Genomic DNA, 115,343 nt, shown 5'->3' with positions numbered 1-115,343 from the left:
AATGAAGTGCTTTATCGAAAGAAGAGTCCTTATCCGAAAACACATCATCCAGCCTATACTCAGGCTGTGAAAGAGATGCTAACAGACTGCCTCGCGCAAAAAGACTCAGTACTTCACGAATTTTTAGACCCACATCAATTAAAGCAGCTGATTGAAACGGAAGGAGCTTCTTTTCATGTGCCATGGTATGGCCAGCTCATGAAGGGCCCGCAGTTGATTGCCCATCTTGCACAGATTCATCATTGGTTTGAAACGTATCGAATTGATATAGAAGCGTAATAAAGGGTCGGCTTTCTTGCACTTGTTGAAAGGAAGCCGGCTTTTTTGATACATAACATGAGACTTTTTGAGCACATCAAAAGTTGATCTAATCTTTCTAATTTGTATAATTAACTTAAAGTGAATTAATTTGGAGGAAAAAGGATAATGAAAATCATTGTGATCGGAGCGGGACCAGGGGGCCTTGCAGCAGCTATGATGCTTCAAAGCAAAGGACATGATGTTCATGTATACGAAAAACAGCCCTTTGTTGGCGGGCGTAACGCTAAGTTTCAACTTGGTGATTTCACGTTTGATACAGGTCCTACCTTTCTCAGCATGATTTATATTGCAGAGGAGCTGTTCACCTTTGCTGGTAAAAATCTTTATGACTATATTGATGTGATTGAATTAAAAGAGATGTATAGATTAATATTTCAAGACAATCAGCTCGATATGATTCGGGATCGCGATGAAATGTACAAACGATTAGAAGCCTTTGCACCTGGTGAGGGCGAAGGGTATCTAAGATTTATGAAGGATACAAAGCGCAAAATGGATCGTTTGACACCAATTCTACAAAGTAAAATGGACCGCTTTCATCATTACCTTCGCCTGAAGGTGATCAAAGCACTTCCACAGCTTTCACTAAATAAAAGTTTGTATGATGTGCTGTCAGACTATTTTTCGAATGAATCAGTGAAATATGCTTTTACATTTCAATCAAAGTACTTAGGAATGTCCCCGTGGGAATGCCCTGGTGCGTTCTCGATCCTTTCGTTTATGGAACATGACACAGGTGTATTTCATCCGAAGGGCGGTGTCAATCAGCTGTCAGAAGCGATGGCAAAGGCCGCGCTTGAAGCTGGAGCAGAGATTCATCTGTCAGCTGGCGTCGAAAAGCTGCTCACGGAGGGAAGGAAAGTAAAAGGCATTCGTTTAGAATCTGGGGAAGAAATACAAGCAGATGAGGTTGTCGTCAATGGAGACTTTGCACATGTGATGACAAAGCTTGTCGAGCCAGGACTCTTAAAGAAATACAGCGAGAAGAAATTAAAAAAGAAAAAATTCTCTTGCTCTACCTTTATGCTTTATTTAGGACTGGATACCATATATGATGAGCCGCATCATACCATCGTTTTTTCCGATGATTATGCTAGATTTGTCAAAGGCATTACGAAGACATATGAGCTGCCAGATGACCCGTCTATTTATATTCAAAATGCAAGTGTAACCGATGACTCACTTGCTCCAAAAGGAAAATCAGCTCTTTATGTGCTGGCTCCAGTTGCCAATAACCAAAGCGGTATTGATTGGGAGGCGCATCAAGATGAATTTAGAGAGCTTGTGCTGGATACATTGGAGCGGAAAACAGGCTTTCAGAATGTGAGACAGCATATAGAAGTCGAGCGGATGATCACACCGAAGCAATGGGAGGAAGACCTTTACGTATATGAAGGAGCTACATTTAACCTCGGCCACCAGCTGACGCAGATGATGGTCCTAAGGCCGCACAATGAATTTGATGAATTAAAGCACTGCTGGCTCGTTGGAGGAGGAACACATCCAGGAAGCGGACTGCCAACCATTTTAGAATCAGCACGTATCACGACAAATGCCATTCTTAAAAAAGAGAAACATTCACACAAAACAATGCCGCATCAAGAAAAGGGGAGCGCCTCATGAAGAAACATATATTAATTGCAGGCGGCGGTATTGGCGGAATGATCTCAGCGCTTTATTTAAAAAAAGCGGGACATGATGTCACCCTTGTCGAAAAAAATGAACGGCTTGGCGGGAGACTTGCTTTTGTACGTGAGAAAGGATATAAAGTAGATGAAGGTCCGACCATTGTCCTACTTCCTGACATGTTAAAAGGCATTTTACATGAGGTAGGAATTGACGATTCATCTCTTGATCTGCTGCAGCTTGATCCGCTGTACACAATTCAATATCAAGATGGAACCTCCTATACGAAATACTCTGATGCACTTCGTCAGCTAGATGAAATCAGACGTGTATTTCCAAAGGAAGATCAAGGGTTCCTGAGGTTTATGGAAGAAATGACAGACCGGTTTCAAGAAGGGCAGCAAGCCTTTCTAGAAAAATCATTTCACGAAAAACGTACATTTTTTACAAAAGCGAATATGAAGATTTTAATGAAATTAAAGGCGTATCGAACGGTACAAAGTGCTCTGAAAAAATATTTCTCAGACGAACGCCTGCGAGATGCATACGCACTTCAAACCCTCTATGTTGGGGGAAACCCGTATGAAGCATCGGCTATTTATTCGCTTGTGTCCTATAGTGAGCACGCGCATGGAATCTACTATTTAAAAGGCGGATATGCGAGTTTAGTAGATATATTGGAAGGGCAGCTCATCAAAATGGGTGTGCATGTAAGAAAAAATGAAGAAGTCACGCAATTGGTGTTTGAGGGGAAACGGGCAGTCAAAGCTAAAGTAAATGATGAATATGAAACCGCTGATGCATTTGTGATCAATGGAGATTATCCAGCTGCGTTAAAGCAGCTTGGTTTAGACGAACAAGATCGCCGGAAATACGTGCCGTCCTCTGGCTGTGTGATGGTGTATCTCGGGTTAAACAAGATGTATCATGAAGCACCTGTTCATCAATTTTTTATGGGAGAACACTTTGATCAGCATATGAAAGAAGTTTTTCAAACGAAAACGATTCCTCAAGACCCGTCGTTTTATACATTTAATCCATCGATCATTGATCCATCTCTTGCCCCAGAAGGCTGCAGTGTTCTATACATGCTCGTTCCCGTTCCTTCAGGAGATCATATCAACTGGGAAGAGGAGACAGAGTTTGTCGAGAAGATGGTGGATGTCCTTGAGAAAAGAGGCTTTCCGAGATTGCGAGAGTCGATTGTCTGGAAAAAGGTCAGAACACCAAATGATTCCTTGCGAGAAGGATTGTTTGAAGGCGGCAGCTTTGGACTTGCGCCTAATTTGTTTCAATCAGGTGTCTTCCGCCCGCAAGTGAAGGTCAGTGAGACAGATAATCTTTATGCGGCAGGTGCTTCCATCCATCCGGGTGGCGGGGTGCCGATCGTGATGCAAAGTGCGAAGCTTATGGCTTCTGTACTACTAAAAGATTTGAATGATAGAAAGGAAGTGAAGCTAAGTGGTTGATGTACAAACAGCATTAAAAGTGTGTGAGGAAACCATTCAAACCCATTCAAAAACGTTTTACCGGGCCTTTTCCATGCTACCTAAAAAGAAAAGACAGGCCGTCTGGGCCGTATATTCCTTTTGCCGTAGAGCAGATGACATTGTAGATGAATCCCCTTCGCCAAAAGAGGACCTTGCATCCTTTCGGGAGACGTTTGATCGATTTTTACAAGGTGAGGTAGACCGGAATGATCCAATATGGGTGGCGCTAGAGCATACATTTCAAGAGTTTCGGATGGATGAAGCCCCGTTCCGTGACCTGCTCCAAGGACAGGAGATGGATTTAGAGCAGCAGCGATACGAAACGTTGGATGAACTGCTCATCTATTCCTATCATGTTGCTAGTACAGTTGGGCTTATGCTCCTTCCCATTATTGCACCGCGTAAAAAAGAGCAGCTAAAAGAAGCAGCCATTTCGTTAGGGATTGCTATGCAGCTAACCAACATCCTTCGAGATATCGGCGAAGATCAGGCTGAAAGAGACCGCATTTATTTGCCAAAGCAAGTGATGGATCAATTCGGGTACACAGAGCAAGAATTGCAGGAAGGGATTGTGAATCAAGCCTTCCAGCACGTCTGGGAGTACATTGCCTTTGAGGCAGAGGCATACTACGAGGAGTTTTTTGACCATCTTCATGAATTCCCGCTCTATTCACGAATACCGGTGAAAGCAGCAGCCTACTTTTATAAAGCCATTTTAGATAAAACAAGAGAAAACGAATACCGCGTCTTTACAGAGCGAGCATTTATTTCAAAACAGGAAAAAGCACTTATTTTAGAAGATATTACGTAAAAAAGGACTGCACCCGCAGTCCTTTTTATGTGGAAGAAAAACGATACTCCGTCCATACTCTGGAACGCCAGCGCCTATACATGAAGATACCTCTTACCCATTCATCCACAATAAAAGAAATCCAAACCCCGATGAGCCCCATTTCAAACTGAATGCCTAACAAATAAGCGATCGGAAGCCCAATTCCCCACATTGAAATCATCGCCATATACACTGGAAACTTCGCGTCACCAGCAGCCCGCAATGAATTAATAATGACCATATTAAAAGAGCGTCCCGGCTCTAAAATGATCGTCAATAGGAGAAGTGTGGCGGCGATTTCAATGATTTCACGATTGCTAGTGAAAAAGGTAAGCAAATGCGTCGATGATAAAGATAAAGCAGTGGAAGAAAGAAGAGAGATCCCAATGGCCCAGTATAAGCTTTTCATACATCTGCGGTAGGCAGCATCAAATTCTTTCGCTCCAATATGGCGCCCGATTAAAATCTGTGTCCCTTGGCTAATCGCTGCACCAAACAACATAATAAACATCATCAAATTTTGAGTGTAAACCTTTGCGGCTAAAGCCTGCGTTCCCATAAATGTAATAAACAGTGTAATAATCATTTGAGAGCCGTTATAAGAAAGCTGCTCTCCAGCAGAAGGAATGCCAATTTTCAGCAGCTTTTTTAAATGCGTCCGCTGGATGTGAAACATACTCTTCAGTGAAAAGCGCAATCCAATTCGGCGGCGGACAATGAGGATCATCGCCATCAATCCGATCAAACGAGCCAGCGAGGTTGAAAAGGCAACACCCATGACACCTAATACAGGAAAGCCAAACGGACCAAAAATGACCAAATAATTGCCGGCAACGTTGAGCAAATTCATTCCGATGGTGACATACATCGTGTCTCTTGTATATCCGTAGCTTTTTAAAATAGCACTATACGTCATAATGAGTGCTTGAATAAAAGAAAGCAGGCCGACAATTTGTAAAAAGACCGCCGCATCCGGCATGAGTTCACTTGATAAGCCCATCATGTGCAGGATTGGAACAGCTAACACAAACATGAGGAGACTAATGACAAAGCTGATCAAGAAGTTGGTTCCTAGTGAGACATAGGCGACTTGAGTCGCTTCCTGCTTGCGGTCAGCTCCTAAAAGCTGCGCAATCACAATGGTCGTTCCTGTTGTAATGAAGCTGAACATGACAATTAATAAATTCAGGAGCTGGTTGCTTACACCTACTGCGGCCACACTGTTATCGGAGTATTGGCTGAGCATAAGTGTATCAGCGCTCCCCATGAGCATATATAAAGAAATTTCGATAAAAATAGGCCAAGTTAATGCAAATAATGAAGGGTGTGTTTTCTCATCTTTGGCTTGAACCTTTTCATATGACAGGGTTTGAGATTTCATCACATAGCCCCCTTTCGTATAAATCCGATTTATAGTGTACCGTGCATCGACTATAATAAGAAGAGATGAAACCGAAACTTATTGGAGAAATCCGACTTCATAAGGGGATGAATATGGATCGATTTATTACATTTACTGTACCGCCGTTTCCGATTTATATTGCTTCAGGTAAAGGTGTATTTCATCAAGGAGAAAGACATATCTCAAGAACCTTCACTGTATTTGATCTTCTCTATATCACAAAAGGTGAACTATGGATGACAGAGGGCGAGGAGGCTTTTCATGTAAAAGAAGGTGAATATATGATTCTCTCACCGGGCCTGTCTCATGGTGGACATCTGCCGTGTGAAGAGGAAACCCACTATGAGTGGCTGCATTTCTCAATTGACCGATTTGAGCTGACGAACCGGCCGAGAGAACACTGGATTGATATGAAACAAAATCAAGCGACCTTCGAAAAGCCGGCAACCTATGAATTTAGTCTGCCCCGTTTAGCAAAAGTGAAAGGGCGAAGTGTGTTAAAAAAACACCTTTCAGCGATGAGAGCACTAAATCATGATGCATCTGAACTTCCGCTGAAAAAACAGCTATTATTTGAGGAAATGCTCATTCACCTGCAAAAGGAAGCATTCCATATTCCAACTGCAAAGGAGACTGTCGCATCAGAAGTGGTTCACTATCTTGAGCATCACTTTATGGAGAAATTACACATGGAGCAGCTTGCAGAGAAACTGCACTATCATCCTGATTACATGACAAGATGTATGCAGACGGTGTATGGATTGACGCCAAACCAGTACAGCCATCGTCTCAAAATCGAAGAAGCCAAAAGCATGCTGGCCTCAACGAATGAAAAAATTGCTGCCATTGCAGATCATGTAGGTATTGACGACCCTACTTATTTTTCTAAGCTGTTTCGGCAAAATGAAGGCATGACGCCGATTGAATACCGTCATTTAGCAAAAAGAACGACAAAGTAAAGGAACGTGAACAGATGAAAAAAGAAAAGGAAGAGCTTGTGAACATACGTCCATTAACCGAAACGGACTTAGAGACGGTGTGGCATTTAAAATTTAAAGCATCAGACCAGTCCTATCGAAAATGGAATGCCCCTTATTTTTATGAACACGAAATCCCGCTTGCTGCATTTAAGAAACGGTACTTACAGGAAGAATCCATTCCCCAAAAGCTATATGGCATTGAAATAGATGGTGATATCAAAGGCACCGTATCATATTATTGGGAGAATGAACGTACGAGGTGGCTTGAATGCGGCATTATCATTTATGATTCACGCTTTTGGAGCGGGGGTATTGGGACAAAGGCATTAAATCTTTGGATTGATGTGTTATTTACGCATATTGATATCCCTCGAATTGGTTTAACAACTTGGTCAGGTAATGAACGGATGATGCGGTGCGCAGAGAATTGCGGATTTATCCTTGAGGGGAGACTGAGAAAGGTCCGTTATTATCAAGGGGTTTATTATGATTCAATGCGCTACGGAATGTTGAGAGAAGAATGGAGAAGCCTTCCGCGGAACAATGATAAAATATTTTAGGACAAAAGTATCGTATGTTTGAATAAACTGAAAAAAATCGGTTTTTCAAGCGAATAATAGAAAATGTGTTTTTTTACATAAGGGGGAATTTAAATATGAGATTAACGGGTCTATTCGTTTCACTTGCTGTTGCCATCTATTTATGGTTTGATGCGCCAAAACATAACAAAGACAAATGGCTGTGGGCTGTTTTAGGCGTGCTATTTAGCACCATCGTACTCGGTATTTATTTGATCAAGACAGAGAGGAAGGGGCTGGGCTGGACGATCTTGATTTTAACCATCTTGTTTTATCTCATGCTGCTCATCTCTGTTTTGATCGGTGTTATTCTTTTTTATCAGGCGCCTTCATGAAGAAGGGTCTTTTTCTTTTACCTTTTGAGCCGGTACACCAGCAATGACGATCTGCTCTTCATGAAAGGAACGATTCACCACGGCATTTGCTCCGATTGAAATATGATTTGCAATGTAAATGTCTCCAAACAGCTTAGCACCGGGGCCAATCCATACGTGATCTCCAATGGTTGGTACATCCTTTTCGGAATGGTTTTGGCCAATATTCACCCCTTGATGAATATCACAAAATGCCCCAATTTTTGCGTGCTTATTCACAATTAAGAGACCACTATGATTGATTCTAAGGCCGGGGCCAAAGACGCCAATCGGAATATCAAAGCCAAGCTGCATGCCTTTCTTTTTATGTAAATAGCGATAAAACCATTTGCGTATTAGAGCGCCGCTATTAGAATAGTATTCATATTTTCGCAAATACCTTTGATATTTCCATATATCGTCCCCAAACCACTTTGGTCTTCTGCGCGTGATCGCTAATGCTTTCTTATCCTGCGTTAAGTAATGGTGAAGATCGTGCTTTGTAAAAATCATCAAATTCCCCTCCATCCCTTTATGTTTCAGAGAAATTATACCATCCAAACCATTTATATCAAGAAAAATGATGTTACTTCTTCAATTTTCTACCTTCATTTCATCCAAATTTCTTCATAAAATAAGCGCTTTGAGTTGAGTAGAACAAAAGAACCAGGAAGAATGATTTGTAATTTTTTTCAATATCAAACCGTCTCATGCGTTCCATCTCCTTATGGCAGTAAGGTTTGTAAAAATTACTCGAAAATACTCATTAAAAAGAGAATATTGCATTCATATGCTTTTTGAATCATCTTTTTGAATACAATTGACTTTCCTATCTCACATCCTCTAGGCTAATAAATGAAAATGATAATCTTTATCAATTGGAGGAGTGTTTTATTATGTCCATCAAAACCGTTTCTAAAAATCAGCAATTTTTAGAGCAGCAAAGTCAAAGAGAATCTAATGCAAGGTCTTACCCGAGACGGTTCCCGTTAGCCATGCAAAAAGCCGAGGGTATGATCGTGACAGATGCAGATGGCAGAGAGTTTTATGACTGTCTGGCAGGCGCAGGAACACTTGCACTTGGTCACAATCATCCGGTTGTTATAGAAGCTATTGAACGTATGCTTCATGAAAAAAGACCATTGCATACGTTGGACATAACCTCAGAAATTAAAGAAGAATTTGTGAATGAAATTTTTTCTCACCTGCCAGAAGAGTTTGCAAAGAGAGCAAAAATTCAATTTTGTGGACCAACTGGCGGTGATGCCATAGAAGCTGCGATTAAATTAGTCAAGACAGCGACAGGAAATCGCTCCATTCTTTCTTTCCACGGTGCTTATCACGGTGCGACACATGGCACGATGTCATTAAGCGGAAATTTGTCTCCAAAGGAAAGAGTGCAAGGGTTAATTCCAGATGTGCATTTCATGCCTTATCCATATGAATATCGCTGCCCATTTGGCATTGGCGGGAAAGATTCACACCGCATTTCCAGCTCTTATATTGAGCGTGTATTAAATGATCCTGAAAGTGGTATTCTTCCACCAGCAGGTATGATCTTTGAAGCAGTACAAGGTGAGGGAGGTTCAATTCCAGCATCTATTGAATGGATAAAAGAAATGAGAAGAATCACAAAAGAAAAAGGCATTCCGCTCATTATCGATGAGGTTCAATCAGGCATTGGCCGAACAGGCAAGATGTTTGCCTTTGAACATGCGGGAATTGTGCCAGACGTTATTGTATTATCTAAAGCCATTGGTGGAAGCCTGCCGCTTTCAGTTGTGATTTATGATCAAGATTTGGATCAATGGAATCCAGGTGCACACATTGGCACATTTAGAGGAAATCAAATGGCGATGGCTGCAGGAACTGCTACGCTTAAATTTATAAAAGAAACCAATCTGCTTGATCATGTAGACCAGCTAGGGGATCGCATGCAGGCTTATCTAAAAGACATTCAAAAAAATGTACCTGCTATTGGTGATGTTCGAGGAAGAGGATTAATGATTGGTGCTGAAATAGTCAATCCAAATGAGAAGCAGGATGTGGATGGAAGTTATCCAGCAAATCCTGAGCTAGCCAGTCTCATTCAAAAGAATTGCTTCGACAAAGGCTTAATTGTAGAGACAGGAGGCCGTTTCGGTAGCGTCATTCGATTCTTACCGCCATTGATCATGACAGAAGAACAGCTTGAACAAGTCATCGCTATTTTCAAAGAGGCCGTTTACGATGCAATCAACTAAAGCTTCTGTGGATTCATTATTTATCAATCAAAGCCAGCTTGGAAGAGAGTCCTTCCGAGCGGCTCTTCATACATCTATCGACAGCTTACTGGATCAGTGGCAAAAAGACCAAGGTCCATATAGCGGAATATTGCCTGGGAAATTAGCGGCTAGTGTCGAATCCTTATTTCAGCTTCAACCGTCTGGCGAATCAATGGAATCTGTCTTTCAAGATATACAGCAGCACCTTTTGCCGCATCTCGTTGATGTATCGCATCCTAAATGCTTGGCACATTTGCATTGTCCGCCGCTTATCCCTGCACTTGCCGCAGAGGTGATAGTGAGCTCCTTTAACCAATCAATGGATTCCTTCGATCAAAGCGGTATTGCATCTTTGGTTGAGGAGGAAATTTTAAAGTGGCTATGTGCGAAGTTTTCTTATGGAAATCTAGCAGATGGGACATTTACGAGCGGTGGCACCCAATCTAACTACATGGGACTGCTTCTTGCAAGAGATGCATTTTGTGAAAACACATGGCAATGGAATGTTCAGCAGAAAGGCTTGCCGAGTGAGGCTCACCGCATGAGAATTCTTTGTTCTAAGAATGCTCATTTCACTGTGAAGAAATCTGCATCCCAGCTAGGCTTAGGGGAGCAGGCAGTTGTTCTGGTAGAGACAGATGAGCATCACCGCATGGACCTCAACGATTTGAAGAAGAAACTTGTTGAATTAAAGGAACAAGATCTCCTGCCTTTTGCGGTAGTGGCGACTTGCGGGACAACTGATTTTGGCAGTATTGACCCGGTTCGAGATGTGTATGACATCGTCAAGCCATACGGTCTATGGATTCACGCAGATGCTGCCTACGGCGGAGCGCTTGTATTAAGCGAAACCTACGGGAATAAATTAGACGGTATTGAACTTGCTGATTCCATCACGATTGACTTTCATAAACAATTTTATCAGCCGATCTCCTGCGGGGCATTTTTGCTGAAGGATAAAAGACATTTTGGTTTGATTCATTATCATGCAGATTATCTCAACCCAAAGGAAGATGAACTGGATGGAATACTACATCTTGTCCATAAATCTGTCCAAACGACGCGCCGGTTTGACGCACTGAAATTGCTTCTTTCTCTTCGTCTGATTGGTGAGGAAGGGTTTGGTGACATCATTGACCATACCATTGATTTTGCAAAGGATGTGGCCGCGCTTATTGAAAGCAATGATCACCTTGACGTGATCAATCCTGAGCCAGAAATCAATGCAGTTGTGTTTCGATTTAAGGGGGCGGATGACATCAATAAAATCATCCATCGAACGTTATTCAAATCAGGAGCTGCTGTCATTGCGAAAACAGTGGTGGATGGTCAAACATGCTTAAAATTCACTTTGTTAAATCCGAGAACGACAATCACACATATTGAGGAAATCCTTTCTGACATCGTTGATATCGGGATCGCTCATATTCAATCCGGGAGGGTACTACGTTGAGTCAATATAAACAAATGGCTGAAAATGCAACTATGCAAAGCTTTTTAAACTGTTTTTTACGTGAAACAGGAATCGATCGATCTGCAAAAAAAGAGACGAAAGCAGATGGTTCGCTTGTATTCGTGGCAAAACTAGCAAAGCAAGACCTTGAGCTTGTGATTCCGATCCGATATTTTTCATCTGTAGGCCGCCATCTCTTTGATTTTCCGATTCGCTTTCGTCCAAGTGGCAGCGAAAAAGAGGGAACGATCGTCGATTACACGACACTTGTTGCTTTATGTTCAAAGGAGCTCCTCATTGCATATGGCCGCACTGATGCAGAGGATGAATTCATGCTTCGCATCATTTTAAGCTGCCGAAATATTGAACGATTCTTACGGGAGAGAGAAAGTGATCAAGCTGCTTTATCTCAAGCTGATTTTGAGTACATCGAGGCTGAGCAGTCACTTCTCCTTGGACATTTAACACATCCTACACCAAAAAGCAGACAAGGGATGACAGAAGAGGAGGAAGCCGTCTATTCTCCTGAGCTGAAAGGAGCTTTCCAGCTTCATTACTTTAAAGCGCACCATTCGATTGTGCTTCAGGATTCGTCTATTTCACAATCTGCGGCAAGCCTCATGTTAGAAGAGCTTTCGCGTCAGGTGCCAGAAGAAACAGAGAGACTGAATAGGTTAACAGAAAACGGAGAATTTGTGCTCATTCCGATTCATCCGCTGCAAGTCAAAGTGGTCATGGAGAAGGCATTCGTGAAGCGTTATATAGAGGAGGGGAAACTGACTTATTTAGGACCGCTCGGGTCTGAATACACAGCGACCTCATCCTTTAGAACGGTCTATCAAAAGGATTCTGCTTACATGCTCAAATTCTCTGTTCCTGTGAAAATTACGAACTCTTTACGTATCAATAAACAAAAGGAACTGGATCGAGGAGTAGAGATGTCCCGCATCTTAAAAACAGAATTAGGCGTTTCTTTATATGAAAAATTCTCTGGATTCCGTGTCATTGAAGATCCTGCATATCTCTCTATTCGAGGAGATGAAGCGGAATCTGGCTTTGAAGTGGTCATTCGTCAAAATCCATTCTTGCATCGTGAAAAAGGCGCAAGCTTAATTGCTGGGCTATGTCAGGATCATGCGTACGGAGGAAAATCGAGATTAGCAGGAATTATTCATAAACTTGCAGATTCAGAAGGCCGGTCAACAGAAGCGGTCAGCCAAGATTGGTTTAAACAATATTTGACCATTTCGTTAAAACCGATGCTCTGGCTGTTTGAAACGTATGGTCTTGCACTCGAGGCCCATCAGCAAAATGCTGTTGTGCAAATGAAGGATGGTTATCCAGAGACTTTCTATTATCGTGACAACCAAGGCTACTATTATAGTGAATCAAAAAAAGATAAGCTCGCAAATCTAGTTCAAAACTTGAGCGTAAGAAGTGAAACCATTTGTGCGGATGATGTAGCCGTTGAGAGACTCCGTTATTATTTCTTCTTTAATCATTTATTTGGTCTCATTAATGGCTTTGGCACAGAAGGTCTAGCAAAGGAAGAAGATTTGCTGGCACTCGTGAGAGATACATTGCTCGCTCATGAGGAGACGTACGGAGCATCTGATCTGACTAACAGCCTTCTCCGCTCAAAAGAACTTCCTTCAAAAGCGAATTTGCTGACAAGATTTGAAGATATGGATGAGCTGACAGGATCTCTGGAAACACAGTCTCGTTACACGGCTGTCTTGAATCCGCTCTTTTTACATAAGGAGGCGCTGATTGGATGAGGCATCGCATCAGGTTTATTCGTGCTGAATATGAAAGAGATGTCCAGCTTGTCCATAAGTGGATGCAAGAAGAGTACGTTCACCCATTTTGGCATTTGAATATTCCATTTCCTGCTTTTGAAAAGCATTTTTATCAGGCCATACATGATCCGCATCAAACCCTTTATTTAGGCACGATTGATGGGACGCCAATGAGTTATTTTGAGGCTTACAACGTGAAAGGGGATATCATTGAATCCTACTATGAGCCTTCTCCGCATGATCAAGGCATCCACCTGTTAATAGGGGAGCCGGATTATGTGGGAAAAGGATTTGCTGCGCCGCTCCTTCAGGAAATGACAGCATTTCAATTTGAGCAGAACAAACGAACAGAAAAAATCGTTGCTGAGCCGGATATTCGCAATGAAAAAATGATTCATGTATTTGAAAAATGCGGCTTCGAACGTGTGAAACCAGTCACTTTACCCGATAAAACAGGTCTTTTGATGTTTTGTGATCGAGAACGATTCGAAAGGAAGTATAACCATGACGCGGTTCAACAAGCAAAATAATATAGTGGATGTAATTGGGATCGGCATTGGCCCGTTTAACCTCGGGCTTGCCGCATTATCTGAAGAGGTAAATGAAATCGACGCTTTGTTTTTTGAAAGAAGTGAAGCCTTTCACTGGCACCCAGGGATGCTCATTGAAGGGACAACACTGCAAGTCCCATTTTTAGCGGACCTTGTCAGCATGGCAGATGTGAAAAGCAAATATAGCTTCCTCAACTATTTGCAGGAACAAAACCGTTTGTATTCATTTTACTTTCTAGAAGACTTCCATATCCCGCGCAAGGAATACAGTCATTATTGCCGCTGGGTCGCTGACCAGTTAGACTCTTGCCGATTCGGCATGAATGTCGAATCTGTCTCACTGATCGAAAAGGCAGGGGAAAAGCGGTATGAAGTGCATGTCCGTCATGTAAAGGACCAAACTGTAGAGGTGTTTGAAAGCAAACATCTCGTCTTAGGAATTGGCACGCAGCCGGCGATACCCGCATCGCTCCAGCCAGCTTTAGGAGAGAAGGTTTTTCACTCAGCTGACTATTTAAAACGAAAGAAAGAAGGCTGTTTCAAAGGGAAATCTGTGACAGTTATCGGCTCTGGTCAAAGTGCGGCAGAAGTGTTTTATGACATTTTATCAGATGATGACGCGAAGGATATTCACTGGTTCACACGGTCAAAAGGATTTTTCCCAATGGAATATTCAAACCTTGGACTTGAGTATTTCTCCCCTGACTATATTGATTTCTTTTATGAGCTTCCGCAAGCCAAAAAGGATGCGTTATTAAAACAGCAAGACTTGCTGTATAAAGGTATCAGTTCGGCGATGATTCGTGATATTTATCATTTGCTTTATGAACGTTCCGCCTGTGGAAAGCAGCTGAACACAGTGCTTCAAGCCATGACAGAGGTTAACCTGATTGAGGAAACTACAGGCAGATTATCACTTTCATGCACGCAATGGGTCAAGGAAGAATACTTTACACATGAAACGGATATTGTCGTATTGGCGACTGGCTACCAATCCGTTCTGCCGCCGTTTATCAACCCTATTTCTCATCACATTCAATGGGATGATCAAGGACGTTTCCAAGTTGAACGTGAATATCGTTTGAAAACAAATACGATGGGTGAAAATGATATTTTTGTACAAAATGCAGAGCTTCATACACATGGGGTCGGCGCTCCAGATTTGGGGCTGGGGGCTTATCGAAACAGTGTGATCATCAATGAACTTGCTCGTCAAACCGTGTATCCACTTTATCAAAAGCATGTCTTCCAGACATTTGGAACACACAAGAACGCACACACATTTGAAGAAATCAAAGGATAAGGAGGATGAAGCGATGAGTGTACAAGATGAATTGAAAAAAGCGGTGAATTCTGCTGCTTGGAAAAAGGCAAACCAGCGAATGGTGGCAAAAATGCTGTCTGAATATATGTATGAGGACATGCTTCATCCTGTTGAGCTGGATTGTAAGGATGGCATCGCGCAGTATGAATTAATCATTCACGAACATAAGAAATATCGTTATCTGGCAAAACCTCGGTTGTTTGATAGTTTTGATACAATCGCTGAATCAATTGAGTGCTGTCAAGATGGAAAATGGTCAAAGGATGTCAGTGCCATTGTGTTTTTACTAGACATTCAGCCGATCATTCCAATGTCTTCTGATACAACAGGCCATCTTATCAAAGAGCTTCACCATACTTTGTTAGCCGATGTCCATTTGCTGTCGAAAAAAGCACTTCGTGCGGATGAACTGACAGATACGGATTATGCATGGATTGAAGGAGAAATGACAGGCCATCCTTGGATTGTGTATAACAAAGGACGTATAGGATTCAGCTACGATGATTACTTAGCTTATGCACCAGAACGGCAGGAATGTGTGCAGCTGTCTTGGATTGCTGTACATAGAGAGCTTGCGACATTCCATGCAGTCGATCATGAAAACTATGAGCAGGTGATCGCCAAAGAATTAGATGAAGTCACGATTCGTCAATTTCAGCGTGTGTTAAAGGATGAAGGACTGAATGCAGCTGACTATTATATGATGCCTGTCCATCAGTGGCAGTGGACGCATATGATTATTCAGCATTTCCCGGAAGATTTGGCCTTGCGCCGGATTGTGTATTTGGGAGAGGGACTGGATCAATATATCCCGCAGCAGTCGATCAGAACCTTTACAAATATCTCAAACAAAGGCAAGCATCATATTAAACTGCCAATGAGTATTTTAAATACACTCGTGTACCGTGGACTCCCATCAGAACGTACGGTCATTGCCCCGCGCATTACAGCGCATATTAAAGGGATTGCCGATCAAGACTCATTTTTATCTGATGTCTGCCGCGTCATTTTACCAGGTGAGAATGCAAGTATCAATGTCGATCATCCATACTACAGCAAACTGCCTGGTGCGCCGTATCAATATCTTGAGATGCTCGGTGTCATTTTTAGAGAAAGCATTTATACGTACTTAGAAGAAGGGGAGAGCCCTGTTACACTTGCGGCACTCACTTATGAGGATCATGAAGGTGAGCCGTATATCAAGCAGCTGATTGAAAAATCAGGTCTCTCAGCAAAAGAATGGATGGCGAAGTTTTTCCATGTCGTGATGCCGCCGCTGCTGCACTTTATGTATCAATACGGCACAGTCTTTTCACCGCATGGGCAAAATACAATTCTTGTGTTAAAAAATCATCAGCCGCATCGTTTGGCGATCAAAGATTTCGTTGATGATGTGAATATAAGTGACCAGCCGCTGCCTGAATTAGCTTCATTAGAAGAAGATTTAAAAGAAGTGCTGCGCAGTGAGCCGCCAGAAGGTCTGGTGCAATTTATCTTTACAGGATTATTTATTTGCAATCTGCGTTATGTATCCAACGTATTAGACAATCACAATCTGTTAGATGAAACGACTCTTTGGCGTTTGCTTGCTGAAGAAATTCAGCAGTATCAAAAGCAATTCCCGCAGCTAAAAGACCGTTTTGAATTATTTGATCTATTACAGCCGAAGCTGACAAAGCTTTGCTTAAATCGTAATCGAATGATTGATTATGGCTATGGAGATGGAGATGACCGCCCGCATGCATCAGAGCATGGGAAGGTCACAAATGCACTCGCTCATGTTCTTTCGTCAGTTGGGGAGAAGTAATAGAAAAGCTGTAGACATCAAGTGTCTACAGCTTGTTTGTTTTTTAAGAAAATGCTTGAGAGGCAAGGAAATAGAAAAGGGCGGGATCATTCAGTTTTTCTTTCCCGCGAATCATCATAAAATGCGCTACGTTTGTTTTTGTAAATCCTGCTTCAACAAGTGTTTTATGCAGGCGTTCAGCAGTTTCTTCCTGCATATCTAAACGAATTGCGCCTGAATAAGACGAGATGAGTGATTGGATGAGCGAGAGAGCGGTTTGTTCATCGTTTGCTGTAAGCGGTCCAATCATTAGATTAGCAGGGGTTTCGATGCCAAAGGCAAATCCAGTTGTTTCATGGTGCTCATTCTTTGCAATCAGCCGGAACGATGCTCGTTCCATTCGCTTTCTTATAAAGCTTGATCGATTGGTGCCTGCACCTTTTTCGTCAAGTGCTTCAATAGACGGAAGGTCCGCTTCATCAGCAGGAGAAAGGTGAATCCCGCCTGGCACACGAAAAGCCGCTGGATTCGTGGTCTGTGCTTTGTATGTATGAATGTAGCCGGCCGTTTGAAATCCAATTTTTTCGTAAACGGGCTGTCCTTGTACAGTAGCGGTTAAAACGACAGGAACGCTTTGATCGCTTCTGCGAAGCAGGGTGTCAATCATTTTCCGTGCAAGGCCTAAGCCGCGATGTGTCTCAGATACAATAACGGCACCAATTGATGCTGCTTTATCATATTGGAAAAGTCCTGCACATGAGATCACTTGTCCATCTGTTGTTGAAAAACCTGTAAAATATCCGTTTGTTAAAAGAGATGTAAGCTCATCCGCATTGTAATCAGGCCAGTCGACCTCTTTTGACAATGCGATAAGATCGGGTATGTCATCAAGTGTTAAAGTTCGTTGTACAACGTTTTCCAATACACGCAACTCCTTCTTAGCTGATTTCATCTATATGTATCGTACCATATGAAGGCATAAGAAAAAGGAAAATCCTTTTCGTCTCAGCGTGTATCAAAAAAGAAGAACCCCCAATGACGGAGGGTCCAGTCTTAATGAACATTAAAATATCGAGCTTCAGGGTGGGAAACGACGATCGCTGAAACAGATGCTTCAGGTTCCATCATGAATCCTTCTGTCAGATGGATGCCGATTTTTTCAGGCTGAAGCAGCTTGAACAGCTTTTCTTGATCCTCAAGATTTGGACACGCTGGATAACCAAAGGAATAGCGCTGCCCTTGATATTTCGCTTGGAATCGTTTTTCCATTGTAAAATCGACTGGGTCAGCGAATCCCCATTTGTCACGAATCACTTGGTGGGCTCTTTCAGCTAATCCCTCTGCAAGCTCAAGTGCCAGAGCTTGGACAGCATGCATTTTTAAATAATCTCCTTCCTGCTTAAATTGCTGCGCGACCTCGCGTATACGCGCGCCGGCTGTGACGGCGAATAAGGCAATATAATCTTTCTCGTTTTCATCACTTTTCCGTACATAATCAGAAATGGAGCGGTACGGGAGCTTCTCCTGCCTTGGAAATTGGAACGTTTCAATGATGCGGTCAGGCTCTATGGGATCATAAATATGCAAATCATTTCCGTCTGAACTGGCAGGGAAGAATTGATACACAAATGCTGGCGCAAACCAGTTTTTCTCTCTGCCTTCGTTTAGAAGATCTGTGACAAGCTGTTTTAATTCCAATGCTTTTGGGTGCTTTTCAGCTAATAAGGTTTTGATCTTTCCCTTTAAGCCGAGATGATGACCAATAAGCATTTGTTCATTCACATAAGGCATAATATGATGCAAATCGATGTCCTTCACATAATGGCGTGCGGTATTTTCTGGCGTAAATACCGGTGCCTTCGGGAGTGCTGCGCGTTTTTCTAGTAATTCTATGACAGCTTTCGGCTGCTTTCCTTCTTTTTCCTTGAAAGGTGCCGCTGGCTCTTCTTGCGGTTTTGTTTGAAATTGAAGAGGATTCGCTTTTAACTCATTGGCTAATGATAGTCCGTCCATCGCATCTTTTGCATAAAGAACAGGTCCATCATAATGAGGCGAAATTTTCATTTTCGTAAATTTACGAGAAAGGGCAGCACCGCCGACCAAAATAGGAACAGAAATATTGGCTTTTTGTAAATCTTGAGCGGTTAGTACCATTTGCTGTGCGGATTTTACAAGTAAGCCTGATAATCCAATCATATCTGGTTTTTCCTTTTGCACAGCTTCAATCAATGTTTGAGGTGTCACCTTGATGCCGAGGTCGACCACCTGAAAGCCGTTATTGCTCAAAATGATGTCGACGAGGTTTTTCCCGATATCATGGACATCTCCTTTTACAGTCGCAAGTAGAATCTTTCCTTTCCCGCTCGCATGCTGCTTTTCCATATATTGCTCAAGAAACGAAACAGATGCTTTCATGACCTCAGCCGATTGAAGCACTTCGGCTACAATCAATTCGTTTTGATTAAAAAGACGACCAACTTCAGCCATTCCCTGCATTAACGGGCCATTGATGATATGAAGCGGCGATTCATATTGCTCCAAAGCAAGGGATAGGTCATCGATGAGACCTTCTTTCGTTCCCTCGACGACATAGAGCGCCAGCCTTTCTTCAAGTGATAAGGAGATCTTTGGTTTTTTCTCCGTTTTCTTTTTGCCGCGGTAAAATTGGGTGAATTCAGCCAGTGTTTGATCATTTGTTTCATAAAGCAAGGTTTCAGCTAGTTTGATTTCTTCCTTTGGAATGGAAGCGAAGCGTTCAAGCTTTTCTGTATTGACAATGGCATAGTCAAGCCCTGCTTGCACGCAGTGATACAAATAAACGGCATTTAAGATTTCTCTGCCAACAGGCGGAAGTCCGAAAGATACGTTGCTGATGCCTAAAATGGTGAGGCACTCAGGCAGGGTTTCCTTAATCATTTTAATGCCTTTGATCGTTTCTTCAGCGGCGCCAATATATTGCTCGTCTCCAGTGCCTACGGGAAAGACAAGCGGATCAAAAATGATGTCACTTGCGGGAATACCATATTTCTTTGTTAGTAAATCGTGAGAACGTACAGCAATTTCAAGCTTTCGTTCTGCTGTCACCGCCATTCCTATTTCATCAATCGTGCCAACAACAAGTGCACCGCCATATAGCTTCACAAGAGGAAGAATCTCTTCAAAGCGTTCCTCGCCATCCTCAAGGTTGATGGAATTGATGATGGCTTTCCCTTGAGAGTAAGTGAGTGCCTTTTCAATCACGTGTTTATCCGTTGAATCAATGACAAAAGGGGCTTTCACCTTTTTCATGGCTTCTTGTAAAAAGCCTTCCATGTCTGCTGCCTCATCACGGTCTGGATCGGCGAGACACACATCAACGACGTGAGCGCCATTTTTCACTTGAGCACGAGCAATTTCTGCTGCTTCTTCAAACTTTTGTTCCGCAATGAGCCGTTTGAATTTGCGAGAACCAATGACATTGGTCCGTTCGCCTACAAAAAGAGGACGCATCGAATCCTCATAAATAAGAGGCTCAATTCCTGATACGGTATGCTGCGGTGATTCGCGGTTGATATGACGCGGCTGAAGCGTGCGTACTTCATCTGACAATGCTTGAATATGCGCAGGTGTAGTCCCGCAGCAGCCGCCGACAATATTTAACCAGCCTTCCTTAGCAAAGGCGGCGATTTTTTTAGCAAGAGAGGCAGGGGATTCGTGATATTGGCCTTCTTCATCTGGGAGACCAGCATTCGGATAGCAGCTCACCGCTGACTTTGCAATGGAGGAGAGCGTGCGGATGTGGTCTGTCATAAATTCTGGACCAGTCGCACAGTTAAGGCCCACACTGATTGGTTTCATATGCTCAAGAGAGATATAAAAGGCTTCAATATCCTGACCAGCAAGGGTGGTGCCCATCGGTTCAATCGTTCCTGATACCATGAGTGGTAATTGGATGCCCGTCTGCTGAAAGGCTTCCTGAATCCCTTTGAATCCAGCTTTTACATTCAGCATATCTTGGCTTGTTTCTAAAAGAAGGGCATCACACTTTCCGTCAATCAGGGCGCGGGCCTGCTCTTCATAATTTCTGACGAGCTCACTGAAGGTTGTGCCGCCTGTTACAGATAATGTTTTCGTTGTCGGGCCCATTGCGCCTACAACAAAACGAGGCTTTTCTGGTGTGGAGAAACGGTCAGCTTCTGCCTTTGCCAGCTGCGCAGCTCGAACATTGAGTTCATAGGCAAGGTGCCCAAGCCCATATTCGTCAAGGACGAGCTTTGTCGCGCCGAACGTATTTGTTTCAATGAGGTCAGCACTTGCTTCAAGGTACTCCCTATGGATCTTAGAGATGATGTGAGGGGCTGTCACATTCAAATACTCGTTACAGCCCTCATACTCTTCTCCGCCAAAGTCCTCTGCTGTCAGGTTGGCGTTTTGAATCATTGTGCCCATTGCCCCATCAAGGACGAGGATGCGTTTTTTGAGCTGTTCAGTGATAGTTGACATGGACGTTAGACTCCTTTTCTTTCTGATGGATGTAGGTGGTCAGTTCTGCTGTTAAATCTGATCGAAGGAAAGGAGTAATTAAATAAATGCCATTAAACAATTCGCAGGCTGTATCTAATAAAGAGCGGGCAATCGCTAAGCCTTCTGTTCGCTGCTTTTCTTTATCCTCGCCAGCTTTGGCCATAATGTCACGAATAGAATCAGATAATTTGATGCCTGGAATTTCGTGATGAATAAACTCTGCATTTCGGCTGCTTGTTAACGGCATAATGCCGATATAAATCGGTTTATCCAAGTGGCGGCTTTCCTCATGAATTTTCACAAGCTGTTCCTCAGAATAAACAGGCTGTGAAATAAAATAATCAGCACCGTATTCGATTTTTTTCTCAAGACGTTTCACCGCTTTATCAATATGGCGCACATTTGGGTTAAACGCGCCAGCCACTGAAAAATTGGTCTTTTTGCCAAGGGGCTTTCCTGAGAAAGAAAGGCCTTCGTTAAACTGTTTGATGAGACGAATCAAATCAAAGGAGGTTAAATCATACACAGATGTTGCACCTGGGAAGTCTCCAATTTTAGATGGATCGCCTGTGATCGCTAAAATATCGGTTAATCCAAGGGTGTCGAGCCCCATTAAATGAGATTGAAGCCCAATCAAATTACGGTCGCGGCATGTGATATGAACAAGAGAACGCATATCGAGCTGCTGCTTTAATAATGCGCCGCAAGCGACATTGCTAATGCGCGGAGTCGCAAGAGAATTATCGGCTAACGTCAATGCATCAATGCCAGCATTCTTTAATTCATTTGCAGCAACGAGAAATTTTTCGAAGTTCAGCTTCTTCGGCGGATCGAGCTCTACGATAATCGATCGTTTTTTCACAGCCAGCTCATCAAGACCTGGCTCAGTGCGCTGATCTTGGATGGAAATGATTTCTTCTTTTAACACCTTCACTTCTTTTTCAGTGATCGGTGCTAAATCTTTGACCGCTTCAGCCATTGCGCTAATATGCTGAGGTGTTGTTCCGCAGCAGCCTCCGATAATACGTGCGCCCTGATTTCTAAATTCAAGTGCACTTTTTCGGAAATAATCGTTATCGGTATCATAGACGAGTCTGCCTGCTTCAAGAGAGGGGAGACTGCTGTTAGGATAGACAGATAAATGCGAATTTTCCAAAAGTGGAACGCCTTCGAGTGCCTGAATCATGTGATAAGGGCCCAGCCGGCAGTTGATGCCGACAACATCTGCACCAAGAGATGATAACTCAGATAAACCATCCTTCAGCGGGGTACCATCCTGCAAAACGCCTTGTTCATGCATAGAGACGTTCATGACAATCGGAAGAGTCGTTTCTTTGCGGGCAATTTGGAGAACAGCCTTCGCTTCTTCTATATCATAATATGTTTCAAGCAATAATCCGTCAGGCTCTTCATTTAATAGGATGTACAGCTGCTCTCTAAAGCTTCGTTTGATTTCTTCTATAGAGTAGGCATTTTTGTTAAACGTTCGAATGCCGCCAATTGTTCCGAGTACATAAGCAGAGCCTGCGGCTGCTTTTGCAATTTGTACCGCTTTTGTATTGATGCGTTTCGTTTCTTCCTCTAAGCCGTAGCGGGATAGTTTAATATAATTCGCACCGTATGTGTTCGTTTGGATGATGTCAGCGCCTGCCTGCACATATGCTTCGTGCACGCGTTTCACTTCATCCTCTTTCGATAAATTTAATTCTTCAAAGCAGCGGTCAATGCCGTAAGAGTATAAAAGTGTTCCCATCGCTCCGTCAGCAATCAGTACGCGGTTTTGTAAGTCTTGTAATAGGCCCATTGTATTCCTCCTTATTTCTATGTAACAAAAAAAGCCTTCTGATAAGAAGAAGACTTTTTGGCTGTATCGTAATTCTTCTCCTTATCTTCCAAGCAGTTGCTTGCTGGATTTAGCACCTTGGTCATAGAAAATAGATTTCTACTACACCGGTTGCTGAGGCTTCACAGGGCCAGTCCCTCTGCCTCTCTTGATAAGAAAGCAATATGAACATGTCAATGAATTGAACTTCCATCAACTGTAACGAAAAATGCAGAAATAATCAATGGAAAATTTGAAATTTATCGAAAATTTATAAATTGGACATCAATCGGCAAATCAGCCTTGCGCATAAGAGAAATCACCTCTTGTAAATCATCTTTATTTTTCCCTGTCACACGCACTTGGTCATCCTGAAATTGTGATTTCACTTTGATGCCAGACTGCTTGATAAGCGCGTTGATCTTTTTGGCGTTGTCTTGATCAATCCCGCTGATCAGCTTCGCACGCTGGCGTACTGTACCACCTAGGGCATGCTCAGTTTTTCCGTAATCGATGTTTTTAGTTGGAACATTTCGTTTGATCAGCTTTGTCACAAGCACATCTTTTAGCTGCTCAAGTTTGAAGTCATCATCAGAAATGAGGACAAGCTCTTCTTTTTCGAGAGAAATATCACTTTTACTTCCTTTAAAATCATAACGGTTTTTAATTTCTTTCAGTGCTGCTTGAACAGCGTTTTGCACTTCAGGCAGTTCAACCTTCGATACAATGTCAAATGAGCTTTCTTTTGCCATCACACATGACCTCCAAGTTTAGATATTGCGTCTATTTTATCATGCAAATAGCAGAAGAAGAAAACTTTATCAAAGAGTAAAGCCGCCAGCCGTATAAATCATGTCCAGTTTGTCCACTTTAGCTAACAGAACTAGAGATGTTCATGCAGGAAGAAGTATAGTAGAATAGAGTGAATCAAAAGATGAACGAACGCTCTTTTATGGGCAGATAGGAAGGAAGAGAACATGAGACCAGGTGAGCAACTGACCTTGCAAATAGAGAATGAAATGGAATACGGCTACTTTTTGACAGACGGTGAAGATTCGGTCCTCTTACACCGCAGTGAAATGACAGAAGATATTGGTGACCGAGATGAAGTAGAGGTCTACTTATATGTAGATCATGAAGAAAGACTCGCTGCCACGATGAAAATACCTACAATTAACGCACATACATACGACTGGGTAGAAGTCGTGGACGTGGTAGAAGACATGGGCGCATTTGTTGATGTTGGGCTGTCAAAGGATGCACTTGTTGCAACAGAACACCTCCCGCCTTTTGAGGAAGCATGGCCGAAAAAAGGAGACAAACTCTACTGTATGCTGAAAGTCACAAGCTACGGCAGAATGTTCGCAAAACCAGCCACAGAAGACGTGATCAGTGAATTGTTCACAGAGGCACCAGAAACCTTAATGAACAAAGAAATCACTGGAACAATCTATCGTTTAATTGCGACAGGTTCTTTTATGCTGACAGATACAGGCGTGCGTGGGTTTATTCACCGCACGGAACGAAAGGAAGAGCCACGATTAGGATCGACCGTGACAGGACGCGTCATTGCAGTGAAAGAGGACGGAACGGTGAACGTTTCTCTGCTTCCTAGAAAACAGGATGCACTATCTGTCGATGCAGAAGAAATTTTAACCTATATGAGAACAAGAAACGGCGCCATGCCTTATGGGGACAAAAGTGATCCAGAGGATATCCGCGAAAGATTTCAAATGAGCAAGGCAGCCTTTAAACGAGCACTAGGTCATCTCATGAAAAATGATTTAGTTTACCAAAAAGAAGGCTGGACATACGAGAAAAAGTGAGCATTTGCTCACTTTTTTATTTTTGTCTTAAATAATGGATTTTTTCTGTGAAAAAAGTCATGAAAAACCTTCACTAATCATTGAAACAACGCCTCTCAAATCCGATAAAAAAGGAGTAAGGATGATAAAAGGAGTGTGTTTTTGGATGAAAGTGAAGATTTCATTACTTCTGATGGCAGCCATGCTTATGGTGCTCGCCGCATGCGGTAATCAACAGGAGGGGGCGCCAAAATCAACTGCGAAGCATATTGGCGTTATGCTCACAGATGATGGTCTTGGTGATCAATCATTTAACGATTCATCATTTAAAGGATTAGAAAAAGCACGTGATGAGCTTGGCATTGAATTTGATTATAGAGAAATTGCAGAAACTGATACATATGAAAAAGGGCTGACAGAACTCGTAAAAGATGGAAATGATCTTGTCATTGGTGTAGGTTTCAGTATGCAAGAAGACCTGGAAAAAGTCGCAAAGAAATATCCGAAGAAGCAGTTCCTTTTGATCGATGCTGTATCTGAGCTGAAAAATGTGACCTCTGTGACGTTTAAAGAAGAGCAAGGCAGCTATTTAGCGGGAGCACTTGCTGCGATGACAACGAAAAGCGATGTCATTGGATTTGTTGGCGGTGTTGACGCAGATGTCATTCATCGTTTTGAAAAAGGATTTCAAAAAGGCGCCAAATCAGTCAATCCGAAAATCAAGATCTTATCCACCTATGCCGGTACGTTTAGTGATGCAGGCAAGGGTAGTAAAATAGCCAAAGACATGATCAAAAAGAAAGCAGACGTTTTATATGCCGCAGCCGGTTATACAGGTGTCGGTGTATTAAAAGAAGCGCAGGCGCAGGGTGAATATGCCATTGGTGTAGACAGCGATCAGTACTATACTGCTGAAAAAGCGGTCATTTCGTCTATGGTGAAAAAAGTCGATGAAGTGGTCTATCAATTCAGTGAACAGCTCGTCAAGAACAATCAAATGAAAAGCGGTCATGTTGTCTATGACTTAAGCAATGATGGAATCGATATGGCAAAAATCCGGATCCTGAAAAATGCTGAGACACTGACCAAAAAATTAAATGGGCTGAAGCAGACGCTTCTAAAAGAAGAGGGGGACGCATCATGAGCTTACGCGTCAAAATTTTACTTAACTCACTTATTTCACTTCTTTTAGCAGTTGGCGTCATCGCCTTTATCATTGTCAGCATGACAAAGATCCAATCATCAAATGAGACAGATGTGCAAACCTTATTAAACGTACAAAAAACGAAGGCAAGCTTTGAAAGTGTCGAGCAAGCCATGACCAATTATTCGATGACACTCTCAGATGAACAGCTAGAGATCGTTCAAAACGATATTTCTACAGCAAAAAAGCAGCTGCAAACGCTAAACAAACATGCAGGAAATATGAACAAAGAGGCATTAACAAGGTTAAATTCAAAATTTGACACGTGGACCAAGGAAGCAAACAACGCCATTGGTGAAAAAAACGCATCGGATGCAAGACGTGTGGCAGCAAGAATTGATGGCGTTTTAAACGATGTGCATACGATGAATAAAAGGGCAGAAGAAGCGTATAAACAAAATCTAGAGGCTGCAGCAGACAATGTCCAATGGATTATCACAAGTGCACTCGTCTCAGCACTCACACTGATTGTCATTGCTGTCTTTTTGAATATTGGATTAACGCGATCCATCGTGACACCCATCAAATCACTATCCTACAGAGCAAAGCAGATCGCAGAAGGCAATCTTGCTGTGGAGCGGATGGATATTCAGCGCAAGGATGAAATCGGCGGCTTGAATGAATCCTTTAATCAAATGACAGATCAGCTGATTAGTCTGATTAAAGAAATCAGCAATGTCTCAAGCCGAGTAGAGACATTCTCGATCCACCTGAATGATGAAAACAAAAAAATGATGGAGTCTGCGAATCAAGTATCTGTTTCGACAGACGAAATGGCCAATGGGTCACAAGCGATTTCAGAAGATCTCCAGCACGGCGTCAGCTTGATTGAGAAAATGGACCAGCATGGACGTAAAAATTCAGAACGCTCGCAAACGGTCATCCGCAGTACAGAGGATGCCATCGAAGCAGTAGAAAGCGGAAAGCACACGTTAACAGAAACAAAAACAGCGATTGAAAAAAATACACATGCCACGAGACAAATCGAAGAATCAGCAGGAGAATTTACGCAATACGCCAGCGGAATCTCGGCCATGGCCAAAACGGTTTCTGACATTGCGGACCAAACAAACCTGCTTTCCTTAAACGCAGCCATTGAAGCGGCAAGAGCAGGCGAAGCTGGAAAAGGCTTTGCCGTTGTAGCAGATGAAATTCGCAAGCTTGCTGATGAATCGTCTAATGCAACAAGACAAATCTTTGACATGGTCAGTCATATTGAAAGAGGCATTCAATCCATTAGTCAAACTGTTCAAGAAGGGGTCAAACTTTCACTTCAGCAGCAGGATGCGATGGACAAAACCTCACACTCCTTTGAAGATATAGAAACAAAAGCGCAGCATATTAAACAAGAAATGGCGGTCTTAAATGACCAAATTATGCAATCAACAGAACTTGGCGGACAAGTGCTGCACTCGATTGAAAATATTAGTGCAGTTGTAGAAGAAACAGCAGCTGGCAGCGAAGAAATTTCTGCCTCAGCCAATGAACAGCTGCAATCGTTCCATCAAATGAACAAACAGGTCGAAGAATTGATGAGTATGACGGCGAGGTTAAATGAAACCGTCCAGCGATTTAAACTTTCATAAGAAAAGCACCCTTCCCGTGTTGTGTCAGGGAAGGGTGCTTTTTATGATCATTTGCCTGTAAAAAAGATCGCAAGCGTGCTAGGCCCTGAATGGGACCCAACAGCGGCACCGATGATCTGAATATCAATTTCCTTTGGATGAAATTCGGCTTCGATCAGCTGTTTCATGTCTTCCGCCAGTGCAGGATCATCACCATGACTAATACCGACCGTTTGGTTCGACCAATCCGTTCCTCGTTCTTTCATTAGTTCAATAATGCGTTTCAGCAGTTTTTTACGTCCGCGGATTTTTTCAAGCGGGATGAGTTTTCCATCTTCGACATGTAAAATGGGCTTAATACTTAACAAACCGCCAACAAATGCGGACGCTTTACTGATTCTTCCGCCCCTTGCTAAATACGATAAATCGTCTACAGTAAAAATATGTTGTAAAGATTCACAAAAATGCTTTACAGACGTTTCAATTTCTTGTATTGTATTTCCGTCAATGGCAAGTGATTGAGCGTGTTTGACAGCAAGCCCATAGCCGAGTGAAGCGCATTTAGAATCGATGATTCGTAAATCAAAATCAGGGTATTCTTCCTTCACTTCGTTTGCCATCATCACAGCTGTCTGGTATGTACCTGAAAGCTCTGATGAAAAAGCGACATAGATAGCAGATGTATGGGTTTGAGCGGCAGAAACAAAGGTTTCCTTGATCCGGTTTGGTGAAGCCTGTGACGTTTTTGGACTGGCTCCTTGTCTCATCGCATCAAATACTTGTTTTGGTTCAATGGTGATCAAATCCTCAAATTCCTGCTCGCCAAGCAATACGCGGAGCGGAATGAGCGTTATGTTATGTTCATCATAATAAGAAAGAGGCAGATCAGCAGCACTGTCTGCTATGATATGAACAGTCATATAAATCCCTTCTTTCTAAAAAATAAGCCATATTTTACATCTTTTTAGCCTAACTATATCATAGAAATCATCTTTTCGTGTTCAAATTCTAAATTTTAGGGAAAACCATAGAGAGAATGGTAAGTGGAGGAATGACAACATGTTCATTGGAGAAGCAAAAAAACTCATTGTCGTCGTTATTGGTGCATTACTCAATGCGATTGGACTGAATTTATTTTTAATCCCAGCTGACGTATATGCAAGCGGTTTTACAGGGGTAGCCCAGCTGTTATCCAGCTTAATCGATCAATATGCGCCATTTTATGTATCAACAGGGATTCTATTATTTATTTTAAACATTCCAGTCGGCATTTTAGGCTGGATGAAAGTTGGCCGTTCCTTTACTTTGTACAGCATCATCAGTGTTGCACTGACGACCATTTTCCTTGGCATTTTACCAGAAACGAGTGTTTCCCACGATATTTTATTAAATGCTGTGTTTGGCGGTGTCATATCCGCAGTAGGGATTGGGATTACGCTCAAATACGGGGCATCGACAGGCGGACTAGACATTGTTGCTATGGTTTTAGCGAAGTGGAAGGATAAACCAGTTGGCACGTATTTCTTCATTTTAAATGGAATCATCATTTTTACAGCAGGATTATTACAAGGTTGGGAGAAAGCATTATATACCCTTGTCACATTATATGTGACCACAAGGGTCATTGATGCCATCCATACAAGACATGAGAAGCTGACCGCGATGATTGTCACGAAGAAAGCAGATGAAATCAAAGAAGCCATTTACGGAAAAATGGTCAGAGGCATTACGACTGTACCTGCAAAAGGCGCATTCACCAACGAGCAAAAGGAAATGATGGTGATCGTTATTACAAGGTATGAGCTGTATGAACTTGAACAAATTATTAAAGAAGTCGATCCAAAAGCCTTTACAAATATTGTACAGACAACCAATATTCTTGGATTTTTCAGACGAGATTAAAAGGTGGGTAGCAGATGAAAAAAGGGTTTGTGCTTCTCCTCATTCTATTGGTTTTAGCCGCTTGTGGACAACAAAAAAAGGATGAACCAGACAAGGAGGTATCCGGTCAAATGGGAGAAAAAACGGTTGAGCTCACAGTAGACCCCGTCCAGAAAGGTTCTTCAGTTCAATTTAACATGTCACTGAAAAATGAATCAGACCGAGATTTTGAATTTACTTTTAACACAAGCCAAAAATTCGAGCTTAGTGTGTATGACGAAAACGGGAATGAACAATACCGCTATTCGAAAGACCGTATGTTCACACAGGCCATCCAAACTTTTGTGCTGAAAAAAGGCGAGGCCTATGATTTTCAAGATACATGGTCAAACGGTGTAAAGCCCGGAACATACGAAGCAGTCGTAACGTTTAAAGGAAAAGCAGAAGGGCTGAAACAAATCACGGAGAAGAAAACATTTCAAGTCAAATAAGCGAGGGAATCAGAAAAAGCTGTCCACATTAGGTGAACAGCTTTTTTTATGTTAGAGATCATCGAGCAAGTCTTGGAAGGTATGCAGCTGGTTTCTTTCTGCATCTGTCGAATTGGCAAATGCAGAGGATACGGCATTTTTCGCTCGCTTGACTGCCTGCTGACGCTCTAACCCAGATGAAAATGAAGAAGTAAGAGCTTCTTCAGTAAACGATTTGGCTTGATCAAAAAGTTCGTTTCTCACAATGAACCTCCAGAAGCATCAGTCTTCATATTTCCTCTGTCTTCGGCCGCCTCTTCAAGTGTCGAACGGTAAGGAAAACGTGCGTCATGAAGACTGACTGAATCTTTACCTTGTTGTATAAAGCGTTTCGATTTGCTTCTTTTACCCATTCGGAATCCGCCCCTTTACACAAGCTGACAGGACAACCTGTCTAACGGTAGTATGCCCGCTTTCATCTGCTATGTATGAATGGAAAAATTAAAGCGAGAAGTAATTCGTTAGAAACTTTGCAATCCCATCTTGTTCATTTGTATCAGTGACTTCATTTGAGACACGTTTCACGGCATCAATTCCGTTGCCCATTGCTACACCGCATCCAGCAAATTCAAGCATTTCTAAATCATTGTCTTCATCTCCGAATGCCACAATCCGCTCCTTAGGAACACCGTAATAATCACTGATCTTTTGCAGTCCAACGGCTTTGTTCATGCCTGTTTTAATGATTTCAATCACGTGCCACGGGGCAGCCCAGCGCCTGTGATCAATCACTTCTGCATGAACATCTGATAAATAGCTTCGAATGGCTCCGACGTCCTCTTCTTTTGCATGAATTAACACGCTCGTCACATTCTCTCCAAGGTTGTCCCTAAGGTCTCCAACAGTGACTTTGTTTGCATTCATATTAAAGATATCAATGAGTTTTTCATCATGATAATGGAAATACAAATCGTCTAACACTTCAGCTAAGACATTATGCACTTTATATTCTTCACTAATGTCTACAAGCTGTTTGACTACTTGAAGATCAAGTGACGTATGAAATCTGCCCCATTTTTCATCAAGAGGATGATGGACAAACGCTCCGTTAAAATTCACAATGGGTGAATCAAGCTGTAATTGCTGATAATAAGGAGAGCTGGAACGAAATGGTCGGCCTGTTGATATACAGACGTGATGCCCGCTGTCTCTCACTTTTTGAATGACGTCAAGTGTATGCGCAGAAATGGTTTTATCATCTTTTAATAATGTGCCATCCAGGTCAAGTGCGATTAGATAAGGTTTAGTCTCCATAAAATCTCCTTTGATCTGTAAGTGATAGGAGGCAATTCATGTTAGCGCCTCTTTCTATAGTGTATCTTTATCACATCTTTGTTGTCTACATGTTAAAATAAACAAAGACGGGAATGATAAAGGAGGATTCATAGGCTGTGATCACCATTGATGAGCAAATTACGCGCGATATTCCATTTTTACATATCGTAAAAGCTGAAAATAAAGACAAACCGCTGCCGCTTGTATTTTTTATTCACGGATTTACAAGTGCACGCGAGCATAATTTACACTTTGCCTTCCATTTGGCGGAAAAAGGCATGAGAGTCATTTTACCTGACTGTGCTTATCATGGTGTAAGATCAGAAAACCTCAGCTTAGAGGAACTGGCATCAAAGTTCTGGGAAATTGTCCTGAACGAAATTCGTGAAATCGATATACTCAAAACATACTTTCAAGAAAAACAATTGATTGAAGCCGATCTGATAGGCGTTGCGGGTACATCCATGGGCGGCATCACCACCTTTGGTGCACTTGCCAAGCATGATTGGATCAAAGCCGCTGTCAGCTTGATGGGAAGTCCAAACTATACGACATTTCTAAAAGCACAAATCATGGACATGCGTCACAAAGGGTTGATGAAAGACATTACAGACGAAGAGGTTCATCTGCAATTAGACGCCCTGCGCCCATATGATTTAACGCTGCAAACAGATCGATTAAACAAAAGACCGCTGTTATTCTGGCATGCAGAAAACGATCCTGTCGTCCCTTACCGGCACGCAAAAACTCTATATGATGAGTTAGTAGCCACACAATATAAGCAGGATCCGCATCTGATTCGTTTTATCACTGATGGACAAGCTGGACATAAGGTCTCAAGACAAGCGATGTTCGAAACGATTGACTGGTTTGAGACACATCTGAAAAGCACAAACGTTTAGTCATAAGAAAAAGTACGTTATACTAATGGAAAAAGGAGTGGATATCATGGATGAAGCATTGAAAGAAAATATTTTAGGCGCCCTAGAACAGGTGATTGACCCTGAGCTGAATGTCGACATCGTCAACCTTGGACTTGTCTATGATGTCGATCTTGATGAGAATGGAAAAGCGGATATCACCATGACCTTAACATCAATGGGTTGTCCTCTTGCACCAATTATCGTAGACGAAGTCAAAAAAGCATTAAGTGATCTTCCAGAAGTAAAAGAAACAGAAGTTCACATCGTATGGAATCCCCCTTGGACACGAGACAAAATGTCAAGATACGCAAAAATCGCGCTCGGTATTCAATAAGCACAAAATGAAAAATGCCTGGTATGAGTTGAACTCATGCCAGGTTTTTTTATGAAAAATTAAGGTGGAGGAAGAGAGTAGCTTGATATAATGGATGTAATTTTATAGAACGGAGTACCTATCATGAAACAAAAATGGCTATGGATCGTTCTTTTGATCGTATATGCTGCTGCATTTCTTATATCAATCACTATACGAGAAGGCCAAGTACACAAAAAAAAGGATCTTGAGGCTTTTACTGATGTCAGTCATCTCATGCCTGTCAAAATCAAAAAAGTTGTTCAAGGGAAAGAGATAGACACATTAAAAGAAGTATTGAAAGAAGCAAAAGCTAAACACCTGCCAATTTCTATTGCCGGAAAACAGCATAGCATGGGCGGCCACACATATTATGAAAACGGCATCGTGCTCGATATGACGGAATTCCGCCAGATTTTAGCGTTTGATCCAAAAAAGAAAACGATTCGGGTTCAAAGCGGTGCTACATGGGATGATATACAAAAATATGTGAATCCATATGGCCTAGCTGTGAAGGTGATGCAATCGCAGAATATCTTTACAATTGGCGGATCTTTAAGTGCAAATGCACATGGACGTGACATTCGCTACGGGTCACTCATTGATACGGTACGTTCCTTTAGGCTGTTAAAAGCAAATGGTGAGATTGTCACAGTAAAGCCAGGTGATGATTTGTTTTCTGCGGTCATTGGGGGATACGGATTGTTCGGTGTCATTTTAGATGCTGATCTTTCTTTAACAAAAAATGAATTATATAAAATGGAGACAACCTCTCTAGATTACGATGAGTATACGGATTATTTTCAAAAGCATGTCAAACACAATAAAGAAGTACGCATGCATCTTGCCAGAATCTCAACAGCAAAAACAAACTTTTTGAAAGAAATGTATGTGACGAATTATTCCCTCTCTTCAGATCAAAAAAACGAATCATATCAAGAGCTGAAAGAAGATCAACTCGTTATGCCATTGAAATTTATGCTCGGCCTTTCAAGGAGATTTGATATGGGGAAAGATCTGCTCTGGAATTTGCAAAAGAAGTATTTCCTAAGTCAAAATGATCAGCTGATCACAAGAAACAATGTGATGCGTTCTGATTCTGCCTTTTTGGAATATGAAAATGAGTCAGACACAGATGTGCTGCAGGAATATTTCGTCCCAGTTGACCGTTTTCGTGCGTACATCGATGACATGAGAGCCTTTTTACAACAGGAAGATTTGAATCTAATGAATATCACAATCCGCTACGTTCAAAAAAATGAAAAAGCGGATCTCTCATATGCGAAACAAGATATGTTTGCCCTTGTGCTTTTAGTGAATTACGGGTTCGAAAAAGAAGAGAAGGCGGAAGCAGAGCGGATCATTCGAAAAATGACAGATATCACGCTGCGGCACGATGGAAGCTATTACTTACCGTACATGCCTTATCAAACGAAGGCGCAAATGAAGCGGGCTTATCCTAAAACCGATGTATTTTTCCAAAAGAAAAAACAAGCAGATCCAGATGGCACGTTTACCAACTACTTTTATGAGAGGTACAATACACAATGAATGCAAAAGCAATGAAATGGTTCGTCTACTCTCAAAGTCTGCTGTTTTTCGCCAGCAGTTTGATATTCCCCTTTTACATTCTTTTTATTAAAAATGTTGGATCAAGCTATTCACAGTTTGGACTCGCCTATGGTCTGTTTGGTTTAAGCGGTGCGTTTATTCATTTACTTTTAGGAAAACTGCCAGAAACCACCGACAGGCGGCTCTTTTTAATCATTCATTCGTTCGGTATGGCGTTTCTTTTGCTGCTTTTTCCGCATATAACAGAAGTGGAGCAAGTGTATATCATTCAGCTTGCACTTGGTGCGCTGGGCGGCTTTCAAAAACATGGGGAGAAACTGCTTGTCACTGATCTGACAACAAAGAATAAAAGAATGAAAGAAGTCGGTCACTATCATTTTTGGACAGCCCTATTTTCATCCATTGCCATTATGCTTGGCGGCCTGTTTGCTGATTTCTTTACCGTTTACTTCATTTTTTATGCAAGCTCCATATTATATTTATGCAGTGCACTCATGGTCCTCTATATCAAAAACGAAAGATAAATCCGCATGTCTCATGAAGATATGCGGTTTTTTTGTTGAAAAAAAATGAAAACAAATATTAAATATACAATTGAATTAATTTTTATACATGTTATAATGTTAAATAATTTCACAAAGATCAAGAGGGTGTATTGACGTTGAAAATAGGTATTATAGGTGCTACAGGGTACGGTGGTGCGGAATTGGTTCGTATCTTCAAGCATCACCCGCATGTGGAGGAATGTATATTGTATTCATCAAGTGGTGATGGGCAATCATACAGTCAATCTTATCCGCATCTGACAAACATGACTGACCAAACATTAAAAGCCATTGACCCGGCTGCCATTGTGCAAGAGACAGATGCTGTGTTTTTAGCGACACCAGCAGGCGTATCTAGTGAACTGACACCAAAGCTGATGAATCAAGGAGTGCCGATCATTGATTTATCAGGTGATTTGCGCATTCAAGATGGAGCAACCTATGAAGCTTGGTATAAACGAAGGGCAGCGGATGCAGCATCTGTCCAGCAAGCGGTGTACGGTTTATCCGAACTGAATCGTGACAAAATTCAACAGGCTGAAGTGATTGCCAATCCGGGCTGCTTTCCTACCGCAGTTCTTCTCGGTTTAGCACCGCTCATCAAACAGAATGTCATCGATGAATCCATGATTATAATAGATGCAAAAACAGGGGTGTCCGGTGCCGGACGATCTGCCTCACTTGGCACGCATTTTTCAGAACTAAACGATAACTTTAAAATTTATAAGGTGAATGAGCATCAGCATACGCCAGAAATAGAGCAAATATTAAGAGAATGGAATCCGCAGACGGCGAACGTCACATTTTCTACGCATCTTGTCCCGATGACAAGAGGGATTATGGCGACGATGTATACACAATTAAAAACAGATGTCACAAAAGAAGAATTGATGAAGCGAATGAAAGACTTTTATGAAGATTCCTATTTTGTCAGAGTGAGAGATCACGGCGTTTATCCACAAACGAAAGAAGTATACGGCAGTAACTTCTGTGATATTGGCTTTCATTTAGATGAGCGAACAGGGAGACTGACAATCGTGTCGGTCATAGACAATCTCATGAAAGGCGCGGCCGGCCAAGCGGTTCAAAACTTCAACATCATCAAAGGCTTACATGAAGAGGCGGGCCTCACAATGACACCTCTTTATCCATAAGAGAACAGGGGAGACAACAAACATGATCGAATTGAATGAAAAAAGCATTGTCAAAATAGACGGTGACGTATCATCACCAAAAGGCTTTGAAGCGAAGGGGATTCACATTGGCTTGCGCTATTCAAAAAAAGACCTTGGCCTCATCGTCAGCGAAGTACCAGCAGCAAGTGCAGCGGTCTACACACAAAGTCACTTTCAAGCTGCGCCTCTCAAAGTCACACAACAAAGCTTAAAAAAGACAGGACAATTAAAAGGTGTCATTGTCAATAGTGCTATCGCCAATGCATGTACTGGTGAGCAGGGATTAAAAGACGCATACGACATGCGGGCAGCCTGTGCAGATATGTTAGGTGTAGCACCTGATTACATTGCTGTTTCTTCTACTGGTGTCATTGGGGAATGTCTGGAGATGGATAAAATCAAAAAGGGCATCGCCGATTTAAAAGAAGCAAAAGCCGAAAAAGGCCATTTTGAAGAAGCGATCTTAACGACAGATACTGTCATTAAAAATACAGCATACACTCTTACGATAGACGAAAAAGAGATTATCATTTCAGGCGCAGCAAAAGGCTCTGGCATGATTCACCCGAACATGGCGACAATGCTTGGCTTTGTCACAACAGATGCAAATGTTGAACAGGAAGCCTTACAGCAAGCGCTTCGTGACATTACGGATGTGACCTTTAATCAAATTACCGTCGACGGAGAAACTTCGACAAACGATATGGTGCTCGTGATGGCAAATGGCATGGCAGAAAACGATGCACTAAATGAAGAGCATCCAGAATGGCCATTGTTTAAAGAAGGATTAAAACTAGCTTGTGAGGATTTAGCCAAAGAGATTGCGAGAGATGGAGAAGGCGCAACCAAATTAATTGAAGCAAAAGTCGCTGGTGCTAAAAATAACTTGGAAGCCGGCATCATTGCAAAAAAAATCGTTGGTTCAAGTCTTGTTAAAACTGCCGTATATGGTACGGATGCCAACTGGGGACGAATCGTTGGAGCCATTGGTCATAGCGCAGCTTCCGTCACACCGGAAGAGGTAGAAGTCTATTTAGGCGGACAATGTTTGTTCAAACACAATGAACCGCAGCCATTCTCAGAAGAGGAAGCAAAAGCATATCTAGAGCAGGATGAGATTACGATTTTCATTCAAATGAGTGAGGGGAATGGTGAAGCAGCAGCATGGGGCTGTGACCTTACCTATGATTATGTGAAAATTAACGCGAGCTATCGCACATAAAGAAGGAGATAGACATGAATAAAACGATCGTGTTCAAGTGTGGAGGCAGTGTCATTCGAGAACTTTCAGATACCTTTTATGAAAATGTCCGCTCACTTCAAGCCGCTGGATTTAAACTGGCTATCGTGCATGGCGGAGGACCTGAAATCACCGACATGCTGCAAAAATTAGAAGTGAAAACAGAATTTGTTGACGGGCAGCGTAAAACAACGAAGCCTGTGTTAGAGGTAGCCGAAATGGTTCTCTCGGGAACGGTCAATAAATACTTTGTGTCAGAGCTCGCAAAGCATGATATTTCATCTGTCGGCGTATCCGGTAAAGATGGGCAGATGCTTGTCGCCGATTTCCTTGATCAAGACGTTTACGGGTACGTTGGTGAAATCAAAGAAGTTCATCCAGAAATGGCAGAAGCACTCATGGAAAAACAATTCATTCCTGTGATTGCGCCGCTGTCTATGACGGAAGAATGCCAAACCTTAAATGTGAATGCCGATTTAGCAGCATCAGCTGTCGCCGGAGCCATGAAGGCTGATAAGCTTATGTTTGTCACAGATGTTGAAGGCATTTTAAAAAATGGTGAACTATTAGATGTCGTCACCGAACAAGAAGCCCTTTCACTCATTGATGAAGGCATTATTTCCGGGGGAATGATTCCAAAAGTACAATCCGCATTGAGTGCTTTATCAGGTGATGTGGATGAAGTGATGATCGTAAATGGCAAAGGCAGTATCTTTACAGGAGAAACCTTTAAAGGAACAAGAATTGTGAAACAAAAGGAGGCGGTCCTGTGAGTCATCTCTTTCAAACTTATGGACGGTGGAATGTTGAAATTAAAGAGGCAGCAGGTTCTTGGGCAGTCGATACAAATGGAAAAAAATATTTAGACTTTATACAAGGCATTGCGGTTACAAATTTAGGCCACAATCACCCAAAGGTCAATGAAGCCATTAAGGAACAGCTTGACCACGTCTGGCATGTATCAAATCTATTTGAAAATGGACTGCAAGAAAAAGCAGCAGAAAAGCTGGCAGAAAACAGTTCAGGGGATCTCGTGTTTTTCTGCAATAGCGGGGCAGAGGCAAATGAAGGTGCCATTAAATTAGCACGTAAAGCGACAGGGAAAACAAATATCGTCACATTTTTGCACTCTTTCCATGGGCGCACGTATGCTGGTATGGCTGCGACAGGCCAAGATAAAATCAAAACTGGCTTTGGTCCTATGCTAGAAGGCTTTCACTACGTACCGTTTAATGATCCAGACGCTATGTCAGCGTGTGAAGTCGATGATGTGGCAGCGGTGATGCTGGAGGTTGTGCAAGGTGAAGGTGGAGTGAATCCAGCGACACCAGAATTTCTAGAAGCCGTTCAAGCATTTTGCAAAAAGCATGAAGCACTGCTGATTGTAGATGAAATCCAAACCGGTATCGGTCGAACAGGAACAGCATTTGCGTACGAAGAGACGTGTCTTGACCCTGATATTATCTCTTCGGCAAAAGGGTTAGGAAGCGGCTTTCCAGTTGGTGCAGTCATAGGGAAAAAAGCTCTAGGAGATGCATTCTCGCCAGGTTCACATGGTACAACATTTGGTGGAAATATGCTTGCCATGGCGGCTGTGAATGCGACACTCGATGTCATTTTCAAAGAAGAGTTTCTTTCAGAAGTGAAAGAAAAGGGTGATTACCTGTTAGAAAAGCTGCAAAATGTCAAACAGCTGAATATCGTAAAAGAAGTGCGGGGAAAAGGATTGATGGCAGGTATTGAATGTGATCAGCCAGTCGCCGGCTATATCACAGCTCTTAGAGAACAAGGGCTGCTGGTGCTTCCAGCTGGTCCGAATGTCATTCGTTTATTACCTCCGCTGAATGTGAAGAAAGCAGAGCTGGATCAAGCGATCGAAACAATTGTTCAAGTATTAGCCAATAAAACAGTTTCGGTGTAAATTTTTTTTACAAACAAACGTATAAAAATGCATTTATATCATTAATTATTCAATTTTGGGGTGACATAAGCATGAAGGGTTATTTAAATTTAGAAGATGGAGCCTCTTTTGAAGGAGATCTGACAGGAGAAGCTGGCATCACAGGTGAAGTGGTCTTTTTTACAGGTATGACAGGTTATCAAGAGGTGCTCACAGATCCTTCCTATAAAGGTCAGATCATTGTTTTCACTTATCCGCTGATCGGAAATTACGGCATTAACCATGAAGACTTTGAGAGCAAGAAGCCTCAAGTAAAAGCGGTAGTTGTTTACGAGGCAGCAGAGCATTTTTCACATCATCTTGCAGCGGTCAGCTTAAAAGATTATTTACAAAAGTGGAATATCCCGCTTCTGACACATACAGATACGCGCGCAGTTGTGCAAAACATCCGGGCAAATGGAACGATGAACGCTGTGCTCAGTGTAGACGAAAACGAAACGCCGCCTGCAATGAAACAAGACAATGTCGTCGCACAGGTGACAGATAGCGAGATCTACACACAAGGCAGCGGTGAGGAGCATGTGGCGCTCATTGATTTTGGCTTTAAAAAATCAATTGCAGATTCGCTTGCAGCGCGCGGCTGTAAAGTAACCGTCATTCCATATAAACAAATGGAAAAGGTATTTGAGATCAAGCCGGATGCGATCCTCTTGTCAAACGGACCTGGAGACCCGAAAACCATGACACCGTATTTAAAAACAATTCATGACATCATGATGTCATTTCCGACACTTGGGATCTGCCTAGGTCACCAATTAATCGCTCTTGCACTTGGCGGAGATACGTATAAGCTGCCATTTGGCCACAGGGGAGCGAATCATCCTGTTCAGGATACAGAATCCAAACGTGTCTTTATGACAAGTCAGAACCATAGCTATGTTGTGAATGAAAAAAGCATGAATGACAAAGAAGTGGATGTGAAATTCCTTCATGTCAATGATGGATCTGTAGAAGGATTCATTCATAAAGAAAAGCTGATTATGTCAGTTCAATTTCATCCAGAAGCACACCCAGGGCCTGCTGAAAGTGAATGGGTATTCGATGATTTTATTGAGAAAGTGAAACAAGCAAGGAGAGAAGTCGCACATGCCTAAAGATCAAAGCATACAAACCATTCTAGTCATCGGGTCTGGTCCAATCATCATTGGTCAGGCAGCAGAATTTGATTACTCAGGAACACAAGGATGTATGGCCTTAAAAGAAGAAGGCTACAAAGTCATCTTAGTGAATAATAACCCAGCAACCATTATGACAGACGAGTCATTTGCTGATGAAATCTATTTTGAACCGCTTTCAGTTGATTCAGTGACAAGAATTATTGAAAAGGAAAAACCAGATGGTCTTTTAGCCAACCTTGGCGGACAGACGGCTTTAAACCTTGCTGTCGAGCTGGAAAAAGCCGGTGTGCTGAAAAAGCACGGGGTGACTCTGCTCGGAACGTCAGTTGAAACCATTGAAAACGGTGAAGATCGAGAGAAATTCCGTGCTCTCATGAAGCATTTGAACGAACCTGTGCCGGATAGTGAAATTGTGGATAATGCGGAAGATGCTCTTCAATTTGCAAAAGAAGTCGGCTTCCCAGTCATCCTAAGACCAGCATACACACTTGGCGGTAAAGGCGGCGGAATCGCTCTAACAGAGGAGGCGTTTAAGCCGCTCATTGAAGGAGCTCTTTTAGCGAGTCCGATTCACCAGTGTTTAGTTGAAAAAAGCATAGCTGGCTTTAAAGAAGTCGAATATGAGGTCATGAGAGACCGTCAAAATACGTGTATCACGGTATGCAACATGGAAAATATCGATCCAGTTGGTGTGCATACAGGAGACTCGATTGTCGTTGCACCTTCCCAAACATTAACGGATCAGGATTATCAAATGCTCCGTTCAGCGAGCCTGAAAATCATTTCAGCGCTGGATGTAGTCGGCGGCTGCAACATTCAATTTGCCCTTGATCCACTCAGTAAAGAATACTTTGTCATTGAGGTGAATCCTCGGGTCAGCCGTTCTTCTGCTCTTGCATCAAAAGCAACAGGCTATCCGATTGCGAAAATGGCAGCTAAGCTTGCGGTGGGTTATACGCTAGACGAATTGAAAAACCCGCTCACAGGTACAACCTATGCTAGTTTTGAGCCGGCACTAGATTATGTTGTCGTGAAATTCCCGCGCTGGCCGTTTGATAAATTTAAACAGGCAGACCGTCAATTAGGCACAAAAATGAAGGCGACTGGTGAAGTCATGGCGATTGATCGGAATTTAGAGTCAGCCATTCAAAAAGCAGTTGCATCACTTGAAATTAAAACGAAGGGCTTCCACCTGCCAGAACTGAAAGAGCAATCGACAGAACAATTATTTGAACTCATCAAAACACCAGACGATCGCCGGTTTTTCGCTGTTATGGAGCTTCTTTCAAGACAAGAAACGGTTGAAACGATTCATCAAACGACGAAAATTGATCGATTCTTCTTACATGTGTTCCAGAATATGATTACGCTCGAACAAGAATTGAAAGATCATAAGGGGACGCTATCAAAAGATACCTTGAAAAAGGTAAAGGAAAAGGGTTTCCTTGATGAAACGATTGCTCTTCTTACGGGTCACACGGAAGAGTCAATCAGGCAGCTTCGTCAAGAATACGGCATTGCTGCTTCATTTAAAATTGTCGACACATGTGCGGCGGAATTTGATGCTAAAACGAATTACTTCTATTCCACGTACTTCGGCAAAAGCGATGGTGAACATCAAGAAAAAACAAAGCGGCGTGCACTCATCATTGGCTCTGGTCCGATTCGAATCGGGCAGGGGGTCGAGTTTGATTATAGCGCTGTTCATGGCGTTCTGACCTTGCAAAAGCTTGGATTTGAAACCATCATGATGAACAACAATCCAGAAACAGTCAGTACTGATTATGAGATTGCAGATCGTTTATATTTTGAGCCGATTACATTAGAGCACATCCTAAACGTTGTGGAAGCAGAACAAATTGATTTTGTCATTGTCCAATTTGGCGGACAGACTGCGATTAACGTCGCAGAAGGCTTAGAAAAAGCCGGTGTCACATTGTTAGGTACGTCCTTTGATACGCTGGATGCACTTGAAGACCGCGATTTATTCTATCAGCTTCTTGATGAACTGAATCTTCCTCACGCAAAAGGAGATACGGCTAATTCAAAAGAAGAAGCACTCGTACATGCGAAAAGCATCGGTTACCCTGTATTAATTCGCCCATCATATGTCATTGGCGGAATGGGAATGATCGTTGTTCAGTCAGAAGCACATTTGGCATCACTGCTTGATCAGCCAGATCATTTGCCATACCCAATCTTAATTGATGAGTATGTCACGGGAAAAGAAATTGAAGTGGATCTTATTTCTGACGGAAAAAAGGCGTTCATTCCAACCATCGTAGAACATATTGAGAAAGCGGGCGTGCACTCAGGTGACAGTTTTGCCATTTTACCAAGTATCTCAATCAGTGAAGACATCAAACAGCAGGTGCATACCGCGTCTGAACAAATAGCGAAGAAATTATCATTCAAGGGCATTATGAATATCCAATTTGTCATCAAAGGGGATCAGGCGCTTGTATTAGAAGTGAATCCGCGGGCAAGCCGGACTGTACCAGTCGTCAGTAAGGTAATGGGCATTGATATGATCCCAATGGCCACTCAATTATTAGCTGGTGCATCGCTTGAAGGACTAAACCCTGCAACGAAAAACAAAGGAGGGACAGCGGTCAAATTCCCAGTGTTCTCATCACATGCCATTCAAGATATCGACCTCAAGCTGACACCTGAAATGAAAGCGACTGGAGAAGGAATGTGTGTAGGCAAGAACGCCGAAAGCGCATTGAAAAAAGTATTTGCGCCGATCTGGAAGCAAAAAGGAAGCCTTTTTATACAAGGCAGCGAGCAATTGATAGATGAAGCGAAGCATGCAGGCTTTGACGTCTGGACTGGCAGCTTTGAATCTTGGCTGCAGAATGAAGATAAATCCCTTCATATTCATTTAGGAGAAGATGAAGAAGCAAAAGAGCAGCGTGTAAAAGCACTCACACACGGCGTTCAAGTCCTAACCGAATATGAAACAGTTCAAGCATTCCTGCAAGGAAAAAATGGAGATGTATCACCAGTATCGCTCCATGAATTATATAAAAAGGAAGTGACGGCATGAGTCAAGTCGACGTGCAACCGGCATTATACGGAAAAGACTTTTTATCATTAAAAGATTTCTCAATCCATGAGATTGCATATTTAATTGAAAAAGCGGAAGAAATGAAACAAAACCCATATCAAGATTTATTCAAAGGAAAAACGTTAGCGATGATCTTTGAAAAATCTTCAACTAGAACCCGTGTCTCGTTTGAAGCGGGGATGACGCAGCTAGGAGGACATGCGCTCTTCCTCAGCTCAAATGATTTGCAAATTGGCAGAGGAGAAACCATCAGTGATACAGCTCAGGTGCTGTCTGGTTATGTCGATGGTATTATGATTCGAACCTTTGAACATGAGAAGGTTGAAGACCTTGCACAATACGCGTCTATTCCAGTCATTAATGGATTAACCGACTACTCACATCCATGTCAGGCGCTTGCTGATTTATTAACCATTAAAGAAACAAAAGGTACTTTAAAAGGAATCAAAGTGGCTTATATCGGTGACGGAAATAACGTGGCGCACTCCTTGATGGTAGGCTGTGCGCAGCTAGGCTGTGACATTGCGGTTGCATCACCAAAAGGCTATGAACCACTTCAAGAAGTCACAGACACTGCCCGTGAGTTTGCAAAACAATCAGGGGCAGAAGTGACCGTGACAACAGATCCTGTTGCAGCTGTAAAAGATGCAGATGTTATTTATTCAGATGTGTTTACAAGCATGGGGCAGGAAGCAGAAACAGAGAAACGTCTTGCTGAATTTAAAGAATATCAAGTCAATAACGAACTGATGAGTCATGCAGCAAAGGATTATATTTTCCTTCATTGTCTCCCGGCACATCGCGGGGAAGAAGTGACGGCAGATATTATTGACGGGCCGCACTCAAAAGTATTTCAACAGGCAGAAAACCGCCTGCATGTGCAAAAAGCGTTAATGAAAGAACTTATGTATCAAACATCCAAATAAATCCAAGTGTCCCTGACTCGTATGAGCAGGGACTTTTTGCATAAAGGATTGGAGAGGCAAGGGACGGGACATAATAACATCAATCGAGAAAGGAGGATGAAAATGGGTCAGCAGCATCAGTTTAAATCAGGGAATAAAGCACCGAATAATGGTGTGTATATCGAGATCGGTGAAACTGGCAGTATGGTGAAAGATCCTTTAAAGATTAAGCTTAAAGCAGGCGATGTCTTTCCTGATAACTCGAACCATAATCGTGTTTGGACCTACCAAAGAAAGCCGTAAGCAATTGACTAAGAGTCAGCAGGAATAAGACTTTAGAGGCATGTGTCATGCCTCTTTTTTCTTTATAATAAAAAACAATTAAGTTCAAATTTTCAAATAAATAGTATGAAAAAGAGAGAACTTAAGGTAAAATATGTAATATATTGTTGAAAGGATTTGTGTGATGGAAAAGATGAATCTCAGTGAAAGTGTTTGGAATAAACGCTTCACCTCATTATTCATATCAAGACTCATTAAAAACACAGGGGAAAGTTTTGCTTTTACATCCGTCCTTTGGCTATTGATTTTAAGAGGGGATGGAGCGCTCGGTACAGGACTTCTTCTAGCAGTAACGGTTCTCCCTTCATCTTTGTTAGCCCCAATTTTAGGACCTCTTATGAAAAAGCACCATTTGTCTAAATGGATGTTCGCTTCAGATGTTGTTCGAGCAACAATTGTACTCATTATTCCACTTCTGCACTTTTCGCATCTATTGCCTCTATGGTTATTGATTTCATTAATGGTTATTCAATCGGCAACAGGTGCAGCATATAATCCAGCTTCGGTGGCGATCTTACCGCAGATTGTTCCAAAGCATCTCATTCAAAAAGCAAATGCAATCCTGCAATCTTCTTTTGAGATTGTTGCACTTGCAGCAGTCATGGTAGCTGGTCTTTTGGTTAAATTAATTGGACCTGCAGATACTCTGCTGATCACCACTGCTTTATTTGTGATTTCTGGTCTGTTTATTATCGGGGTCAAACTAAAGAAAACCGATGAAGAAAAAGCAGCGGGCATTAAACAAGCGAAGAATACATATTTGTATAACTTAAAAAGAGGGTTTCTCGTTGTCAAAAACCATCACATTTTATTTGCGCTCACGCTGTATTGTATCTTAATGAATGTCGCAGCAGCTCCGTGGCAGGCACTGTCAGCGGTATACGTAGCAGAAGCGCTGCAAAGCGACTCCATGGTGTATTCCATTTTAAGAGGTGTTGCCGCAGTTGGCGCGTTTATGATGGGCTTTGCTCTGGCAAAGGTGAAAATTAAGAGATTTGGTTTGTTCTTTATTGTCGCTGGCATGATTGAAGGGGCTGCGTTCTTTATGACAGGGATGAGTACATGGCTGCCGGTTGTTCTGCTTGCTTCCTTTATTTTCGGAGCTGCTGTCAGTGCGATCAATGTGCCGGAAATGGTCATTATTCAAACATCTGTTGACCAAGAGGATCAGCCGCAAGTATATGCTGTGATCAATGCCTCATCAAATGTCTTTCTCCCGCTTGCAGCTGTCGTATCAGGCGTCCTGGCAGAAAGATTTGGAGCGGGACCTGTCATTGCTGGCGGAGGAATCCTTGAAATTTTATCAGGTATCGCGATCTTCCTGTTTACAGGGCTTGCGAAAAGCCATTTGACAGAGGACAAACAGAAGTCCGAAACCGTCGAGGTATAAACAATAAAAACCCCCTGTATGTTTAAGGCAGGGGGTTTTAGCGTGCCGCAATCACTCTGAAAAGAAAGAAAAAAGAGCTAAACATCAATTTAGCTCTTTTTCACAAGTCATATTAAGAATGTTTTGTTGAACTTTCCGTTTCTTTCATTGGACTTACTTCAGCAAAGATGAATAAAATAACCGTAAACACAACTGCAAGAATGGAAGTGAGCGTAAAATCATAAGCAGCTCCATTCATAGAGGCAACGATGTAACCAGCCATATGTGTCAGCAGAAAAGTCCAAATGAGGGTGATAATATAATGCATAATCCCACCGTCCTTTATGTAACAATCTATTGATTATCATACCATAGATGCAAGTGAAGGGAAAAGACTGTTTTCCGCCTTTATGTGACCATTTTAAGACCTTCTGCTATAAAAATAAAAAGAATTCTTCTGTCTTTAGGGGATTTCCTTATTCCTACAAGAGTTGTTGTTCATATCATAGAAAGCAGAATCACTGAAAGGAGGCTGGCCATATGGGTGTAAGCGAACGTTTTTTCCAGCTTGGTTCCCAGTGGAACATCATTCACCTTCCTCAAAAACCAAATGGCTTTGGCATTCTAATCCTCGGTGACCGAAATCACTTTGTGCAGGAAAATACATCATTCTGGCTTCAGCATTATGGAAGAAACCAGCTTTTAACTGCCTTAAAGGATGAAGGATATACATTGTTTAATAGTCATCTTCATGGGAATCACTGGGGATGCGAAGATGCTGTTTTTAGTGCCAAGCAGCTCGTGCATCACACACTAAAACAAGAAATATTAAACCGGGAAATTCATGTGCTCGCAGAGGGAATGGGTGCACTTGTTGCTATGAGCCTTGCTGAGGAGATGCCTGAAGTACTAAGGTCCATTGCGATGGTGAATCCATGTCTGAATCTGGATGCACAACGAGAAAGAGAAAAGGAACACAAATTCTTTTATAAGCAGCTGCTCAAAGAGTTAGCAGAGAGCTATGGCTGTTCTGAAAAGGAAGCTGAAACGTATCCACTGCCTTCTTGTCCTGTTCATTCTGCTCATGTACCGATTCATATATGGCAAAGGCTAAACGGCGCACCTTATGCATATGAACTTCACGCAAAGCCTTTTATTGATCAGCATATGAAAAATCCAGAACATTGTCAGGTCGATCTCACGCTGCATATGTTTGATCATCCGAGAAGAATCTTTCAATCCATTCACAAGTTTTATAAATCGCATGAAAGAGAATTGTGATGAATAGGATGATAACAGCCCTTCATAGAAAGGGCTCTTCTTTTTATTCGATATTAAAAAAGGGGACGTGAACATGGAAACAGGACTGATCATAGGGGCAGATGAGTTTTTTGGCCTGACACTTTGTGAATATATGATGAAAGAGGGCATTCAAGTGGATATCACGCGTCCTCATGATTTTAAAGAAGAACAAAAGGCACTGTTAGAAGAGCGGATGATGTGGCTGGGCAGAAATGATCTCGTTCGTGTCATTGACCTTCAGGATAGCAAAGACACGTATGACCTCATTTTTATTCAATCAGAGGAACCGCATAACAGGCAGAAAGACATCAAAGCAGAGCATGGCATGTACCAGATTCTTTATGAAAAACCTGAAAACGAATCAGCGAAACAGAATGTGCCGGCAGTTATTCTTCCTCGCATGTTCGGACCATGGACACTCAATGAAGATCAAACAAAGCGTGCAGATTCACTTTTTGTAGAAGATGTGGCAAAGGAATTGTTACAATGGGCTTCGGACACAGGTCAAAGACAGGACATGACGTATGAATTGAAGGTAGAAAGCCAAACAGATGACAAACAAGCAGAAGACATGATTGCAGAATGGAAAAGACAAAACTCAACATTTTTCGACAAAAAGCAAGAATGATCTTCCATCTTATCTTTTTTCAGTATAAAATAAACCTATATTTAACATACAGGTTCATCACTGCATGTTGCAAAAGGGAGTTGAACATGGCATGAAGTACCAGCGGCTTGTCATGATCTTTTCGTTCCTTCTTCTATTAACTGCCTGCTCGCAGGCGCCTTTAAAAGGAAAAATTGAGAAGGTGGGTTTACTCGTCCCCGATACGATCAATGATCAAGTTTGGGGAACGAAAGGTTATAAAGGCTTATTAAGTATCCAATCAACATTTGGTGTAGATGTTTATTATAAGGAAGGAATGGTCGACAAGGAGAAAATCGTTGATGCCATTGAAGAATTCCATAAAAAAGGAGTCAATTTAATTATTGGCCATGGCAATGAATACAGTGAAATTTTTAACTTGATCAGTGAAGATTATCCAAACATACAATTTATTACGGTCAATGGAAACAAGCCTCAGGCGGGCAATGTCACAAACGTGACGTTTAAAGGTGAAGCGATGGGCTTTTTCGGAGGCATGACAGCTGCACATATGTCAAAAACAAAAAAGATTGGTATTCTTGCTACATACGATTGGCAAAGTGAAGTAGACGGCTTTATCAAAGGAGCAAAATATCAAGATGAACATGTACAAGTATTAGCAGAGTTTGTCGAAAACTGGGATGATGCTGACAAAGCGGTGGAGCTCTATCAAAAATTAAAAAAACAGGGCGTTGATGTTGTGTATCCAGCAGGTGATGGTTATAATATCCCTGTCATTGAACAAATCAAAGCCGATAATTTATCAGCGATCGGATACGTCACCGATCAATCCAACCTCGGCAGCCATACAGTTTTAACGAGCACTGTACAGCATGTTGATAAGGCGTACAGTATCATTGCAAAGAAGTTTAATGAAGGCAAGCTAAATGAACAAGATGAGTACTCCTTTGATTTTAAAGAAGGAGTGGTCGAGATGGGGAAATTTAGCTCCACCATTGACGACGCTTTTGTGAAAGACATTGAAAGTGATATTGCGTCATACAAAAAAACAGGTAAACTGCCAAATGAAAAGTGAGGAGACGACGACATGCAGCACGAAAAATCGATGGAATTTTTACAAATTGCCATGAAGTATTTTCCGCAGGCGAAGGAAGAGTTAGATAAAGCAGGGATTCAGCTTGACCCTGAAGCACTTCAGCCGCTTCTAACATTATTTACATCTGTCATGCAGGAAGCATACGAGCTTGGAAAAGCAGATGCAGAATCAGAAAAAGCCACAGAATAGTGGCTTTTTTTATGATAATTTTTTCTTGAAGGCACTAATCATAGGACCAACATCTTTAAACACAGGCTTCAGCTCATCGATGGAGTTCATAATGTTCCCAATTTGATTCATGACATGCATGTAGTCAATTGAGTCCTCACTTGAAGATGTCTCCGCACGTTCCTCCTTTGCCTCTGTCTTGCTTTTCTCCTTCTCAATCGGCTGTCCAAACATCATTGCTGAGAAAATATCTTTTTGTGCCATATCACATGTTCCTTTCTACTATTGGTATATATCATTAATCTATGAAAAAAGTGAGAGGAAAGGTTAGACGTTTGTATTGCCAAGAAGAAAAAAATAAGTTAAAATTAGTACCAGATACTAATATAAGATCACAATATCACATGCTCGTATGAGTAAAAGGAGTCTTATTCAATGAATGCTGGAATTATTGGCCTTGGCCGCTATATACCTGAAAAAGTATTAACAAATCATGATTTAGAAAAAATGGTTGAAACTTCTGACGAGTGGATTCGTACTAGAACAGGTATAGAAGAAAGAAGAATTGCATCTGATGATGTCAATACATCTCATATGGCGCTTGCTGCTGCAAAAAAAGCATTAGCTGCCGCAGATGTGGCTGCAGAAGATATCGATATGATTCTTGTGGCGACAGTCACGCCAGATCAAGCATTTCCGACAGTTGCTTGCATGATTCAAGAACAGCTCGGTGCACATAAAGCATGTGCAATGGATATTAGCGCTGCGTGTGCTGGCTTTATGTATGGGCTTGTTACTGGAAAACAATTTATCGAATCAGGAACTTACAAACACGTGCTTGTTGTCGGTGTAGAAAAGCTTTCTCGCATTACAGACTGGGATGACCGTAATACTGCTGTTTTGTTTGGAGATGGAGCTGGAGCTGCTGTGCTGGGAGAAGTCAGCGAAGGCAAAGGAATTCTATCATTTGAACTTGGAGCAGATGGAAGCGGCGGGAAGCACTTGTACTTAGATGAAAAAGATCATACAATCATGAATGGACGAGAAGTATTTAAATTTGCTGTAAGACAAATGGGAGAGTCAAGTGTAAATGTCATTGAAAAAGCTGGACTATCAAAAGAAGACGTTGATTTCTTGATCCCGCATCAAGCAAATATTCGCATTATGGAAGCAGCACGCGAACGCTTAGAGCTTCCAGTTGAAAAAATGTCGAAGACGGTTCATAAATACGGAAACACATCAGCAGCATCCATTCCAATTTCACTATGTGAAGAAATCGAAGCCGGAAAAATTCATGACGGCGATGTGATTGTAATGGTTGGTTTTGGTGGCGGATTAACTTGGGGCGCAATCGCTATGCGATGGGGCCGATAAAAGAGTGGGGTGCACAAATTAATGGATAAGAAACGAGTAGTTGTTACAGGATTAGGTGCTTTGACACCTCTTGGCAACGATGTAGAGTCAACATGGAAAAATGCTTTAGCGGGTGTATCAGGGGTTGGACCGATTACACGTGTCGATTCAAGTGAATATACCGCAAAAGTAGCGGCAGAACTAAAAGATTTTAACATTGAAGATTACATGGAGAAAAAAGAAGCGCGAAAAATGGCACGCTTCACACAATATGCAGTCGTTGCAGCTCAAAAAGCGCTGGAAGATTCACGTCTTGAAATCACAGATGAAATCGCACCGCGTGTTGGTGTATGGGTTGGGTCTGGTATTGGCGGGCTTGAAACATTTGAAGAGCAGTTTGAAGTGTATTCAAATAAAGGGGCAAGACGCGTCAGTCCATTCTTCGTCCCAATGATGATTCCTGATATGGCGACAGGCCAAATCTCTATTGCACTTGGCGCAAAAGGGGTTAACTCTTGTACGGTGACAGCATGTGCAACAGGAACAAACTCGATTGGTGATGCATTTAAAGTTATTCAGCGCGGAGATGCAGATGCAATGATCACAGGCGGAACAGAAGCGCCATTAACAAAAATGTCGTTTGCAGGTTTCTGTGCGAACAAAGCCCTTTCGACAAATCCTGATCCAAAGACAGCAAGCCGTCCGTTCGACAAAAACCGCGACGGATTTGTCATGGGTGAGGGTGCAGGGATTATTGTTCTTGAAGAACTTGAGCATGCCTTAAAACGTGGTGCGACCATTTATGCAGAAATCGTTGGTTATGGTTCAACTGGAGATGCCTACCATATTACAGCACCAGCTCCAAATGGAGAAGGCGGCGTCCGTGCAATGAAAGAAGCGATTCGAGATGCAGGGTTGTCTGTGGAAGATATTGATTATATCAATGCCCACGGTACAAGCACACCTTACAATGATAAATTTGAAACAATGGCGATTAAAGAAGTGTTCGGAGAGCATGCGAACCAGCTTGCGATCAGTTCGACAAAATCAATGACAGGTCACTTACTTGGCGCAGCAGGCGGAGTAGAAGCCATTTTCTCTGTTCTTGCGATTAAAGACAGCGTCCTTCCTCCAACCATTAACCTTGAAACACCGGATGAAGAATGTGATCTTGATTATGTAGCAAATGAAGCACGTTCAAAAGAAGTACAAGTGGCTTTAAGTAACTCACTTGGTTTTGGCGGGCATAATGCGACAATTATTTTCAAAAAATACGAAGCGTAATACTTTCTGAGAAAGCGGCGGTCGATAAACAGATCGCCGCTTTTTTGCATATGATGAAAATGGAGGTGCTCAGCGGTATGGGTCTAATCAATACACAATATCTCATTCATCAATCATCATCATTTCAGGAGCTTGCAGCGCGCTTTGTTCCTTATTTTAAAGGGGCCGAGGAAAAAGAATGGTCGTCTATCCTCGCTCACCTGCAGCATCACGGGATGGTTCGGTCTTGGAGCTCGTGCAAAAACATGATCGACAAGCTCAAGGAAAAAGGGTACTTCAAGCTTGTCATGAAAGAATATCAAACGCTTCAAAAGCAGTGGGAAGGTCCAGACATTCCTGTGTTTATTTTACCTGTCAACGAGAGCAGCAGAGAAATCAGAGAGCAATTTTATTATCAATCCGGCATGGCATTTGATGACAAGGTCTTTCTTTTTTTGTCTCCAAATACCCCGAAGGAGCGAATCGGTACATTGCTGACTCACGAATATCACCATGTATGCAGGCTGCATTTTCTCTCAAAAGAAGAAAAAGACTTTACATTCCTCGATACAATCATGATGGAGGGGCTCGCTGAATATGCTGTGTATCATAGATATGGAGAAAACTATACAGCGAAATGGACCACCTTCTATAGCGAAGAACAGCTTCAGCGTATGTACAAGAAATGGGTATCCAGTCATCTTGATCAAAGAGTCCAGGACGACGAAAGGCTGATACAGAATCTTCTTTATGGAAAAGGGAACTACCCTAAAATGCTTGGTTACGCTACCGGGTTTTATATTGTGAAAAAATATTTCAATGAGCACCGAATCAGCGAGGAGTCTATGATTGCAGAGCCAGCAGAAACCTTTTTAAAGGCGATAGAATCACAAAGTGAATAATTCACATAAGAAGAGACATATTACAAATTTACTAAATACTTCTTGATTTCGTCATAGCGATGTAATAATATACAAATAATTCTTTTTATTTTTAAAATACAGAATATTCAGGTTCGATTCTATTGATCTAAGGAGAAAGGGGCGAATGAATGAGCACGCTGCTTGAAGTGCAAAACTTAAAAACATATTTTTTTCGAAAAAAGGAACCGATACCTGCTGTGGATGGCGTTGATTTCAGCATCAACAGAGGAGAAACTGTCGCATTAGTCGGTGAGTCTGGTTCTGGCAAAAGTATTACGTCCTTATCCATTATGGGTCTGATTCATGGAACGGGTGGGAAAATTATGGACGGTTCCATCAAACTTGATGGAAAGGACCTTGTTACATATAGTGAAAAGGAATTATGCAGCATCCGCGGTAATGATGTATCTATGATCTTTCAGGAACCCATGACCTCACTTAATCCCGTCTTAACCATCGGAGAACAAATAACAGAAATCCTCATCTATCACAAAAAACTTTCAAAAAAAGAAGCGGTCAAAAAAGCGGTTGATCTGCTGAAGCTTGTTGGTTTTTCCCGCCCGGAGCAAATCATGAAAGATTATCCGCATCGTTTATCAGGCGGCATGCGGCAAAGAGTGATGATTGCCATAGCACTAAGCTGTGATCCGAAGCTTCTCATTGCAGATGAACCGACAACTGCCCTGGATGTGACCATTCAAGCCCAGGTACTCACTTTAATGAAAGATTTATGCTCTACCTTTGGTACATCTATTCTTCTTATCACACATGATTTAGGTGTCGTGTCTGAAGTTGCAGATCGAGTGATTGTCATGTACTGCGGACAGGTTGTTGAAAATGGGACTGTTGAAGAGTTGTTTGAACAGCCGCTTCATCCTTACACAGAAGGGCTGCTTGAATCGATTCCTGTCATTGACGGAGACATACAGCCGTTAACAGCCATCAAAGGAAATGTTCCTGCGCCAGATCAGCTTCCAGCCGGCTGCCGCTTTGCTCCTAGATGTCCGCAAGTGAAGGAACGCTGCCTGGGAGAACTGCCTAAGCTGAGAACATTTGAAAATGGCAGAAGCGTCAGATGTTTCTTATATGAGGAGGCAGACCACACATGACCCTTGCTCAAAATCAAACACAAATAACGGAATTACCAGAGAAAGAAACGATCCTTGAACTGAAACAGATTCGAAAGCATTTTCCGATTAAAGCGGGCGTCTTTCAAAAGAAAGTCGGTGCAGTGAAAGCTGTTGACGGCATAGACTTGAAGATTTATAAAGGTGAAACGTTAGGTATTGTCGGGGAGTCAGGATGCGGGAAATCTACACTAGGCCGGACAATGATCCGCCTATACGAACCAACTGACGGTCAAATCTTTTTTAAAGGGCAAGACATCACGCGCGTATCAGAATCAAAGCTAAGACAATCTACACGAAAAAACATCCAAATGGTTTTTCAAGATCCCTTTGCATCACTCAACCCTAGAAAAACACTTCGAAGCATCATCAAAGAACCCTACAAAACACATCACTTATATTCCTTAAAAGAAAGAAATGAAAAAGTAGAACAGCTTTTATCAAAGGTAGGTCTTCATCCAAGCTTTGCGAACCGCTATCCCCATGAATTTTCAGGCGGGCAGAGGCAGCGGATCGGCATCGCTCGTGCGCTTGCCATGAATCCCGACATGATCATCGCAGATGAGCCTGTATCAGCACTTGATGTATCTATTCAGGCGCAGGTTATTAATCTGATGGAGGAGCTTCAGGAGGAATTTGACCTTACCTATCTATTTATCTCTCACGATTTAAGTGTGGTCAGGCATATTAGCGATAGAGTCGGCGTCATGTATCTCGGCAAAATGATGGAGCTTGCCGATAAGCATAGTCTGTACGATGACCCGCTCCATCCGTATACACAGGCTCTGCTTTCTTCCGTTCCTGTCACCCGTAAAAAAGGGCAGACGAAAAGAGAACGCATTATGCTCCAAGGCGATCTGCCGAGTCCTGCAAATCCGCCAAAAGGCTGCGTATTTCACACAAGATGCCCGCACGCGAAAGAAATCTGTAAAGAAAAAGTACCAGCATTTCAGGAATTAAAAACGAACCACTTTGTTGCCTGCCACCTCTACAACGCTTGATCAAGCTTGTATGATCTCATCTTTGAGAGGGGGGATGAAAAAGGATTCGGTCATTATTTTTAAAAAAGAATAGGGGGAATTGTCTATGAAAGGTAGAAATAGAAAGTTCATTTTGGTCAGTTTACTGCTGATCTTTACATTAATCCTTGCTGCTTGTTCTGGTGGAAATAAAACGTCTGGAGACAGTGGAAAGAAATCCACAGGTAAACCGGTACAAGGCGGCGATCTTGTCATCGGTTCAATTGCAGAGCCAACATTATTTAACTCGCTGTATTCTACAGATGTGGCAAGCTCTGATATTGAGGAAAGAATCTACAGCTTCTTACTTCAAACAGACGGAAAGCTCAACCCTCAGCTATCGCTGGCAGAGGATATTAAAGAATCTGATGACGGCAAGCAGTTTGATGTCACCATTAAAAAAGGTGTGAAGTTTCATGATGGTGAAGAACTGACTGCTGACGATGTTGTGTTTACATACAGCATTCCAATCAATAAGGACTACAACGGGGAGCGCGGATCAGGCTTTGAAGTTTTAGAGTCTGTTAAAAAGACAGGGGACTACTCGATCGAATTCAAGCTCAATAAAAAAGATCCGTATTTTTATAATGTCACACTAGGAAGCTACGGTATTTTACCTAAGCATATTTTAGGTGATGTGCCTATAAAAGATCTCGGTGAAAACGAATTTAACCGAAAAAAACCAATCGGTTCTGGTCCATTTAAATTTGCAGAATGGAAAGAAGGAGACTACGTCAAACTAGAAGCCTTTGACGATTATTGGGATGGACGTCCTTACCTTGATACTGTCACAATTAAAACCATTCCTGATCAGAATGCAGCGATTGCCCAGCTGTCAGCAGGAGATATTGATTTCTTTGCTGTACCAGGCTCCGAGCTGCAAACAGCTGAAAAAGTGAGCAACATTAAAATTGAATCTGATCTAGGACTCAATTATTCATACATTGGCTGGAACCAGAAAAATGAACTCTTTAAAAGTAAAAAGGTCCGCCAAGCGCTGACACATGCTATTGATCGTCAAACGATTGTTGACCAAGTGCTAGATGGAGACGGCAAAGTAGCCAACATTCCAGAAAGTCCGCTGTCCTGGAACTATCCAAAGGATGAAAGTGTGCCAGTATTTGAATTTGATCAAGAAAAAGCGAAAAAGATGCTGAAAGAAGAGGGCTGGGAGGATACAGATGGAGACGGCTATCTTGATAAGGATGGCAAGAAATTCTCCTTTGTCATAAAGACCAACCAAGGAAATAAAGTTCGTGAAGATATCGCTGTCGTTGTCCAGCAGCAGCTCAAAGAAATCGGTGTGGAAGCAAAGCCGCAAATTGTGGAATTCAGTGCACTCATTGAGCAGACGACACCGCCTAAGTGGGATTATGATGCGCTGCTGCTCGGCTGGAGCCTTGCGACATTCCCTGATCAATTCAGCATATTCCACTCAAGCCAGTCTGAAAAAGGCTTAAATAACATCTGGTATAAAAATAAAGAGGTCGATAAGCTGTTAGTCGATGCTAAAAACTTAAGCGATCGAAAAGATTATTCAAAGGCATATGAAAAAATTTATAAACTGATCGCAGAGGATCAGCCGTATACGTTCCTTTACTATGCCAATTCACATCGCGCTATGCCATCTAATCTCCAAGGCTACTCTTACCACCCGAAAGATGAGTATTACAAAATCGAAAAATGGTGGCTTGAACAGTAGGCTGATAGTGAAGAAGGGGGATTCTCCCCTTTCACCGTGAGAACAATCCCTTGCATTCGGTGTCAGTTCTCTGCGCGGGTGCTAAAAAGATCATTTCGTTCGCTCCGCATCAGCATGAGAATTCAAGGGTTTTCATATCACGCTGAAAAGAAGACAAAAGGCTAAAATAACATCATTTTGGCCTTTTTTTCACAGAATGGCGATCCGATGAAAAAGGAGTTGTGCATATGGTTACATATATCATTAGAAGGACATTGCTCTCCATTCCCATTTTATTAGGGATTACCATCTTGTCCTTTGCCATTATGAAAGCAGCACCAGGCGATCCGATGTCACTCATGATGGATCCTACTATTAGTGCGGCAGACCGGGAAGCCTTTATTGATAAGTACGGCTTGAACGATCCTGAATATGTGCAATATATGAAATGGCTTGGCAATATGCTACAAGGTGACTTTGGCACATCCATTGTCAAAAAGGGAACACCCGTGGCTGATTTGATTTTTGCCCGGCTGCCAAATACCCTCACCCTCATGATCTTTTCTACAATAGTTGCCCTGCTGATCGCCATCCCATTTGGTGTTCTTTCAGCAAAACGTCCGTATACAAAGCTTGACTATGGCATTACGGTTACATCTTTTATCGGACTGGCTATTCCAAACTTTTGGTTTGGTCTCATCCTCATTATGGTTTTATCCGTGAACTTAGGGTGGTTTCCAACTGGCGGAGTCTCTACCTTGAATGCTGATTTTAATGTGTTTGACCGGCTCCATCACATCATTTTACCAGCCTTTGTTTTAGCAACGGCTGATATGGCAGGGCTGACCCGGTACACAAGGTCGAGTATGCTTGATGTGATGAGGCAGGATTACATTCGCACAGCAAGAGCGAAAGGCTTTAGAGAAAACAAAGTCATTTTTAAACATGGTTTAAGAAACGGTCTTATGCCTGTCATAACGATTTTCGGATTAATGATACCATCTTTTATTGGCGGCGCAGTCGTGGTGGAACAAATCTTCACCTGGCCTGGACTTGGAAAGCTGTTCATTGATTCTGCCTTTTCGAGAGATTATCCGGTCATTATGGCGATGACCGTTATTTCCGCAGTGCTTGTGGTGGTTGGAAATTTAATAGCGGATATTTTATATGCGATCGTTGATCCGCGTATTGAATATTAGAAGGGAGCTGAAGCACAATTGGCACAGCCTAATATGGGAACACCTCCTGTTGATATCAAATTAAAGGAGGGCCTTCCGCCAAAGCCAGAGACGATGCTGCGTTTGTTTTGCGAGAAATTTTTCAAAAATAAATTGGCGGTTGCCGGCTCCGTGATTTTATTGGTCATTATCTTTTCAGCCATTTTCGCTCCAGTGATCGCTCCATATACACCAGAACAGCAAGATTTATTGAAGCGGCTCCAGCCGCCAAGTGCTGAGCATTTTATGGGTACTGACAAGTTTGGCCGCGATATTTTCTCAAGGGTGCTATATGGCGCGCGGGTCTCTTTATTGGTCGGTTTTGTCTCAGTGCTCGGTGCAATCACCATTGGCACTGTCGTTGGTGCGGTTGCGGGGTATTTCAAAGGGTTTGTTGATTCCTTGTTAATGAGGTTTGTAGATGTCGTGTTATCGATTCCAGACATTTTTCTATTGATTACGCTCGTCACCATTTTCAAACCGGGCATTGATAAATTGATTTTAATCTTTGCTTTGACAGGCTGGACAACAACGGCCAGACTCATCCGCAGTGAATTCTTATCACTTCGAACAAGAGAATTCGTCCTCGCGGCGAGAACCATTGGAACGAAAAATCATGTCATCATCTTTTCGCATATTTTACCGAACTGTATCGGTCCTATTATTGTGTCAGCTACATTAAAAGTAGGCTCCGTCATTTTAGCTGAATCAACGCTCAGCTACCTTGGCTTTGGTATTCAGCCGCCAACGGCAAGCTGGGGCAACATGCTGCAAGACGCACAAAATTTCTCCATTATGGTGCAAGCTTGGTGGTACCCGCTTTTCCCAGGTTTATTCATTTTGCTGACTGTTTTATGCTTTAATTTTTTAGGAGATGGGCTGAGAGATGCGCTTGATCCTAAAAAGCTGAAGTAAAGTTTAAAAGGGCTCTGCGTTTCCTGAACGAAAGAAAGACATGAAGCTCATCATTCTCAGCTTGAAGTTTTGATAAAGTTGGAATAATTTCTCTATCCCTTGCCCATACTGTGGACAACAGTTTTTATAAAGTGAGGGATTGGTTATGTTATTTCTTCATGACGTATGGGTGAATTGGTTTGAAGGGGAAGAGAATGGCTACAATGTGTGTCATTTTCATGAGTGGCGTAAGGAGGACAGTGTTGAACTGTTAGATCAAGTGCCTTTACTTAAGGTGCAGAGCCCTTTGTTTGATTACATAGAGAATGATCTTTCAGAGCTGCCGAAGACGCTGCTAGAGTCTGTATTTGAGAAATCATATATTCGAAAAAATCATGAACGCCGTAAATTAGAGTATTGCTTTGTAGTCACCGACGGAATTCGAATCATTGCTGTAGATACGATAGGGTATTCCATACCTGTGAGAAAAAGCCGCTTGATTCCAAGGCAGGAGCAATTGGTGTATGAAATGGTGAAAGATGTGAAGGCAGAGGAATATGAATTTTCTAAGGGCAGCCTTGAATCGACGAAAGAATATCACATTCTATCACTGCCGCCGCAGCATATCAGCGGATTAACGAGAAAAGAAAGACAGCTGAAACAGCTGATGTTTATGGCGCTCGATCAATTAAAAGGGCTCAAAAACAGGGCGGAGATTGCGTATTGGTATACGGAATGGAACCCGCGCATGTACAACCAAATCAAACGAATGTCTTTCGAAGAGATTTGGAACATGCTTTACAATGAAACGATTGATGGGTGGTCAGAGAATCATTTAGCCTTCTGTGAAAAAATGATTAAAGGACAGCCTTTTTTCGAAAAGCTTTGGGAAATGGAAAACGAATCAAAAGTAAATTAGAAAAAGCTTGCAGCGAGTCGTGCTGCAAGCTTTTTTTATTTGCGTTTTCTGCCAAGACCCATCGCATTCTCCATTTTTTTCAGCATTTTGTTTGCTGCGCGGTTTGCTTTTTCAGCACCTTCGTCTAGAATGCGGTCAAGCTCGTCTGATTCAATGAGTTCGTAGTATCGATCTTGAATTGGTTTTAAAGCCTCAATGACAACGTTCGCAAGATCTCCTTTAAACTCACCATATCCTTTGCCTTCGTACTTTTGCTCCAGCTCTGCAATGGATATGTTGCCTAATACAGAATAAATCGTCAGCAAGTTGGCAATACCAGGCTTGTTCTCTTTGTCATACCTCACGATGCCTTCTGAATCCGTCACAGCACTTTTAATTTTCTTTTCAAGCTGCTTTGGTTCATCTAATAAGGTAATGAAAGATTTTTGGTTCGGATCGGATTTGCTCATTTTTTTCGTTGGATCTGTTAAAGACATAATCCGTGCGCCTTCTTTTGGAATTTTCACTTCAGGCACAGTGAAGATGTCATTGTACTTTCGGTTAAAGCGTTCAGCGAGCGTTCTAGTCAATTCAAGATGCTGCTTTTGGTCTTCTCCAACAGGGACTAAATCAGTACCATATAATAAGATATCGCCAGCCATTAATGGGGGATACGTTAATAGGCCTGAAACAACTGCTTCTTTACCAGCGGATTTGTCCTTAAATTGGGTCATTCTTTCTAATTCCCCAATATAAGCAACACATTGAAGCATCCATCCTGCCTGGGCGTGAGCAGGTACCTCTGATTGGATAAACAATGTCGCTTTCTCTGGATCAAGACCAACAGCTAAATAAAGAGCTGCTAAGCTTCTAATATTTTGGCGGAGAGCTAATCGGTCCTGACTCACTGTAATCGCATGTTGATCCACGACACAAAAATAGCCATGATAGTCATGCTGCAAATCAACAAATTGCTTCATTGCTCCAATATAGTTCCCTAACGTGACAGAACCGCTCGGCTGAATGCCTGAAAAAATTGTCTTCTTTGTCATACTAAAACCTCTTTTCTTCAATATAAAAAGGCCCACCCATCACTTTTCAACAGAAAAGGGACGAATGAACCGTGGTACCACCCTTGTTATTTCACATAGAAATCACTCAAGACGTTGATAACGGAGACTGCTCCGTCTAAGCCTACTCACTTTTTTAGAAGTGTTCGGTTAGCTGCTCCAAAGCCCATTCCATACATGCCATTATCTGCTCACACCGGCCGCAGATTCTCTGTAAATGGTGAATATATGTACTCTTCTTTTTCATCGCAACAATATGTCTATCTATTATAAAGGATGACCATGAAAAAGTCACGAAGCCCTTATGTGACCTTCTCATCATGCCTATTGACACTTAAAATTTTAGATAAAATAACAAATATCTGTCAGAATTTTTTAAAAAAGGATGATTAATTATATGTATAAAACATTATTCCTGCTGAATTTGTTAAATTATTTTAATCAATTTACGCTTTAATTTGTTGAAGTGATTGAGACTTTAGTTTATAAAAATCCCTCTTTATCCCCATTTACGTTTTTAAAAAATATATGAAATTGATATTGCAATAAATTATTCTATTCATTATAATGAATTTGTTCACACGTTTGTGCTAGGCTCTTTACATAGTGAAAATTCAGAAAAAACAAAAGAAATAGAAAGTAAGCTATTCAGGGACTTTTTTACGCTATTTCTTAAATCTGAATCTCATCTTCTATCGAGACCTTTGAACTAAAAACATATTATAAGGGGGAATACAGTTGAAAAAGCGTTGGTCTGTTGTTACTTTAATGCTTATTTTCACACTTGTATTAAGCGCTTGTGGTTTCAGCGGAAACAAATCAGGCGACAGCACGAGCAGTTCTGGAGAGGCTAAAACAACATTAAATGTGAATATCTCCACTGAGCCTTTTTCTCTACATCCGGGATTGGCAAATGATTCAACTTCAGGTAGTGTCATCCGTCAGACTTTTGAAGGGTTAACAAGAATTAACGCTGAAGGAAAGCCAGAAAATGCAATGGCTTCTGATATCAAAACAAGTGCTGATGGTAAAACTTATACATTCACACTTCGTGATGCAAAATGGTCTAATGGCGACCCTGTAAAAGCAGAAGATTTCGAATATGCTTGGAAATGGGCATTAGATCCTAAAAATGAATCTCAATATGCTTACCAGCTTTACTATATTAAAGGTGCTGAAGCAGCGAACAAAGGGAAAGCGAAAGTTGCTGATGTTGGCATTAAAGCTAAAGACGACAAAACGCTTGTAGTTGAGCTAGAAAACCCAACACCGTTTTTTACTGAACTAACTGCATTCTATACTTATATGCCAGTCAACAAAAAAGTGGCTGAAAAGAATAAAAACTGGTACACAAATGCTGGTGAAAACTACGTATCTAACGGACCATTCGTTCTTTCTAAATGGAAACATGGCGGTTCTATCACGCTTGAAAAGAACAATGAATACTGGGATAAAGATACTGTGAAATTGAAAAAAATCAACATGTCTATGATCAAAGATACAAACACTGAGCTTAGCATGTTCAAAAAAGGCGAGCTTGACTGGGCTGGTTCTCCAACTGGAAGCCTTCCAACTGAGTCTTTAAAAACATTGAAAAAAGAAGGCGGTCTGAAAATCCAGACGATCGCTGGTATCTATAACTACAAATTCAACACAGAAGTAAAACCTTTAAACAATGCAAACATCCGTAAGGCCCTTGCATACTCAATCAACCGTCAAGCGATCGTTGACAAAATTACGCAAGGTGAACAAGTTCCAGCAATGGCAATCGTTCCACCAACAATGGAAGGATTCACAGATAACAAAACTGGCTACTTCAAAGATCACGATGTAGATACAGCTAAAAAGCTTCTTGAAAAAGGTGCGAAAGAATTAGGTTATAAGTCTGTTTCTGATCTTCCAACATTGAAACTTTCTTACAACACAGATGAAGGCCACCAAAAGATTGCACAAGCAATTCAAGAAATGTGGAAAAAAGATTTAGGTGTGAAAGTTGAACTTGATAACTCTGAGTGGAACGTATACATCGACAAAATCCACAGCGGAGATTACCAAATCGGACGTATGGGCTGGTTAGGTGACTTCAACGATCCAGTGAACTTCCTTGAGCTTTACAAAGATAAAGACGGCGGAAACAACGACACTGGATGGGAAAGCAAAGAGTACAAACAATTGTTGAATGATTCTGCAAAAGAAACAGATAAAACGAAGCGTGAAGAAATGCTGAAAAAAGCAGAAGAAATCATCATCAACGATATGCCTATAGCACCAATTTACTTCTACACTCAGCTTTGGGTACAAGATCCAAAACTTAAAGGTGTAGTTGTATCTGGACTAGGTGATGTTCAATACAAATGGGCACATTTCGAAAAGTAAGAGTAATAGTGTAAGAGATCTACGGCAAGGATCTTAAGGTATATGGAGGATGTCTCTCCATATACCTTTCTTGCTGATTAGAGAAATTGTTGTAAAATCATGGAGGTGCAATTCCGTTGCTTAAATATATCGGTAAGCGATTAATATATATTTTAATCACACTGTTTGTTATTGTAACTGCAACTTTCTTTCTCATGCAGGCAGCACCTGGTGGTCCATTCTCTGGTGAGAAGAAACTTCCTGCTGAAATTGAAGCAAACCTAAACGAGCACTACGGATTGGACAAGCCCTTATTTGTTCAATATGTAAACTACCTAGGTTCAGTTGCAACATTAGATTTTGGTCCCTCATTTAAATATAAAGGACAAACCGTAAATGACTTAATCAGTTCTGGATTCCCCGTTTCCTTTACCCTCGGAATTGAGGCAATTCTCCTCGCATTAGCATTTGGTGTATTGTTTGGGGTCCTTGCAGCGCTCTATCATAACAAGTGGCAAGACTATACGATTGCCATTTTAACGATCTTTGGAATTTCAGTTCCAAGTTTTATTTTAGCGGCGCTACTACAATATGTATTTGCATCTGAGGCAAGTATTATAGCGATCTTCCCAGTTGCAGGATGGGAGTCTTGGGCAAGCACCGTACTACCTTCTATTGCACTTTCCTTCATGCCAATGGCATTTATCGCTAGACTTGCACGGTCAAGTATGCTTGAAGTACTAAATAGTGACTACATTAGAACGGCTAGAGCGAAAGGATTAACAAAATCTGCTGTGACGATCAAACACGCCATCCGAAACGCATTGTTACCTGTTATCACATACATGGGACCAATGGCTGCTTCAGTTTTAACAGGTAGTTTTGTCGTTGAGAAGATTTTTGGTATTCCTGGCTTAGGCTCTCACTTTGTCACAAGCATTACAAACCGTGATTACACCGTCATCATGGGTGTCACAGTCTTCTACAGTATTATTCTATTAATCAGTATTCTAGTCGTTGACGTCCTCTACGGTATTATCGATCCTAGAATTAAACTGACGAAGGCGAAGAAAGGGGTCTAACACATGGAAGAGATGAGAAAAGATTTATTTGTGCCTGCGACAGCTGACGCAGCAGAATCTGAAAAAATTTCTAAACCTAGTCTATCTTTATGGAAGGATGCCATGCTTCGCTTCCGTGCCAATAAACTTGCAATGGTTGGACTTACAATCATTTTTATTATCGTGATGCTGGCCATCTTTGTTCCGATGTTTTCTAAATACGATTACTCTACGACTGATTTGCTGAATGCTGACCAGCCGCCTTCAAAAGAACACTGGTTTGGTACAGATGATTTAGGACGTGACATGTTTGTCCGTACATGGGTCGGGGCAAGAATTTCGATCTTTATCGGGCTTGCTGCAGCGGTGCTTGACGTGATTATCGGTATTATCTGGGGAAGTATTGCTGCATTCAAAGGCGGCCGTACAGATGAAGTAATGATGCGTATCGCAGACGTTTTATGGGCAATTCCAACACTATTAATGGTTATCTTAATGATGGTTGTTCTGCCAAAAGGATTATTAACGATTATCCTTGCCATGACAGTCGTAGGCTGGATTAACATGGCACGTATTGTTCGGGGACAGGTTTTACAATTAAAGAGTCAAGAATACGTTCTTGCAGCACAAACATTAGGTGCGAAAACATCTAGACTTTTATTTAAACACTTAATTCCAAACTCAATGGGACCAATCCTTGTGACGATGACATTAACGATTCCTTCTGCTATCTTCACAGAGGCATTCCTAAGCTACCTAGGGCTTGGTGTACCGGCTCCGTTAGCGAGCTGGGGAACAATGGCGTCTGACGGAATTCCAGCCATGACGTATTACCCTTGGAGATTATGGTTCCCAGCCGCATTTATCTGTATTACAATGTTTGGTTTTAACGTGGTTGGAGACGGACTAAGAGACGCTTTAGATCCGAAGTTGCGTAAATAAGGAGTGATTAGGATGGAACGTGAACGTATTCTAGAGGTGAAAGACCTTGCAATCTCATTTAAAACATATGGTGGAGAGGTTCAAGCCATTCGTGGTGTGAACTTCCACTTAAATAAAGGCGAGACACTTGCTATTGTAGGTGAATCTGGCTCTGGTAAAAGTGTGACATCACAAGCGATCATGAGATTAATTCCGATGCCGCCAGGTTATTTCAAGCGCGGACAGATCCTGTTTGATGGCCAAGATATTGTCAAGAAAACTGAAAAACAAATGCAAACCATTCGAGGAAAAGATATCTCAATGATCTTCCAAGATCCGATGACGTCTTTGAATCCAACGATGAAAGTCGGGAAACAAATTACAGAAGTGCTGTTCAAGCATGAACAAATTTCAAAAGAAGCGGCTGAAAAAAGAGCCATTGAACTATTGGAGCTCGTTGGAATTCCAATGCCTGAAAAAAGAATTAAACAATATCCGCACGAATTTAGTGGCGGGATGAGACAAAGGGTTGTCATCGCCATGGCGCTTGCAGCAGATCCAAAGCTGCTGATTGCCGATGAGCCAACGACTGCACTTGATGTAACAATTCAAGCACAAATTTTAGAATTAATGAAAGAAATTCAGCAAAAGGTTGACACTTCGATTATCTTTATTACGCATGATCTAGGTGTTGTTGCCAACGTCGCTGATCGTGTAGCTGTTATGTATGCAGGACAGATTGTGGAGACAGGGACTGTCGATGAAATTTTCTACAATCCTAAGCATCCGTATACATGGGGACTTTTAGCATCCATGCCGAGTCTTGACACAGATGGCGGAGATGAAGGAAAGCTGACTGCCATTCCAGGAACACCGCCAGATCTGACAAACCCGCCGAAAGGAGATGCATTTGCACTCCGCAGCGATTATGCAATGAAAATTGACTTTGAACAAGAACCGCCAATGTTCAAAGTATCAGATACGCATTATGTGAAATCATGGCTACTTCATCCGAATGCACCTAAAGTTGAACCGCCTGCTTCTGTAAAGGCGAGAATGCGTGAACTAGAAGGTAGCTACGAAAAACCTGTATTAGTAAAAGAGGGTGAATAGCATGGCAGAAAAACTGTTAGAAATCAAAAATTTGAAGCAGCATTTCCATACAGCGAGAGGAACTGTGAAAGCAGTTGATGGGGTTTCATTTGATATTTACAAAGGTGAAACGCTTGGTCTTGTAGGTGAGTCTGGTTGTGGTAAATCCACTACGGGCCGTTCGATCATTAGACTTTATGATGCGACAGATGGTGAAGTTCTTTATAAGGGAGAAAATGTACACGGGAAGAAATCAAGACAAAAAATGCTTGAGTTCAACCGTCAAATGCAGATGATCTTCCAAGATCCATATGCTTCACTCAACCCTAGAATGACAGTGCTTGATATCATTGCAGAGGGCATCGACATTCATGGCCTTGCAAAAACAAAACAGGCGCGTAAAGAGCGTGTGTACCAATTACTTGAAACTGTTGGCTTGAACAAAGAGCACGCGAACAGATACCCGCATGAATTCTCAGGCGGTCAAAGGCAGCGTATCGGAATTGCCCGTGCATTAGCAGTAGAGCCGGATTTCATCATCGCCGATGAACCAATCTCTGCATTAGACGTGTCGATCCAAGCGCAGGTCGTCAATTTATTGAAAGAGCTTCAAGAGGAAAAAGGTTTAACGTACTTATTCATTGCTCATGACTTGTCCATGGTAAAATACATCAGCGATCGTATCGGTGTGATGTATTTTGGAAAATTGGTTGAGCTGGCACCAGCGAATGAATTATACGAAAACCCGCTTCATCCATATACAAAATCATTGCTGTCTGCGATTCCGCTTCCAGATCCTGATTATGAGCGTAACCGCAAACGAATCAAGTATGATCCATCTGTTCACAAAGGAACAAACACCGAGTTCCGTGAAGTGAAGCCAGGTCATTTTGTGAGCTGCACAGAGGAAGAATTCAAAGAGCTTCAGGCGAAACAATCATAAGAAGAAAGAAGCACTGCTAAGTCAGTGCTTCTTTTTTTATTTTACAAAAAAACAAGATGATGGTAATTTTTAGTTAAGTACAAGCAGATACCGGAGGAAATCAAATGTTAAATTGGAAAACCTTTCGTTATTCATTGCTTCATGTTCTCATTGTATTCATGCTTTTTTCAACGTCTTTTTTCAGGAAACCAAACGGAGGAAAGTGGATGCTCGCGTTTATGGTACTCATTGGGATTGTGTCTTTTTCAATGGAATATATGCTTAACCGAAAGACAAGCGGTCAGAAGCAAGAAGCATGGCGCGTAAAATATCTTTATTTCATTATGCTTCAAATTGCGATGACAATTATCCTGTTTGTCTGTATTCAACTCGTCATGAATCGTTCGTTATAAAACTTTTTTTGCGTTAATTGAAAAAAAGTGAAACTACTTAAGACTTTGCTGCGTCTTACTAGTACAGGCGTTTAAATAGCAGGAAATCGGGAATATCTAAGGAAGTGGTTCTTAACTATAGCATAAGGAGCAGATCCATGAATTGGTATGAAAAGCTCAGTGAATACTTCCCGATAGAAGAAATGAAGTCAAAAGAGCATATGGAAGCTTTATTAAAGGAAAGAAGTGATATTTATCATAAGGAGGAAGGACCTCATCATGTGATGATGTACGCCGAATTTGATTCTTTCATCTTTATTGATTATTTATTTGTTTCCAAAGATGCAAGAGGTGAAGGCCTCGGGTCAAAGCTTATTCATAAGCTGAAGGAAAAAAAGAAACCGATCTTGCTTGAGGTCGAGCCTGTAGATGAAGATGATGCAGATACTGCAAAACGCCTAAAGTTTTACCAAAGAGAGCACTTCAAGCATGCAGAATCAATCGGTTATAAACGCAGGTCACTTGCAACAAATGAAGTGAACCGCATGGAAATTCTTTATTGGTCGCCTCTTACAAATCATGAGGAAGAGATCATGGAAGCCATGAGGAAGACCTATGAACGAATCCATACGTATAAAGATGAAGAATGGTATGGACAATCGTATGAGGATGTTGATGATGTATTGAAGATCATTGAAAATAGAAAGCAAAAAAATATTTTCGATCATCTCGAGTAAATGAGAATGTTCTGACATCCAGCAGCACGACAAAATGAATGAAATTGTCTAGTTTTTGTCACAAAAATTGCAAGAAAATCTGTTCACACTTACTTTTTTATAGTATAATCACTATAAAGATTACTTATTTAGAACAATTTTAATTTAAGAATACAGATCAATATTCATTCTACAAATTGAGGAGTGAAGATTTATGGTAACATTATACACATCACCAAGCTGTACATCATGTAGAAAAGCAAGAGCGTGGTTAGAAGAGCACAATATCCCATATCAAGAGAGAAACATTTTTTCTGAGCCTCTTTCAATCGATGAAATCAAAGAAATTCTTCGAATGACAGAAGACGGTACAGACGAAATTATCTCAACACGTTCAAAAGTATTCCAAAAACTAAATGTCAATGTTGAGACAATGCCGCTTCAACAATTGTATAAACTAATCAATGAGCATCCAGGTCTTTTGCGTCGTCCAATTATCTTGGATGAAAAAAGATTACAAGTTGGGTACAATGAAGATGAAATTAGACGTTTCTTACCAAGAACGGTTCGTACATTCCAACTAAGAGAAGCTCAGCGACTTGCTAACTAATAAAAACATAAAAAGCTGCCGATCATTTGGCAGCTTTTTTTATTTATTTTCAGCCGTTTGTTCGTAAAAGAGGCTCGCTAATATGACCACTATGACGGTTAAAAACGGAAGCATCAATTCAAGCGTGGCATGCTGTGCCATAAATTCAGCCAATTTCACATCACGTACAATCATTTCACCCCCTGTAAAGGCCAAGAGAGCACTTCCTCCGTATAAAAGAAACGGAAATTTAGTTAAAGCTGCATGAATCAGCTTGCTTCCCCAAATAATAATCGGTACAGAAATCATGAGACCAAAAGCGGTCAGAAGCATGTTGCCTTTTGCTGCACCTGCAACTGCGATGACATTATCAAGTGACATAAAAAGGTCGGCAATCACAATGGTTTGAACCGCACGCCAAAGGGAGCCGCTGCTCTTTATCCGAATCGATTCCTTCTTTTGTTCAATTAACAGATTGTATCCTATATAAAGGAGAAAAAGACCGCCAATAAACTGCAAATAAGGGATAGTCAATAAATAAACGGCGGCACCAGTCATTGTAATTCTCATCAACACGGCTAAAAGAGTGCCGATCCAAATGGCTTTATTGCGTTTGTCATGTGATAAACTGCGACTCGCCATCGCAATGATGAGCGCATTATCTCCGCCTAAAATCAGGTCTATGCCAATAATCATCAGTAAGGATACGATCCACTCTGTTTCCATCTATTTCACCTCATGTCCCAAATAGAGCTCGTACAACCAATATATGAAGACAATTCAAATATATGTTTCTGCAAGTTTTCTCTGCAAAAAATGCGTTTTTATTTCTTTTATTCATGTTTTATCATAAAATAGACAGTACGAAGCAATACCTCAATTCTTTAAACGGTTAACATGTAGACGGAACGGGTAAATTGTAGTAAAGTACTATTAATTGGGAGCTTGTATGTCCCTTCAACATCTTATATAGAAGGGAAGGTTGGCAAAATGGAAATCGAAAGAATAAATGAACATACAGTCAAATTTTATATTTCCTACGGTGATATTGAAGATCGCGGATTTGACCGTGAAGAGATCTGGTACAATCGTGAGCGCAGTGAAGAGCTGTTTTGGGAAGTAATGGACGAAGTGCACGAAGAAGAAGAATTTGCAGTAGAGGGACCGCTTTGGATTCAAGTACAGGCACTTGACAAAGGTCTTGAAATTGTCGTGACAAAAGCCCAACTTTCTAAAGATGGACAAAAGCTCGAATTGCCGATTCCAGAAGATAAAAAAGATCAAACAGATGAAGAAAGCTTAGACGCACTGCTTGATGATTTTCATAAAGAAGAGCAAGATCAAGAAGACCATAATGAGAAGGACAAAAAACTTCAACTTCAATTCGTATTGAAAATGGATGACTTTGAAGATTTGATTGCACTTTCTCAATTAAATATGCAGGATTTTACCACAAGTTTATATTCGTTTGAAAACCGTTATTATCTATATGTTGACTTCCACGAGGATTTGTCAGATGAGCAAGTGGAGAATAAGCTCAGCATTTTGCTTGAATATGCTCATGAATCAGTGGTCAGCATCTACAGACTGAAAGAATACGGTCAGCTGATTATCGAAGGGAATGCCCTTGAAACGATTCAACAGCACTTCTCGTAACTAACAAAAAGTCGATTTCTATAGAGGAATCGGCTTTTTTATCTGAATGAATAGATAAATAAAGAGATCGGCAAGGAGAAAAATGAAATGAGAAATGTAGTCAAAGTTCTATTTTTTCTAATCATTACGGTAGGTGCTTATTTAATCATCCAATTGATTGTCGGTGATTTAGCGGTAAGTGTATTAAGTTCTGTGAGTGTTCTATTTACTTTATCGATTATTTTCATCGGATTTGTTATTTTCTTGGAGAACCGGAATCCGTCTCAAACGATTACATGGCTTGTCCTGCTTGGCAGCTTTCCGTTATTCGGCTTTTTGTTCTACATTTTCTTTGGACGCAATATCAAAAAGCGCCGGCTGTTTGAAAAGAAGGCGGTATTGGACGAGAAATTAATTCAGGAAGATGAACGTATCCATAGAGAAGCGATTGAAAAAATGACGCATATGGGTGATCATCAGCAGCTCTTATTTAAGCTGGCCCACAGACTCGGACATACTCCTATTACATATCGCACGTCCTCTAAAGTCTTAACCAATGGTGAAGAAACATTCTCTCATATTTTTGAAGAGATTAAAAAAGCAACTCATCACATTCATTTAGAATATTACATTCTCCGCCACGACGACCTTGGCCAAGAATTAAAGGACATTCTCATTGAAAAAGCGAAAAATGGCGTGATTGTCCGCTTTTTATATGACGATGTAGGAAGCTTAAAGCTCTCCCGTCAATATATTGCTGACCTAGAAAAGGCTGGCGTTCAGATCGTTCCGTTTTTACCAGTAAGGCTCCCCCTTTTAAATAATAAAATCAACTTCCGAAATCATAGAAAAATTGTCGTAATTGATGGGGAAGTGGGATTTGTCGGCGGGCTTAACATTGGAGACGAATACATGGGCAGAAGCAGACAATATGGATTCTGGCGTGATACTCATTTGATGATTAAGGGCGAAGCTGTTCGTGACCTCCAGCAGATTTTCATGCAGGATTGGTACTATATGACGAATGAAAGATGCTCTGGTGTGGACTATTTCAAAGATTTCAGCCACCTTGAGAGTACAACAGAAGGCGTACAAATGATTGCTGGCGGGCCTGACAAGCAGTGGGAGGTCATTAAAAATCTTTTTTTCTCCATGATCATCTCCGCCAAAAAGTCCATCTGGATCGCTTCACCGTATTTTGTGCCGGATGATGATATTTTGTCCGCATTGAAAATTGCCGCATTGAGCGGAGTAGATGTACGGATTATTGCTCCAAAGAATCCAGATAAACGGATTGTTTTCCATGCATCTCGTTCATACTTCCCGGAGCTTCTTGACGCAGGAGCAAAGGTATACGAGTATGATCAAGGCTTTATGCATAGTAAATTTATTATTGTGGATAGCGAGCTGGCTTCGATAGGAACGGCAAACATGGATATGAGAAGCTTTCATTTGAACTTTGAAGTGAATGCCTTCCTCTATAAAACAAAAAGCACCGAGAAGCTCGTCAATGATTTCTTAGGTGATTTAGAGCAGTCACATGAAATTGTTCCAGAAGAGTTTGCAAAGAGACCCTTGGGGGTCAGACTGTTTGAATCAACAGCAAGATTATTATCACCACTTTTATAAAGATTGTATTTTCCCCCTTTTCTATAAGGGGGATTTTTGATTTTACCGAAGAAATGATTATTAAAATTATCTTTTGACACGGTAAAAATTCATTTTGCCTTTTCGCTTCCTTATAGACGAACAAGCTATAATACGGTTATCAAAGAGCGAGGGGCGAACTGAATGAACGCAGCAATTATGGATAACGGTAAGCTTATCCGAATGACACATCATCTATCGAAAAGCCGTCTGGAGCATGTAAGAACGACGTGCAAATTTTATTGTACTGAGTGCAGGGAGGAGGTGCAATTAAAGCTAGGGGAGCATCGTGTCTATCATTTTGCGCATAAACAGCTGACAGCATGTCCGCTAGCTTCAGGCGAAACGGCTTATCATCAGGCGGGAAAGGAAGCCATTATGAATTGGCTGAAGGGGCTTGGACATAAACCGGCGCTGGAAAAGTATATGTCAAATATTCATCAGCGTCCTGATGTGACCGTCTCTATAGGAAATGAAAACTATGCAATTGAATTTCAATGTGCAAATATTTCCCGGCAAGAGCTTCGCAGAAGAACAGCAGGTCTCCGCGAGGCAGGGCTCTTTCCCATATGGATGATAGGGGCAAATCGTTTAAACCGAAAATCTGCCCAGCTTTTTTCTTTCTCCTCCATTCATTGGGGAATTTTAAGGGAATCAGAGGAAAGGCGCTTGATTTTTTTCTGCCCGATCCAGAAAAGGTTCATCCATCTTGATCAATTCCTCGTGTTTCAACCAACGAAAATATGTGCGGCCATGACTGTCAGACCACCTTCAGCATACCGTGATATTCCGGCACTTCTATCTCTGCCTTCCAGCAAGCGTCAAGTAAACCAACAATGGATTAAATGTATACAGCAATTTAGGCAGCGTCCTCCTCGCAGTTTATCAAATGAAAGCAAACGTTTGAGAAATATTTTTTATGAGCATCATCAAACAGCATTCCCTTTTTTGCCAACTGAATTATTTATTCCGGTGCAAGAAGCGTATATCTTTACAAGTCCCGTGTATGTTTGGCAAGGGTGTCTCTATGATTGGATGATGCGGAAAAAAGGAAGCGGAAGAGTGACGATTCAACAGCTGATGATGGAAATCAATCGATGTGTGCAAATGAAAGAAGTGAAACTTCGATATGGCGATGTTTCAAGAGAAGAAATAAAAGAGGTGGTCACTGCATATGTAAATGCGCTTGTAAGACAAGGGTTTTTACATATGACGAAAGAGGGTAATTATGAAGTATCGTCGAATCAAATGCCTATACGAACACTAGATGAAGTGTTAAAACGAGATGCTTTCTTATTTCATTAGCATGTTTCATGACCACTTTGATCATGATAAGAAAAAGGTGGTGCTGCTATTGAATCAAAAGAAACGCTTTTTCCTCATTTTTTTAGTCTGTTTGGTATTTATTTCTGCATATGATTTGACAAATATAGTTCAAAACAAAGAAGATAAATACAACACCAATTTCTTTCACTTTCCGAAAGGTTGGTTTAACACAACTCATGCAAGGGGGATTCATATGACTTCACAAAACAAAAACAATCATTTACCAGACAGAAGCGAAGTAAAAGAAGAAAACAAATGGCGTCTTGAAGATATTTTTGAAAGCGTCGATGCATGGAACAAGGAATTCGAAGCGGTCAAAAAAGAAATTCCGAAGCTGGCCCAGTTTAAAGGAAAGCTGGCCCATTCTGCTGATGTTCTGTATGAAGCCCTCACCTTTCAGGATCAACTTTCTGAAAAGCTTGGCAAGCTTTATACATATGCGCACATGAAATATGATGAAGATACAACGAACTCATCATTTCAGGCGTTAAATGATAAGGCATCGAATCTATTTACACAGCTTTCTAGTACATCTGCTTATATTGTTCCAGAGATTTTATCGATCCAAGAAGATAAATTGCAGCAATTCATACTAGAAAAAGAAGAATTAAAACTGTATTCACATGCTCTCGAAGAAATTAATAAAGAGCGTCCACATATTTTAAGTGAGGAGCAAGAAGCTTTATTAGCTGAGGCATCTGAACCACTTTCATCTTCATCTACTACCTTTAGTATGTTTAACAACGCCGATATTTCGTTCCCTTCTGTAAAGGATGAGAATGGAGAGGAAAAGAAAATTACCCACGGCAACTTCATCACATTTCTAAATAGTGATGATCGTGAAGTGAGAAAGAATGCCTTTAAAGCTGTGTATAAAACGTATGATCAGTATAAGAATACACTTGCTTCTACACTGAGCGGTTCGATTAAAAAGGATAATTTTTATGCAAAAGTGCGAAATTACAAATCCGCAAGAGAAGCAGCATTATCACGAAACAGCATCCCGGAAGAAGTTTATGACAATCTAATTGATACAGTTCATCAATATTTACCGTTATTACACCGCTATATTGAATTACGTAAAAAGGTATTAAAGCTTGATGAAGTGCACAATTACGACTTGTATACACCACTTGTGAAAGATGCTGGCATGAAGCTCACCTATGATGAAGCAAAGGATTATATGCTGAAAGGGTTAGCGCCATTAGGAGAAGAATATGTGTCCGTGTTAAAAGAAGGACTCGACAATCGCTGGGTAGACGTTTATGAGAATAAAGGGAAACGAAGCGGTGCTTATTCATCTGGGAGCTATGGTACAAATCCATATATCCTCATGAACTGGCAAAATAATATTGATAATTTGTTTACACTCGCTCACGAATTTGGGCATTCTGTACACAGTTACTATACAAGAAAGCACCAGCCATATCCGTATGGAAACTATAGTATCTTTGTAGCTGAAGTGGCTTCCACTACAAATGAAGCGTTACTAGGCGAATACCTGCTCAATCATTTAGACGATAAAAAGCAGCGTTTGTATGTGTTAAACCACTTGTTAGAAGGATTTAGAGGAACGGTATTTAGACAAACGATGTTTGCTGAGTTTGAGCATCTTATTCATGTGAAAGCACAAGAAGGAGAGGCTTTAACGCCAGAATTTATGACAAACCTTTATTACGACCTGAACAAGAAGTACTTTGGTGACGGCATGGTGGTTGATAAGGAAATTGGATTAGAGTGGACGAGAATCCCTCATTTTTATTACAACTATTATGTGTATCAATACGCGACAGGCTATAGTGCGGCGCAGGCATTAAGCAAGCAAATCTTACAAGAAGGAAAACCAGCGGTAGAGCGCTACACCGATTTCCTTAAAGCAGGAAGCTCTGATTATCCAATCAATGTGCTGAAAAAAGCAGGGGTTGATATGGCTTCTAAAGAACCAATCGAAGCAGCATGTCAATTGTTCGAAGAAAAACTAAAAGAAATGGAAGAGCTCATCTCCAAAACAGGTGAGTAATGAAAAGACTTCTGTCAGACGTGTGAGTGCTATCTCATCTTTTGACAGGAGTTTTTTTCTCATAAAAAAAGACCTCTTCAGATATCGAGGCCGTTCCATGTCAATCATCAACCTTTAAAACCTCTAAAGGTCTTACGGTGATTCATTCGATAAAGCGTAAAAAGAATCGAAGCAAATAAGAGTGGTGACGTCAAATAAAGAGGAAGCATCTTCATTAAGCCTAATATATTTAAAAAGAAACATAAGCCAATGGCAACAAGTCCAATAGTTGTGCTGCGCATGCAGATCCCCCCATTTTTTTGTTACTTTTACTATATGAAAGTGACAACCCTCTTATGTTTTGTGACAAAAATATGAACATATAGTATATCTGTTGTCATAAGTCGACAAAATTTGATATACTACAGATGTGAAATTAATCACATACAAACATTACCCCTTTGTTTGACCGTGAAAAATTTCTCCCATCCCCTTTGTTGTCGTTAAGACATAGTGAAACCGCGCTTATCCCGGCGCGGTTTCTTCGTATTTATAAACAGAACGAATGTTCCTGGTGAAGGTAAAGAAAAACATGGGTCAGCACCCATGTTCATTTTCACAGCGATAGACATCAAGATCTGTATGGTGGTCATTCTCTTTATAGCGCCAAAACATTTCTTGCTGCACTTGTACACGTTCTACCTTTTGAGCGAAAGCCAGCTTCTTCATTTCTCGTTCAACTTCTTCAAGCGTCAGGTCATAGACAACGGCTATCTCTTTTGCGGAAGCAAATTGAAAGTAAGCAATAAACCATTCAATTGGAGGCCGTTCTGATGGTGTTGGTTTTTCACCAATCATTTCAAAAAGGATTTCCTCGTATATATCATAAGAGTAGGCACCTGAAATTTTTAATCCTTCATCTCCATTTACGGTATTAAAAAAGGCGAAGGTCGGAAGCTCAGATACGTCCATTTCAGCTGCAATTTTCATATCACATTGCAGTGCTTTCACAGCACTTTGAGAATGAATGTCGCGCTGGAATTCCTCGATGTCCAGACCAGCACTTTTTGCATTTTCTATCAGTACCTGCTCACTTGTGACATCTTGCTGATGGCAAAAAAGTGATTCTTGAATAAGACGCAAAAATTTCATTCCGCATTTTCTGCCTTGAAGCTCCGCTGCTTTTAGTGCCAGTGAGGCGAGGTAGGGTGATGTCACAATTTGTTCAGACAGCATTTGTTCTTTTTTGGTCTGCGTTTTAGTGGCAAATTTCCCCCATGCTTCAGTCAGTAAATGTTTCTTTCTTTTCCGATTCAAAGCATTAATACTAGAACTTGTTACCGTTCGTAAAGTGAAAAAACGGCCATATTTCATTTTCAACTTTTTGATGGATGGCTCTAATAACCAGCAGTCTGGGCTTAGAGGATCAATGAATACATAGATTTCAATCGGCTTTTGAGGATGTCCGTGACAGTGTGAGAAATATTGATCGTGCGTATTGCAGCTCAAGATCGTCCATCCTTTTCAGGTGTTTGGTTGACCATATGACGAGCCGTCAGAGAAAGCCGTTCAAATAAAAAGTCACGAATATCGCCGGTTAATCCTACTTGATCCATTGCATCCTCCATGCATTCAAGCCATGCGTCAGCCCGCTCCTCAGTAATCGGAAAAGGGAGATGTCTCGCTCGCAGCATTGGGTGGCCATGCTCTTCTGTATAAAGCGGTGGTCCGCCTAAATATTGCGTTAAAAACTGTTTTTGTTTTCTTGCTGTTTCTTTTAAGTCATCCGGGAAAATAGGATGAAGCAAAGGATGACACTTTACATTTTCATAAAAAGTATCAACAAGTTGCGATAGAAGTTCCTCTCCAACCGCTTCGTAAGGTGCGTTAAACGATTGTACCATGTTGACTACTCCTTTTACTCGTAGTTAATAGGATGACTCACCCTATTGCGCATTTCATTTATTTCAAAAGTGATATTCAGTTTGTTCTATTTTATTGTTTCTATTCTTGTACTTATTTTAACAACCTCATCTCAATTCCACAAACAAACCGCTTTGGTCTGCTCAAAATAAAGAGAGAATCGGATTCTGTGATCAATTGACCATATCATAACACATTCAGTCAAAAAAGGGGGAAAAGCGACATACAAAAAACCGAAGAGGTTATTCTCTTCGGTTTAAGCGAAATATTGAGCTGTGATTTTCTTGACATAATTTTGTGTTTCTTTAAATGGAGGAATGCCCCCGTATTTATCTACATTTCCTGAGCCTGCATTATAGGCAGCTAAGGCGAGTGAGATATTTCCGTTATATTTATTGAGCATTTGTTTTAAATACTTCGTTCCGCCTTCAATGTTTTGGGACGCATCAAAGGCATTGTTGACGCCAAGTGATTTAGCAGTAGATGGCATGAGCTGCATGAGTCCAAGCGCACCTGCATGGCTGACAGCATTTGTGCGGTAGCCGGATTCCTGCTTGATGACCGCGTGAATCAGCTTTTCGGGAACGCCATGCTTTTGAGCCATTTGTGACACGATTTGATTAATCTCTTTTGATGATGAGCTACTTGAGACAGCCTTTTGAAGCGGCGGCGTGTAGCTGTTGTTTAAGACATTTCCAATGCCATTCGCTGTATTTAATTGATTGTCATTTGCATATAAAGATTGGGCCTCAAGCTGATCACTGCCGGAAGTGGCAGATAAATATGGGTTTGTACGCGCATATTGCGTGTTTGGAGCCGTTGATGGATCCGTGCCCAAAAAAGCTGAGATGGAAAGCGGGAGACGTGATAATTCTGATCCGCCTAAAAAATCTTGCAGCAGCGACTGAAATGAAGCTTGGGCATTCGATTCTTGACCCCCAGACATTTGCGTTTGTGCTGGATCTGTCTGTAACGTTTTAAGCGCTTGAAGCTGCATAAAGGATTGAAGTTGATTAACGTTCATCATGTTCCTCCTTCAAGGAATTCATCTATTCTGTGTTTTCATTTTTTCTTCATAAAAACGAACGACTTTGTTTTTTGTGTTTCGTACTGGAATATGAAATTTGCGGAGCAATGCGGAGAAAGCGGCTTGTCCGATTTCCAGGTCGCTCACTTCAAATTCAAGTTCATAGTCCTCTACTGTTAAATATCGGCTGTGATCCAAAACAATTAAGCCTTCTTGGATCATTTTTTCTGCTCTTGACGTTTCAAGTGAACCAAAGTACACAATTTGATCCTTTTGAATGTTCAGGTGGTCTAATCTGTCTGCAACTTCACCTTCTGGCAGCTTAAAATCGTCAAGTTGAGAAGGGGGAGCAATCGTTTGGTGGGTTTCGAGCAAGCCTATTTCATGTGGTTCCTTTAATGTGAGCACCCATTGACCGTTTTTTTCTCTCATTCTTAATGCAGCCAATTGAGATTTTATATCAAATTGAGGTGTATCAAAATAATAGTTGGTTTGCGTATGGAAATCCGCATCCTTCAATTGAAAATGCTGTTTCAGCTGTTCAAATTCTTCTTTCATTAATAATTGCTTTAGTTCGATTTCAATTTCCTGTGCCATTTGACATCAACCTTTCATTAGAGGAAATATGATTATTGTACATGAAGTGTGTTCAACATGTAAAAGACTGTTTTTTTCTCTCTATTTTCTTTAGGTATGGACCAAAATGAATGAAGAATCTTGAGAAAGGATCATTTAAAAGAGAAAAACAGGATTTTCTCAAAAAGTTCGGTTTATCAATATTGAACTTGATATGATAAAATAAAGCTGTACTTTGTTGTAAAGGAGATCATGATGCAAAACAGAATTGAAATCACAGAAGCAACTTTAAAAGAAGACAGGCTGATTTTGACAATCCAGTCAGAAGAGCAAATCCAAAAAGCAAAAGCATCAGGACAAATGCTTGTTGATTCTGATCACTTTGCGTTCGTTTACATACTTGAAACCGAGGAGTCCTTTTCGTATCTTATTTTAGGGGAACATACATGGGCTCCATTAAAAGAAGCAATGAATCGTGACATCCCTGTCTATTTGGCATCAGATGAACATTCACTGGAACTCATTCAGCTTCAACAGGAATTACATTATTTAATCGACAATATTAAAGACAATGCCAATTACGGAGATATGGAAGAGAAAGTGAAAAGCACATTCCTCTGAAATAATTAGGTATATGGAATTGGGGGAAGTTTCATGGACAAAAAACAATGGGATCAATTCCTCGCACCGTATAAACAAGCAGTCGAAGAACTAAAAGTGAAACTAAAAGGCATTCGAAAGCTGTATGAATTCGAGGATGACCATTCACCAGTAGAATTTGTCACAGGCCGAGTGAAACCCGTTGCCAGCATATTAGAAAAGGCAAAGCGTAAAAACATCCCGATGCATGAGATTGAAACGATGCAGGATATTGCTGGGCTTCGCATTATGTGCCAGTTTGTAGAAGATATACAAGTCGTGAAAAAAATGCTCCAGTCACGTAAAGATTTTGTGGTTGTAGATAAACGCGACTATATTGCAGAACATAAAGAAAGCGGATACCGCTCTTACCACCTTGTTGTGCTATATCCGCTGCAAACCGTAAGCGGAGAGAAACAGCTCCTCGTCGAAATCCAAATTCGTACGCTTGCGATGAACTTTTGGGCGACCATTGAGCATTCTCTGAATTATAAATATAGCGGGAACATCCCGGAGAAGGTCAAGCTGCGCCTTCAAAGAGCATCTGAGGCAGCATCTCGTCTCGATGAAGAAATGTCCGAAATTAGAGAGGAAATTCAAGAAGCACAAGTGGCATTTTCCCGGAAAAAGAAAAACGACAGCTGAGCCAGTTTGATCAAATATGATGCTGCCCTCTCATAGCAGCAAGGTGAAAAAGGAGAAGAATTCATGAAATTTGCAGTTTCTTCAAAAGGGAATTCTGTATCTGACACGCTCAAAAGTAAAATTCAGACTTACTTATTGGATTTTGGTATGGAACTAAATGAAGAGGAACCGGATCTTGTCATTACGGTTGGTGGAGACGGCACCCTTCTTTATGCGTTTCACCGTTATAGCGACCGTCTAAATGAAACGGCTTTTGTCGGTGTTCATACAGGTCATCTTGGCTTTTATGCTGACTGGGTGCCGAGTGAAATTGAAAAACTCGTCTTAGCCATTGCGAAAACGCCTTATCATATTGTGGAATATCCGATCTTAGAAGTCATTGTCAGATACAACGACGGCGGCAGAGAAGAGAAATATTTAGCCATGAATGAATGTACAATTAAAAGCATGGAAGGGACACTTGTGGCAGATGTTGAAATCAGAGGCCAGCTGTTTGAAACATTTAGAGGTGACGGTCTTTGTCTGTCTACACCATCTGGCAGTACGGCCTATAATAAGGCACTGGGTGGCGCCATTATTCACCCTTCCATTAGAGCCATTCAGCTGGCAGAAATGGCTTCAATCAACAACCGAGTGTTTCGGACGGTCGGTTCACCGCTTATTTTGCCTGACCACCATACTTGTGTGATTAAGCCGAGGAATGATGTGGATTTTCAGGTGACCATTGATCATTTAACACTGCTTCATAAAGACGTCAAATCCATTCAATGCCGGGTGGCAGACGAGAATGTCCGTTTTGCCAGATTTAGACCGTTTCCGTTTTGGAAAAGGGTGCAAGATTCCTTTATCGGAAAAGGAGAATAAGAAAGAGGTTGTTCCCGCTGGAATACTTTACGTTAAACAAAACCATAACAGCCAAAGAAGAAGGGCTGCTTTTAAAGGAATATTTAATTGATCTTGGCATTTCGAAAAGAATGCTGACAGATATTAAGTTTGCTGGCGGTGACCTCCTTATTAATGGAGAGCATGTTACCGTGAAGTGCGAGCTGCATGAAGGGGACAGGCTCACCATTTTATTTCCCGAGGAAAAAGTGAGTGAAGGACTAAAGCCTGCACCGATTCCGCTTGATATTATATTTGAGGACGAGCATGTCCTTGTGCTGAATAAAAGGCCGTATATTCCTTCAATCCCTTCTCGGGAGCACCCTGAGCACAGTATTGCGAATGGATTGCTGCATCATTATGCCAAGCAGTCTGTTCGGCATACGGTTCATTTGGTGAACCGTCTTGATCGTGACACATCTGGCGTCATGCTTGTGGCGAAGCATCGCTTTGCCCATAGCCTTTTATCAAAGGCGCAAAAAAGTGGAGAGGTTAAGCGAACATACAGAGCGTTTACACATGGCATGATCACAGAAAAACATGGAACGATCGCTGCAAAAATTGCCCGAAAAGGGGATAGTATCATCGAGCGGATGGTTGATGATACTGGGCAGAACGCAGTGACGCATTATTCCGTGCGAGCGGTAATCGCTGAGTTGAACATGTCGGATGTGTCTCTCTCGCTTGAAACCGGGAGAACACATCAAATTCGTGTTCATATGCAATTTCTTGGGCATCCGCTCATCGGAGATACGCTGTATGGCGGAACGACCGAGCGGATAGACCGGCAGGCATTGCATAGTGAAACCCTTGTATTTCCTCATCCGATGACAGGTGAGCAAATGACATTTTCAGCCCCGCTTCCTGATGATATGAAATCATTGCTTTTTTAAATAGAGAAACCCGGTCACCTGCAGCGCAGGGCCGGGTTTTTTATGATGTGAAATGCTGAAACCTTGAATCGTCATAAGGCATAGATGAAGGAACAGAGACTGTTTTAAGCTCAGGGTATGTGAGGGCAGACAGCTGGTTGCCAAATACGCAGCCTGTGTCAATATTGACGGTTCTGCCAACGAACCGAGGTTCTTTTACTGGTGTATGGCCATACACAATCCACGGTTTTCCGTGATACTCCTTTGCCCAGTCCTTCCGAACAGGCCGTCCATCTGGCCATGTTTCTCCAGTGACGGCACCAAATAATAGATAGGACCGCATCTGTTTATTCGGCTTTTTTCCAATATCCTTTTCCTTCATCGCTGCGTGTGCAATGATCAGCTCATCAGGAATGAGTACATCATAAAGCGGAGCCTTCTCGAATAACTGCTTAAATTCATGTGACAATTTGTTTTGTTCGTGAATTGGCAGTTTTTTTATTTCGTTCACTGTGGTTTCGATGCCATGAAGCAATTTGACGGGATTTCCTTTTAAATAGCGGTAAAGCTTAAAGCAATGGTTGCCAGGTACATAGCGGATTGCGCCGTGTGAATAGGCATGAATGACAAATCGCATGACGTCTACTGACTGAGGTCCACGATCTGTTAGATCACCAACAAGGGCCAGCGTTCTCTTATCAGGATGGACGGGTAATCCATGTTTGAGTTCGTATCCTAGTTTGTGTATGAGGGTAAGCAGCTCTTCGTAGCAGCCGTGGATATCGCCAATAATATCGAATTTCATAAGGTTTCCTCCTGATTTTTTTCATCCATTCGTCGGATATAAAGAAGTTTGAATTTTAGAAAATATAACGAATGGCTTTCATTTCATTTGGGCAATTGTTAGAATCAATGCTTTAACGTAAGACTTAAAAAATTAAACATGAATGTTAGGAGGCTTTAGCCAATGGAGCATACATCTGTTTCATCACTCGTTGTCGTTATCATTGTCGCCTTTTTCACCCCTATTTTATTGCACCGATTTAAGCTGACCATTCCGGTCGTTGTAGCTGAAATCATCATGGGGCTCATCATTGGGAAAAGCGGTCTTCAACTGGTTGTCGAACATGATGCGTGGTTAGATACATTATCCATGCTCGGTTTTATTTTTCTGATGTTTTTAAGTGGGCTTGAAATAGATTTTTCTTCTTTTGAGTCAAAGAAGAAAGCACGAGAACTTCCAAATGGTTTAAAAGAACCAAATACATTTAAAGCTGCCACCATTATTTTTCTTGGGGTATTTTGTATTTCTTTTATTCTGTCCTATGCGTTTGTACTCGCAGGGTTTATCCAAAATGCCTTTTTAATGACGCTCATTATCTCTACTATCTCATTAGGCGTAGTGGTTCCAACTTTAAAAGAGGAAAAGTTGATGCAGACGAATATCGGTCAAATCATTCTGCTTGTAGCTGTCATTGCCGATTTGGTCACGATGATTTTGCTTGCTGTGTTTTCCTCCATTTATGGAGATGGAACAGGGAACATGTGGCTCCTGCTCTTATTATTTGCTGCAGGCATTCTTCTTTATTTATTTGGCCGCGTATTTAAGACAAAGTCAATTTTTCAGTCGATGTCTAAAGGGACCGTGCAAATTGGGACAAGGGCAATCTTTACTCTCATTATAGTCTTAGTTGCCTTATCTGAATCACTCGGGGCTGAAAATATTCTAGGGGCGTTTTTAGCTGGCGTGCTTGTGTCCCTTCTTTCACCAAATAAAGAGCTCGTTCAGCAGCTGGACTCATTTGGCTATGGATTTTTAATCCCGATCTTTTTTGTGATGGTCGGAGTAGATCTGAATATATGGGCACTGTTTAAGGACCCAAACATCATGATCATGATTCCGCTGCTGTTTATTGCGCTGCTTATGAGTAAGCTCATCCCGATTCTTTATTTGAAAAAATGGTATGACATGAAAAAGGTCATTGGCTCCGGCTTTTTATTAACTTCAACGCTATCTCTCGTCATTGCAGCTGCGACGATTGGTGAGCGGCTCGGTGTCATTGATCATAAAATGTCAGGGGCGCTGATTTTAGTTGCTGTGCTAACGAGTATTTTAACACCTGTTTGGTTTAAAGCGCTGTTTAAAAAAGAACAAGCGGCAATCCATAAGAAGCGTGTGACCTTTATTGGAGCAAATCAGCTGACCTTACCTGTCACACTTGACTTACATCAGGATGAATATGACATTCGGATTTTGCATGTTTTTCAAGAAAATAAAGAAGCACTGCTGGCAGACTCTATCTTTGAAGTCGAATCAATTGAACAATACGACGATGAGACGCTGAGAAAGGCAGGCGTCGGCCAAGAGGATGTCCTAGTCGTCGCAACAGGCAGTGAGACGAAAAATAAGGAAATTGCTTTATTTGCAAAAGAAGAAGGTTCAAAACAAGTCATTGCAAGTGTCAACAAAGCAGAGGCAGAGCTGACATTGAAGGAAGCGGGCATTGATACGTTTTCTACTTTCCTGTCATCTAAAACGGTGCTAAGAGCTTTGATTGAAGCACCTGATGCGATTCGATTGCTAACAAATGAGGATTCTTCTTTGTATCAAATTCAAATGAACAATCATCGTTATCATAATGTCATGCTGAGAGAATTTCCTTTCACCGGTGATTTGGTATTTGTCCGCATTTTTAGAGGGATAGACAGCTTAGTACCGCATGGAGATACGACACTCAGAAGCGGCGACCGTGTGCTTGTATCGGGCTCTCGGGAATATGTGGCAGGACTAAGAGCCCAATTAGAATGACAATGAACCCTTGACCAATGAACAATTCCTGATTAAGATAGAGGTACAACATCATATATTTGATCCACTAGGGGAGTCCTTTAAAAGGGCTGAGATAAAAGTGTTCACTTTTAGACCCTCATTACCTGAACAGGTTCATACCTGCGTAGGGAAGTGGTGCGGTTTTTGACTATGCTTTTTACAAATTCCAAGCCACTTTCCACGCGGAAAGTGGCTTTTTTATATGGAAAAACAGGAGGAGAGAAAAATGACGTTTTCAACAGAATGTAAAGAGGCTGCAGCAGCATGGTGGAATGGAAGCTTTACACATCCTTTTGTCAAAGGGATTGGAGATGGCACACTTTCACTCGATCGTTTCACCTATTACGTGATGCAGGATTCGTATTATTTAACTCATTTTGCAAAGGTGCAGGCATATGGAGCGGCGATTAGTGAGGACTTACATACGACGGGCAGAATGGCGTATCATGCTCAGGGGACGTATGAAGCAGAGCTGTCGCTGCATAGGAAATTTACAGAGCTTCTGCAGATTTCTGATGAAGCCATTGAGAACTTTAAGCCTTCCCCCACTGCTTATGCGTATACCTCTCATATGTACCGATCTGTAAAAAGCGGACGGTTTGAAGAGATTTTAGCCGCGTTATTACCATGTTACTCGCTCTATTATGAGGTAGGTGAAAAGCTGAAACAAACAACACCTGACCATCCGATTTATCAAGAATGGATTTTGACATATGGAGGCGATTGGTTTAAGGAACTTGTCTTCGAACAGGTGAACCGCTTTGATGAACTCGCGGAAAAAGCACCAGAACATGTACGGGCAAATATGAAAGAAAATTTTGTGATTTCAAGCTATTATGAATATCACTTCTGGGAGATGGCGTATCAAAAAGAAATGTGGCAAACAGCATGCTTAGATGGGGTTGGTGCAAATGGAACTCCACGCAGTGACAAATGATTCCCTTCCTGCGGATGAACTGATCAAACAAATAAAAGCCATTGCGTCTGAAGTGGATTTTATTCATATTCGGGAACGGTCTAAAACAGCAAGTGAGCTTGTTGATCTCGTGAAGAATCTCCTTTTAGAAGGTGTGCCGAAAGAAAAGCTCGTCATCAATGACCGAGTAGACGTTGCACTGCTTACCAATATTCACAGGGTGCATCTCCCGGGTCACAGCTTTTCGCCAAAAGAACTGCGAAAAAAATTTCCTCACCTTCATGCGGGAGTATCTGTCCATTCGATAGAAGAAGCGAAAGCAGCAGAGAAAAATGGAGCAGAGTATGTCATGTTTGGGCACATATATGCCACCTCTTGTAAACCAGGACTTCAGGCAAGAGGTGTACATCTTGTGAAAGAACTGACTTCTGCACTAACGATTCCAGTGGTGGCCATCGGCGGGGTGACCCCAGAACGAGTTCCAGAATTGAAACAAGCAAATGTGAAAGGAATTGCTGTCATGTCTGGGATTTTTGCTCATCATCAGCCGCGTATGATGGCACAAGCATTTTCTGAAAAGGTAAAGGAGAATCCTTATGAAAAAGCATTATGACGTTGCAATCATTGGTGGTGGAATCATAGGGGTCTCCATCGCCTATCACCTTGCAAAAGCAGGAAAACAGGTGGTCTTATTTGAAGCGAATGAGATAGGGAAGCAAACGACAAGTGCGGCTGCCGGGATGCTCGGTGCACATGCTGAAGGAGAGGGTCATGAGGATGTTTTCTTTCAGGCAGGCAGAGCAAGCCAGGCATTGTACGAAAAATTAAAAGTCGATCTTCTTCATGAATCAGGCATTGATATTCGAACTTCAGCGGGCGGTATCATGAAGGTCGCCTTTACAGAAGAAGAGAAACAAGCCCTTTGCCAGATGCAGCATTTGTCTACATTTAAATGGCTTGACGCAAGCAGCGTAAAAAAATGCATGCCTCAAGTTACAGATCACATGCTGGGAGCAGGTTTGATTGAAGAGGATGTGCATGTGGAACCTTACGCTGTATGCAGGGCTTTATGGCAGGCGGCTGTCCGGTACGGGGCAGATGTGAAAGAGTGTACACCTGTGATCGAAGTGAAGCGGGACAAAGAAGCGTTAACTGTCAGAACAACGAAGGGCACATTCACATGTGATGACCTGACAGTCGCAAGTGGTGTATGGTCTGGCCGTTTTTTTGAAGAACTCGGATTATCTCATTCTCTTTATCCAGTAAAAGGGGAATGTGTGTCTGTATGGAATAATGGTCCGGCGCTCGCACACACCATTTATCATGATCATTGTTATATCGTTCAGCGAGATAGCGGAAAGCTTGTTATCGGCGCAACAATGAAGCCAAACGAGTGGCAGGCTGTTCCAACGCTTGGCGGCATGGAAGCTGTGATTCAAAAGGCGTCTCAGCTTATGCCTTCTATTAAGGAGATGCCGATTGAAGAGTGCTGGGCAGGCCTTCGTCCGGCGACAAACGATCGGCATCCTTATATCGGAAGACATCCAGAAGACAAGCGTATTCTTTTTGCTGCAGGGCATTACAGGAACGGTATTTTACTAGCGCCGATTACTGGAGAAATCATTCGTGACCTGATATTAGACGAACCGGTCAAAGAGGAATGGCTTCATGCGTTTCGTATTGGACGAAAGGAGGCACTATTCGTATGAAGATTCAATTGAATGGCAGAATCGTTGATTTCGATCAAGAGAATGGAACGATCTATGATCTGCTATCAGCCTATCAGCTTGAAAACCGTGTGGTGATCGTTGAAAAGAACCATGAAATCATTGATAAAGAAGCGTTTCAACAAGTAGAAATTCAACCAAATGACACGATTGAAATCGTTCATTTCGTAGGAGGAGGATGATCCAATGCTGCACATTGGCGGAAAAACATTCACATCAAGACTATTACTAGGAACAGGAAAGTACCCATCATTTGAGGTTCAAAAAGAAGCGGTGAACGTATCGGAAGCCGAAATTTTAACCTTTGCCGTCAGAAGAATGAACATATTCGAAGCATCTCAGCCTAATTTTTTGGAGCAGCTTGATTTATCAAGATATACGCTGCTTCCCAATACAGCTGGTGCAAGTACAGCAGAAGAGGCAGTGCGTATTGCCCGTTTAGCAAAGGCTTCTGGGCTTTGTGACATGATCAAGGTAGAAGTCATTGGCTGTTCAAGGTCTCTTCTGCCAGATCCAGTTGAAACATTAAAAGCATCTGAAATGCTGCTCGAAGAAGGATTTATCGTGCTGCCATATACATCTGATGATGTGGTGCTGGCAAGAAAATTAGAAGAACTCGGTGTCCATGCCATCATGCCTGGTGCTTCACCGATTGGTTCAGGCCAAGGTCTGTTAAACCCTCTGAACCTCTCATTTATAATCGAGCAGGCGAAGGTGCCGGTCATTATTGATGCTGGCGTAGGTTCTCCGAAGGATGCAGCTTATGCGATGGAGCTTGGAGCTGACGCTGTATTACTAAATACCGCTGTCTCTGGTGCAAAGGATCCTGTGAAAATGGCAAAAGCAATGAAACTCGCGATTGAATCAGGAAGACTAGGCTATGAGGCAGGACGTATTCCGCTAAAAAACTATGGGACAGCGAGCAGTCCACAGGAAGGAATGCCGTCATTTTGAGCACTCGTTATTCACGCCAGGAGCTTTTTCAGCCAATCGGAACAGAGGGTCAAAAGAGGCTAAATGACTCAAAGGCGGTCATTATTGGAGCGGGGGCACTTGGAACCGCAAGTGCTGAAATGCTCGTTCGTGCCGGCGTTGGATCTGTTACCATTTTGGACCGAGATTATATTGAATGGAGCAACCTTCAGCGTCAGCAGCTTTACACGGAGCAAGACGTGAAGGATCGGCTGCCAAAAGCTGTGGCGGCTGAAAAAAGACTCAAGCAAGTAAACAGTGACGTGCACATCAAAGGAATCGTGATCGATGTGACTGCTCACAATATTGACGAACTTGTCAGTGAGGCTTCAATCATTGTCGATGCAGCGGATAATTTTGAGGTGAGAATGATCGCAAATGATGCCGCTGTCAAACATCAAATTCCGTTCCTTTATGGGGCCTGTGTAGCAAGTTACGGCATTCAATTCACTGTGATCCCTGGTGAGACGCCGTGTTTACACTGTCTGCTTGAACATTTACCCGCACAAGGCATGACATGTGATACAGCAGGTATCATTAGTCCAGTTGTGCAGCAGGTGGCCGCATATCAAGTGGCAGATGCACTTAAATATTTAACAGGACATCAAGTGACGCCAATATTAAAATCCTTCGATTTATGGAAAAATGAAAGGTCTGACATTCGGTCGGCCGTGTCTTTAAAGAAGAAGCAATGTCCAAGCTGTGGACTGAAGACGTATCCATTTCTTTCATATGACAAGAGAGCGAGGGCGGATGTACTATGCGGCCGCAATACGGTACAAATCCGCAGTGCAGCAGAAACACCGCCGCCTTTACATGAAGTAGCTCTTCGGTTAAAGAGGGCAGGAATGGATGTGCTTGAGAATCCATATTTGCTTTCGTGTCAAAAGGATGAGTTTAAGCTTGTCTTATTTAAAGATGGCAGAGCGCTTGTTCATGGTACGAATGATATTGCCAAAGCAAGAACCATTTATCATCAATGGATTGGCTAATGAGAGGTGTGAAGAAATGACGATCAAAAAAGCATTCACAATCGCGGGTTCTGATTCTGGCGGCGGAGCAGGTATTCAGGCAGATTTGAAAACTTTTCAGGAGCTCGGTGTGTACGGAATGTCTGCGATCACAGCAATTACTGCGCAAAACACACTAGGTGTTCACGGGATATACCCGCTTTCAATTGAGGCGTTAGAGCGTCAAATAGATGCAGTGGCAGAAGACTTACCGCCAGATGCCGTCAAAACAGGGATGCTGTGGAGTGCAGACATGATTAAAATCGTAGCTGAAAAAACGGTTCAATATGAAATGAAGCTGATTGTAGATCCAGTCATGATCGCAAAAGGAGGGGCCTCTTTATTAAATGAAGATGCGGTCTCTGCGATGAAAACACACTTGCTGCCTGTCAGCTATGCTGTAACACCGAATCTTCCTGAGGCAGAAGTACTAACAGGCATACGTATTCAGACGAAAGAGGACCGCTATGTGGCAGCGGAGCGTCTTTATGAGCTTGGCACGAAACATGTCGTGATCAAAGGCGGCCATGGTCCATCTGATGGGATGATTTCAGACCTGCTGTATGATGGAAAAGGCTTTATTGAAGTCACAAATGAACATATTGATACACCGCATACACATGGTACAGGCTGCACGTTTGCAGCAGCATTAACAGCTGAAATTGCGAAAGGATATTCGATGAAGGAAGCCTTTGAAACAGCAGAAACCTTTGTCCATGAAGCCATTAAATTCCCTTTACGTATTGGATCTGGACATGGGCCTACGAACCACTTTGCTTATCAGCAAAACAGAATCAAACGATAACCGAATCGAACCGTCTTCACTTGTGAGGGCGGTTTTTTCGTGAAAATGAAACTTTCTTTCAGCGGAAATTGTCATTCTCTTATGATCTGTGATAATATTATGATCAGGTACTAATACTATGTCTTGAAAAAATAGGAGGCTTTATTACATATGAACTTTTCTTTAGAAGGCCGTAATATCGTGGTGATGGGTGTTGCCAATAAACGAAGCATCGCTTGGGGAATTGCCCGCTCACTTCATGAAGCTGGAGCTCGTTTGATTTTTACTTATGTTGGAGATCGTCTTGCTGAATCGGTAAAAGAGCTGGCAAGCACACTTGAGCGTGATGATTCAATTATTCTTCCATGTGACGTGACAAGTGACGAAGAAATCGAAAAATGTTTCGCTGCAATTAAAGAAAAAGTACAAGTCATTCATGGCGTTGCACATGCCATTGCATTTGCAAACAAGGAAGAGCTTGTTGGCGAATACTTGAACACGAACCGTGAAGGTTTCCTTTTGGCGCACAATATTAGTGCATACTCATTAACTGCTGTAGCAAAAGCAGCACGTCCATTAATGACAGAGGGTGGAAGCATTGTGACGCTTACATACCTAGGCGGAGAGCGTGTTGTATCAAACTACAACGTAATGGGTGTAGCGAAAGCATCACTTGAAGCAAGTGTGAAATATTTAGCAGCTGATTTAGGCGCAGAAGGCATCCGCGTGAACAGTATTTCTGCTGGTCCAATTCGTACGTTATCTGCAAAAGGCATCAGCGGCTTTAATACCATTCTGAAGGATATTGAAGAGCGTGCACCGCTCCGCCGTACAACAACTCCTGAAGAAGTTGGCGATACAGCTCTATTCTTATTCAGTGATCTATCTCGCGGCATGACAGGTGAGAATCTGCATGTTGATTCTGGCTTCCATATCATTGCCCGCTAAACGAATACAAGACTTGCAGCATACCGATGAAGGGTATGCTGTTTTTTTATTTTTCTTCTGATTTGAGGCCTCCGTTCATATATATAAGGAATGAATCATTCGGGAGGGATTAGTATGTCAAATAAAGGTGATGAGAATCAAAAGCCGCTGATGTATATTGTTCAGCCGAGCTATCAAGAATCAAAGCCGGCCATGCAAAATATTGTGAGAAAGCGAAAGAAATCAGAAAAACAGCCAGAAAGTGAGCCCAATACAAAAGATGTGATCAAAGAAAGCAAGCAGGAGGAACCTGCAGCTCAAGAAATAGAGCATAAAAAAGAAGCCGAGCCGCCTAAACTTCAACATGAACGAGAAATAACACAAGAAGCTGAGTTTACAGAAGAACAAGAGATCCCACAAGAAGCAGGGCCTGCACAGGAACAAGAGGCTACACAAGAAGCCGAGCCTGCGCAGGAACAAGAGATCACACAAGAACCAGAGATCATACAAAAGCGAGAGCCTCAAGAAGAAGAGGGAAACCAGCCAGAAGGTGTCTTTCATGAAACAAAAGAAGAACCAAGAAGAAAACGAGTGAAAAAGCCTTTAAGTCAGATGAGTATTGATGAAAAAGTCGATTTTCTCACAAGACTGCCTCATAATATGCCAAGGGCTCTTTGTCTGATTGAAGCTGATGGTAAAACATATCGAGGGATCATCATGGATCGAAAAGATGATACTGTGATCATTCGTACAGCAGGCGGGGGAAATCCAGTCGAATTAGCGATTGCTGAGATTTCTTCCATCCACCCGCTAGGTTTTTAACTAATAAAAAAAGTCCCATTTAGGGACTTTTTTTGTTAGCAGTTACGATTGATGAGTCTTGGGTTTAGGCACTCGATTGCGCAGAAGCAGTCAAGGTCTACTTCAACACAATACTTCGATTTTTCTAATCGGAACACATCACATAGGGAATCTTTATCTGTAAAATCTAAAATATGACGGTCTTTGTCAAATGCGATAAGCAAGCTGAGTGTTGCACAGTGATCACAGATATGTTCGACTCTGAAAAATGCAGTACTGAAGCAAGGGCCTGCATCTACTTCTCCGACGTTTCCGAATGCGACGAATGGTTTTGATTTGGATGTAAAGAGAACAAACGGGACAGTGTCACCTAATGAATGTGATGGAGAAAGGAGATTGCTGTAACAGCTGGTCGGGCAATCTTCTTTGACAGCATTTTGCAAGTCGCTAATGTTTTCAACAGCCTCTGTTACACAGCTCCATGAATGATTGCGGCTCATATTCAACCCTCCTATACTAGGAAATTTGTTTGAGTGTTTGAGCACTGTCATCATCTTCAAGCTATCTTTGCCGGCTCGTGCATCTAATTTAACCAATGCGGAAGCAGCCGCTTCTTATGCTGACTGCTCCGCATGATTGGCTGTCATTCGTGAGGAAGGGGATGCTTTGATTCATGACAAGTTAGATGAGCGGCCTGTTGATTTAGCCGTGGTGATGATGCTTTTTATCTTTTGATGGCATGACTCTGTCGACAAGCTCTGGGTTTAAGCATTGGATTGCGCAGAAGCAGTTTAGATCAACCTCAATACAAAAGTCCGTTTTTTCTAGACCAAAGAAGTCAGGGTCACAAGGGTGACATACGCTTAGCGTATGTCCGTGTACATCAACAGGTCTTAATACAGATAACGTAGCACAGCAGTCGTGTAATTTTTCAACCCGGAAGAAAATAGATTCGAAGCATTGGCAATCGTCAACGAATCCTCCGATGTTTCCGAAAGTAGAGAACAACCCGCCCTTTTTATCAAAAAGTAAAAACGGAATCGTATCTTTTCCAGAAACTGTTGGGCTTAATAAATTACTGTAGCAGCTCGTAGGACATTTATCTTCTACAGCTTCCTGCTCTGCTAAAATCTTATCAACCGCATCGCATACACAGTTTTCATCATGTCGGCCATGGTGTTTTCCGCAGCTCATGGATTTCAGCTCCTTTAACAAGGTATTTGACTTTAGTCCTTAACAACATATGTATGCGCCCTCTAGTTGGTGTGGGTAAATGACCATTTATATTTGATGTATTTTGATAAAAGGAAAAGCAGAGCTTTTCGCTCTGCTTTTGTACATTAGAGGATACCGATTGCAACGATTGTCGCAACAAGTGTTTGAGTAAGTGTTTGGATTGCGATAGAGATGTCCGCATCGATTGTAGATACTGTAACGTTTCTTGAATTTTCGATGACAAGTTTTTGGCGGTTTGTTTGTTTGTGAGTAGCGGCTTGTAAAAGATCCTGCGTAACGCGGTCTGCCAAATCACCGTCAGCGATTGAGATATTTGTAATAGTGATGATCGCTGTTTGAATCGCTACTTGGATAGATGCTGCAACCTGTGCATCAACAGAAGAGACGTTAATGTCACAAGAGTCTCTGACGATAATGACTTCTTCAGATGTCTGCTTTGTGAAACTTACTTGATCCAAGTCTTGTAAGACATCTTCATCATCATAATAGTCGTCACAAAGTGCTTTTCTTTCATAGTTGCAATCGTCGTGGTGTCTGTGGTGTCCGTGGTGTCCGTGGTGTGTACAGTTACGATCTAGAGCGACCCAAGAATATGGTTTAGAATCCATTTCTATTCCTCCTTCCGTTTACTTTATTAAATGCTGGAATGCGTGGTTTTGTCTCGGGCATTTACCCTAGCAGGCAACCCATTTTTATTTAATCGTTATTACGCTGCGCATCACGGCGTTGCTGAATACGATTTCGAAGTGAATTTCGTTTTGGACGTACTTTTGGTTCAGGCTCTACTTGTTCCGGCTGTTTTGCTGCCTCAGCCTGCCTTTTTTTCTCCTGCTGCTGTTCTACGAAATCATTTGCTTTCTTTTGCAAGTCCTCCACTAATTTCAAAATCATTCTTCTTTGATCATCTGAGATATTTGCTTTCTGATCATCAGTAATATTGTTTTTGTTTAACACATCACTTACAAGAAGACTTGTTAATGGATCAATATCAGTATTGATTTGAAACTCCTTTTTTTCGTTCTCTTCAGCCACGATGATTTCACCTCTTTCATACGTCATGTTAGAAAAAGAAAGGGTCAAAGAATGCCGGCTTCAACTAAGAGTACATTCAATGTTTGAGTGAGAATTTGGACGGAGTTCATAATGGATGCATCTGATAATGTAATCGTAATGTTATGGCAGTTGATGATTTGAATCACAGTTTTCTTTTGGACTGTCACTTGTTGTGTGGATAAAAGCTGATCTGTGATGTCGGCAGCCACTTCATCGTCTGGTACAAGAATTTGGATTAAAAGAGTAATGATTGTCGTTACGGTCGCTTGAAGGGAGAGTGCAGCTGTTACATCTGTTTTATGAATTGTGACATTTTCGGAATCTTTGATCTCAATGAAATCATCATAATTGCTGATTAATTCGTTTAACAGTTGTGTATATAATATTTCAGCACTTTCTTCAATAGACAATACTTTCACTCCTTTCTTATCTATACATTATTTAATGCAGTAAGGACGCAAGGTGGAATCGGAAAGTGTGAAAAAGTACAACCCAATTTTATTTCCGCTCGATTCATCATGACGATCTTTTTTCTTGCATATATAAAGAAAGGACGGAAAAAGAAGAAAGAAGGAGGTGGAGGCTTCTGAGCGGTGCTTTGTCATTTGTCGTGTTTGCCCTCGCATCCTTTAGACTGACGAGACTGATTGTGTTTGATACCATTACGGCCCCTTTCCGCCGTCTATTTCATGAAGAACAGGAAGAGGTAAACGAACAAGGTGAGGTCGAAACATATATCATCATTAAAGGGGAAGGACTGCGGTCTTGGGTTGGAGAACTGTTAAGCTGTTATTGGTGTACTGGCATATGGTGCACTGCTGCCTTACTTCTGATATACATACTTTTTCCTGTCATCAGCATGTGGCTTAATTTACTATTAGCGATTGCCGCAGCAGCAGGCATCATTGAAGCGGTCGTCTCAAAGCTTGTGAAATAAACAGGCATTCTGATCAGACACGCTTTCAACAAATGCATATACTATCATGGAATAGGAAAGGAAGGGTTGCGATGAAACCAAACGAAACGCCGTCACATACGCTTCAAGGTTATCCAGCGCAGTCAAATCAACAATCTGTATATACGAAGAAAATCAAGAAAACAGGATGCGGCTGTGGAAACAAAAAGAAACCTCAATAGAAGAGAAAAACAAAAGCCGGATTTATCCGGTTTTTTTGTTGCCCTTTTTTTGAGTGATGCATATGTAAGAGGGAAGGGGTGACCAGAATGGATGCATTCGAACAATTAATTGGTTCCTTGTTCACTAAACCCCATGATGGGAAAGAACAAGCGCACGAGAAGGCTGAAATGGATCTAACGGATAAAGCGAATGATCTTGAGGAGCACTTAAAAGAATTTGGCGTGAAGATGGAGGCTTTTGCGAAAGAAACAGAAGCATTCATGATGCGTCATAGAGAGGCAGATTACGTATTTAAACAGCAGAAATAAAAATTCCGCACTTTTTTATGTGATCGTCCAAACCATTTCTTTCATTTTTCATACTTTGTAAGGGAGAAGAGGAGGTGCTTATATATGAGTTGTTACGGTGGCGGTTCTTGCGGCGGCTACGGAGGTGGCTACGGCGGCGGATATGGATCAACATTTGTTCTTGTCGTTGTGCTTTTCATCCTTCTAATTATCGTTGGTGCTTCTTTCTTTAACTACTAAAAAGTAAGAAGGTGAGGGAAGCAAGGGGGAAGCCTTTTGCTTTCCTTTCTCTTTGATCAAACAAGGCTTTAGGATAGGCACATATCTCGCCTATTTTCATATAGTAAGGTGATTACTCCACAAAGAGGAGGCAAATGAATGGATAATAAATTCTTTAAAAGCGTAGAAAACAAAACCGGTGTGAATATGAATGATGTGTTTAAACTTGCAGGTTCTTTGCAAAATGCCAACTTTAAAGATGAGAATACCGTTCGAGGTGTCATTAAAAAAGTAGCGCAGCTTGCGAACAAACGTGTACCTAAAGAAATGGAAGACAAAATCGTTCAATCGATTACAAGTGGAAAAGAAAAGCTTGATTTCAATACAATCTCTAAAATGATGAACAACAAAAAATAAACAACAGGCTCTCCGTTTAAAGGGGGGCCTGTTGTTTTTGCGTAAATAATTCACGGTTTTTCTTTAGAAGAGGATATAAAAAGCGAGAACGATGAGCCGTTTTTCCTCGTCTAAATGATGGAACAGACAGATAAAGAGATTGTTCAGCTCTTGTCATGGCCACGTATAATAAACGGCGTTCTTCTTCCAGCGCTTCTTCATCACCGTTTCTGAGTTCATCCAGTGAGAAATCATGGGGCAGTGCCCCGTCGACCACACAAGTGATGTATACTGTCTGGAACTCAAGTCCCTTTGCGCGATGGATCGTCATGAGCTGAACACCGGGTTCATCTGTTTTTTCCTTTTCGGCAGACTTCATATGTTCGGCATGTGCGAGAAAGGCTTCAATCGTTTCAAAGCGTTTGGCGGCTGTTTTCACATCACGTACATCATCCGCTCCTTTTTCAAGTACATTCGTATCGTTCACCCGTTTTTTTAAGTAATCCCCGAGTCCCATCTTTTGTTCAATAAATGTCACTGCGTCCGATGGCTTTAACGTCCGTAACGTTCGGAACAAAGGAACAATTGATTGCAGCTTTTTCCGCTGAAACGGCTGTATATCTGTCAGTTTTCCGAGCGCTTCTACCATTGAGCAATCTTCTGTGATGGTCAGTGCCTTTAGTGTATTCAGGGTTTGCTGCTTTAAAAAGAAAACCGGCAGCAGCTGTTTTATGGCGGCCACATCATCTGCATCCTGACTTAAAGAAAGAAAGGCGAGGAGAACCCGAACCATTCGTCTGCTGTAGAAGGCTTTGACGCCGGCATCCGTTTCATACGGAATGGCCGATTGATGCAGCCGTTCATAAATCGCACGGCCGCCTGTGTTCGTTCGAAACAGCACGCAGAAGTCATTCGGCTTTGCACCGTTTTTAATTTTCTCCTGAATATCTGCGACAATCATCGTCGCTTCCTCTTCTTCATCATATGGATAAAAAAGCGTCGGAGGAATTTTCTCCTCGCGCACGGCTTTTAACGTCTTCTCATAGCGATGCTGATTTTTCTTAATAATCGCATCAGCACTTGCGACAATCGTATGGTGAGACCGGTAATTCGCATGTAAATGGACGATCTGAGCAGAAGGATAGTCCTGTTTGAATTCAAGAATGAAAGCAGGATTGCTCCCTCTAAAGGCGTAAATGGCTTGATCATCATCCCCTACACAAAATAACTGCTCTGATTCTCCGGCTAAAAGCTGAATCAATTGATATTGTACTGGATTAATATCCTGAAATTCATCCACTAAAATATACTGGAATCGTTCTTGATACCGTTTTAGCAGTTCGGGCTGTTCTGTCAGCATATGTAAGCAGGCAATCGCCATATCATCAAAGTCAAATTGCTGATTGTCTCGTTTTTGCTGTTCATATGATTGATAGATCGTCCACATATGTTTTTCCTTTTCATCCTTCAAATCAGGAAGTTCACCTGGTAAAAAGGCATTTTTCCAATAGCCGATCGATTGCAGTACTTGATCAGTAGGGTAGTCTTTTTCATCAAGCCCTTCATTCATTATGGCTTTTCGAATGTATTGCTCCTTTTGCCAGTCAAACTTGATCAGATGCTGGCCGTTCCATTTGCTTGCGTCATCGTGAAGCAGCATTTTATAAAAAAGACTGTGGAAGGTGCCTGTCACTACTTGGCTGGCTTGTGAAGGATGAAGCTGATATTGCTTACGCAGCCTTTCTTTCATCTCATTGCTCGCTTTTGTGGTGAAAGTCACGAGTAAAATATGGTGAGCAGGAATATGATGATGGGACATGAGATAAGCCGCTCTAGCCGTCAGGACTCTTGTTTTCCCGCTGCCGGCACCAGCCAGCACAAGCATCGGACCATCTTGATGTGTGACAGCTTGAAGCTGTGGTGTGCTGAAGGTGATATGCGGAAAGAGGTCGATCGTATGAACTTGTTCATTCTCTTCTAAATGTAAGGCGTCGCTAAATTGAATTGACCTAGGTTCCTGCCAGTCATATGATTCGTTCGTTTGCGAGATGATCTGTTTCCCGGTTGGAAAACGGAAGCCGCCAAGCTCTTTGTAGGAAGCTCTTTCCTCTTGTTCTGCCGTTTTATTGTGATCTGCTTGTTCTTCAGCTTTTTCACAAATCTCTTGCTGAGACATGTGCTTATGAATAAAGGCAGGTTCATCATGTATATTTAATCTAAAAAAGACCGGTTGTCCGCAATATGGGCAGAATAATTGTCCTTTTTTTCCCTCGTCATGGAGGAATTGATAGTGTTCTCTCGAATACGTATGTAATGAGATCGTTCGATCATGTCGTCGTGCGCATTTCAAAGCTAGTCCTCCAATAGTCAATCAATCTTAAAATGAAACACATCTAATCATATCAAATGAGGCGTGTTTCAAACAGTCATAATTAGGGAATAGTAGAGTAAGAGAGAAGCAAAGGAGGCGTTCTTGATGGGATATATAGCCCCGATTCAGCCGGATCTGTATTTTCAGTATATCAATCGTCCAGCTCCTCAGGATAAAGAAGACTACGCGAAAGTAACAAAGGTTACCCGCACCTTTCATGACAAGATTTACAGAGAGCTGGAGAAAAAAGAGGACTTAGTGACAGAAGCGGAAACGAAAGTACAGCAAAAAAAGCGGGAACGCTTTGTACGAGATATGTTTATGGAGGAAGGCAAGGGCGTTCATATCAATACGTATATATAAATGATTGCGCTTTCTTCCATTGGCGAACGATAATGAAAAAGAAAAAGCCAGGGCATCTTGAATGCTCTGGCTTTTCTTTTGGTCAAACAGACAGTGTTTTTGTCATTTTGACATGTTTGATTCCTGCTTCTTCAAACGGTTCAGAAACCGCTTTGTAGCCTTTCTTTTCGTAGAAAGGAAGAGCTTGGATTTGGGCATGCATAACCGCTTCTTTTGCTCCATTTGCAATCGCTTCTGTTTCTAGCGCCTCTAATAGTTTGTGGCCAAGGCCGAAGGAGCGCGCCTCTTTTAACACACAAATGCGTTCAAGCTTTGCCTTTGATCCCTCAATGATCCGCAGTCTAGCGGCCGCCTGAGGCTTTTTGTCATCATTGTAAATGACAAAATGGGTGGCTTTGTCCTCTAGTTCATCTATTTCGATCTCTACTGGAACTTCTTGTTCTTTTACGAATACTTCTTTTCGAACATAATATGCATCTTCTCGTTGTGTTTGTTCTGTTGCGATGACTGTTTTCAAATGTCTTTAACCCTCTTCTCCTAAAATAAATGTTTCATAGACGGTCCAAGATCCGTTCTCTAATTGATATAAAAGGTGGAAGCGATCCACTGTTTCTTCATGGTCAATCTTTCTCAGCTTTAATGTGCCAAGTACGTCTGAATGCTCATCATCGGATAGTTTTTGAGCGACTGTCACATGCGGAACAAAGGCATATTCAGGTGTACCAGCAAGTGGATCTGCGTACAATCTTTCATTGAGCGCCATGATGTCCTCGTTCGGTTCTACTTTCATATAAATGACGTTGTTTACAGGAGCGAATGAACTGAATTTTTTAATACGTAACGTAATAGGAGAAGCATTTTTTGCATAATCTCTTAACGTTGAGACGACCTCAGCCGCTTCTAGATCCGTTAATTCAAAAGGTGTTCTTAATGTTAAATGAGGCGGTATGAGTGCATAGTTCGGATCATAACGCTTCCGGTAAGAGTTCGCAATATCTTGCAATTTTTTTGATGGAAATATAACAACTCCGTATTTCATCATGTTCCCTCCTGAATAAGAAAGTATTTATTATTGTTTATTATAACAAAATTCAGTTGATTAACGAATATGGGAGCATTCTTTTTAACGAAGGCGCAATGAGCGGCTGCCAAAACGTCCATTTATGATCCCCTTCGAATGTCTCAAATAAGTAATCCGCACCAGATTGTTCAAGAAGGGTCTTTAAATCTTCGTTCGGCTGAACAAAATCAAGCACCTGGCCATCTGTTGTTTTCACAGCCGTTTCCTCAAGCCCAATTTGATGGATAATGGCATAATGAGAAAGGGCTGTCGACTGTTTGACGGCTTCTAAAACCGACTCGTCAACGTAAGGGGACTGCAAGATCAGCCCGCCAAATAAAGAAGGATAATCAATGGCTGTCATGAGGGAAATCGTCGCACCCAGTGAATCACCAATAAACGTCCGTCCTGATCCAATTTGATAGGTTGGATAGTGTTTATCAATATAAGGGACCAGTTCATTTGCTAAAAAGCGTTTATACGCTTCAAACTTTGTACCGTCTGGATGATACGTGTTTCGTCTTTCTGTGACATTTTCATAAGGAACACCAATGATAATCGAGCGTTCCATTTCTTTGTTTTGCATCAATTCTTCTGCCTGTCTGCCTATTTTGCCTAGGCGGAAATAATCATGACCATCCTGGGCAATGATGACATGATATGTATAAAGGGGGGAGTAATTGACTGGCAAATAGATCAAAATGGTCATGTCCGCCCCAAGTTCTTTTGACTGTAAGGTTTCTTCTTGAATGATTCCTGTTTTCTTCACCATAATCCATTCCTCCAGCTAACCAAATTCATCATAAAGTGAAACGTTTCCATTCATTGTAACATGAAAAACAGCATTGTTCCTATATGCTAACATGCAATCAAATCGTATAACATCCATTCTGTTATAAAATACAGAAAATTTTAATTAATCATGTCATTTCCCCTTGAAAAATGAGATTTAATGGGTTACAGTATTAAGAATTAGAACAGACAGACAACACATTCTTATCGTGAGAGGTGGAGGGACTGGCCCTTTGAAACCTCAGCAACCGGTATGCATCACTTCATGTGATGTACCAAGGTGCTAAATCCAGCAAGCAGCTTTTTTGCTTGGAAGATAAGAGGAAGCGATTAAACCCCTTCTTCTTATGAAGAAGGGGTTTTCTGTTTTGAAATCAGATTTTTACTTAGGATGGTGTCAAATGACAGAACATGTGGAAACGAAATTAGCGCAGATTGGAAACCGTAGCGAAGAGGTGACTGGCACTGTCAGTCCTCCCGTTTATCTTTCGACAGCATACAGACATAGAGGCATAGGGGAATCTACAGGATTTGATTACATTCGAACGAAAAACCCAACAAGACAGCTCGTAGAGGATGCAATTGCTTCACTCGAAGAAGGGACGGCCGGTTTTGCCTTCAGTTCGGGAATGGCGGCGATCCAAACGATCATGGCTCTATTTGAAAGCGGAGATGAACTCATCGTCTCTTCAGACCTATATGGCGGTACATACCGTTTGTTTGAAAACGAATGGAAAAAGTACGGCTTACGTTTTCTTTATGATGATTTTTCAGATGAAGACTGTTTACGCTCTAAAATCACGCCAAACACAAAAGCGGTCTTTATTGAAACACCGACAAACCCACTGATGCAGGAAACAGATATTCAAAAAATAGCGAAGATTGCAAAAGAGCATGGCGCTTTGGTGATTGTCGATAACACCTTTTACACACCAGTCTTGCAAAAGCCCATTACGCTTGGAGCGGACATTGTCATTCATAGCGCAACCAAATATTTAGGCGGACATAATGACGTTCTTGCCGGGCTTGTGGTCACAAAAGGAGAGCAGCTGTCTGAAGACATGTTCCAGCATCAAAACGCAATTGGAGCGGTTCTATCACCATTTGACTCATGGCTTTTAATGAGAGGAATGAAAACACTTGCTCTTAGAATGCGCCAGCACGAGGCAAATGCGAAGGAGCTGGCACAGTTTTTAGAGGAGCAGCCAGAAATTCAAGATGTGCTTTATCCAGGAAAGGGAGGCATGCTTTCATTCCGAGTAGCCAAAGAGGACTGGGTCAATCCATTTTTGAAGCAGCTGAAAACGATTTGTTTTGCTGAAAGCCTTGGCGGAGTCGAAAGCTTCATTACGTATCCTGCAACGCAAACGCATATGGATATTCCAGAAGAGATTCGCATTGCAAACGGTGTATGTAACAAGCTACTCCGTTTCTCTGTTGGCATCGAGCATGTAGATGACCTGAAAGCAGACTTGAAACAGGCACTATCACAAGTAAAAGAGGAGGTACACGCCAAATGACCACACACGATTGGACACTCGAAACACAACTCGTTCATAATGCGTTTAAAACAGACCGTTCAACAGGTGCAGTCAGTGTACCGATTCAGCATGCATCCACATTTCATCAAAGCAGCTTCGATGAATTTGGCCAATATGACTACTCCAGATCGGGAACTCCGACACGTCAAGCATTAGAGGATACGATTGCAGCGCTGGAAGGAGGAACGAGAGGGCTTGCCTTTGCATCAGGCATGGCAGCCATTTCAACCGCTTTTCTTCTATTATCAAAGGGAGATCACGTCCTTGTCACAAGAGATGTGTACGGCGGGACTTTCCGAATGATCACTCAAGTTCTTTCGAGATTTGGGATTGAGCATACCTTCGTGGATATGACCGATTTGAATGAAGTCAAAAGAGGCATTCAATCGAATACAAAGGTCATTTACATGGAAACACCGTCCAACCCAACACTAGGGATTACAGATATTGAAGGTGTCGTCCAGCTTGCGAAAGAGCATGGCTGTCTGACTTTCTTAGATAATACGTTTTTAACACCTGCGCTGCAGCGTCCGCTGGACCTTGGTGTTGACGTTGTTCTGCACAGCGCAACGAAATTTTTAAGCGGCCACAGTGATGTGCTGTCAGGCTTAGCCGTGGTGAAAGATGAGAAGCTTGGAGAGGAACTCTATTCACTGCAAAACTCCTTCGGTGCAGTCCTTGGCGTGCAGGATTGCTGGCTCGTGCTAAGAGGATTAAAAACCCTTCAGGTCAGATTAGAAAAAGCAAGCCAAACGGCAATTGAACTCGCTACATTTCTGAAAGAACATCCTGCGGTGAAAAAAGTATACTATCCAGGGTTAGATGACCATCCGGGTGCAGATATTCAGCGAAAGCAAGCAAGCGGAGCAGGAGCCGTTCTCTCATTTGAACTAGAAAACCAAGCGGCTGTCAAAGAATTGGTGGATGCCGTTACATTACCTGTATTCGCCGTCAGCCTCGGCGCCGTCGAATCGATTCTGTCATACCCAGCCAAAATGTCCCATGCGGCTATGCCAAAAGAAGAAAGAGAAAAAAGAGGGATTACAGATGGGCTGCTTCGTTTAAGTGTAGGTGTCGAAAACGGAGAAGACCTCAAACGTGACTTCAAACAAGCACTTGATCAATTAAAGCCAGTTCTTGTGAATCAGTCATAAAAGTCAGTGAAAAGCCGGTGCGGATACCGGCTTTTTGGCTTTTTTGAACAAAACCATTGACGCCTCATGATGATGGTTATATAATAGAGACTGTCAGTAACAGAAAGCCCAGAACTGATACATAACCCGATTCCGTAGCTCAGCTGGGAGAGCGCTACCTTGACAGGGTAGAGGTCGCTGGTTCGAGCCCAGTCGGAATCATCGTTTAAACCCTTGCTTAGCAAGGGTTTTTTGTTTTTTTGACAACGAATTTTTGTTCTGTTTCTTTTGATTGGCGACGAACTTTATCCGTCAGATTTTTTTTCAGTTGGTAGGAGGTTTTGACTGATTGCCTAACGATCTTCTCGCCTTTACCAGATCATCAATTGTTGGATTCTTACGAAAGCGACTCATACGATAAATCTTTCTCTCAAGATAAAACATACAATCACCACCAAAAACAATTTAATAGAATATAAGTTCGTGAAAGGTGTTTTATTAAATGACACTAGGAGGAAATAAACTTTGAAATCTTTTTGGGAAATAGACGATGAAGGTTACTATACGTTAAAAAAGATCACCGCAGAAGAAGTAGCTAAGGCTGAAAAGAAACTAGGAATCACTTTGCCAGATACATATAAAAAGCTCATATTAGAACAGAATGGCGGTTATATAGTTCATAATGCTTTTCCAACCACTCACTCTAATTCATGGGCTGAGGATCATATTCAATTTAATCATCTTTTAGGAATTGCAGAAGGTGAAGGAATTATGGATAGTGCCTACTTAATAAAAGAGTGGGAGCTGCCAGAAGGGCTTGTTTTGATTAGCGGGGGTGGCCATACATGGGTAGCAATGGATTATAGAAAAACGAAAGAGAATCCCCCAATTCACTTTTTTGATGTAGAAATGGAAGAAGACTTTAAGTTGGCAGATTCTTTTGACGAGTTTATGGAAGGTCTTTATACAGCTGAGTACACTGTTGATGAGGAAGCAGCAGAGGGTGAATATGAACTTCATGAAGATCATATAAGTAAAGAAGAACTTGAAGCCATATTTGAATTGGACGTCCTTGATGAAGGTAATCTGCATAAAATTCAATATTACCCAATGGTTGATTTGAACGAAATTGAATGGTTTTTTAAAAAGATGCAATATCATATTGAAAAAACAAAAGATGAAGATGCGCTTTATCAAGTAGCTGATACGATTCTCTGCATTTTTCTTATTAAATCAAAATATGCCGATTAACGAAAAAATTAGTGAGGTTCTGGATCAAATTGTTAAATTTTTAGAAAAAAATAAAGATCCACTTATAGTAAATCAAGGAGAACAAATTGCTATGCAAACAAGTTTCCTTTAATAAGCTTTGAGCATGCAAAGACAGGCCATACTGGTGAAGATCTATCTGGGGAAGCATGAAATAAAATGAATATCATTTTGCCGTCCAAAGGGACGGCTTTTTTCAATAGAAACAGTTAACTGGATATACAACACCTCAAAACGTATAGACAAGATAGATAGGGACTATTCATTAGATTAGAAGTTATCTATACGCTCCATTGCTTTATCAAAACCTTCATAGTCAATACTTGAATTATCTATACAAAAAGAATTTAATTACTTCGATTTTTCTCTCCCCAATCACATAACTGTTCTAAAATTGGTAAAAGTGTTTCTGCCTTATTTGTAAGACTGTATTCCACTTTGGGGGGGACTTGTGGATATTCCTTTCGTATAATCATCCCATCTGCCTCTAAATCTTTAAGTTGTGCACTCAATGTTTTAAAGGTAATCGTTCCAAGTCTCCTTTTCATATCATTAAAGCGAACGGGTTGATTTTCCGAAAGGAGATACAGAATTAGCATTTTCCATTTGCCTCCTATAACTGATAAAGTATATCCAAAAGGTGTCTCTTGGATATTACCCGTTTTTCTATAATCGGCCATACTCATATTGACACTATCCTTTCTGGTAGTAACTATCTAAATAGTGCGTACTTTTTTTCTCTCTATATTCATTCTATACTTACTTTACTTTGAAATAAAGGAGAGAAAACGATGACTAATATTAAAACCTACAATCACAATCTATGGGATCACGGTATTACCCAAGGATATAGCGTTAAAGGAATAATCTATATTTCAGGTCAATTTTCATACGATAAAAATGGTATGTTCGTTGGTAAGGAGAATATTGAAGCTCAGACTCTGCAAACATTTGAGAACCTTGATCGGGTATTGGTGGAATTGGGAGCTACGAAATCCAACATTGCATATGTTGAAATTTTTCTAACAAATCCACAAGAACACTCCGAAACGGTCATAGATCTATTCAAGGAATACTTAGGTCAACACAGACCAGCTGGCAGTCTCATTGGTGTGACATATCTGGCTTTCCCAGAGCAATTGATTGAAGTCAAGGCTATCGCACACACTGATTAAATATGTTATCATTTGACCAATTCTCAATATCAATACAAGGGATAGAATAAGGATTCGAGCTAAACAATCTATGATGATTAAAATGAACAAACTATGCTAGAGTAATGCCTTACAGTATTTTTCTAACCTCAAAAGGTAGCGGAAAAAATGGGATAGACGGCTACTTTGGAGCAAAAATAGAAAATGCGGTCAAACGATTCCAGCTCTTGCATGCTTAGAGCTGATGGTATCTATGGTCCGAAGACAAAAGCAGCTCTTCAAAAAGCATTGAAAATAAGTAAAACCCCCTGTCCTGTGTAGGATAGGGGGTTTTTATGTTTTAAATGATTTAACTCTACTTGTGGTCAAAATTTAATGTTTTGGATTTGTAAACAAAAGTTTTACACCAAAACCTACTAAAACTAGTCCTGTTATTCTGTCAATGGTCAGTTGAACTTTTGTTGATAATAGGAATTTCCTGATGTATCCAAGCAGAAATACAATCGTCGTAAACCACAGTATAGATAATAGGGCATAAATAGAGCCCATAATGACAAATTGAAGACTAGTATTGAACTGTGGTGTAACGAATTGAGGTAAAAACGTTAAAAAGAATATAGCAACCTTTGGATTTAAAGTATTTGAAATTAAACCTTGTTTAAAAGCAGATTGTTTTGGAACTACAACATCATGAAAAGATGTATCGTCTTTTTTTTTCTTGTTGACGAAAGAAGACACGCCTAGATATATAAGATAAATAGCACCTAAATACTTAATGATTTCAAACGCTAAGGCAGACTTCATTAAAATTAAAGAAAGTCCAAATGCTGCGGCAAGTGTATGAATGAGAGCGCCAGATGTAAGACCTAATGCCATCTTCATCCCATCACATTTTCCTGTTCCGATGGTTCTTTTAGTAATTAACGCAAAATCAACTCCAGGAGAAGCAACGACAAATAAGGTAAGAAGAAGGAAAGTCACAAAGTCATTCATCTCCTCACATCCTTTCAAAAGTGATAATACATACTAACGCAGAAACATTTTCATTGCAACATGAGAGTGCCTTAATTAGCAAAAACATCGAACTAATGAATAAGTAAAACCCTTGGCCATAAAGGTCAGGGGTTTATTTCGGTGTTTATTTTTCAGGAGACGTTTTTCTGAAATCCTTATTCACTATGTTTGATCCCAAAAAAACAAAGGCTCCAAAAGGTGTGTCCAGTTTAAGAGGTTATTTGCAAAATATATAGACTTTTTGCGAGAATCCTCCGAAATGTAATACGGACTTTAAATATTTTCATTTATAATTCTCTATTTGTCTATACTTTTCATATCGCTGTTGTATTAGCTCTTCCGAAGATAATAGTATCAATTGTTTTAGAGATGATGCGATTGCAGATTCAATCATTTTTGCCTGTGATTTTATATCATTTTGTGCTCCACCTTTCATTTCAGGAATGATTTCATCAATAATTCCTAACTGTTTTAAATCTTTTGCTGAAATTTTCATATGTTCAGCAGCTTCTGGAGCATACTTAGCGTCCTTCCATAGGATAGATGCTGCTCCTTCTGGCGAAATGACCGAGTACCATGAATACTCTAACATATGGATATGGTTACCGACACTAATGCCAAGGGCTCCACCACTTGATGCCTCTCCAATTACAATACAAACAATTGGCACTTTAAGTGTAGTCATTTCAAATAGATTTCGAGCTATCGCTTCAGAAATTCCACGTTCTTCAGACCCTTTCCCTGGATAGGCGCCTATTGTATCAATAAATGTAATAATAGGGCGATTAAATTTATCAGCTTATTTCATAAGTCTTAGCGCTTTTCTATATCCTTCTGGATGTGACATTCCAAAATTTCTTTCTATATTTTCCTTTGTACTTCTACCTCTTTGATGACCAATAACCGTAACGGGCTTTCCTTTAAATTTTGCAATACCACCTATCATTGCTTTATCATCACCATATAATCGATCACCATGAAGTTCGAAAAAGTTTGTAAACAATAAAGGTATATAATCCAATGTCGTGGGCCGGTTACGTAGCCTTGCAATTTGAACTCGTTGAAAAGGTGTAAGATTAGAATAAATTTCATCTTGCATTTTATTTAAACGTTTTTCTAATAAATGAATTTCTGACGATAAATCTACATTATTTTCTTTCATTATTTTCTTTAATTCATCAAATTTCTCTTTTAGTTCAATAATAGGACGTTCAAAATCCAAGCTCATTTTATCCTCCAAAGGTTATGATTTACCTCACTCTAATCAAAAGACTTAGAAATAGAATCAATAAATAATTCAAAACCATCCACAACTATTTTTTGTTCTGATTCTGATAAATTATTGAGGATACGTTGATAAAATGTAAGGGATTGTTCTCTTAAGCGATTAACAGTAATGTGTCCTTTTTCTGTGAGGTGCAGAAAAAGTTCTCTTCTGTTTTTTTCATTTACTTCACGATAAACAAGCCCCATTTTTACTAACTTATCTACCAATCTACTTACAGTTGAAGTATCTAATCTAAGTTTATTGGATAGTTGCCAAACAGTTAATCTTTCCACCTCTAGTTCCTCTAACGCCATCATTTGAGAAGTTGGTAGAGGTTTTTCAAACGGTCCATTTGGCAAATTTTGAGATTCGAAAACTCCAGTTAATATAATCATTTTCTTAATATCTGTTCTTAGTTTTAAGGCATCTTCTCTTTTCAAAAAGATCACCCTCCTTCAATTCATGCATCATACATCAATTGTATTATACATGAATGCGATTTTTTCACAAGTTTAACGTAAGCCAATATGACAACATGCAAGCTATATAGTGTATTCAGATGGGTATGGGAAACAAGGTCGCTTTGAAGAAGCTACGGCTGCTTATCAAAAGTATTAGAAACACAACTCAAAATTCAGAGAGAGGATAGTTTGTATGATTTTTAAGAGGGATTTTACGATGATTGCTCTTACTGTGATTTCAGCTGCAGGAAGTACAGTATTGCAGCAGATCGAAACACAACGATGATCGATCCAAACTCAACATTTGAAAACTAATAGACAAAATGAGAACAAACCTTGAGGGTCTGTTATTTTAGGGGAGAGGTCGCTGTTCGAGCTCAGTCGATATCATATAAAAAGATGTTGATGAAAAGCCATCCCTGAATTATTCAAGGATGGCTTTTGTCATGGGAAAGATAACCATACTGAGAAGTATTATGCGGTCAATTTAAAATACCCTCTTTTGATTACCTAACCGTGAGTACTATAACATTTAAATAATTTTGATGAATTTGCAATTATTTTCAATATGAAGTATGAAGGATATTTTAATTTCTTTACTTTTAATTATAAATTCATATGGATTTGAATGTTGGCTAATATCCCCTTCTTTAAAACTGAAGGATGGGCCATCTTTTCTTAACTTATGTTGGAAATCAAGAATTCTTTCTTTAATTTTATTTACTGAATCAATCTGTTTTAATTTTGAATGTGAGATATGTTGTTGTAATGCAATAATAAAACTTTCATAATAAGGTCTAGTATAATCATCATCAAAGAAACAATCTGGTTCAAATAGCGAATCTATTGAGTTAAAGTCATCATAAACTTCATTCATGGTGTAATGTAAGTTTAATAAATTTATTTGTTTATGGTCAAATGTATGGTTGAGTCCTCCTTGTATATTATAAACAAATCTGAAAGCATCATTTTTGCTGTCAAGTTTATGAAAATCATCAATAACTTTGATTTGAGTAGAAGAAATTAAGAAATCTAAATTTTCTTTTTTAAGTATTTCTATTAAAGTATTCAGTAATTCTTTTAAATTATGGGTAATTGTAGTTACTAGAGGAATTCTAAAAAAAATTTGAAATTTTGTAATCAAATCCTTTAGAACCAATTCTAGATAGTGTCTATAATTAAAAATTACTGAGTACACAATTATATCAGAATTTAAATTTGCATGTTCAATAGATTGATGAGCTATTTTATAAAAACTTTCTTTATATCCATAGTAGTATGATTGTCCTTCCCAACCGATTATAGCATTATAATCAAAGTCAGAATAATTATTATCTCGAAATGTTTCAAAGTTAGTGTCTTTTTTTCTAACAATCTTTCTAAAATGTTGATCGATCATTCCTCCTACTTCATCTTGTTTAAAAGCATCGAGTAAATTTTTTATGTTATCTATTTCTATCTCAGTAAATCTCACTTTAATATCACCTGACCTTATTTTTGTGATAATCAATGGTAACACAAGGGGTATGGAATGTATCTAATTTATTTGATAAATGTTGGTAATTTCTAAAAAATTTACTTGAAAATCACTTTCACTCTTACAGTTCTTGATTGATTCTTTTTTCTTCTTTGACTTGTTTTCGTGTTGTTTACTCATATTTCTTTCGTTCCATACGTGATACTGCAATTATTAAAATCTGCAATTCTTGATAAAATTTAAAAGTGTATAATTAATATACAAATAAGAAATGGAGGAAGAAACATATTGAACTTAGAATATAAAAGGAAGGCATATGAGCACGCAATGAATTTTGAATCCGTTTATGATTATAGCGAGCAATATAAAGTTGACGGAAATCCTACTGTTTGGAAATTTATGGATTTAGGAAAACTGAATTCATTGCTTATGAGCAAAGCTATGTATTTCTCCAAACCTAATAAATTTGAGGACCCTCTCGAAGGAAGTTATTCTAACTGGGAAGTTGAGCAATATAAAGATGATGGAGAGCTTTTAGCTTCTAGAGAATACATGAAAAAGATTCAGGAGTTTGCTGCCATCTCATGTTGGCATATGAATAGACATGAAAGTGCAGCCATGTGGGATTTATATCTTGGTGGGCATGATGGGGTAGCTATAAAAACAAACTGCAATGACTTAATAAACTCGATTAACGATTTAAGATACAGAGTATTCTTTGGAAAGTTACAATATATTGACTTTAAAAAGGAAATGACTAGTAGAAATATTTATGATACCCTGTTTTATAAAAGAAAATCTTTTTCTCACGAAAACGAGCTTAGATTGATGATTATTGCGAGCAGGGTTGACGCACAATATTTAGAGGGTTTGTTTGAAAGAGAATGTGTCCCAAGTGAGAAATGGTATGAAAAAATTAAAGAGCTTGAAAGAAAGTCTTACGAGTTCTCATGTCCAAACGGAAATTTGGTTTCGTGTGAATTGAATAGACTAATTCAAAAGATATACGTTTCCCCTAGAAGTTCAAAAGAGATAGTTAAAAAGGTAAAAGAAATGGTTTCGAAATCTGGTTTAACCCCTAATAAAGTAATTCAGTCTGATCTATACAGTGACTTTATATATTAAGGCTAATGAGGTAGGTTCATCAGTTCATAAACCTACTTCATTTTTATTATTAAGACATTTCTAAAATGTTACCTCCGTGAGCTGGAGTGAAATTTTTATTGAAATTAAACTATTTTATTTCCTCATCCATCACTTTCTTATATTTCTCAAACTCAGAATCCTTCATTTCTCCGTTCATTTGAAGCAGGAAGTTCCCTTTTGAATATGTGTGAGAGAAGAACATAGATCCAGCATTTCCTAACTCATCATAAGATGATTTGGCTTGGTTAAGGTCAGTCTCATTTCCAAATTTAAAAATCCTTCCACCAGCATTTTCACCTAAAGTAGGAATGAGAATCCTTTTTCCTTCTTCTCTTATATTTCCAAACTCTTTTCGTTCAAGATCAGTTGGTTTTTCTGCTTCAAGCCCAGCACTTTTGAAAGCTTCAATCACGTTGTCTGTGGTGGCTGTTTTTTAGTAGATGCTGCACTGCTACAAGCTGTTAACAATAATAAACATGTAAAAAATAATACAAAATATTTCTTCAACGTTCAGGTGAATACACATTTGATAAAATAATTAGCGAGGGGGAGAAAGATATGAAGTCATTTTTACTAATTGGACAATCAAATATGGCGGGGCGCGGCTTCAAACATGAAGTTCCTCCGATTTATAATGAAAGGATCATGATGCTGCGAAATGGTAGATGGCAAATGATGACTGAACCCATTCATTTTGATAGGCCGGTAGCTGGCGTAGGACTGGGGGCTTCCTTTGCGGCGGCTTGGTGTAAGGATCATGAAGGAGAGAAGATTGGCCTTATTCCTTGTGCAGAGGGTGGCAGTTCCATTGATGAGTGGTCGCCGGATGAAGCATTATTTCGTCATGCAATAAGTGAAGCTAAATTTGCAAAGGAAAGTAGCGAATTGGCAGGGATATTATGGCATCAAGGAGAAAGTGACAGCCAAGATGGGAAATACAAAGTATACTATGAAAAAATACTAAGATTATTTCATGAACTAAGAACTGAATTATCTGTACCTAACATTCCGCTTGTAATAGGAGGTTTGGGCGATTTCTTGGGAAAAGTGGCCTTTGGCGCAGGATGTGTGGAATATCCACTGATGAATGAGGAACTTCAAAAATATGCTCATCATCATGAAAATTGTTATTATGTTACTGCGAAAGGTCTTATACCTAATCCGGACGGAATTCACATCAATGCGATGTCCCAGAGAATATTTGGTATAAGATACTATGAAGCATTTCGAAAAAAAGAACATATACATGAGCCATTACCAAATGAACATGAGTTAGTGAATGAATGTCATAATAGAATGAATACCTCAGCGGAGAAAACATATATAGCACTAGAAAAGTTCACGTTAGGCAAGATGACTTACGAAGAGTTGCTGAAGGCTTTATCGTAGGTGAAACTCATGGTAGACTTTGAATGGACAGAAACACATATCTCTTGAAAGGATGATTGTGGTGGTGAAAACAGATAAAGTTTCCTCCTGAATACAGTAAATCACATTCAGGAGGAGATAAAAAATGTTTAAACAAATAGATGAAAATTATCCGAGAAAAGAGCACTTTCATCATTATATGAAGTTAACCCGATGCTCATATAGTCTGGTGATCGATCTAGACATCACGACATTGCATTCAATATTAAAAGAAAAAAAGCTAAAAGTATATCCTGTGCAAATTTATTTGTTAGCAAGGGCTGTGCAAAAAATACCGGAGTTTCGGATGGATCTAGTGAACGATGAACTTGGTCACTGGGATCTTCTCCATCCTAGTTATACGATTCTAAATAAAGAAACAAAGACATTTTCAAGTATTTGGACACCTTATGACGAAAACTTTGCTCGGTTTTATAAAAGCTGTGTAGCGGACATTGAAACATTTAGCAAAAGCAGCAACCTATTTCCGAAACCTCATATGCCAGAAAACATGTTCAATATTTCAAGTCTGCCGTGGATTGATTTTACTTCTTTTAACCTTAATGTATCTACAGATGAAACTTATTTACTGCCGATATTTACGTTAGGTCAATTTAAGATGAAAGGAGAAAAAATCATCCTACCCGTTGCGATTCAAGTACATCATGCTGTTTGTGATGGCTATCACGTCGGTCAATATGTGGAATATTTGAGGTTGCTTATAGAACATTGTGAAGAGTGGTTAAGCGATTCATTGTATACTTAATTTTCAAAAGGTGTAGTCATTTGATTTTTAGGAAAGGCAGACTTGATGGAGTCTGCTTTTTTGTTATGTGAAGAAAATGCGTAAAATCTGTTACTCAACTGTTCTTTTTGCGGTTTCTTTTCGGTGCCTTGTAAACTTAAACATGTGATAATAAATGTAATATAAGGGAAATTAGTGGAAGGGGAATAAGGAATGGAGAAAGTTCTTTCTTCACATGTTGGTGTGAAAATAAATGAATGGTATAAAATGATTCGGCAATTCAGTGTACCCGATGCAGAGATTTTGAAAGCTGAGGTAGAACGAGAAATTGAGCGAATGTAAGAGGATCAAGACCTGCTCATTTACTATCAATTGATGTGTTTTCGACATCAGCTTATGCTCGATTATATAAAACCTTCATTCGATCAATCAATTTCCGCGCTAGTCGATAAAATAGAGAATTCTAACCATCAACTGTCTGGAATGTTGCAATACTATAATGCCTTTTTTAGAGGTATGCATGAATTCAGTAAGAAAGAGTATGTACAAGCCATTCAATATTATAAGATTGCTGAGAGGCAGCTGGCGCTTGTTGTAGATGAAATTGAACAAGCAGAATTCCATTTTAAAGTTGCTGAAGCATATTACATTATGAAACAAACCCATGTTTCTATGCACCATATTATAAAAGCCCTAGAGATTTATGATCGTTATGATCTTTATAAGGTGAGAAAAATTCAAAGTCTATTTGTGATCGCAGGAAATTATGATGATTTTAAACGATATGAGAAGTCGCTCCCCCACTTACATAAAGCACTAGATCTTGCTGAAGAAATAAATGATCAAAGATTAATCGCTAAAACTTATTTGAATCTTGGAAATACGTATGACAGGCAACAGGATTATATTAAAGCTGCTTCCTTCTATAAAAAAGGGTTGGATAAGATGACTGAAAACAATGAAGATATTAAACCAAGATTATTTTTTAGTTTAAGTTGGACTTTGTTTAAAAGTGATAAAACAAAAGAAGCACTTGAATATATCGCTAAAGGAATAAAAAGTGCAACAGCAGAAAACAATCTGTTTTATAAAACATTGCTCAATTCATTAAAGACAATTTATGTAGATGAAGGTATTGAAAATATACGAAAAATGTTTAAAGGGTTAGAGGAAAAGAAGTTGTATCCTTATATTGAAGAGTTTGCTTTAAGCCTTGCAAATCTTTATGAAAAAAGGAATGATTCGGAGAGGGTAGCAGATTATTATAGAACTGCCATAGAAGCTCAAACCGAAATCCAAAAAGGGGAGTGTTTATATGAATATTAAAATGAAGATATTGATTAGCGCCACTTTATTGGTAGGTGCTGCTTGCCTAGGTTCTTTTAATTACTCACAAGAATCAACTGATCGAAATACCACTGTATTTCCTCAAAAAACCGATCGAAACACGACGATGATCGATCCAAATTCAACATTTGAAAACTCATAGGCAAAACTAAACAGACCTTGAGGGTCTGTTTTTTTTAAATGGGGACAGATTGGGGACGAACCCTTTCAGTTTTTTATCAGAAATGCACTTGCACATTATAGAACCTTATTAAATCAGTCTTTTTCAGAAAACGTCCGTTTGCTTCGGATGAGGTCATTCACCTTGATAGGGTAGAGGTCGCTGGTTGGAATCATCTTTGAAACTCTTGCGTAGCAGGGTTTTTTTGTTTTTCTGTCAACGAATGTTCTGTTTCTTTTTATTGTCGACAAACTTTTATCTACTAAAATTGTTTTGAGTGTTTTTAGGAAGAGATAGTTATCACTTATTAAAAAACAAGTAACCATAAACACTAGAAAGTACTCTAGGTCTTGTTTTTGTGTCTTTAATCCTATTTCATGACAAACCCTGTGTTGGTAAAATTGACCTTGTCAATGAATAGGAAGGAGTGAATTCTGCTGGGCAAGATACTTGATGCAAAAGCACTAACCAGTGCCATGGACACAAGGGCAAAACACTATCAGGAACTCCGCGAACAAATGGTAGATTTAAAAAAGTCATTACAAGGTGTGACCAATCTCGGTGATGATTTCACTGGGAAAGGTGCCG

117 protein-coding genes, 1 tRNA gene, 4 pseudogenes, 3 riboswitches and 1 other annotated feature (1 of these 126 running past the window's edge) are annotated in these 115,343 nt (G+C 41.0%); of the genes and pseudogenes, 87 read left to right on the top strand and 35 right to left on the bottom strand.

The window, feature by feature from the left end; translation table 11 throughout:
• The 4 genes from asnB to BA81_RS11005 form a co-directional block, all read left to right on the top strand.
• Positions 1 to 279, top strand: partial view of an asparagine synthase (glutamine-hydrolyzing) gene (asnB, locus tag BA81_RS11020; RefSeq protein ID WP_034282132.1) — the end only. It extends 1,563 nt beyond the left edge of the window; the window shows 279 of its 1,842 coding nt (coding positions 1,564-1,842); its start codon lies off the left edge, out of view; it ends in the stop codon at positions 277 to 279.
• A 147-nt stretch (positions 280 to 426) separates the two neighbouring features.
• Entirely contained in the window at positions 427 to 1,944 is a 1,518-nt protein-coding gene (locus BA81_RS11015) for a phytoene desaturase family protein (RefSeq protein WP_034282130.1), read from the top strand.
• Positions 1,941 to 3,416, top strand: coding sequence for a phytoene desaturase family protein (locus tag BA81_RS11010; protein WP_034282128.1), 1,476 nt, complete (start codon positions 1,941 to 1,943; stop codon positions 3,414 to 3,416). The genes BA81_RS11015 and BA81_RS11010 overlap by 4 nt, the downstream gene beginning before the upstream one ends.
• A complete protein-coding gene (locus BA81_RS11005) occupies positions 3,409 to 4,248 on the top strand; it encodes a phytoene/squalene synthase family protein (RefSeq protein WP_034282127.1) in 840 nt (279 codons plus the stop codon). The genes BA81_RS11010 and BA81_RS11005 overlap by 8 nt, the downstream gene beginning before the upstream one ends.
• Positions 4,249 to 4,273: 25 nt before the next feature.
• Here BA81_RS11005 and BA81_RS11000 read toward each other — a convergent pair whose 3' ends face one another.
• Positions 4,274 to 5,650 (bottom strand): MATE family efflux transporter, encoded by a 1,377-nt coding sequence (locus BA81_RS11000; RefSeq protein WP_034282125.1) that lies wholly within the window; start codon positions 5,648 to 5,650, stop codon positions 4,274 to 4,276.
• A 113-nt stretch (positions 5,651 to 5,763) separates the two neighbouring features.
• Between BA81_RS11000 and BA81_RS10995 the strand changes: the two genes are divergently transcribed.
• From BA81_RS10995 to BA81_RS10985, 3 genes are all read left to right on the top strand, one after another.
• Complete coding sequence (locus BA81_RS10995) at positions 5,764 to 6,630, top strand: AraC family transcriptional regulator (RefSeq protein WP_034282124.1); 867 nt, start codon at positions 5,764 to 5,766, stop codon at positions 6,628 to 6,630.
• A gap of 14 nt (positions 6,631 to 6,644) precedes the next feature.
• Entirely contained in the window at positions 6,645 to 7,211 is a 567-nt protein-coding gene (locus tag BA81_RS10990) for a GNAT family N-acetyltransferase (protein ID WP_034282122.1), read from the top strand.
• A gap of 95 nt (positions 7,212 to 7,306) precedes the next feature.
• Positions 7,307 to 7,564, top strand: coding sequence for a hypothetical protein (locus BA81_RS10985; RefSeq protein WP_034282121.1), 258 nt, complete (start codon positions 7,307 to 7,309; stop codon positions 7,562 to 7,564).
• On the opposite strand, the gene BA81_RS10980 is transcribed toward BA81_RS10985, so the two are convergent.
• Positions 7,559 to 8,095, bottom strand: a complete 537-nt coding sequence (locus BA81_RS10980) for a serine O-acetyltransferase (RefSeq protein ID WP_034282120.1) — start codon at positions 8,093 to 8,095, stop codon at positions 7,559 to 7,561. The genes BA81_RS10985 and BA81_RS10980 overlap by 6 nt on opposite strands.
• Before the next feature lie 383 nt (positions 8,096 to 8,478).
• Between BA81_RS10980 and BA81_RS10975 the strand changes: the two genes are divergently transcribed.
• Genes BA81_RS10975 through BA81_RS10950 form a run of 6 tightly spaced genes read left to right on the top strand, consistent with a single transcriptional unit; the run spans position 8,479 to position 16,780 of the window.
• A complete protein-coding gene (locus BA81_RS10975) occupies positions 8,479 to 9,825 on the top strand; it encodes an aspartate aminotransferase family protein (RefSeq protein ID WP_034282119.1) in 1,347 nt (448 codons plus the stop codon).
• Complete coding sequence (locus BA81_RS10970; protein ID WP_034282118.1) at positions 9,812 to 11,299, top strand: pyridoxal phosphate-dependent decarboxylase family protein; 1,488 nt, start codon at positions 9,812 to 9,814, stop codon at positions 11,297 to 11,299. The genes BA81_RS10975 and BA81_RS10970 overlap by 14 nt, the downstream gene beginning before the upstream one ends.
• Entirely contained in the window at positions 11,296 to 13,077 is a 1,782-nt protein-coding gene (locus BA81_RS10965) for an IucA/IucC family protein (protein ID WP_034282117.1), read from the top strand. Before BA81_RS10970 ends, BA81_RS10965 begins: the two co-directional genes overlap by 4 nt.
• Positions 13,074 to 13,628: a GNAT family N-acetyltransferase gene (locus BA81_RS10960; RefSeq protein ID WP_034282116.1), complete on the top strand. Its 555-nt coding sequence runs from the start codon at positions 13,074 to 13,076 to the stop codon at positions 13,626 to 13,628. The genes BA81_RS10965 and BA81_RS10960 overlap by 4 nt, the downstream gene beginning before the upstream one ends.
• Positions 13,603 to 14,952: a lysine N(6)-hydroxylase/L-ornithine N(5)-oxygenase family protein gene (locus BA81_RS10955; protein WP_034282115.1), complete on the top strand. Its 1,350-nt coding sequence runs from the start codon at positions 13,603 to 13,605 to the stop codon at positions 14,950 to 14,952. Before BA81_RS10960 ends, BA81_RS10955 begins: the two co-directional genes overlap by 26 nt.
• 13 nt (positions 14,953 to 14,965) lie before the next feature.
• Positions 14,966 to 16,780 carry an IucA/IucC family protein gene (locus BA81_RS10950; RefSeq protein WP_034282113.1) on the top strand — a complete coding sequence of 605 codons (1,815 nt, stop codon included), beginning with the start codon at positions 14,966 to 14,968 and terminating at the stop codon, positions 16,778 to 16,780.
• 43 nt (positions 16,781 to 16,823) lie between these two features.
• On the opposite strand, the gene BA81_RS10945 is transcribed toward BA81_RS10950, so the two are convergent.
• From BA81_RS10945 to BA81_RS10930, 4 genes are all read right to left on the bottom strand, one after another.
• Positions 16,824 to 17,681: a GNAT family N-acetyltransferase gene (locus tag BA81_RS10945; RefSeq protein WP_034282111.1), complete on the bottom strand. Its 858-nt coding sequence runs from the start codon at positions 17,679 to 17,681 to the stop codon at positions 16,824 to 16,826.
• A 131-nt stretch (positions 17,682 to 17,812) separates the two neighbouring features.
• On the bottom strand, positions 17,813 to 21,241 hold the full coding sequence (gene metH / locus BA81_RS10940; protein ID WP_034282108.1) for a methionine synthase: 3,429 nt from the start codon (positions 21,239 to 21,241) through the stop codon (positions 17,813 to 17,815).
• Entirely contained in the window at positions 21,225 to 23,066 is a 1,842-nt protein-coding gene (locus tag BA81_RS10935; protein WP_034282107.1) for a bifunctional homocysteine S-methyltransferase/methylenetetrahydrofolate reductase, read from the bottom strand. The genes metH and BA81_RS10935 overlap by 17 nt, the downstream gene beginning before the upstream one ends.
• Positions 23,067 to 23,144: 78 nt before the next feature.
• Positions 23,145 to 23,263: riboswitch (SAM riboswitch) on the bottom strand.
• Positions 23,264 to 23,344: 81 nt separating this feature from the next.
• Entirely contained in the window at positions 23,345 to 23,836 is a 492-nt protein-coding gene (locus tag BA81_RS10930) for a YajQ family cyclic di-GMP-binding protein (RefSeq protein ID WP_012009527.1), read from the bottom strand.
• A gap of 225 nt (positions 23,837 to 24,061) precedes the next feature.
• On the opposite strand from BA81_RS10930, the gene BA81_RS10925 reads away from it, so the two are divergent.
• From BA81_RS10925 to BA81_RS10915, 3 genes are all read left to right on the top strand, one after another.
• A complete protein-coding gene (locus tag BA81_RS10925; RefSeq protein ID WP_024426505.1) occupies positions 24,062 to 24,910 on the top strand; it encodes a CvfB family protein in 849 nt (282 codons plus the stop codon).
• 145 nt (positions 24,911 to 25,055) lie between these two features.
• Complete coding sequence (locus tag BA81_RS10920; protein WP_034282106.1) at positions 25,056 to 26,033, top strand: BMP family lipoprotein; 978 nt, start codon at positions 25,056 to 25,058, stop codon at positions 26,031 to 26,033.
• Complete coding sequence (locus BA81_RS10915) at positions 26,030 to 27,679, top strand: methyl-accepting chemotaxis protein (protein WP_024426503.1); 1,650 nt, start codon at positions 26,030 to 26,032, stop codon at positions 27,677 to 27,679. Before BA81_RS10920 ends, BA81_RS10915 begins: the two co-directional genes overlap by 4 nt.
• 47 nt (positions 27,680 to 27,726) lie before the next feature.
• Here BA81_RS10915 and BA81_RS10910 read toward each other — a convergent pair whose 3' ends face one another.
• Positions 27,727 to 28,578, bottom strand: coding sequence for a DegV family protein (locus BA81_RS10910; RefSeq protein ID WP_024425073.1), 852 nt, complete (start codon positions 28,576 to 28,578; stop codon positions 27,727 to 27,729).
• Between the two features lie 139 nt (positions 28,579 to 28,717).
• On the opposite strand from BA81_RS10910, the gene BA81_RS10905 reads away from it, so the two are divergent.
• Entirely contained in the window at positions 28,718 to 29,560 is an 843-nt protein-coding gene (locus tag BA81_RS10905; protein ID WP_024425072.1) for a YitT family protein, read from the top strand.
• Positions 29,561 to 29,574: 14 nt separating this feature from the next.
• Positions 29,575 to 30,030, top strand: coding sequence for a BsuPI-related putative proteinase inhibitor (locus BA81_RS10900; RefSeq protein ID WP_024426502.1), 456 nt, complete (start codon positions 29,575 to 29,577; stop codon positions 30,028 to 30,030).
• A 51-nt stretch (positions 30,031 to 30,081) separates the two neighbouring features.
• On the opposite strand, the gene BA81_RS10895 is transcribed toward BA81_RS10900, so the two are convergent.
• The 3 genes from BA81_RS10895 to BA81_RS10885 all read right to left on the bottom strand — a co-directional run bounded on the left by BA81_RS10895 (position 30,082) and on the right by BA81_RS10885 (position 31,323).
• Complete coding sequence (locus BA81_RS10895; RefSeq protein ID WP_024425070.1) at positions 30,082 to 30,273, bottom strand: DUF3813 domain-containing protein; 192 nt, start codon at positions 30,271 to 30,273, stop codon at positions 30,082 to 30,084.
• Positions 30,270 to 30,422 (bottom strand): hypothetical protein, encoded by a 153-nt coding sequence (locus tag BA81_RS10890; RefSeq protein WP_008348539.1) that lies wholly within the window; start codon positions 30,420 to 30,422, stop codon positions 30,270 to 30,272. The genes BA81_RS10895 and BA81_RS10890 overlap by 4 nt, the downstream gene beginning before the upstream one ends.
• 88 nt (positions 30,423 to 30,510) lie before the next feature.
• Positions 30,511 to 31,323, bottom strand: coding sequence for a Cof-type HAD-IIB family hydrolase (locus tag BA81_RS10885; protein ID WP_024425068.1), 813 nt, complete (start codon positions 31,321 to 31,323; stop codon positions 30,511 to 30,513).
• A gap of 137 nt (positions 31,324 to 31,460) precedes the next feature.
• On the opposite strand from BA81_RS10885, the gene BA81_RS10880 reads away from it, so the two are divergent.
• The 13 genes from BA81_RS10880 (at position 31,461) to BA81_RS10820 (ending at position 45,936) form a co-directional block, all read left to right on the top strand.
• Positions 31,461 to 32,246: an alpha/beta fold hydrolase gene (locus BA81_RS10880; RefSeq protein ID WP_034282104.1), complete on the top strand. Its 786-nt coding sequence runs from the start codon at positions 31,461 to 31,463 to the stop codon at positions 32,244 to 32,246.
• A gap of 46 nt (positions 32,247 to 32,292) precedes the next feature.
• Positions 32,293 to 32,601, top strand: coding sequence for a metal-sulfur cluster assembly factor (locus BA81_RS10875; RefSeq protein WP_024425066.1), 309 nt, complete (start codon positions 32,293 to 32,295; stop codon positions 32,599 to 32,601).
• Between the two features lie 123 nt (positions 32,602 to 32,724).
• Positions 32,725 to 34,170 (top strand): FAD-binding oxidoreductase, encoded by a 1,446-nt coding sequence (locus BA81_RS10870; protein WP_034282102.1) that lies wholly within the window; start codon positions 32,725 to 32,727, stop codon positions 34,168 to 34,170.
• Positions 34,167 to 34,715 (top strand): MFS transporter, encoded by a 549-nt coding sequence (locus BA81_RS10865; protein WP_034282100.1) that lies wholly within the window; start codon positions 34,167 to 34,169, stop codon positions 34,713 to 34,715. The genes BA81_RS10870 and BA81_RS10865 overlap by 4 nt, the downstream gene beginning before the upstream one ends.
• Positions 34,716 to 34,852: 137 nt before the next feature.
• On the top strand, positions 34,853 to 35,890 hold the full coding sequence (gene argC, locus BA81_RS10860; RefSeq protein ID WP_034282098.1) for an N-acetyl-gamma-glutamyl-phosphate reductase: 1,038 nt from the start codon (positions 34,853 to 34,855) through the stop codon (positions 35,888 to 35,890).
• A 22-nt stretch (positions 35,891 to 35,912) separates the two neighbouring features.
• Complete coding sequence (gene argJ, locus BA81_RS10855; RefSeq protein ID WP_034282096.1) at positions 35,913 to 37,133, top strand: bifunctional ornithine acetyltransferase/N-acetylglutamate synthase; 1,221 nt, start codon at positions 35,913 to 35,915, stop codon at positions 37,131 to 37,133.
• A 14-nt stretch (positions 37,134 to 37,147) separates the two neighbouring features.
• Positions 37,148 to 37,924 carry an acetylglutamate kinase gene (gene argB / locus BA81_RS10850; protein ID WP_025093396.1) on the top strand — a complete coding sequence of 259 codons (777 nt, stop codon included), beginning with the start codon at positions 37,148 to 37,150 and terminating at the stop codon, positions 37,922 to 37,924.
• Positions 37,921 to 39,072 carry an acetylornithine transaminase gene (argD, locus tag BA81_RS10845; protein ID WP_034282094.1) on the top strand — a complete coding sequence of 384 codons (1,152 nt, stop codon included), beginning with the start codon at positions 37,921 to 37,923 and terminating at the stop codon, positions 39,070 to 39,072. The genes argB and argD overlap by 4 nt, the downstream gene beginning before the upstream one ends.
• Before the next feature lie 71 nt (positions 39,073 to 39,143).
• The gene (locus BA81_RS10840) at positions 39,144 to 40,205 is read left to right on the top strand and encodes a carbamoyl phosphate synthase small subunit (RefSeq protein WP_024425061.1); all 1,062 of its coding nucleotides are present in this window, start codon (positions 39,144 to 39,146) and stop codon (positions 40,203 to 40,205) included.
• Positions 40,198 to 43,278, top strand: a complete 3,081-nt coding sequence (gene carB, locus BA81_RS10835) for a carbamoyl-phosphate synthase (glutamine-hydrolyzing) large subunit (protein ID WP_034282092.1) — start codon at positions 40,198 to 40,200, stop codon at positions 43,276 to 43,278. Before BA81_RS10840 ends, carB begins: the two co-directional genes overlap by 8 nt.
• Positions 43,275 to 44,225, top strand: coding sequence for an ornithine carbamoyltransferase (gene argF, locus BA81_RS10830; RefSeq protein ID WP_034282091.1), 951 nt, complete (start codon positions 43,275 to 43,277; stop codon positions 44,223 to 44,225). The genes carB and argF overlap by 4 nt, the downstream gene beginning before the upstream one ends.
• A gap of 102 nt (positions 44,226 to 44,327) precedes the next feature.
• Positions 44,328 to 44,507, top strand: a complete 180-nt coding sequence (locus BA81_RS10825) for a YjzC family protein (protein ID WP_008348517.1) — start codon at positions 44,328 to 44,330, stop codon at positions 44,505 to 44,507.
• Positions 44,508 to 44,670: 163 nt separating this feature from the next.
• Positions 44,671 to 45,936 (top strand): MFS transporter, encoded by a 1,266-nt coding sequence (locus tag BA81_RS10820; RefSeq protein WP_034282089.1) that lies wholly within the window; start codon positions 44,671 to 44,673, stop codon positions 45,934 to 45,936.
• Between the two features lie 112 nt (positions 45,937 to 46,048).
• On the opposite strand, the gene BA81_RS10815 is transcribed toward BA81_RS10820, so the two are convergent.
• A complete protein-coding gene (locus tag BA81_RS10815; protein WP_003211779.1) occupies positions 46,049 to 46,243 on the bottom strand; it encodes a YjzD family protein in 195 nt (64 codons plus the stop codon).
• A gap of 212 nt (positions 46,244 to 46,455) precedes the next feature.
• On the opposite strand from BA81_RS10815, the gene BA81_RS10810 reads away from it, so the two are divergent.
• The 4 genes from BA81_RS10810 to BA81_RS10795 all read left to right on the top strand — a co-directional run bounded on the left by BA81_RS10810 (position 46,456) and on the right by BA81_RS10795 (position 49,109).
• Positions 46,456 to 47,196 carry a hypothetical protein gene (locus BA81_RS10810; protein WP_024425057.1) on the top strand — a complete coding sequence of 247 codons (741 nt, stop codon included), beginning with the start codon at positions 46,456 to 46,458 and terminating at the stop codon, positions 47,194 to 47,196.
• A 73-nt stretch (positions 47,197 to 47,269) separates the two neighbouring features.
• Entirely contained in the window at positions 47,270 to 47,845 is a 576-nt protein-coding gene (locus BA81_RS10805; protein WP_034282088.1) for a hypothetical protein, read from the top strand.
• A gap of 91 nt (positions 47,846 to 47,936) precedes the next feature.
• A complete protein-coding gene (locus tag BA81_RS10800) occupies positions 47,937 to 48,899 on the top strand; it encodes a BMP family ABC transporter substrate-binding protein (RefSeq protein ID WP_034282085.1) in 963 nt (320 codons plus the stop codon).
• A 12-nt stretch (positions 48,900 to 48,911) separates the two neighbouring features.
• On the top strand, positions 48,912 to 49,109 hold the full coding sequence (locus BA81_RS10795) for a ComZ family protein (RefSeq protein WP_034282083.1): 198 nt from the start codon (positions 48,912 to 48,914) through the stop codon (positions 49,107 to 49,109).
• A gap of 9 nt (positions 49,110 to 49,118) precedes the next feature.
• On the opposite strand, the gene BA81_RS10790 is transcribed toward BA81_RS10795, so the two are convergent.
• Complete coding sequence (locus tag BA81_RS10790) at positions 49,119 to 49,352, bottom strand: hypothetical protein (protein WP_034282082.1); 234 nt, start codon at positions 49,350 to 49,352, stop codon at positions 49,119 to 49,121.
• Positions 49,353 to 49,523: 171 nt separating this feature from the next.
• Between BA81_RS10790 and BA81_RS10785 the strand changes: the two genes are divergently transcribed.
• The 9 genes from BA81_RS10785 to BA81_RS10745 all read left to right on the top strand — a co-directional run bounded on the left by BA81_RS10785 (position 49,524) and on the right by BA81_RS10745 (position 59,484).
• The gene (locus tag BA81_RS10785; RefSeq protein WP_034282079.1) at positions 49,524 to 50,462 is read left to right on the top strand and encodes a beta-ketoacyl-ACP synthase III; all 939 of its coding nucleotides are present in this window, start codon (positions 49,524 to 49,526) and stop codon (positions 50,460 to 50,462) included.
• 21 nt (positions 50,463 to 50,483) lie between these two features.
• Positions 50,484 to 51,725 carry a beta-ketoacyl-ACP synthase II gene (fabF, locus tag BA81_RS10780; protein ID WP_034282078.1) on the top strand — a complete coding sequence of 414 codons (1,242 nt, stop codon included), beginning with the start codon at positions 50,484 to 50,486 and terminating at the stop codon, positions 51,723 to 51,725.
• A 77-nt stretch (positions 51,726 to 51,802) separates the two neighbouring features.
• Positions 51,803 to 52,606, top strand: coding sequence for a DUF2268 domain-containing putative Zn-dependent protease (locus BA81_RS10775; RefSeq protein ID WP_024425050.1), 804 nt, complete (start codon positions 51,803 to 51,805; stop codon positions 52,604 to 52,606).
• A gap of 149 nt (positions 52,607 to 52,755) precedes the next feature.
• On the top strand, positions 52,756 to 53,736 hold the full coding sequence (locus tag BA81_RS10770; protein ID WP_034282076.1) for an ABC transporter ATP-binding protein: 981 nt from the start codon (positions 52,756 to 52,758) through the stop codon (positions 53,734 to 53,736).
• Positions 53,733 to 54,755, top strand: a complete 1,023-nt coding sequence (locus BA81_RS10765; protein WP_034282075.1) for an ABC transporter ATP-binding protein — start codon at positions 53,733 to 53,735, stop codon at positions 54,753 to 54,755. Before BA81_RS10770 ends, BA81_RS10765 begins: the two co-directional genes overlap by 4 nt.
• 85 nt (positions 54,756 to 54,840) lie before the next feature.
• Positions 54,841 to 56,475, top strand: coding sequence for a peptide-binding protein (locus BA81_RS10760; RefSeq protein ID WP_034282073.1), 1,635 nt, complete (start codon positions 54,841 to 54,843; stop codon positions 56,473 to 56,475).
• Positions 56,476 to 56,702: 227 nt separating this feature from the next.
• Positions 56,703 to 57,653 carry an ABC transporter permease gene (locus BA81_RS10755; RefSeq protein ID WP_034282072.1) on the top strand — a complete coding sequence of 317 codons (951 nt, stop codon included), beginning with the start codon at positions 56,703 to 56,705 and terminating at the stop codon, positions 57,651 to 57,653.
• 33 nt (positions 57,654 to 57,686) lie between these two features.
• Positions 57,687 to 58,586, top strand: a complete 900-nt coding sequence (gene opp4C / locus BA81_RS10750; protein ID WP_080701204.1) for an oligopeptide ABC transporter permease — start codon at positions 57,687 to 57,689, stop codon at positions 58,584 to 58,586.
• A gap of 145 nt (positions 58,587 to 58,731) precedes the next feature.
• On the top strand, positions 58,732 to 59,484 hold the full coding sequence (locus BA81_RS10745) for a YjbA family protein (RefSeq protein ID WP_034282070.1): 753 nt from the start codon (positions 58,732 to 58,734) through the stop codon (positions 59,482 to 59,484).
• 35 nt (positions 59,485 to 59,519) lie between these two features.
• Here the strand turns inward: BA81_RS10745 and trpS are convergent, their stop codons facing one another.
• A complete protein-coding gene (trpS, locus tag BA81_RS10740) occupies positions 59,520 to 60,515 on the bottom strand; it encodes a tryptophan--tRNA ligase (RefSeq protein ID WP_034282069.1) in 996 nt (331 codons plus the stop codon).
• 53 nt (positions 60,516 to 60,568) lie between these two features.
• Positions 60,569 to 60,789, bottom strand: a binding site (T-box leader).
• Between the two features lie 482 nt (positions 60,790 to 61,271).
• Between trpS and BA81_RS10735 the strand changes: the two genes are divergently transcribed.
• The 8 genes from BA81_RS10735 (at position 61,272) to spxA (ending at position 68,602) form a co-directional block, all read left to right on the top strand.
• Positions 61,272 to 62,909, top strand: a complete 1,638-nt coding sequence (locus tag BA81_RS10735) for a peptide ABC transporter substrate-binding protein (protein ID WP_034282068.1) — start codon at positions 61,272 to 61,274, stop codon at positions 62,907 to 62,909.
• Between the two features lie 116 nt (positions 62,910 to 63,025).
• A complete protein-coding gene (locus tag BA81_RS10730) occupies positions 63,026 to 63,970 on the top strand; it encodes an ABC transporter permease (protein WP_024425044.1) in 945 nt (314 codons plus the stop codon).
• A 3-nt stretch (positions 63,971 to 63,973) separates the two neighbouring features.
• Complete coding sequence (locus BA81_RS10725; protein WP_024425043.1) at positions 63,974 to 64,891, top strand: ABC transporter permease; 918 nt, start codon at positions 63,974 to 63,976, stop codon at positions 64,889 to 64,891.
• Between the two features lie 12 nt (positions 64,892 to 64,903).
• Positions 64,904 to 65,983, top strand: coding sequence for an ABC transporter ATP-binding protein (locus BA81_RS10720; RefSeq protein WP_024425042.1), 1,080 nt, complete (start codon positions 64,904 to 64,906; stop codon positions 65,981 to 65,983).
• 1 nt (position 65,984) lies between these two features.
• A complete protein-coding gene (locus BA81_RS10715) occupies positions 65,985 to 66,905 on the top strand; it encodes an ABC transporter ATP-binding protein (RefSeq protein WP_024425041.1) in 921 nt (306 codons plus the stop codon).
• A 104-nt stretch (positions 66,906 to 67,009) separates the two neighbouring features.
• Positions 67,010 to 67,297, top strand: coding sequence for a hypothetical protein (locus tag BA81_RS10710; RefSeq protein WP_034282065.1), 288 nt, complete (start codon positions 67,010 to 67,012; stop codon positions 67,295 to 67,297).
• Between the two features lie 137 nt (positions 67,298 to 67,434).
• Entirely contained in the window at positions 67,435 to 68,013 is a 579-nt protein-coding gene (locus tag BA81_RS10705; RefSeq protein ID WP_034282062.1) for a GNAT family N-acetyltransferase, read from the top strand.
• Between the two features lie 193 nt (positions 68,014 to 68,206).
• A complete protein-coding gene (gene spxA / locus BA81_RS10700) occupies positions 68,207 to 68,602 on the top strand; it encodes a transcriptional regulator SpxA (protein ID WP_003211421.1) in 396 nt (131 codons plus the stop codon).
• Positions 68,603 to 68,641: 39 nt separating this feature from the next.
• Here the strand turns inward: spxA and BA81_RS10695 are convergent, their stop codons facing one another.
• Positions 68,642 to 69,307 (bottom strand): TerC family protein, encoded by a 666-nt coding sequence (locus BA81_RS10695; RefSeq protein ID WP_034282060.1) that lies wholly within the window; start codon positions 69,305 to 69,307, stop codon positions 68,642 to 68,644.
• A gap of 264 nt (positions 69,308 to 69,571) precedes the next feature.
• Here BA81_RS10695 and mecA point away from each other — a divergent pair, with 264 nt between their 5' ends.
• The 4 genes from mecA to pepF all read left to right on the top strand — a co-directional run bounded on the left by mecA (position 69,572) and on the right by pepF (position 75,209).
• Complete coding sequence (gene mecA / locus BA81_RS10690; protein WP_024425038.1) at positions 69,572 to 70,237, top strand: adaptor protein MecA; 666 nt, start codon at positions 69,572 to 69,574, stop codon at positions 70,235 to 70,237.
• Positions 70,238 to 70,324: 87 nt separating this feature from the next.
• Positions 70,325 to 71,845 carry a cardiolipin synthase gene (cls, locus tag BA81_RS10685; protein WP_034282056.1) on the top strand — a complete coding sequence of 507 codons (1,521 nt, stop codon included), beginning with the start codon at positions 70,325 to 70,327 and terminating at the stop codon, positions 71,843 to 71,845.
• Between the two features lie 162 nt (positions 71,846 to 72,007).
• Positions 72,008 to 73,168, top strand: a complete 1,161-nt coding sequence (locus BA81_RS10680) for a competence protein CoiA (RefSeq protein ID WP_034282054.1) — start codon at positions 72,008 to 72,010, stop codon at positions 73,166 to 73,168.
• A gap of 214 nt (positions 73,169 to 73,382) precedes the next feature.
• On the top strand, positions 73,383 to 75,209 hold the full coding sequence (gene pepF, locus BA81_RS10675) for an oligoendopeptidase F (RefSeq protein ID WP_282707040.1): 1,827 nt from the start codon (positions 73,383 to 73,385) through the stop codon (positions 75,207 to 75,209).
• Positions 75,210 to 75,316: 107 nt separating this feature from the next.
• Here pepF and BA81_RS19765 read toward each other — a convergent pair whose 3' ends face one another.
• From BA81_RS19765 to BA81_RS10650, 5 genes are all read right to left on the bottom strand, one after another.
• Positions 75,317 to 75,490 carry a hypothetical protein gene (locus BA81_RS19765; RefSeq protein ID WP_024425034.1) on the bottom strand — a complete coding sequence of 58 codons (174 nt, stop codon included), beginning with the start codon at positions 75,488 to 75,490 and terminating at the stop codon, positions 75,317 to 75,319.
• 295 nt (positions 75,491 to 75,785) lie between these two features.
• A complete protein-coding gene (locus tag BA81_RS10665) occupies positions 75,786 to 76,697 on the bottom strand; it encodes a ClpXP adapter SpxH family protein (RefSeq protein WP_024425033.1) in 912 nt (303 codons plus the stop codon).
• The gene (locus BA81_RS10660; protein ID WP_008355333.1) at positions 76,694 to 77,092 is read right to left on the bottom strand and encodes a globin domain-containing protein; all 399 of its coding nucleotides are present in this window, start codon (positions 77,090 to 77,092) and stop codon (positions 76,694 to 76,696) included. Before BA81_RS10660 ends, BA81_RS10665 begins: the two co-directional genes overlap by 4 nt.
• A 275-nt stretch (positions 77,093 to 77,367) precedes the next feature.
• Positions 77,368 to 78,135 carry a lytic transglycosylase domain-containing protein gene (locus BA81_RS10655; RefSeq protein ID WP_034282051.1) on the bottom strand — a complete coding sequence of 256 codons (768 nt, stop codon included), beginning with the start codon at positions 78,133 to 78,135 and terminating at the stop codon, positions 77,368 to 77,370.
• Between the two features lie 21 nt (positions 78,136 to 78,156).
• Entirely contained in the window at positions 78,157 to 78,735 is a 579-nt protein-coding gene (locus BA81_RS10650; protein ID WP_034282049.1) for a CYTH domain-containing protein, read from the bottom strand.
• Positions 78,736 to 78,969: 234 nt separating this feature from the next.
• Between BA81_RS10650 and BA81_RS10645 the strand changes: the two genes are divergently transcribed.
• From BA81_RS10645 to BA81_RS10630, 4 genes are all read left to right on the top strand, one after another.
• The gene (locus tag BA81_RS10645) at positions 78,970 to 79,335 is read left to right on the top strand and encodes a UPF0738 family protein (RefSeq protein WP_034282045.1); all 366 of its coding nucleotides are present in this window, start codon (positions 78,970 to 78,972) and stop codon (positions 79,333 to 79,335) included.
• Positions 79,336 to 79,368: 33 nt separating this feature from the next.
• On the top strand, positions 79,369 to 79,998 hold the full coding sequence (gene yjbM, locus BA81_RS10640) for a GTP diphosphokinase (protein ID WP_034282044.1): 630 nt from the start codon (positions 79,369 to 79,371) through the stop codon (positions 79,996 to 79,998).
• Between the two features lie 63 nt (positions 79,999 to 80,061).
• Entirely contained in the window at positions 80,062 to 80,862 is an 801-nt protein-coding gene (locus BA81_RS10635; RefSeq protein ID WP_003211364.1) for an NAD kinase, read from the top strand.
• 8 nt (positions 80,863 to 80,870) lie between these two features.
• Positions 80,871 to 81,773: an RluA family pseudouridine synthase gene (locus BA81_RS10630; protein ID WP_034282042.1), complete on the top strand. Its 903-nt coding sequence runs from the start codon at positions 80,871 to 80,873 to the stop codon at positions 81,771 to 81,773.
• 40 nt (positions 81,774 to 81,813) lie between these two features.
• On the opposite strand, the gene prpE is transcribed toward BA81_RS10630, so the two are convergent.
• Positions 81,814 to 82,557: a bis(5'-nucleosyl)-tetraphosphatase PrpE gene (prpE, locus tag BA81_RS10625; RefSeq protein ID WP_034282041.1), complete on the bottom strand. Its 744-nt coding sequence runs from the start codon at positions 82,555 to 82,557 to the stop codon at positions 81,814 to 81,816.
• Between the two features lie 162 nt (positions 82,558 to 82,719).
• Here prpE and BA81_RS10620 point away from each other — a divergent pair, with 162 nt between their 5' ends.
• From BA81_RS10620 to BA81_RS10575, 10 genes are all read left to right on the top strand, one after another.
• Positions 82,720 to 84,561: a monovalent cation:proton antiporter family protein gene (locus BA81_RS10620; RefSeq protein ID WP_034282039.1), complete on the top strand. Its 1,842-nt coding sequence runs from the start codon at positions 82,720 to 82,722 to the stop codon at positions 84,559 to 84,561.
• 59 nt (positions 84,562 to 84,620) lie between these two features.
• A riboswitch (TPP riboswitch) is annotated at positions 84,621 to 84,730 on the top strand.
• Between the two features lie 78 nt (positions 84,731 to 84,808).
• Positions 84,809 to 85,519, top strand: a complete 711-nt coding sequence (tenA, locus tag BA81_RS10615) for a thiaminase II (protein ID WP_034282038.1) — start codon at positions 84,809 to 84,811, stop codon at positions 85,517 to 85,519.
• Positions 85,494 to 86,111: a thiazole tautomerase TenI gene (gene tenI, locus BA81_RS10610; RefSeq protein WP_034282036.1), complete on the top strand. Its 618-nt coding sequence runs from the start codon at positions 85,494 to 85,496 to the stop codon at positions 86,109 to 86,111. The genes tenA and tenI overlap by 26 nt, the downstream gene beginning before the upstream one ends.
• A complete protein-coding gene (gene thiO / locus BA81_RS10605) occupies positions 86,095 to 87,207 on the top strand; it encodes a glycine oxidase ThiO (protein WP_034282034.1) in 1,113 nt (370 codons plus the stop codon). Before tenI ends, thiO begins: the two co-directional genes overlap by 17 nt.
• On the top strand, positions 87,204 to 87,407 hold the full coding sequence (gene thiS, locus BA81_RS10600; protein WP_024426466.1) for a sulfur carrier protein ThiS: 204 nt from the start codon (positions 87,204 to 87,206) through the stop codon (positions 87,405 to 87,407). The genes thiO and thiS overlap by 4 nt, the downstream gene beginning before the upstream one ends.
• Before the next feature lie 4 nt (positions 87,408 to 87,411).
• Positions 87,412 to 88,179 (top strand): thiazole synthase, encoded by a 768-nt coding sequence (locus BA81_RS10595; protein WP_034282033.1) that lies wholly within the window; start codon positions 87,412 to 87,414, stop codon positions 88,177 to 88,179.
• On the top strand, positions 88,176 to 89,189 hold the full coding sequence (locus tag BA81_RS10590) for a thiazole biosynthesis adenylyltransferase ThiF (RefSeq protein WP_034282032.1): 1,014 nt from the start codon (positions 88,176 to 88,178) through the stop codon (positions 89,187 to 89,189). Before BA81_RS10595 ends, BA81_RS10590 begins: the two co-directional genes overlap by 4 nt.
• Positions 89,190 to 89,205: 16 nt before the next feature.
• Positions 89,206 to 90,012, top strand: coding sequence for a bifunctional hydroxymethylpyrimidine kinase/phosphomethylpyrimidine kinase (gene thiD / locus BA81_RS10585; protein WP_034282031.1), 807 nt, complete (start codon positions 89,206 to 89,208; stop codon positions 90,010 to 90,012).
• 150 nt (positions 90,013 to 90,162) lie between these two features.
• Positions 90,163 to 90,939: an enoyl-ACP reductase FabI gene (fabI, locus tag BA81_RS10580; RefSeq protein WP_024425017.1), complete on the top strand. Its 777-nt coding sequence runs from the start codon at positions 90,163 to 90,165 to the stop codon at positions 90,937 to 90,939.
• Positions 90,940 to 91,053: 114 nt separating this feature from the next.
• Positions 91,054 to 91,740, top strand: a complete 687-nt coding sequence (locus BA81_RS10575) for a CotO family spore coat protein (protein WP_034282029.1) — start codon at positions 91,054 to 91,056, stop codon at positions 91,738 to 91,740.
• Between the two features lie 35 nt (positions 91,741 to 91,775).
• Here the strand turns inward: BA81_RS10575 and BA81_RS10570 are convergent, their stop codons facing one another.
• The 5 genes from BA81_RS10570 to BA81_RS10550 form a co-directional block, all read right to left on the bottom strand.
• Positions 91,776 to 92,219: a CotY/CotZ family spore coat protein gene (locus BA81_RS10570; protein WP_024426462.1), complete on the bottom strand. Its 444-nt coding sequence runs from the start codon at positions 92,217 to 92,219 to the stop codon at positions 91,776 to 91,778.
• A 202-nt stretch (positions 92,220 to 92,421) separates the two neighbouring features.
• Positions 92,422 to 92,913 carry a CotY/CotZ family spore coat protein gene (locus BA81_RS10565; RefSeq protein ID WP_003211658.1) on the bottom strand — a complete coding sequence of 164 codons (492 nt, stop codon included), beginning with the start codon at positions 92,911 to 92,913 and terminating at the stop codon, positions 92,422 to 92,424.
• A 146-nt stretch (positions 92,914 to 93,059) separates the two neighbouring features.
• Complete coding sequence (locus BA81_RS10560; protein WP_034282028.1) at positions 93,060 to 93,563, bottom strand: spore coat protein; 504 nt, start codon at positions 93,561 to 93,563, stop codon at positions 93,060 to 93,062.
• Between the two features lie 88 nt (positions 93,564 to 93,651).
• Complete coding sequence (locus BA81_RS10555) at positions 93,652 to 93,987, bottom strand: hypothetical protein (protein ID WP_034282321.1); 336 nt, start codon at positions 93,985 to 93,987, stop codon at positions 93,652 to 93,654.
• A gap of 44 nt (positions 93,988 to 94,031) precedes the next feature.
• The gene (locus BA81_RS10550) at positions 94,032 to 94,427 is read right to left on the bottom strand and encodes a spore coat protein (RefSeq protein ID WP_223250954.1); all 396 of its coding nucleotides are present in this window, start codon (positions 94,425 to 94,427) and stop codon (positions 94,032 to 94,034) included.
• Positions 94,428 to 94,594: 167 nt separating this feature from the next.
• On the opposite strand from BA81_RS10550, the gene BA81_RS10545 reads away from it, so the two are divergent.
• From BA81_RS10545 to spoVIF, 5 genes are all read left to right on the top strand, one after another.
• The gene (locus BA81_RS10545) at positions 94,595 to 94,945 is read left to right on the top strand and encodes a DUF1360 domain-containing protein (RefSeq protein WP_024426459.1); all 351 of its coding nucleotides are present in this window, start codon (positions 94,595 to 94,597) and stop codon (positions 94,943 to 94,945) included.
• A gap of 71 nt (positions 94,946 to 95,016) precedes the next feature.
• A complete protein-coding gene (locus BA81_RS20070) occupies positions 95,017 to 95,145 on the top strand; it encodes a hypothetical protein (RefSeq protein ID WP_255290946.1) in 129 nt (42 codons plus the stop codon).
• Positions 95,146 to 95,232: 87 nt separating this feature from the next.
• The gene (locus BA81_RS10540; protein ID WP_034282024.1) at positions 95,233 to 95,454 is read left to right on the top strand and encodes a hypothetical protein; all 222 of its coding nucleotides are present in this window, start codon (positions 95,233 to 95,235) and stop codon (positions 95,452 to 95,454) included.
• A gap of 84 nt (positions 95,455 to 95,538) precedes the next feature.
• On the top strand, positions 95,539 to 95,673 hold the full coding sequence (locus BA81_RS19250; RefSeq protein WP_034282023.1) for a YjcZ family sporulation protein: 135 nt from the start codon (positions 95,539 to 95,541) through the stop codon (positions 95,671 to 95,673).
• Positions 95,674 to 95,811: 138 nt separating this feature from the next.
• Positions 95,812 to 96,069 (top strand): sporulation-specific transcription regulator SpoVIF, encoded by a 258-nt coding sequence (spoVIF, locus tag BA81_RS10530; RefSeq protein WP_034282022.1) that lies wholly within the window; start codon positions 95,812 to 95,814, stop codon positions 96,067 to 96,069.
• A 16-nt stretch (positions 96,070 to 96,085) separates the two neighbouring features.
• Here spoVIF and BA81_RS10525 read toward each other — a convergent pair whose 3' ends face one another.
• Complete coding sequence (locus BA81_RS10525; protein ID WP_034282020.1) at positions 96,086 to 98,398, bottom strand: UvrD-helicase domain-containing protein; 2,313 nt, start codon at positions 98,396 to 98,398, stop codon at positions 96,086 to 96,088.
• 126 nt (positions 98,399 to 98,524) lie between these two features.
• On the opposite strand from BA81_RS10525, the gene BA81_RS10520 reads away from it, so the two are divergent.
• Positions 98,525 to 98,782: a hypothetical protein gene (locus BA81_RS10520; protein ID WP_003210759.1), complete on the top strand. Its 258-nt coding sequence runs from the start codon at positions 98,525 to 98,527 to the stop codon at positions 98,780 to 98,782.
• 82 nt (positions 98,783 to 98,864) lie between these two features.
• Here the strand turns inward: BA81_RS10520 and BA81_RS10515 are convergent, their stop codons facing one another.
• From BA81_RS10515 to BA81_RS10505, 3 genes are read right to left on the bottom strand one after another with little or no spacing between them, the layout of a single operon-like run.
• Positions 98,865 to 99,299 (bottom strand): GNAT family N-acetyltransferase, encoded by a 435-nt coding sequence (locus tag BA81_RS10515; protein ID WP_034282019.1) that lies wholly within the window; start codon positions 99,297 to 99,299, stop codon positions 98,865 to 98,867.
• A gap of 6 nt (positions 99,300 to 99,305) precedes the next feature.
• Entirely contained in the window at positions 99,306 to 99,821 is a 516-nt protein-coding gene (locus tag BA81_RS10510; protein ID WP_024426454.1) for a YjcG family protein, read from the bottom strand.
• A 52-nt stretch (positions 99,822 to 99,873) separates the two neighbouring features.
• Positions 99,874 to 100,614 (bottom strand): alpha/beta hydrolase, encoded by a 741-nt coding sequence (locus BA81_RS10505; RefSeq protein WP_034282018.1) that lies wholly within the window; start codon positions 100,612 to 100,614, stop codon positions 99,874 to 99,876.
• A 221-nt stretch (positions 100,615 to 100,835) separates the two neighbouring features.
• Positions 100,836 to 100,957, top strand: a riboswitch (SAM riboswitch).
• 78 nt (positions 100,958 to 101,035) lie between these two features.
• Between BA81_RS10505 and BA81_RS10500 the strand changes: the two genes are divergently transcribed.
• From BA81_RS10500 to BA81_RS10485, 4 genes and pseudogenes are all read left to right on the top strand, one after another.
• A complete protein-coding gene (locus tag BA81_RS10500) occupies positions 101,036 to 102,154 on the top strand; it encodes a methionine biosynthesis PLP-dependent protein (RefSeq protein WP_034282016.1) in 1,119 nt (372 codons plus the stop codon).
• Positions 102,151 to 103,329, top strand: a complete 1,179-nt coding sequence (gene metC, locus BA81_RS10495; RefSeq protein ID WP_034282014.1) for a cystathionine beta-lyase — start codon at positions 102,151 to 102,153, stop codon at positions 103,327 to 103,329. The genes BA81_RS10500 and metC overlap by 4 nt, the downstream gene beginning before the upstream one ends.
• Before the next feature lie 128 nt (positions 103,330 to 103,457).
• A tRNA-Val gene (locus tag BA81_RS10490) sits at positions 103,458 to 103,530 on the top strand.
• A 303-nt stretch (positions 103,531 to 103,833) separates the two neighbouring features.
• A pseudogene (locus tag BA81_RS10485) lies at positions 103,834 to 104,671 on the top strand (SMI1/KNR4 family protein).
• A gap of 253 nt (positions 104,672 to 104,924) precedes the next feature.
• Here the strand turns inward: BA81_RS10485 and BA81_RS10480 are convergent.
• A complete protein-coding gene (locus BA81_RS10480) occupies positions 104,925 to 105,263 on the bottom strand; it encodes a winged helix-turn-helix transcriptional regulator (RefSeq protein ID WP_025093428.1) in 339 nt (112 codons plus the stop codon).
• Between the two features lie 105 nt (positions 105,264 to 105,368).
• Between BA81_RS10480 and BA81_RS10475 the strand changes: the two genes are divergently transcribed.
• Positions 105,369 to 105,752, top strand: coding sequence for a RidA family protein (locus tag BA81_RS10475; RefSeq protein ID WP_034282012.1), 384 nt, complete (start codon positions 105,369 to 105,371; stop codon positions 105,750 to 105,752).
• A 104-nt stretch (positions 105,753 to 105,856) separates the two neighbouring features.
• Complete coding sequence (locus tag BA81_RS20160; RefSeq protein WP_374725083.1) at positions 105,857 to 105,970, top strand: peptidoglycan-binding domain-containing protein; 114 nt, start codon at positions 105,857 to 105,859, stop codon at positions 105,968 to 105,970.
• A 133-nt stretch (positions 105,971 to 106,103) separates the two neighbouring features.
• On the opposite strand, the gene BA81_RS10470 is transcribed toward BA81_RS20160, so the two are convergent.
• From BA81_RS10470 to BA81_RS10455, 4 genes and pseudogenes are all read right to left on the bottom strand, one after another.
• Positions 106,104 to 106,724, bottom strand: coding sequence for a LysE family translocator (locus BA81_RS10470; protein ID WP_034282011.1), 621 nt, complete (start codon positions 106,722 to 106,724; stop codon positions 106,104 to 106,106).
• Positions 106,725 to 107,028: 304 nt separating this feature from the next.
• Positions 107,029 to 107,973 (bottom strand): annotated as a pseudogene (locus BA81_RS10465) (acetyl-CoA carboxylase carboxyltransferase subunit alpha).
• A 32-nt stretch (positions 107,974 to 108,005) separates the two neighbouring features.
• A complete protein-coding gene (locus BA81_RS10460; protein WP_034282010.1) occupies positions 108,006 to 108,452 on the bottom strand; it encodes a MarR family winged helix-turn-helix transcriptional regulator in 447 nt (148 codons plus the stop codon).
• A gap of 553 nt (positions 108,453 to 109,005) precedes the next feature.
• Positions 109,006 to 109,947 carry a hypothetical protein gene (locus tag BA81_RS10455; RefSeq protein WP_034282009.1) on the bottom strand — a complete coding sequence of 314 codons (942 nt, stop codon included), beginning with the start codon at positions 109,945 to 109,947 and terminating at the stop codon, positions 109,006 to 109,008.
• A gap of 291 nt (positions 109,948 to 110,238) precedes the next feature.
• Between BA81_RS10455 and BA81_RS10450 the strand changes: the two genes are divergently transcribed.
• Complete coding sequence (locus BA81_RS10450; RefSeq protein WP_034282008.1) at positions 110,239 to 111,075, top strand: DUF2971 domain-containing protein; 837 nt, start codon at positions 110,239 to 110,241, stop codon at positions 111,073 to 111,075.
• A 109-nt stretch (positions 111,076 to 111,184) separates the two neighbouring features.
• On the opposite strand, the pseudogene BA81_RS10445 reads toward BA81_RS10450, so the two are convergent.
• A pseudogene (locus BA81_RS10445) lies at positions 111,185 to 111,564 on the bottom strand (stress protein).
• A gap of 90 nt (positions 111,565 to 111,654) precedes the next feature.
• Here BA81_RS10445 and BA81_RS10440 point away from each other — a divergent pair.
• From BA81_RS10440 to BA81_RS19240, 4 genes and pseudogenes are all read left to right on the top strand, one after another.
• On the top strand, positions 111,655 to 112,485 hold the full coding sequence (locus BA81_RS10440; protein ID WP_034282007.1) for a sialate O-acetylesterase: 831 nt from the start codon (positions 111,655 to 111,657) through the stop codon (positions 112,483 to 112,485).
• A 124-nt stretch (positions 112,486 to 112,609) separates the two neighbouring features.
• Positions 112,610 to 113,269, top strand: coding sequence for a type A chloramphenicol O-acetyltransferase (catA, locus tag BA81_RS10435; protein WP_034282005.1), 660 nt, complete (start codon positions 112,610 to 112,612; stop codon positions 113,267 to 113,269).
• Between the two features lie 192 nt (positions 113,270 to 113,461).
• Positions 113,462 to 114,574, top strand: a pseudogene (locus BA81_RS10430) (response regulator aspartate phosphatase).
• Between the two features lie 615 nt (positions 114,575 to 115,189).
• Positions 115,190 to 115,343: T7SS effector LXG polymorphic toxin (locus BA81_RS19240; protein WP_155267115.1), on the top strand; the 154-nt coding region annotated here is incomplete at its 3' end.

The organism is Bacillus safensis FO-36b (assembly GCF_000691165.1).
Lineage (GTDB): Bacteria > Bacillota > Bacilli > Bacillales > Bacillaceae > Bacillus > Bacillus safensis.
Note: the sequence above shows the minus strand (reverse complement) of the source record. Positions and strands in the feature narration are given on the sequence as shown.

Coding starts and splice junctions, on each gene's coding strand:
- BA81_RS11015 (WP_034282130.1), top strand. CDS start 427: ATGAAAATCATTGTGATCGGAGCGGGACCAGGGGGCCTTGCAGCAGCT.
- BA81_RS11010 (WP_034282128.1), top strand. CDS start 1,941: ATGAAGAAACATATATTAATTGCAGGCGGCGGTATTGGCGGAATGATC.
- BA81_RS11000 (WP_034282125.1), bottom strand. CDS start 5,650: ATGAAATCTCAAACCCTGTCATATGAAAAGGTTCAAGCCAAAGATGAG.
- BA81_RS10995 (WP_034282124.1), top strand. CDS start 5,764: ATGGATCGATTTATTACATTTACTGTACCGCCGTTTCCGATTTATATT.
- BA81_RS10990 (WP_034282122.1), top strand. CDS start 6,645: ATGAAAAAAGAAAAGGAAGAGCTTGTGAACATACGTCCATTAACCGAA.
- BA81_RS10985 (WP_034282121.1), top strand. CDS start 7,307: ATGAGATTAACGGGTCTATTCGTTTCACTTGCTGTTGCCATCTATTTA.
- BA81_RS10980 (WP_034282120.1), bottom strand. CDS start 8,095: ATGATTTTTACAAAGCACGATCTTCACCATTACTTAACGCAGGATAAG.
- BA81_RS10975 (WP_034282119.1), top strand. CDS start 8,479: ATGTCCATCAAAACCGTTTCTAAAAATCAGCAATTTTTAGAGCAGCAA.
- BA81_RS10970 (WP_034282118.1), top strand. CDS start 9,812: ATGCAATCAACTAAAGCTTCTGTGGATTCATTATTTATCAATCAAAGC.
- BA81_RS10960 (WP_034282116.1), top strand. CDS start 13,074: ATGAGGCATCGCATCAGGTTTATTCGTGCTGAATATGAAAGAGATGTC.
- BA81_RS10955 (WP_034282115.1), top strand. CDS start 13,603: ATGACGCGGTTCAACAAGCAAAATAATATAGTGGATGTAATTGGGATC.
- BA81_RS10950 (WP_034282113.1), top strand. CDS start 14,966: ATGAGTGTACAAGATGAATTGAAAAAAGCGGTGAATTCTGCTGCTTGG.
- metH (WP_034282108.1), bottom strand. CDS start 21,241: ATGTCAACTATCACTGAACAGCTCAAAAAACGCATCCTCGTCCTTGAT.
- BA81_RS10935 (WP_034282107.1), bottom strand. CDS start 23,066: ATGGGCCTATTACAAGACTTACAAAACCGCGTACTGATTGCTGACGGA.
- BA81_RS10930 (WP_012009527.1), bottom strand. CDS start 23,836: ATGGCAAAAGAAAGCTCATTTGACATTGTATCGAAGGTTGAACTGCCT.
- BA81_RS10925 (WP_024426505.1), top strand. CDS start 24,062: ATGAGACCAGGTGAGCAACTGACCTTGCAAATAGAGAATGAAATGGAA.
- BA81_RS10920 (WP_034282106.1), top strand. CDS start 25,056: ATGAAAGTGAAGATTTCATTACTTCTGATGGCAGCCATGCTTATGGTG.
- BA81_RS10915 (WP_024426503.1), top strand. CDS start 26,030: ATGAGCTTACGCGTCAAAATTTTACTTAACTCACTTATTTCACTTCTT.
- BA81_RS10910 (WP_024425073.1), bottom strand. CDS start 28,578: ATGACTGTTCATATCATAGCAGACAGTGCTGCTGATCTGCCTCTTTCT.
- BA81_RS10905 (WP_024425072.1), top strand. CDS start 28,718: ATGTTCATTGGAGAAGCAAAAAAACTCATTGTCGTCGTTATTGGTGCA.
- BA81_RS10900 (WP_024426502.1), top strand. CDS start 29,575: ATGAAAAAAGGGTTTGTGCTTCTCCTCATTCTATTGGTTTTAGCCGCT.
- BA81_RS10890 (WP_008348539.1), bottom strand. CDS start 30,422: ATGGGTAAAAGAAGCAAATCGAAACGCTTTATACAACAAGGTAAAGAT.
- BA81_RS10885 (WP_024425068.1), bottom strand. CDS start 31,323: ATGGAGACTAAACCTTATCTAATCGCACTTGACCTGGATGGCACATTA.
- BA81_RS10875 (WP_024425066.1), top strand. CDS start 32,293: ATGGATGAAGCATTGAAAGAAAATATTTTAGGCGCCCTAGAACAGGTG.
- BA81_RS10870 (WP_034282102.1), top strand. CDS start 32,725: ATGAAACAAAAATGGCTATGGATCGTTCTTTTGATCGTATATGCTGCT.
- BA81_RS10865 (WP_034282100.1), top strand. CDS start 34,167: ATGAATGCAAAAGCAATGAAATGGTTCGTCTACTCTCAAAGTCTGCTG.
- argJ (WP_034282096.1), top strand. CDS start 35,913: ATGATCGAATTGAATGAAAAAAGCATTGTCAAAATAGACGGTGACGTA.
- argB (WP_025093396.1), top strand. CDS start 37,148: ATGAATAAAACGATCGTGTTCAAGTGTGGAGGCAGTGTCATTCGAGAA.
- BA81_RS10840 (WP_024425061.1), top strand. CDS start 39,144: ATGAAGGGTTATTTAAATTTAGAAGATGGAGCCTCTTTTGAAGGAGAT.
- carB (WP_034282092.1), top strand. CDS start 40,198: ATGCCTAAAGATCAAAGCATACAAACCATTCTAGTCATCGGGTCTGGT.
- argF (WP_034282091.1), top strand. CDS start 43,275: ATGAGTCAAGTCGACGTGCAACCGGCATTATACGGAAAAGACTTTTTA.
- BA81_RS10825 (WP_008348517.1), top strand. CDS start 44,328: ATGGGTCAGCAGCATCAGTTTAAATCAGGGAATAAAGCACCGAATAAT.
- BA81_RS10820 (WP_034282089.1), top strand. CDS start 44,671: ATGGAAAAGATGAATCTCAGTGAAAGTGTTTGGAATAAACGCTTCACC.
- BA81_RS10815 (WP_003211779.1), bottom strand. CDS start 46,243: ATGCATTATATTATCACCCTCATTTGGACTTTTCTGCTGACACATATG.
- BA81_RS10810 (WP_024425057.1), top strand. CDS start 46,456: ATGGGTGTAAGCGAACGTTTTTTCCAGCTTGGTTCCCAGTGGAACATC.
- BA81_RS10805 (WP_034282088.1), top strand. CDS start 47,270: ATGGAAACAGGACTGATCATAGGGGCAGATGAGTTTTTTGGCCTGACA.
- BA81_RS10800 (WP_034282085.1), top strand. CDS start 47,937: ATGAAGTACCAGCGGCTTGTCATGATCTTTTCGTTCCTTCTTCTATTA.
- BA81_RS10795 (WP_034282083.1), top strand. CDS start 48,912: ATGCAGCACGAAAAATCGATGGAATTTTTACAAATTGCCATGAAGTAT.
- BA81_RS10790 (WP_034282082.1), bottom strand. CDS start 49,352: ATGGCACAAAAAGATATTTTCTCAGCAATGATGTTTGGACAGCCGATT.
- BA81_RS10785 (WP_034282079.1), top strand. CDS start 49,524: ATGAATGCTGGAATTATTGGCCTTGGCCGCTATATACCTGAAAAAGTA.
- fabF (WP_034282078.1), top strand. CDS start 50,484: ATGGATAAGAAACGAGTAGTTGTTACAGGATTAGGTGCTTTGACACCT.
- BA81_RS10775 (WP_024425050.1), top strand. CDS start 51,803: ATGGGTCTAATCAATACACAATATCTCATTCATCAATCATCATCATTT.
- BA81_RS10770 (WP_034282076.1), top strand. CDS start 52,756: ATGAGCACGCTGCTTGAAGTGCAAAACTTAAAAACATATTTTTTTCGA.
- BA81_RS10765 (WP_034282075.1), top strand. CDS start 53,733: ATGACCCTTGCTCAAAATCAAACACAAATAACGGAATTACCAGAGAAA.
- BA81_RS10760 (WP_034282073.1), top strand. CDS start 54,841: ATGAAAGGTAGAAATAGAAAGTTCATTTTGGTCAGTTTACTGCTGATC.
- BA81_RS10755 (WP_034282072.1), top strand. CDS start 56,703: ATGGTTACATATATCATTAGAAGGACATTGCTCTCCATTCCCATTTTA.
- opp4C (WP_080701204.1), top strand. CDS start 57,687: ATGGGAACACCTCCTGTTGATATCAAATTAAAGGAGGGCCTTCCGCCA.
- BA81_RS10745 (WP_034282070.1), top strand. CDS start 58,732: ATGTTATTTCTTCATGACGTATGGGTGAATTGGTTTGAAGGGGAAGAG.
- trpS (WP_034282069.1), bottom strand. CDS start 60,515: ATGACAAAGAAGACAATTTTTTCAGGCATTCAGCCGAGCGGTTCTGTC.
- BA81_RS10725 (WP_024425043.1), top strand. CDS start 63,974: ATGGAAGAGATGAGAAAAGATTTATTTGTGCCTGCGACAGCTGACGCA.
- BA81_RS10720 (WP_024425042.1), top strand. CDS start 64,904: ATGGAACGTGAACGTATTCTAGAGGTGAAAGACCTTGCAATCTCATTT.
- BA81_RS10715 (WP_024425041.1), top strand. CDS start 65,985: ATGGCAGAAAAACTGTTAGAAATCAAAAATTTGAAGCAGCATTTCCAT.
- BA81_RS10710 (WP_034282065.1), top strand. CDS start 67,010: ATGTTAAATTGGAAAACCTTTCGTTATTCATTGCTTCATGTTCTCATT.
- BA81_RS10705 (WP_034282062.1), top strand. CDS start 67,435: ATGAATTGGTATGAAAAGCTCAGTGAATACTTCCCGATAGAAGAAATG.
- spxA (WP_003211421.1), top strand. CDS start 68,207: ATGGTAACATTATACACATCACCAAGCTGTACATCATGTAGAAAAGCA.
- BA81_RS10695 (WP_034282060.1), bottom strand. CDS start 69,307: ATGGAAACAGAGTGGATCGTATCCTTACTGATGATTATTGGCATAGAC.
- mecA (WP_024425038.1), top strand. CDS start 69,572: ATGGAAATCGAAAGAATAAATGAACATACAGTCAAATTTTATATTTCC.
- cls (WP_034282056.1), top strand. CDS start 70,325: ATGAGAAATGTAGTCAAAGTTCTATTTTTTCTAATCATTACGGTAGGT.
- BA81_RS10680 (WP_034282054.1), top strand. CDS start 72,008: ATGAACGCAGCAATTATGGATAACGGTAAGCTTATCCGAATGACACAT.
- pepF (WP_282707040.1), top strand. CDS start 73,383: ATGACTTCACAAAACAAAAACAATCATTTACCAGACAGAAGCGAAGTA.
- BA81_RS19765 (WP_024425034.1), bottom strand. CDS start 75,490: ATGCGCAGCACAACTATTGGACTTGTTGCCATTGGCTTATGTTTCTTT.
- BA81_RS10660 (WP_008355333.1), bottom strand. CDS start 77,092: ATGGTACAATCGTTTAACGCACCTTACGAAGCGGTTGGAGAGGAACTT.
- BA81_RS10655 (WP_034282051.1), bottom strand. CDS start 78,135: ATGAACGTTAATCAACTTCAATCCTTTATGCAGCTTCAAGCGCTTAAA.
- BA81_RS10650 (WP_034282049.1), bottom strand. CDS start 78,735: ATGGCACAGGAAATTGAAATCGAACTAAAGCAATTATTAATGAAAGAA.
- BA81_RS10645 (WP_034282045.1), top strand. CDS start 78,970: ATGCAAAACAGAATTGAAATCACAGAAGCAACTTTAAAAGAAGACAGG.
- yjbM (WP_034282044.1), top strand. CDS start 79,369: ATGGACAAAAAACAATGGGATCAATTCCTCGCACCGTATAAACAAGCA.
- BA81_RS10635 (WP_003211364.1), top strand. CDS start 80,062: ATGAAATTTGCAGTTTCTTCAAAAGGGAATTCTGTATCTGACACGCTC.
- prpE (WP_034282041.1), bottom strand. CDS start 82,557: ATGAAATTCGATATTATTGGCGATATCCACGGCTGCTACGAAGAGCTG.
- BA81_RS10620 (WP_034282039.1), top strand. CDS start 82,720: ATGGAGCATACATCTGTTTCATCACTCGTTGTCGTTATCATTGTCGCC.
- tenA (WP_034282038.1), top strand. CDS start 84,809: ATGACGTTTTCAACAGAATGTAAAGAGGCTGCAGCAGCATGGTGGAAT.
- tenI (WP_034282036.1), top strand. CDS start 85,494: ATGGAACTCCACGCAGTGACAAATGATTCCCTTCCTGCGGATGAACTG.
- thiO (WP_034282034.1), top strand. CDS start 86,095: ATGAAAAAGCATTATGACGTTGCAATCATTGGTGGTGGAATCATAGGG.
- thiS (WP_024426466.1), top strand. CDS start 87,204: ATGAAGATTCAATTGAATGGCAGAATCGTTGATTTCGATCAAGAGAAT.
- BA81_RS10595 (WP_034282033.1), top strand. CDS start 87,412: ATGCTGCACATTGGCGGAAAAACATTCACATCAAGACTATTACTAGGA.
- thiD (WP_034282031.1), top strand. CDS start 89,206: ATGACGATCAAAAAAGCATTCACAATCGCGGGTTCTGATTCTGGCGGC.
- fabI (WP_024425017.1), top strand. CDS start 90,163: ATGAACTTTTCTTTAGAAGGCCGTAATATCGTGGTGATGGGTGTTGCC.
- BA81_RS10575 (WP_034282029.1), top strand. CDS start 91,054: ATGTCAAATAAAGGTGATGAGAATCAAAAGCCGCTGATGTATATTGTT.
- BA81_RS10570 (WP_024426462.1), bottom strand. CDS start 92,219: ATGAGCCGCAATCATTCATGGAGCTGTGTAACAGAGGCTGTTGAAAAC.
- BA81_RS10565 (WP_003211658.1), bottom strand. CDS start 92,913: ATGAGCTGCGGAAAACACCATGGCCGACATGATGAAAACTGTGTATGC.
- BA81_RS10560 (WP_034282028.1), bottom strand. CDS start 93,563: ATGGATTCTAAACCATATTCTTGGGTCGCTCTAGATCGTAACTGTACA.
- BA81_RS20070 (WP_255290946.1), top strand. CDS start 95,017: ATGAAACCAAACGAAACGCCGTCACATACGCTTCAAGGTTATCCAGCG.
- BA81_RS10540 (WP_034282024.1), top strand. CDS start 95,233: ATGGATGCATTCGAACAATTAATTGGTTCCTTGTTCACTAAACCCCAT.
- BA81_RS19250 (WP_034282023.1), top strand. CDS start 95,539: ATGAGTTGTTACGGTGGCGGTTCTTGCGGCGGCTACGGAGGTGGCTAC.
- spoVIF (WP_034282022.1), top strand. CDS start 95,812: ATGGATAATAAATTCTTTAAAAGCGTAGAAAACAAAACCGGTGTGAAT.
- BA81_RS10520 (WP_003210759.1), top strand. CDS start 98,525: ATGGGATATATAGCCCCGATTCAGCCGGATCTGTATTTTCAGTATATC.
- BA81_RS10510 (WP_024426454.1), bottom strand. CDS start 99,821: ATGAAATACGGAGTTGTTATATTTCCATCAAAAAAATTGCAAGATATT.
- BA81_RS10505 (WP_034282018.1), bottom strand. CDS start 100,614: ATGGTGAAGAAAACAGGAATCATTCAAGAAGAAACCTTACAGTCAAAA.
- BA81_RS10500 (WP_034282016.1), top strand. CDS start 101,036: ATGACAGAACATGTGGAAACGAAATTAGCGCAGATTGGAAACCGTAGC.
- metC (WP_034282014.1), top strand. CDS start 102,151: ATGACCACACACGATTGGACACTCGAAACACAACTCGTTCATAATGCG.
- BA81_RS10480 (WP_025093428.1), bottom strand. CDS start 105,263: ATGAGTATGGCCGATTATAGAAAAACGGGTAATATCCAAGAGACACCT.
- BA81_RS10475 (WP_034282012.1), top strand. CDS start 105,369: ATGACTAATATTAAAACCTACAATCACAATCTATGGGATCACGGTATT.
- BA81_RS20160 (WP_374725083.1), top strand. CDS start 105,857: ATGCCTTACAGTATTTTTCTAACCTCAAAAGGTAGCGGAAAAAATGGG.
- BA81_RS10470 (WP_034282011.1), bottom strand. CDS start 106,724: ATGAATGACTTTGTGACTTTCCTTCTTCTTACCTTATTTGTCGTTGCT.
- BA81_RS10440 (WP_034282007.1), top strand. CDS start 111,655: ATGAAGTCATTTTTACTAATTGGACAATCAAATATGGCGGGGCGCGGC.
- catA (WP_034282005.1), top strand. CDS start 112,610: ATGTTTAAACAAATAGATGAAAATTATCCGAGAAAAGAGCACTTTCAT.